The 115,343-nt window shown below is 52.5% G+C and carries 81 protein-coding genes, 1 tRNA gene, 14 pseudogenes and 1 other annotated feature (2 of these 97 running past the window's edge); of the genes and pseudogenes, 60 read left to right on the forward strand and 36 right to left on the reverse strand.

What is annotated here, in order from left to right:
• From HA45_RS23945 to HA45_RS23955, 3 genes are all read right to left on the reverse strand, one after another.
• A protein-coding gene (locus HA45_RS23945) for a mannitol dehydrogenase family protein (protein ID WP_100701022.1) crosses the window boundary here: on the reverse strand, positions 1-1,413 show its 5' portion. The gene continues 48 nt to the left of window position 1, outside the view; 1,413 of the gene's 1,461 nt are visible here — the first part of the coding sequence; it begins with the start codon at positions 1,411-1,413; its stop codon lies off the left edge, out of view.
• A gap of 51 nt (positions 1,414-1,464) precedes the next feature.
• Positions 1,465-2,748 (reverse strand): MFS transporter, encoded by a 1,284-nt coding sequence (locus tag HA45_RS23950; protein WP_100701021.1) that lies wholly within the window; start codon positions 2,746-2,748, stop codon positions 1,465-1,467.
• 105 nt (positions 2,749-2,853) lie between these two features.
• Positions 2,854-3,864: a Zn-dependent oxidoreductase gene (locus HA45_RS23955; protein ID WP_100701020.1), complete on the reverse strand. Its 1,011-nt coding sequence runs from the start codon at positions 3,862-3,864 to the stop codon at positions 2,854-2,856.
• A gap of 299 nt (positions 3,865-4,163) precedes the next feature.
• Between HA45_RS23955 and HA45_RS23960 the strand changes: the two genes are divergently transcribed.
• The 6 genes from HA45_RS23960 (at position 4,164) to HA45_RS23980 (ending at position 10,923) form a co-directional block, all read left to right on the forward strand.
• Positions 4,164-5,783: an ABC transporter substrate-binding protein gene (locus HA45_RS23960; protein ID WP_240629187.1), complete on the forward strand. Its 1,620-nt coding sequence runs from the start codon at positions 4,164-4,166 to the stop codon at positions 5,781-5,783.
• A 72-nt stretch (positions 5,784-5,855) separates the two neighbouring features.
• Positions 5,856-6,821, forward strand: coding sequence for an ABC transporter permease (locus tag HA45_RS23965; RefSeq protein ID WP_100701018.1), 966 nt, complete (start codon positions 5,856-5,858; stop codon positions 6,819-6,821).
• Complete coding sequence (gene opp4C, locus HA45_RS23970) at positions 6,818-7,741, forward strand: oligopeptide ABC transporter permease (RefSeq protein ID WP_100701017.1); 924 nt, start codon at positions 6,818-6,820, stop codon at positions 7,739-7,741. Before HA45_RS23965 ends, opp4C begins: the two co-directional genes overlap by 4 nt.
• Positions 7,738-8,016 (forward strand): hypothetical protein, encoded by a 279-nt coding sequence (locus HA45_RS27780; protein WP_211280926.1) that lies wholly within the window; start codon positions 7,738-7,740, stop codon positions 8,014-8,016. Before opp4C ends, HA45_RS27780 begins: the two co-directional genes overlap by 4 nt.
• Positions 8,013-9,278 carry a Sapep family Mn(2+)-dependent dipeptidase gene (locus tag HA45_RS23975; protein WP_211280927.1) on the forward strand — a complete coding sequence of 422 codons (1,266 nt, stop codon included), beginning with the start codon at positions 8,013-8,015 and terminating at the stop codon, positions 9,276-9,278. Before HA45_RS27780 ends, HA45_RS23975 begins: the two co-directional genes overlap by 4 nt.
• Entirely contained in the window at positions 9,268-10,923 is a 1,656-nt protein-coding gene (locus HA45_RS23980; RefSeq protein ID WP_100701015.1) for a dipeptide ABC transporter ATP-binding protein, read from the forward strand. Before HA45_RS23975 ends, HA45_RS23980 begins: the two co-directional genes overlap by 11 nt.
• 89 nt (positions 10,924-11,012) lie before the next feature.
• Here HA45_RS23980 and HA45_RS23985 read toward each other — a convergent pair.
• Positions 11,013-11,088 (reverse strand) — tRNA-Asn (locus HA45_RS23985).
• 308 nt (positions 11,089-11,396) lie between these two features.
• Here HA45_RS23985 and HA45_RS23990 point away from each other — a divergent pair.
• On the forward strand, positions 11,397-12,518 hold the full coding sequence (locus HA45_RS23990; protein ID WP_100701014.1) for a Gfo/Idh/MocA family protein: 1,122 nt from the start codon (positions 11,397-11,399) through the stop codon (positions 12,516-12,518).
• Positions 12,519-12,980: 462 nt separating this feature from the next.
• Here HA45_RS23990 and yegS read toward each other — a convergent pair whose 3' ends face one another.
• From yegS to HA45_RS24040, 10 genes and pseudogenes are all read right to left on the reverse strand, one after another.
• The gene (gene yegS, locus HA45_RS23995; RefSeq protein ID WP_100701013.1) at positions 12,981-13,880 is read right to left on the reverse strand and encodes a lipid kinase YegS; all 900 of its coding nucleotides are present in this window, start codon (positions 13,878-13,880) and stop codon (positions 12,981-12,983) included.
• A 228-nt stretch (positions 13,881-14,108) separates the two neighbouring features.
• The gene (trhP, locus tag HA45_RS24000; RefSeq protein ID WP_100701012.1) at positions 14,109-15,479 is read right to left on the reverse strand and encodes a prephenate-dependent tRNA uridine(34) hydroxylase TrhP; all 1,371 of its coding nucleotides are present in this window, start codon (positions 15,477-15,479) and stop codon (positions 14,109-14,111) included.
• A 139-nt stretch (positions 15,480-15,618) separates the two neighbouring features.
• A pseudogene (baeR, locus tag HA45_RS24005) lies at positions 15,619-16,325 on the reverse strand (envelope stress response regulator BaeR).
• Positions 16,326-16,328: 3 nt separating this feature from the next.
• Positions 16,329-17,719 (reverse strand): annotated as a pseudogene (gene baeS, locus HA45_RS24010) (envelope stress sensor histidine kinase BaeS).
• Positions 17,716-19,121 (reverse strand): annotated as a pseudogene (mdtD, locus tag HA45_RS24015) (multidrug transporter subunit MdtD). The pseudogenes baeS and mdtD overlap by 4 nt, the downstream one beginning before the upstream one ends.
• Before the next feature lie 16 nt (positions 19,122-19,137).
• Positions 19,138-19,536: a type II toxin-antitoxin system tRNA(fMet)-specific endonuclease VapC gene (vapC, locus tag HA45_RS24020; RefSeq protein ID WP_100701008.1), complete on the reverse strand. Its 399-nt coding sequence runs from the start codon at positions 19,534-19,536 to the stop codon at positions 19,138-19,140.
• Positions 19,536-19,769: a type II toxin-antitoxin system VapB family antitoxin gene (gene vapB, locus HA45_RS24025; protein ID WP_034824846.1), complete on the reverse strand. Its 234-nt coding sequence runs from the start codon at positions 19,767-19,769 to the stop codon at positions 19,536-19,538. Before vapB ends, vapC begins: the two co-directional genes overlap by 1 nt.
• Before the next feature lie 71 nt (positions 19,770-19,840).
• A complete protein-coding gene (mdtC, locus tag HA45_RS24030; protein ID WP_100701007.1) occupies positions 19,841-22,909 on the reverse strand; it encodes a multidrug efflux RND transporter permease subunit MdtC in 3,069 nt (1,022 codons plus the stop codon).
• A pseudogene (locus HA45_RS24035) lies at positions 22,906-26,027 on the reverse strand (MdtB/MuxB family multidrug efflux RND transporter permease subunit). The gene mdtC and the pseudogene HA45_RS24035 overlap by 4 nt, the downstream one beginning before the upstream one ends.
• Positions 26,027-27,253: an MdtA/MuxA family multidrug efflux RND transporter periplasmic adaptor subunit gene (locus HA45_RS24040; RefSeq protein WP_100701005.1), complete on the reverse strand. Its 1,227-nt coding sequence runs from the start codon at positions 27,251-27,253 to the stop codon at positions 26,027-26,029. Before HA45_RS24040 ends, HA45_RS24035 begins: the two are co-directional and overlap by 1 nt.
• Positions 27,254-27,489: 236 nt before the next feature.
• Between HA45_RS24040 and HA45_RS24045 the strand changes: the two genes are divergently transcribed.
• Positions 27,490-28,452, forward strand: a complete 963-nt coding sequence (locus tag HA45_RS24045; RefSeq protein ID WP_100701004.1) for an aldo/keto reductase — start codon at positions 27,490-27,492, stop codon at positions 28,450-28,452.
• Positions 28,453-28,697: 245 nt separating this feature from the next.
• Positions 28,698-30,005 carry a carbohydrate porin gene (locus HA45_RS24050; RefSeq protein WP_162288459.1) on the forward strand — a complete coding sequence of 436 codons (1,308 nt, stop codon included), beginning with the start codon at positions 28,698-28,700 and terminating at the stop codon, positions 30,003-30,005.
• A 52-nt stretch (positions 30,006-30,057) separates the two neighbouring features.
• Here the strand turns inward: HA45_RS24050 and yegD are convergent, their stop codons facing one another.
• From yegD to HA45_RS24065, 3 genes and pseudogenes are all read right to left on the reverse strand, one after another.
• Positions 30,058-31,410, reverse strand: a complete 1,353-nt coding sequence (yegD, locus tag HA45_RS24055) for a molecular chaperone (RefSeq protein ID WP_100701003.1) — start codon at positions 31,408-31,410, stop codon at positions 30,058-30,060.
• 75 nt (positions 31,411-31,485) lie between these two features.
• Positions 31,486-34,049, reverse strand: a pseudogene (locus HA45_RS24060) (diguanylate cyclase).
• Positions 34,050-34,199: 150 nt separating this feature from the next.
• The gene (locus tag HA45_RS24065; protein WP_100701001.1) at positions 34,200-34,814 is read right to left on the reverse strand and encodes a phosphatase PAP2 family protein; all 615 of its coding nucleotides are present in this window, start codon (positions 34,812-34,814) and stop codon (positions 34,200-34,202) included.
• Between the two features lie 229 nt (positions 34,815-35,043).
• On the opposite strand from HA45_RS24065, the pseudogene udk reads away from it, so the two are divergent.
• From udk to asmA, 3 genes and pseudogenes are all read left to right on the forward strand, one after another.
• Positions 35,044-35,681, forward strand: a pseudogene (gene udk, locus HA45_RS24070) (uridine kinase).
• A gap of 87 nt (positions 35,682-35,768) precedes the next feature.
• Positions 35,769-36,350, forward strand: coding sequence for a dCTP deaminase (dcd, locus tag HA45_RS24075; RefSeq protein ID WP_100700999.1), 582 nt, complete (start codon positions 35,769-35,771; stop codon positions 36,348-36,350).
• A gap of 134 nt (positions 36,351-36,484) precedes the next feature.
• A complete protein-coding gene (asmA, locus tag HA45_RS24080; RefSeq protein ID WP_100700998.1) occupies positions 36,485-38,284 on the forward strand; it encodes an outer membrane assembly protein AsmA in 1,800 nt (599 codons plus the stop codon).
• Between the two features lie 89 nt (positions 38,285-38,373).
• Here asmA and HA45_RS24085 read toward each other — a convergent pair.
• Positions 38,374-39,938, reverse strand: a pseudogene (locus tag HA45_RS24085) (TerC family protein).
• A gap of 790 nt (positions 39,939-40,728) precedes the next feature.
• Between HA45_RS24085 and wbaP the strand changes: the two are divergent.
• The 27 genes and pseudogenes from wbaP (at position 40,729) to HA45_RS24220 (ending at position 74,689) form a co-directional block, all read left to right on the forward strand.
• Complete coding sequence (gene wbaP / locus HA45_RS24090; RefSeq protein WP_100700996.1) at positions 40,729-42,162, forward strand: undecaprenyl-phosphate galactose phosphotransferase WbaP; 1,434 nt, start codon at positions 40,729-40,731, stop codon at positions 42,160-42,162.
• Between the two features lie 296 nt (positions 42,163-42,458).
• Complete coding sequence (locus HA45_RS24095; protein ID WP_100700995.1) at positions 42,459-43,589, forward strand: polysaccharide export protein; 1,131 nt, start codon at positions 42,459-42,461, stop codon at positions 43,587-43,589.
• Positions 43,590-43,598: 9 nt separating this feature from the next.
• Positions 43,599-44,033: an arsenate reductase/protein-tyrosine-phosphatase family protein gene (locus tag HA45_RS24100; protein ID WP_100700994.1), complete on the forward strand. Its 435-nt coding sequence runs from the start codon at positions 43,599-43,601 to the stop codon at positions 44,031-44,033.
• Between the two features lie 12 nt (positions 44,034-44,045).
• On the forward strand, positions 44,046-46,217 hold the full coding sequence (gene wzc / locus HA45_RS24105; protein ID WP_100700993.1) for a tyrosine-protein kinase Wzc: 2,172 nt from the start codon (positions 44,046-44,048) through the stop codon (positions 46,215-46,217).
• A gap of 62 nt (positions 46,218-46,279) precedes the next feature.
• A complete protein-coding gene (locus HA45_RS24110; protein ID WP_100700992.1) occupies positions 46,280-47,416 on the forward strand; it encodes an EpsG family protein in 1,137 nt (378 codons plus the stop codon).
• A 12-nt stretch (positions 47,417-47,428) separates the two neighbouring features.
• Entirely contained in the window at positions 47,429-48,160 is a 732-nt protein-coding gene (locus HA45_RS24115; protein ID WP_100700991.1) for an SGNH/GDSL hydrolase family protein, read from the forward strand.
• A 126-nt stretch (positions 48,161-48,286) separates the two neighbouring features.
• A complete protein-coding gene (locus HA45_RS24120; protein WP_240629186.1) occupies positions 48,287-49,375 on the forward strand; it encodes an acyltransferase family protein in 1,089 nt (362 codons plus the stop codon).
• Positions 49,376-49,444: 69 nt separating this feature from the next.
• Positions 49,445-50,362 (forward strand): glycosyltransferase family 2 protein, encoded by a 918-nt coding sequence (locus HA45_RS24125; RefSeq protein ID WP_100700989.1) that lies wholly within the window; start codon positions 49,445-49,447, stop codon positions 50,360-50,362.
• 73 nt (positions 50,363-50,435) lie between these two features.
• A pseudogene (locus HA45_RS24130) lies at positions 50,436-51,187 on the forward strand (glycosyltransferase family 2 protein).
• A 38-nt stretch (positions 51,188-51,225) separates the two neighbouring features.
• Entirely contained in the window at positions 51,226-52,260 is a 1,035-nt protein-coding gene (locus HA45_RS24135; protein ID WP_100700988.1) for a glycosyltransferase, read from the forward strand.
• Between the two features lie 178 nt (positions 52,261-52,438).
• Entirely contained in the window at positions 52,439-54,649 is a 2,211-nt protein-coding gene (locus HA45_RS24140) for a phage tailspike protein (RefSeq protein ID WP_100700987.1), read from the forward strand.
• Positions 54,650-54,857: 208 nt separating this feature from the next.
• Positions 54,858-56,120: a colanic acid biosynthesis pyruvyl transferase WcaK gene (wcaK, locus tag HA45_RS24145; protein ID WP_100700986.1), complete on the forward strand. Its 1,263-nt coding sequence runs from the start codon at positions 54,858-54,860 to the stop codon at positions 56,118-56,120.
• A 3-nt stretch (positions 56,121-56,123) separates the two neighbouring features.
• Positions 56,124-57,346 (forward strand): annotated as a pseudogene (locus HA45_RS24150) (glycosyltransferase).
• The gene (locus tag HA45_RS24155) at positions 57,343-58,683 is read left to right on the forward strand and encodes a lipopolysaccharide biosynthesis protein (protein ID WP_100700984.1); all 1,341 of its coding nucleotides are present in this window, start codon (positions 57,343-57,345) and stop codon (positions 58,681-58,683) included. Before HA45_RS24150 ends, HA45_RS24155 begins: the two are co-directional and overlap by 4 nt.
• 409 nt (positions 58,684-59,092) lie before the next feature.
• Positions 59,093-59,985, forward strand: a pseudogene (gene galF, locus HA45_RS24160) (UTP--glucose-1-phosphate uridylyltransferase GalF).
• Between the two features lie 44 nt (positions 59,986-60,029).
• Positions 60,030-61,043 (forward strand): UDP-glucose 4-epimerase GalE, encoded by a 1,014-nt coding sequence (gene galE, locus HA45_RS24165; RefSeq protein WP_100700982.1) that lies wholly within the window; start codon positions 60,030-60,032, stop codon positions 61,041-61,043.
• Positions 61,044-61,476: 433 nt separating this feature from the next.
• A complete protein-coding gene (rfbB, locus tag HA45_RS24170) occupies positions 61,477-62,556 on the forward strand; it encodes a dTDP-glucose 4,6-dehydratase (protein ID WP_100700981.1) in 1,080 nt (359 codons plus the stop codon).
• Positions 62,556-63,443: a dTDP-4-dehydrorhamnose reductase gene (gene rfbD / locus HA45_RS24175; protein ID WP_100700980.1), complete on the forward strand. Its 888-nt coding sequence runs from the start codon at positions 62,556-62,558 to the stop codon at positions 63,441-63,443. Before rfbB ends, rfbD begins: the two co-directional genes overlap by 1 nt.
• A 40-nt stretch (positions 63,444-63,483) precedes the next feature.
• A complete protein-coding gene (rfbA, locus tag HA45_RS24180; RefSeq protein ID WP_100700979.1) occupies positions 63,484-64,365 on the forward strand; it encodes a glucose-1-phosphate thymidylyltransferase RfbA in 882 nt (293 codons plus the stop codon).
• Positions 64,365-64,913, forward strand: a complete 549-nt coding sequence (gene rfbC / locus HA45_RS24185) for a dTDP-4-dehydrorhamnose 3,5-epimerase (protein ID WP_100700978.1) — start codon at positions 64,365-64,367, stop codon at positions 64,911-64,913. Before rfbA ends, rfbC begins: the two co-directional genes overlap by 1 nt.
• A gap of 49 nt (positions 64,914-64,962) precedes the next feature.
• A complete protein-coding gene (locus HA45_RS24190) occupies positions 64,963-65,904 on the forward strand; it encodes a glycosyltransferase family 2 protein (RefSeq protein WP_100700977.1) in 942 nt (313 codons plus the stop codon).
• A 17-nt stretch (positions 65,905-65,921) separates the two neighbouring features.
• Positions 65,922-67,217, forward strand: coding sequence for a rhamnan synthesis F family protein (locus HA45_RS24195; protein WP_100700976.1), 1,296 nt, complete (start codon positions 65,922-65,924; stop codon positions 67,215-67,217).
• Positions 67,217-68,017: an ABC transporter permease gene (locus tag HA45_RS24200; protein WP_100700975.1), complete on the forward strand. Its 801-nt coding sequence runs from the start codon at positions 67,217-67,219 to the stop codon at positions 68,015-68,017. Before HA45_RS24195 ends, HA45_RS24200 begins: the two co-directional genes overlap by 1 nt.
• Before the next feature lie 4 nt (positions 68,018-68,021).
• Complete coding sequence (locus HA45_RS24205) at positions 68,022-68,795, forward strand: ABC transporter ATP-binding protein (protein ID WP_100700974.1); 774 nt, start codon at positions 68,022-68,024, stop codon at positions 68,793-68,795.
• A gap of 130 nt (positions 68,796-68,925) precedes the next feature.
• Complete coding sequence (gene gnd / locus HA45_RS24210; protein WP_100700973.1) at positions 68,926-70,335, forward strand: NADP-dependent phosphogluconate dehydrogenase; 1,410 nt, start codon at positions 68,926-68,928, stop codon at positions 70,333-70,335.
• Between the two features lie 200 nt (positions 70,336-70,535).
• Positions 70,536-71,741, forward strand: coding sequence for a class I SAM-dependent methyltransferase (locus tag HA45_RS24215; protein WP_100700972.1), 1,206 nt, complete (start codon positions 70,536-70,538; stop codon positions 71,739-71,741).
• Between the two features lie 104 nt (positions 71,742-71,845).
• Positions 71,846-74,689 (forward strand): rhamnan synthesis F family protein, encoded by a 2,844-nt coding sequence (locus HA45_RS24220; RefSeq protein WP_100700971.1) that lies wholly within the window; start codon positions 71,846-71,848, stop codon positions 74,687-74,689.
• A 68-nt stretch (positions 74,690-74,757) separates the two neighbouring features.
• On the opposite strand, the gene HA45_RS24225 is transcribed toward HA45_RS24220, so the two are convergent.
• The 11 genes and pseudogenes from HA45_RS24225 to hisL form a co-directional block, all read right to left on the reverse strand.
• A complete protein-coding gene (locus HA45_RS24225; RefSeq protein ID WP_100700970.1) occupies positions 74,758-75,873 on the reverse strand; it encodes a succinylglutamate desuccinylase/aspartoacylase family protein in 1,116 nt (371 codons plus the stop codon).
• A 170-nt stretch (positions 75,874-76,043) separates the two neighbouring features.
• Positions 76,044-76,841, reverse strand: coding sequence for an ABC transporter substrate-binding protein (locus HA45_RS24230; protein WP_100701362.1), 798 nt, complete (start codon positions 76,839-76,841; stop codon positions 76,044-76,046).
• Between the two features lie 171 nt (positions 76,842-77,012).
• Entirely contained in the window at positions 77,013-77,624 is a 612-nt protein-coding gene (hisIE, locus tag HA45_RS24235) for a bifunctional phosphoribosyl-AMP cyclohydrolase/phosphoribosyl-ATP diphosphatase HisIE (RefSeq protein WP_100700969.1), read from the reverse strand.
• Positions 77,618-78,394 carry an imidazole glycerol phosphate synthase subunit HisF gene (hisF, locus tag HA45_RS24240; protein WP_034824747.1) on the reverse strand — a complete coding sequence of 259 codons (777 nt, stop codon included), beginning with the start codon at positions 78,392-78,394 and terminating at the stop codon, positions 77,618-77,620. The genes hisIE and hisF overlap by 7 nt, the downstream gene beginning before the upstream one ends.
• The gene (gene hisA, locus HA45_RS24245) at positions 78,376-79,113 is read right to left on the reverse strand and encodes a 1-(5-phosphoribosyl)-5-[(5-phosphoribosylamino)methylideneamino]imidazole-4-carboxamide isomerase (RefSeq protein WP_100700968.1); all 738 of its coding nucleotides are present in this window, start codon (positions 79,111-79,113) and stop codon (positions 78,376-78,378) included. The genes hisF and hisA overlap by 19 nt, the downstream gene beginning before the upstream one ends.
• Complete coding sequence (hisH, locus tag HA45_RS24250) at positions 79,113-79,703, reverse strand: imidazole glycerol phosphate synthase subunit HisH (RefSeq protein ID WP_100700967.1); 591 nt, start codon at positions 79,701-79,703, stop codon at positions 79,113-79,115. Before hisH ends, hisA begins: the two co-directional genes overlap by 1 nt.
• On the reverse strand, positions 79,703-80,770 hold the full coding sequence (gene hisB / locus HA45_RS24255) for a bifunctional histidinol-phosphatase/imidazoleglycerol-phosphate dehydratase HisB (RefSeq protein ID WP_100700966.1): 1,068 nt from the start codon (positions 80,768-80,770) through the stop codon (positions 79,703-79,705). Before hisB ends, hisH begins: the two co-directional genes overlap by 1 nt.
• 2 nt (positions 80,771-80,772) lie before the next feature.
• A pseudogene (gene hisC, locus HA45_RS24260) lies at positions 80,773-81,836 on the reverse strand (histidinol-phosphate transaminase).
• A complete protein-coding gene (gene hisD, locus HA45_RS24265; protein ID WP_100700964.1) occupies positions 81,833-83,140 on the reverse strand; it encodes a histidinol dehydrogenase in 1,308 nt (435 codons plus the stop codon). The pseudogene hisC and the gene hisD overlap by 4 nt, the downstream one beginning before the upstream one ends.
• 4 nt (positions 83,141-83,144) lie before the next feature.
• Entirely contained in the window at positions 83,145-84,044 is a 900-nt protein-coding gene (gene hisG / locus HA45_RS24270; protein WP_100700963.1) for an ATP phosphoribosyltransferase, read from the reverse strand.
• Between the two features lie 54 nt (positions 84,045-84,098).
• Positions 84,099-84,220, reverse strand: a sequence feature (His leader region).
• On the reverse strand, positions 84,196-84,243 hold the full coding sequence (hisL, locus tag HA45_RS24275; RefSeq protein WP_100396937.1) for a his operon leader peptide: 48 nt from the start codon (positions 84,241-84,243) through the stop codon (positions 84,196-84,198). It overlaps the preceding feature by 25 nt.
• 180 nt (positions 84,244-84,423) lie before the next feature.
• Here hisL and HA45_RS24280 point away from each other — a divergent pair, with 180 nt between their 5' ends.
• The 5 genes and pseudogenes from HA45_RS24280 to HA45_RS28770 all read left to right on the forward strand — a co-directional run bounded on the left by HA45_RS24280 (position 84,424) and on the right by HA45_RS28770 (position 89,102).
• Positions 84,424-85,251, forward strand: a complete 828-nt coding sequence (locus HA45_RS24280) for an SDR family oxidoreductase (RefSeq protein WP_100700962.1) — start codon at positions 84,424-84,426, stop codon at positions 85,249-85,251.
• A gap of 291 nt (positions 85,252-85,542) precedes the next feature.
• Positions 85,543-87,740, forward strand: a pseudogene (locus HA45_RS24290) (DUF7657 domain-containing protein).
• Positions 87,741-87,765: 25 nt separating this feature from the next.
• Entirely contained in the window at positions 87,766-88,728 is a 963-nt protein-coding gene (locus HA45_RS24295; RefSeq protein WP_100701361.1) for a glycosyltransferase family 2 protein, read from the forward strand.
• Between the two features lie 27 nt (positions 88,729-88,755).
• On the forward strand, positions 88,756-88,908 hold the full coding sequence (locus tag HA45_RS28765; protein ID WP_280174532.1) for a hypothetical protein: 153 nt from the start codon (positions 88,756-88,758) through the stop codon (positions 88,906-88,908).
• 35 nt (positions 88,909-88,943) lie between these two features.
• A complete protein-coding gene (locus tag HA45_RS28770; protein WP_280174538.1) occupies positions 88,944-89,102 on the forward strand; it encodes a GtrA domain-containing protein in 159 nt (52 codons plus the stop codon).
• Positions 89,103-89,179: 77 nt separating this feature from the next.
• Here the strand turns inward: HA45_RS28770 and HA45_RS24305 are convergent, their stop codons facing one another.
• The 3 genes and pseudogenes from HA45_RS24305 to puuD all read right to left on the reverse strand — a co-directional run bounded on the left by HA45_RS24305 (position 89,180) and on the right by puuD (position 91,799).
• The gene (locus HA45_RS24305) at positions 89,180-90,457 is read right to left on the reverse strand and encodes an NAD(P)/FAD-dependent oxidoreductase (RefSeq protein ID WP_100700959.1); all 1,278 of its coding nucleotides are present in this window, start codon (positions 90,455-90,457) and stop codon (positions 89,180-89,182) included.
• A 24-nt stretch (positions 90,458-90,481) separates the two neighbouring features.
• Complete coding sequence (gene puuR, locus HA45_RS24310; RefSeq protein WP_100700958.1) at positions 90,482-91,039, reverse strand: HTH-type transcriptional regulator PuuR; 558 nt, start codon at positions 91,037-91,039, stop codon at positions 90,482-90,484.
• Positions 91,036-91,799: pseudogene (puuD, locus tag HA45_RS24315) on the reverse strand (gamma-glutamyl-gamma-aminobutyrate hydrolase). The gene puuR and the pseudogene puuD overlap by 4 nt, the downstream one beginning before the upstream one ends.
• A 213-nt stretch (positions 91,800-92,012) precedes the next feature.
• On the opposite strand from puuD, the gene HA45_RS24320 reads away from it, so the two are divergent.
• Together HA45_RS24320 and HA45_RS24325 are read left to right on the forward strand one after the other, a co-directional pair.
• Complete coding sequence (locus tag HA45_RS24320) at positions 92,013-93,428, forward strand: glutamine synthetase family protein (RefSeq protein WP_100700956.1); 1,416 nt, start codon at positions 92,013-92,015, stop codon at positions 93,426-93,428.
• A gap of 359 nt (positions 93,429-93,787) precedes the next feature.
• Positions 93,788-95,146: an APC family permease gene (locus HA45_RS24325; protein ID WP_100700955.1), complete on the forward strand. Its 1,359-nt coding sequence runs from the start codon at positions 93,788-93,790 to the stop codon at positions 95,144-95,146.
• A gap of 93 nt (positions 95,147-95,239) precedes the next feature.
• Here HA45_RS24325 and ygbI read toward each other — a convergent pair whose 3' ends face one another.
• Positions 95,240-96,001 (reverse strand): DNA-binding transcriptional repressor YgbI, encoded by a 762-nt coding sequence (gene ygbI / locus HA45_RS24330; RefSeq protein ID WP_100700954.1) that lies wholly within the window; start codon positions 95,999-96,001, stop codon positions 95,240-95,242.
• Positions 96,002-96,258: 257 nt separating this feature from the next.
• Between ygbI and ltnD the strand changes: the two genes are divergently transcribed.
• The 5 genes from ltnD to HA45_RS24355 all read left to right on the forward strand — a co-directional run bounded on the left by ltnD (position 96,259) and on the right by HA45_RS24355 (position 101,356).
• Positions 96,259-97,167 (forward strand): L-threonate dehydrogenase, encoded by a 909-nt coding sequence (gene ltnD, locus HA45_RS24335; protein WP_100700953.1) that lies wholly within the window; start codon positions 96,259-96,261, stop codon positions 97,165-97,167.
• Positions 97,168-97,169: 2 nt separating this feature from the next.
• Entirely contained in the window at positions 97,170-98,429 is a 1,260-nt protein-coding gene (gene otnK / locus HA45_RS24340; RefSeq protein ID WP_100700952.1) for a 3-oxo-tetronate kinase, read from the forward strand.
• A complete protein-coding gene (gene otnC / locus HA45_RS24345) occupies positions 98,426-99,052 on the forward strand; it encodes a 3-oxo-tetronate 4-phosphate decarboxylase (RefSeq protein ID WP_100700951.1) in 627 nt (208 codons plus the stop codon). Before otnK ends, otnC begins: the two co-directional genes overlap by 4 nt.
• The gene (locus tag HA45_RS24350) at positions 99,052-99,831 is read left to right on the forward strand and encodes an HPr family phosphocarrier protein (RefSeq protein ID WP_100700950.1); all 780 of its coding nucleotides are present in this window, start codon (positions 99,052-99,054) and stop codon (positions 99,829-99,831) included. The genes otnC and HA45_RS24350 overlap by 1 nt, the downstream gene beginning before the upstream one ends.
• 172 nt (positions 99,832-100,003) lie before the next feature.
• Entirely contained in the window at positions 100,004-101,356 is a 1,353-nt protein-coding gene (locus HA45_RS24355) for a GntP family transporter (RefSeq protein ID WP_100700949.1), read from the forward strand.
• A gap of 66 nt (positions 101,357-101,422) precedes the next feature.
• Here HA45_RS24355 and sbcB read toward each other — a convergent pair whose 3' ends face one another.
• Positions 101,423-102,844 (reverse strand): exodeoxyribonuclease I, encoded by a 1,422-nt coding sequence (gene sbcB / locus HA45_RS24360; protein ID WP_100701360.1) that lies wholly within the window; start codon positions 102,842-102,844, stop codon positions 101,423-101,425.
• Positions 102,845-103,045: 201 nt separating this feature from the next.
• On the opposite strand from sbcB, the gene dacD reads away from it, so the two are divergent.
• From dacD to tmaR, 4 genes are all read left to right on the forward strand, one after another.
• Positions 103,046-104,212 carry a serine-type D-Ala-D-Ala carboxypeptidase DacD gene (gene dacD, locus HA45_RS24365; protein WP_205960930.1) on the forward strand — a complete coding sequence of 389 codons (1,167 nt, stop codon included), beginning with the start codon at positions 103,046-103,048 and terminating at the stop codon, positions 104,210-104,212.
• An 87-nt stretch (positions 104,213-104,299) separates the two neighbouring features.
• The gene (locus tag HA45_RS24370; RefSeq protein ID WP_100701359.1) at positions 104,300-104,764 is read left to right on the forward strand and encodes a GyrI-like domain-containing protein; all 465 of its coding nucleotides are present in this window, start codon (positions 104,300-104,302) and stop codon (positions 104,762-104,764) included.
• 158 nt (positions 104,765-104,922) lie between these two features.
• The gene (locus HA45_RS24375; protein WP_100700947.1) at positions 104,923-105,981 is read left to right on the forward strand and encodes an FUSC family protein; all 1,059 of its coding nucleotides are present in this window, start codon (positions 104,923-104,925) and stop codon (positions 105,979-105,981) included.
• Positions 105,982-106,142: 161 nt separating this feature from the next.
• Positions 106,143-106,463 carry a PTS system regulator TmaR gene (gene tmaR / locus HA45_RS24380; RefSeq protein WP_034824689.1) on the forward strand — a complete coding sequence of 107 codons (321 nt, stop codon included), beginning with the start codon at positions 106,143-106,145 and terminating at the stop codon, positions 106,461-106,463.
• Positions 106,464-106,518: 55 nt separating this feature from the next.
• On the opposite strand, the gene HA45_RS24385 is transcribed toward tmaR, so the two are convergent.
• A complete protein-coding gene (locus tag HA45_RS24385; RefSeq protein WP_100700946.1) occupies positions 106,519-107,586 on the reverse strand; it encodes a LacI family DNA-binding transcriptional regulator in 1,068 nt (355 codons plus the stop codon).
• A gap of 100 nt (positions 107,587-107,686) precedes the next feature.
• On the opposite strand from HA45_RS24385, the gene HA45_RS24390 reads away from it, so the two are divergent.
• On the forward strand, positions 107,687-108,457 hold the full coding sequence (locus tag HA45_RS24390; RefSeq protein ID WP_100700945.1) for a YdcF family protein: 771 nt from the start codon (positions 107,687-107,689) through the stop codon (positions 108,455-108,457).
• A 105-nt stretch (positions 108,458-108,562) separates the two neighbouring features.
• Here HA45_RS24390 and HA45_RS24395 read toward each other — a convergent pair whose 3' ends face one another.
• Positions 108,563-109,474, reverse strand: coding sequence for a ketopantoate reductase family protein (locus HA45_RS24395; protein WP_100700944.1), 912 nt, complete (start codon positions 109,472-109,474; stop codon positions 108,563-108,565).
• A gap of 212 nt (positions 109,475-109,686) precedes the next feature.
• On the opposite strand from HA45_RS24395, the pseudogene fusA reads away from it, so the two are divergent.
• From fusA to HA45_RS24415, 4 genes and pseudogenes are all read left to right on the forward strand, one after another.
• Positions 109,687-111,785: pseudogene (gene fusA, locus HA45_RS24400) on the forward strand (elongation factor G).
• 243 nt (positions 111,786-112,028) lie between these two features.
• On the forward strand, positions 112,029-113,642 hold the full coding sequence (locus tag HA45_RS24405; protein WP_100700942.1) for an ABC transporter substrate-binding protein: 1,614 nt from the start codon (positions 112,029-112,031) through the stop codon (positions 113,640-113,642).
• Positions 113,643-113,846: 204 nt separating this feature from the next.
• Positions 113,847-114,362: a GNAT family N-acetyltransferase gene (locus HA45_RS24410; RefSeq protein ID WP_100700941.1), complete on the forward strand. Its 516-nt coding sequence runs from the start codon at positions 113,847-113,849 to the stop codon at positions 114,360-114,362.
• Positions 114,363-114,389: 27 nt separating this feature from the next.
• Positions 114,390-115,343 carry the 5' portion of an ABC transporter substrate-binding protein gene (locus tag HA45_RS24415; protein WP_100700940.1) on the forward strand. It continues 663 nt past the right edge of the window, so only the first 954 of its 1,617 coding nucleotides appear in the window; its start codon is at positions 114,390-114,392; the stop codon falls past the right edge of the window.

Below are 115,343 nucleotides of genomic sequence, written 5' to 3' on the forward strand. Positions count from 1 at the left end.
GACCAGTTGCTGATAGAGTTCAGTCACACGCGAGACGAAAGCGCTCTGATGCAGCAGATCATCGCCAAACACCGCTTTCAGGCCAATCAGCGCTTTCACACGCTCGGCGCCATCTTCACTGTGTGACACGATGCTCGCCAGCTGATCTTTTAGCGGGTCGCGAATCTCAATTGTCTGGCCCTGTTCATCGACACCGCTGACATAGCGCATCCAACCCGCCACGCCGAGCAACAGATAATCACAAGAGGTGCCGTTGCGCAGATGCCAGCGCACGCTGTCCAGCAACCGCTGCGGCAGTTTCTGCGTGCCATCGGTGGCGATTTGATAAGTACGATGCTTGATGGCGCGGTTTTCGTAGCGCGCTATCAATGAATCGGCATAGGCTTCAAGATCCACGCCCTGAGTGCGCAGCGTCGGGGCCTGATCCTGCAACATCAGCGCGCGCGCCGCCGTGCGAAAGTGGTTATCGGCCATGCAATCGCTGATGTGCTCGTACCCGGCGAGGAAGCCAAGATAGGCGAGGAACGAATGGCTGCCATTCAGCATGCGCAGCTTCATCTCTTCGAACGGCAATACATCACTCACCAGCTCAGCACCGGCGTTTTCCCACGCTGGGCGACCGTTAACAAAGTTATCCTCGATCACCCACTGGAAGAACGGCTCTGCTTCCACCGCCACCGGATCGCTGCTGCCTAAGCGCGCTTCCAGCGCATCAAACGCCGCATCGGTCATGGCGGGAACAATGCGGTCCACCATGGTGGAAGGGAAGGTGATGTGCGTTTGGATGTACTCCGCCAGCTCATGGCTGTGACGTTCTGCCAGTTGGGTGATGACGTTACGCGTGACGTGGCCGTTCTCCGGCATGTTGTCGCAGGACATCACGCTGAAGGGCGTTAATCCACGTTCGCGACGACGTATAATCGCCGCCAGAATCAGGCCCGGCAGCGAACGCGGCTGCGTGGGGTTTTCGAGGTCATGCACGATATCGGGATGATCCGGATTGAGCTTGCCGCTGGAAGGCATGTAGCAATAGCCTTTCTCGGTCACCGTCATCGAGACAATCGCCACATCCGGCTGGCTCATCGCTTCAATCACCGCATCAATACCGTCGCCTTTACCGTGCAGCGCTTGCGTCACCACGCCAATCACCCGCGTGTGCAGGCTGCTATCGGCCATCTCGGTGAGGGTATAAAGCAGGTCTTGCTGGCGCAGGGCCTGAATCAGCGCGCCGCTGTTGAGATTCACTTCACAGTAGCCCCAGTCGCTGCCATCTGCCGCCAGTTTATCGGTCGCGAGCGCCTGATGCGCGCGGTGGAAGGCACCAAAGCCGATATGTACCATGCGGGTTTTAAGCTGGCTGCGGTCATAAGCGGGACGCTGGACGTCGGCGGGAAGGCGATCAAGCTCTAACATGCGTTTTCCTTTTTCAAATGGGGCGCTGAGCGCCCCATCCACATCAAACGATTAAACGGCGACCGGTTTATCGTTGGTTTTCGGTTCGCGGATGACAAACAGCACCAGTATCGCACCCACCGCCGCCACGGCACCGGCCAGAATAAAGGCACTGTCAAACTTGCCGGTATTCTGCACGATAAATCCGGTGACAATTGGACCTACAATCCCAGACAGGCTGCCGATCAGATGGATAAAGCCACTGATGCTACCGACACGGCTTTTGTGCACCACATCCTGAATAATCGCCCAGTAAATCGCGCCGGTGATGTACAGGAAGAAGATGGAGATCGACATCATGATCACCGCCGAGTGCACTTCTTTAATGGTGCCCGCCAGTGCCACACAAATTGCGGCTGCCAGTAATGACACCACCAGGACGATTTTGCGTGATAACAGCAATTTACCGGTGATATTGAAAATCTTATCGGAGATCCAGCCACCCAGCGCCAGGCCAACGAAGCCGACAATCCACGGAATCATGGTGGTGATACTCATGGATTTGATATCCAGTCCATGCGCCTGCACCAGATAAGCCGGGAACCAGCTCAGGAAGAAGAACAGAATATAGTTGTAGCAGAAGAAGGCGAAGGCGGTGACCAGAATGATCGGCTGGCGCAGGTAGAAGCCCATACCGTGCGGTTTGCCTGATGCATCGATCACATCAGCCGGTTCTTCAGCTTTAAGTTTCTCCACCAGCGCGCGCTCTTCTTCAGAGACTTTTTTGCTGCGTGCTGGGTTATCAGCGGCGAAGAAGAACCACAGACCCATCCACACCAGGCCAATCACGCAGATCACCACGAATGCTGGACGCCAGCCGAATGACAGCGCCAGATAGCCCACAATCGGACCCGCGACGGCGCCACCCAACGGTGAACCGGCGCTGAGTAAACCCATCGCGGTAGCCGCCTGTTTTTTCGGGAACCAGCCGTTGATGGCTTTGTTCGCCGAGGCGCAGATCGGGCCTTCCGCCATGCCGAACAGCACGCGCAGAATCATCATCGACCAGAAGCCGGTCGCCAGTGCGGTCATGCCACAGAACAGCGACCACATGCCAACGGCGGTACCCAACACGATGGTCGGACCGAATTTATCGGTCGCCAGGCCACCGATAAAGTTAAACAGCGCGTAACCAAAGAAGAAGCTGCCGAAAATCATGCCGAACTGCTCGGCGTTGATCATCAGGTCTTTTTCCACCAAAGGGACAGTCAGAGACAGGGCAATACGATCGAGGTAGTTGATCATATAAACCAGGAACAACAGCAGTACGAGGGTCCAGCGTAGATTCTTTAACATAGAAACTCCGTTTCCCCTTAATACTTCACACTGAATTATTTAGGGGATTATTATATTGGCCGGCGGGTACGCACCGAATTAAGGACACCTGGTGTAAAGGTTAACTTAACCCATGTGCAGAATCACTTTGCAGCAAGTGCGCGGATCTTTTTCGAACAGCGTCATCGCCTTTTCAATCTCAGCCAGCGGGAAATAGTGCGTGACGAGTTTTTCTGGCTGAATCTGACCTCTCTCCATCCACTCAATCACCTGCGGGAAGCGATTGCTGTTAAGACGCGAAGTGAACAGCGACAGCTCTTTGCTGGTTAACGCCTGCTGCGTGATGCTGCAAGGTTCACCGGAGAAGCCCAGCAGGCCGATACGTGCCGCCGGAGAGGCGAGGGCAGCGGCTTCGGCCAGGATGGTCGGATGGCAGGCGGCATCGATGATCAATGTTGGCTGCACGCCTTCCAGCTGCGCGGCCAATGGGATGTCGCTGTTATTGAAGACCTGGTCAGCGCCGTTTTCCTGCGCCAGCGCCAGACGTTCCGGCAGACGATCCACCACCAGCACTTTTTCCACGCCGTAGACGCCTTTCAGCACCTGAATGGCGGTTAAGCCCATCGGACCTGCACCATAGATCAGCGCTACGTCATTGGCCTGCGGTTTGAGGAAGGCGGTGATGTTCGCCGCGATGGTGAACGGTTCCACCAGGCTGGCGAGTTTGTCCGGAATGGAAGCGGGCAGAGAGAAAGCGTTTTTCGCCGGCGCCACCGCAAATTCGCTGAAGCCGCCATCGCGATGCACGCCGATCACCTGCAATTCTTTGCACACGTTCGGGCGGCCGATGGAGCAGGGATAGCAGTGTCCGCAGCTGACGACCGGGTCCACCGCCACACGCTCGCCGATACGCGCAGCGTCTACGCCTTCACCTACCGCATCGATCAGGCCGAAGAACTCATGACCAATGACGCGCGGGTATTTGGCGAACGGGTTGTGGCCGTGCCAGATGTGCACATCAGAACCGCAGATGCTGGCAAACTGCACTTTCACGCGCACTTCGCCTGCGGCAGGTTCTGGCAAGGGACGTTCCGCCAGCACCAGTTCACCCGGTTGTTCAATTACGACACTTTTCATCATTTACTCCTTGCCAGCGCACGCTCAATCGGTGGATGTGGCATCAACGGGAATGCAATGATGAAAAAATACGCTTTCAAATACTACCATACAAGTTGACGTTGCAGAGTTGTGAAGAGAGTCACAGAGTGGGTGAAAACAGGTGGATGACTGAAGATACACGTCTTACGACATAATCAGATAACCATTACTAATCATTATATTTGCTTGTAATTGTTTCAAACAGTAACGTTGCAAAAATTATCGTATCAGCGATGGACATATTCTTTAATTCAACTCTGACATCCACAGAGTGAATTATGGCAACGTTATCTGGGGTGGGAATGAAAGTATTTTCAAAATCAGTCGTTTTTGTTGCAATGAGTCTGACATTATTCAACGTAACAGCCGCAGAAAATAACAGTACTGATTCAATAATCCGTTATGCAATATGGAGTAATCCCAGCGGTAATTTCCATCCGACGCTGTATTTCACTGACTACGATCGCTCAATTATATTCACCCTATTCGGTCGCCTGTTTACATTGGATGAGCAACAAAATCCAAAGCCTTCTCTCGCCGAAAATTATGAATATTCTGATAACGGCAAGACCTTAACGCTGCATTTAAAACCCGGTGTGAAATGGCATGACGGCGCGGCTTTTACCGCCGAAGACGTCTATTTTACTTATGCCACGGAGGCTGATGCGGGATTCCCCAAAGATACCCCCGGCTTTGTAAAGCACCTGGTGGGATATGAAGATTACCATTCAGGTAAGACCGACCATCTGGCTGGCATCAAGGTGATCGACCCGCAAACCATCAGTTTCTCCTTTAAGGCACCGTATGCGGCGGCGTTTTCTCATTTTGCCGACCGCCCTGTGCTGGCTAAACACATCTGGAGTCAAGTCCCGGTGAAGGAGTGGAACAAAGCCACTGCGCTATTACGAAATCCTGTCGGTACAGGCCCCTACAAGTTTGTGGCATTTCTGCCAGACCAGTACGTTCAACTTGAACGAAATGATGATTACTTTGGTGGGGTTCCGAAAACGAAGACGCTGATATTTAAAATTTCGAGCGCGCAGACGGTCCAAAATGAGCTTATTAATGGTGATGTTGATATCGCCGAACTCTCATCATGGAATAACCGCGATTTACAGACCTACAAAAATGCCGGTATTCAAATCATTGAGCAACCGGGCGTAGGCGCACAATATTTGTCACTGGATACCCGTAATGAAAAACTGACGGATCGACGCGTCAGACAAGCACTGGTGTATGGCATTGACCGAAAGTCGATTGTTGATAAATTACTTTACGGTCACGGTCAGGTTTTCAATACCAAGGATAACCCACACAGCCCTTACTATCCCAAGGTGCTGAATGATTATGCTTATAACCCTGAAAAGTCGCAGGCATTATTAAAAGAGGCCGGGTGGACAGACAGCAACGGCGATGGCTTTGTTGATAAGAACGGCAAAAACTTTACCCTTACCCTCAATTACCCCACAGGGAATCGCACCCGTGAGTTAACTGCGCCAATTATTCAGCAAAACCTGAAAAAGATCGGTATCAATGTGGTGCTGAACGTCGCCGATTTTAACGCCACGCTCTCCATATTGCAGGATAAAACCAAAGTCTACGATGGAGTATTGATGGGCGGGACTTTCAGACCTGGCGAATATGATAATAATTTTTGGTGGGAACGATTTTCAACGCCACAGCTGGATACTTTCGCCAGTGAGTTTTCCACCACCATCGATCCTGAACGTCTTAAGACCAGTATTGACGGTTGGCTAAAAGGCATTAATCAAGAAGCGCCTCACGTTTGGCTCTACATTCCTAATATCGGTTACGCCCTGAGCAAGCGAGTGACTCACTATCATTCCTACCCTTATGAACCTTTCGCCGATGTGGCTAACTGGACCGTGAAACAGTAACCCATTGCATAGCATCGGGTTTTACAGAGTATAAACGCTGTAAGACCCGTTCACTTCAGTACGGGATTTCTCATGTTAAGGATTATTTTTCACCGAGTACTGATTTCCATTCCGGTTCTGATCGGCATCTCGCTGCTGGTCTTCTTTTTGATTCAACTCCAGCCCGGCGACCCGCTGGTAGGCATGATCTCACCGGAAACCACACCCGAACAGAAACAAGAAATGCTGCGCCAGGCCGGATACCTTGATCCCCTATGGCAACAATATTTTCGCTGGGCCTCGCGAGCAATGTGGGGTGATTTCGGTTATTCGCTCCAGAGTGGAGTGCCGGTATTTACGCTGATCGGTGAACGTATATTCAACACGGCATTATTAGCAGGCAGTTCACTTTTCATCACCCTAATTGTCGCGCTGCCGTTGGGTATTTTTCTTGGTTTACGCCGAGGATCAGCCGCCGATGTCACGGTCTCGCTATTGTCGTTTGTCATCATGTCGATTCCGGTGTTTTTTATTGCCATTTTATTCGTCAAACTTTTTGCCATGAACCTGCGCTGGCTTCCTGTCTCAGGCGTAACCACGCTCGGCAGCCACTTTACCGGCGTTGATCATATAATCGATGTCATCAGGCATCTCACGTTACCCGCTATAACCCTGGCATTAGGCAACATTGCTATTTTTAGCCGCTATCTGCGTTCAGGTATCAGTGAGCTGATTAATCAGAACTTTATCAAGGCGCTGTTTGCCCGAGGCGTGAGACGGTCGGCGGTTATCTATCCGCACTTACTGAGAAATGCGGCCAAACCGCTGATTACCGTGGTCGGCATGGAAATCCCGGCGCTGTTATCAGCAACACTGCTGACCGAGATTATTTTTAACTGGCCAGGACTCGGTCGTCTGAGCTTTGATGCTGTCCAGTCTCGCGATTATCCCTTGCTGATGGGAGTGGTGCTCTTCCTTGCGGTCATTACATTAGCGATTAATATTTTGTCGGATATCCTTTACGCGCTCGCCGATCCGCGCGTAAGGCTGGCCCGATGAGTCACAATAACGGCGATATTTCTCAGCGCTCGCAAATCTATCTCCCTCCTCTGCTGAAAGATAAATACTTTGTCAGTGGGCTTATGTTGCTGATGATGCTTGCGGCCTTGTCTCTGCTTGCACCCTGGCTGACGCCCTATAGCCCCGCCGATATGGATTTATACAACATCGAATCGCCGCCAGGCAGTGAACACTGGCTGGGTACGGACGAAATTGGTCGTGATGTCTTATCCAGGCTGCTTTACGGCGGGCGTGTTTCGATTACCGTCGCGCTGGCTGCGGTATTTTTCCAGGCAGTACTCGGCATCTTGCTGGGCAGTATCGCCGGTTATAAAAGCGGTGTGGCGGATATGATCATTATGCGCATAACCGACATCATTATGTGTTTTCCCTTCTACGCGATGGCGATTTCCCTTGCGGCCCTATTGGGGGCCAGTTTCTGGAACGTCGTGCTTATCATCGGCGTGCTTCACTGGACGGGTATCGCCCGCCTGGTGCGAGCAGAATTACTTTCCCTGCGCGAAAGTGGCTATGTTCAGGCCGCAAAATCAATGGGCGTGGGCAGTTTTACGATTGTCTGGCGGCATTTGCTGAGAAATGCTTATGCACCCATTGTGGTGAATCTCACCCTCGCCGTGGCAAATGCCATTCTTGCTGAAGCCGCGCTGAGCTTTATTGGACTGGGCGTAAAACAGCCGCAGCCATCGTGGGGCAATATGCTTTCAGCGGCACAAAGTATTCGAGTCATTGATTACGAATGGTGGCTGTGGATCCCGCCGGGTTTGACCATTGTACTGATGGTATTGGCGATTAACTTTATCGGTGAAGGCCTTGCCCGGGTGTTAAACCCGCGACCCGCTGTGCCCATCAAAGATATCCATTTCAACTCGTTGAGATTTTTTAAAAGGAAAGGCGCATGACTGAATCACGACAGGAACATGATTTTACCGGCTACCTCTCGGCAGAGGAGAACATTTTCTCGCAGAAGATTGAGCAGTGGTTTGAACAACACCGCGAAGAGTTTATTCAGGATCTGTTGCAGTGGGTGGCTTTCCCAAGCATTGCCGATGAACAGCGTGCGCAGGATGGCAAGCCCTACGGCAACGAGGTTGAGGAGATTTTCCAGCATGTTAAAGCGCAAGCGGAGAAACTGGGATTTCCACAGAAGAACATCAAGGCCATGCGCTGTCTGTGATTTCTGATAGCCGCAGCGACACGCCGGAATTAGGGCTGATCTCGCATCTTGATGTGGTGCCGCCTGGCGATAACTGGACTTTTGCGCCATTCGAACCGTTCTACCAGCAAGGGTTTGTCATTGGTCGCGGTGCATCGGATAACAAAGGCCCGGCGCTGCTGGACCTCTATCTGTTGCGGGCCTTTCGCGATCTTGGGCTGTCCTTGCACCATAAACTGCGCGTTATTTACGGGGGAGCAGAAGAAATTGGCATGGGCGATATGAAATATTTCGCCCAACACGGGCCGGTTCCACGCTTTTCCGTTATCACCGACGGCGCGTTCCCGGTCAATTACGCGCAAAAAGGGGGGCTGAATCTGATATTACATCTCCCAACAGGCCCGGTATTGAGACAATTGTCGGCAGGCGTGGCTGAAAACGCCGTTCCGGCCAGCGCGACACTGCGCTTTAACGCAACGACTGTCTCTGCTGTTGAAAGCGCATTGGCCAACTTGCCGTCCGGGCAACGAGAAACGCTGTCGATAACGCCTGAGGGGAGTGATGTCCTGCTGGTTTCCCATGGAAAATCCGGCCATGCCGCGTTTCCTGAAAACACGCAAAATGCCATTCCCCTGCTGCTTAGTGCCGCCGTGGACGCAGGATTACTGGCAGATGCTGACCTCACCGCAGCAACGCTGATTGCACAGCTACTGGCGGATCCCTGGGGCCACGGCGCAGGGATCGGCTTTGAAGATCAGCTAACTGGCAAATTGACCTTGAACGGTGGATTAGCGATTCCCTATTCGCAAGGTGTGGCGATCTATCTGGATATTCGTTATCCGATTTTGACTGATAAGGCGGCGTTATTGACCACGCTGGAGCAGGCCATTGCGCCACTCGGCGGCAAGTTAACGATATTGCGTGACGATGCGCCGATGCATGTCGACAAAGAAAGCCTGTTAGTTAAGCGCTTGCAGCAAACTTATGATGCGATAGCGGAGGCAAAAACCGAGCCTTACACCATGGGTGGTGGCACGCATGCCCGCGTGTTACCTAACTCCATCACTTTTGGGCCAGGATTTGGCCGGGATGCGTCGGTCCTGTTCAACGGTGAAAGCGTCAACGGTCGTCCTGACTTTATCCCTGCGGGGCACGGATCGCCGCATGGCCCTGACGAGTTTGTTTCAATCGAAAACCTGAAACGCGCGTTTAAAGTCTATGCCACGGCCATTCCGCGTTTGGACAGCTGGCTGCAACAAGGTTTGATCGATAATGCAGATTGACGCGCCCTTACTCTTTATTGAAGGGCTCTCTGTGCGTTACCCAGGGCAGGGCGCTGACGTAACGGCAGTGGATCAGGTCAGCCTGAGTGTGGCAGCCGGAGAGATCCTGGCTATCATTGGCGAATCGGGCGCCGGTAAATCTGCTATTGCGCAAGCAATTCCGGGTTTGTTACCGGCTAATGCCAGCGTGAGCGGCAGGATCTTGTATCAGGGCGTAGACCTACTGACATTAAATCGCGCTGAACTTTCCGCCTTGAGAGGGCGGGAAATTGCCATGATTTTTCAGGACCCGACATCATCTCTGGACCCGGTCTTCTCTGTTGGCATGCAACTGGAGGAGACGGTTGCCTTGTGTGAGCCTGCTCTTAATGCCACACAACGGCGCGCGCGCGTCATCGCTTTGATGACACAGGTCGGCATTCAACAGGCGGATAAGCGATTAAAGGATTATCCGCATCAGTTCTCAGGGGGCCAGACCCAACGTCTAATGATTGCGATGGCACTGGCGGGTCGGCCTAAGATCTTGATCGCCGACGAGCCAACTACCGCGCTGGACGTCACGACGCAGCAAGAAATACTCGATCTGCTGTTCAATCTTAACCGCCAGTTCGGTATGGCGCTGCTGCTCATCACCCACGATATGGGGGTGGTCGCCGATATTGCACAACGGGTGATTGTGATGCGGCAGGGGAAAATTGAGGAAAACAGCGCGACGAAAAGCCTGTTTCATACGCCTGCAAGTGCCTATACCCGTCAGCTGCTGGCGGCGATCCCATCCACTTCTTCTCATTATGTCGCGGTTAAGGAGGAGGGTGACGCGGGGTTGCAAGTGGACGATCTGCACATCAGCTATCCAGCCGGTTTTGGCCAGCGACGTAACATCGTGAATGGAGTTTCGTTTACCATCGGAAAGGGCGAGTTTCTCGGTCTGCTGGGCGAATCCGGTTCAGGCAAAACCACCATTGGCCGCAGTCTGCTCGGCATCATCAAACCGGATCGAGGGACGATTACGCTAACTGGCGCAGCAATTTATGACCCTAACCGCCAGCGCAGTAAAGCGATGAAATCCCGCATAGGTGCCATTTTTCAAAACCCGCTGGGTTCATTGAATCCACGCATGACGCTGGGCCAGTCAATTGCCGAGCCTTTACGCACGCACTCGACCCTCAACGAGCAAGCCATCCGCAAACGGATAACATCTTTGATGGATCACGTCGGGATTCCCGCTGTATGGCACCAAAAATATCCCTACGAGATTTCAGGAGGGCAGTGTCAGCGTATTGCGATTGCGCGCGCGCTGGCCTTAAACCCGCAGCTACTGATTGCCGATGAACCCACTTCGGCGCTCGATGTTTCGATCCAGGAGAGTATCCTCACGCTGTTGCGCAGCCTGCAAAGCGAATATCAGTTTGCCTGTCTGTTTATCAGTCACGACCTGACTGTTGTGCGCAGTCTGTGTCATTCGGCGCTGGTGCTGAAAAATGGCCTTGTGGTTGAGCAGGGCAAAGTGAGTGAACTTTTTTCACAGCCTGCGAGCGATTACACCCGTTCACTGATTGAAAGCATTCCCTTTCCCGATCCGCAGTATCAGGAAAAGAAACGCCGCCTGCGGGCACCGTGGCTTTTTGCGGAGCAGCCGGTCTGATTGGATTCACTACGGACGCAGTGATGATGTGAAGGCACACGGAAAAACAAAAAGCCCGCTCGGGTTTCCCTGAGCGGGCTTCTTAAATTTGGCTCCTCTGACTGGACTCGAACCAGTGACATACGGATTAACAGTCCGCCGTTCTACCGACTGAACTACAGAGGAATTGTTTGGAACGGGGCGCATAGTAACGAGCGGCCATCGGCTTGTCAAAGGCCTTTTCCACATTTTTCACTGACTGCTGAATAAAGCGTCAATTCCGCAGGTTGCCACGCCATTTAGCGTTGGGGCAACGTACGAGCGGTGCTTATTTGTGATGTAAGTCACTAATGTTATGCAAAATTACATTCTGATTTGTCGATTTTGTCAGATACCTCGCATGTTTGATCACAGTTATTTCATTTCACCGTTGTGTGGGCGAAAAACGAAACATATATTCCATATCAATTTCTACCCACAACTCCAGGTGCAGCATGAACAAAGTCAGAATCGGTATGATTGGCAGTGGTTACATTGGTCGTTGTCACGCAATTGCCTACGCTCAGGCACCTACTGTTTTCGCGCTGAAAGGTGAAATCGTGCGTGAAATGTTGGCAGAGGTGAATCCGGAACTGGCCGCTAAACAGGCGGCAACCTTTGGTTTTTCCCGCTCAACGGCGGACTGGCGTGAGCTGGTGCGCGATCCCAACATTGATGTGGTCGATATCTGCGCCCCGAATTTCCTGCACAAAGAGATGGCGTTGGAAGCCATTCGTAACGGCAAACACGTTTACTCTGAGAAACCGCTCTCCTTGTCTGTGGCCGATGCAGAAGAGATGGTGCAGGCTGCACAGCAGGCAGGCGTGAAAACCCTGGTCGGCTTCAACTATATGAAAAACCCGACCAGCCAGCTGGCGCGTGAAATCATTGAGCGCGGTGAAATTGGCGAAGTGATCCATTTCTACGGCACTCACAACGAAGATTATCTGGCACGTCCGGAAACCCCGCTCGACTGGCACTGCCAGAAAGCGCTGGCAGGTTTAGGTGCGTTGGGCGATTTGGCGGCGCATATCGTCAATATGGCGCACTATCTGGTGGGCGACATCGAAGAAGTCAGCGGCGATATGATGACGGTGATTAACCAGCGTCCCGATCCAAAAGATCACTCACGTCTGCTGCCGGTCGAGAACGAAGATCAGGCCAGCGCGCTGCTGCGCTTTAAAAACGGTGCGCACGGCGTGTTCGAAACCTCGCGTATCGCCTGCGGCAGCAAAATGGGCCTGACCTACGTGGTCACCGGCACCAAAGGCACGCTGCGCTACACTCAGGAACGCATGGCCGAGCTTGAGCTGTATATCCATGATGAACCGGCTGGACGTCAGGGCTTCAAAACCATTCTGACTGGCCCGGCCCATCCGGATTACGCCAACTTCTGCGTATCAGCAGGCCACGGTATTGGCTTTAACGACCAGAAAACCGTGGAAATCCGTGATTTGATCAACGGCATCGCGGCAGGCGATCGCATGTGGCCAGATTTTGCCGAAGGCTTGCAGGTGCAGAAGGTACTGGAAGCGGTCGCGGTATCAGCATTAGAGCGTCGCTGGATGAAGGTGTAACGGTCTTCTTGCAGCACGCAATCAAGCTAATGGGCAGGCTGGGGCCGCTTTTGGGGATGGCATTTCGCAGCCTTAAAGAGTGTGTATGGCAACAGCCAAAGTTAGCCAATGAGCGCAATGTCTAACAGGCAGCACCTCTGAAAGCATGCATTAAAGTTAATGAGCAGGCTGGGGCCGCTTTTGGGGATGGCATTTCGCAGCGCTGAACGGAATGAGGAAGCCAGGAGAGCCAGCATGGATGCTGGCGAAAGGCGCAGCCGGAACAGGGATGTTCCGTCTGCGCCGGTCCGCCCGGCTGACGAGTGAAGTGAAGGCACCGCGTTAGCGGCGCGAGGACCGCCAGCCCCAAAGCGGCCCCAGACTGCGTTATCGCCTGCAACTCAGGCAGCCTAATCCCCGCAACGTCATCAACAGCAACCTAGCCCCCCGGACTGCATTTCTCCCGCCTCTAACTGACAAACATCACGCCAGCAGCGGGCACTGCGGCGGCAGACGGCAGCTCAGCGCGCCTGGCATCACTTCAATTTCAAATTCGCTGCCGGTCAGCGGTTCGCCGTCGAGGTTAAATGTCATCTCATGCGGTGAGCGAATGCTCAGCGACTGCAGCTGCGCGGTGACAATATTGGGGTTCTCGTCGTTACGCGTCAGGGAATGCAGCAGCGTCGGCAACAGCTCCTGGGCCGTTACGATACTCAAATTCAGCTGCCCATCATTGATCAATGCATCCGGACACAGCTTCTGTCCGCCACCTGCCTGACGTCCATTGCCAATGCCAATCACCAGTGCATCGCCTTGCCACTCAAAGCCCGGACCGCTGATCTCACAGCTATCCGGCTTCAGCGCATCGACACGCATCAAACCATGAATAAAGTACGACACGCCGCCTAAAGCCGATTTCAGCTTCTCCGGGGTTTCCGTGGTGATACGCGTACCAAAGCCGCCGGTCGCCATGTTGATAAAGTAGCGATCGCCATTCACGCGCGCCAAATCAATCGCGCTGGCCTTGCCGAGCACCGCGAGGCGTAACGCAGGTTCCATCTCCGGCGGAATACCGACGCTGGTGGCGAAATCATTGGCGGTGCCCAACGGCAGAATACCTAATGCAGGGCGTTGCTCTGCAGGAATCGCGGCCAGCGCCGTAGCGATTTCATTGATGGTGCCATCGCCACCGCCAGCCACCACGGTCTCAGCCTGCAACTCCACCGCTTCTTTGACATAACGGTCGCCATCACCTTTTTCATAGGTGACGCGTACCGCTAAATTAAAACCTTCATCACGCAGCGTCGTGACCGCAGCGCGCAGATCTTCATTACCCGCGCCTTTCCCATTGAGGATCAGCAGCGTGAGCGGTTTGTTTTGCATAATCAGTTCCTTGATGCGAAATACGATGCAGTGGTTATAGCATAGCTGCGGCAGGATCTTTATCGGCGGGCGATGAAAAAAGAAAACCCGCACGGGGGAGCCGGGCGGGTGAATGAGGTGGTTCCTGGTACTACCTGCTGTTTATTGTTACTCGTTAGCAGCAGGCGGGATTCTAAAGCGAGGCGCAGCGGCGGTCTGTGATCCTGTTCTAACTTCGCTGCATTTGTTTCAAAATGTGCGTTTTTTTCCGTGCGGATCGTAAGTGCTGTTTCCGTCGGTAAAATTACGCATCAGCAGGGCGAAGGCCAGATCCACCGATTCCGGCACCGGGATCCACACGCGATGCCCATCACCGGGCGCCACATCTACCGCCGCGCCTTTGTCATTTTGCATTGATTCCAGCGTACAGTTCAGGTTGCCCTGCGGCGTCATGATCTCCACGGAATCGCCGAGCAGGAACTTGTTCTTCACCGCAATTTGCGCCCAGTCACCGCGACGCTCGCCGGTAAATTCACCGACAAACTGCTGGCGATCGGAGACCGAGAAGCCTTGTTCATAGTTCTGGTAACTGTCATGAGTATGACGACGCAGGAAGCCTTCGGTATAGCCGCGATGCGCCAGACCTTCCAGCGTTTCCAGCAGAGCGGGATCGAACGGCTTGCCCGCTGCGGCGTCATCAATGGCGCGACGATACACCTGCGCGGTGCGGGCACAGTAGTAGAAGGATTTGGTGCGGCCTTCGATTTTCAGCGAATGCACGCCCAGTTGGCTCAGGCGCTCAACGTGCGCCACCGCACGCAGATCTTTCGAGTTCATGATGTAAGTGCCGTGCTCATCTTCAAAGGCACTCATCACTTCGCCGGGCTTCATTTTCTCTTCCAGCAGGAATACGCGATCGGTGGTTGCGCCGATGCCGAGCGTGGGCGCCTGCACCTTAACCGGCTGGTGAAAGCCGACAATATTGCCGATCTCATCCTGCTTGCCTTCTTCCACCTGGTATTCCCAGCGGCAGGCGTTGGTGCAGGTGCCTTGATTAGGATCGCGTTTGTTGAGATAACCCGACAGCAGGCAGCGGCCGGAATAGGCCATGCACAGCGCGCCGTGCACGAAGATCTCAATCTCCATATCTGGCACCTGCTGGCGAATCTCAGCAATCTCATCCAGCGACAACTCGCGCGACAAGATCACACGCGTCAGCCCCATCTGCTGCCAGAATTTCACCGTCGCCCAGTTGACGGCATTGGCCTGCACCGACAAATGAACCGGCATATCCGGAAAGGCTTCGCGCACCAGCATAATCAGGCCGGGATCGGACATGATCAGCGCATCGGGCTGCATCTCTACCACCGGCGTCAGATCGTGGATAAAGGTTTTCAGCTTGGCGTTATGCGGTGCGATATTGACCACCACGTAGAATTTCTTGCCCAGCTGATGGGCTTCATCAATGCCTTTGGCCAGGACTTCATGGGTGAATTCGTTGTTACGCACGCGCAGGCTGTAGCGCGGCTGGCCGGCATACACCGCGTCAGCACCGTAGGCAAAGGCATAGCGCATATTCTTCAGCGATCCCGCTGGAGAGAGGAGTTCGGGTTTAAACATGGAGGGAATTCTCACTGATGTCAGGTCAGCATGCCATCGGCGATGGCAGGTGCAAAAGCCGCATCAGGCGGCCCTGCAAAAGGTGGGGAATTGTAGGCAGGGCCGTACCGCAGTAAATTGATCTACATCAAGCTAAGTGTTACATCAGGCGACAGACATCCGCTTCCCAGCGATATCCCATGCCATACACCGCACGAATAAATGGCTGTTCCGCATCAAGGTTTTCCAGCTTACGACGCAGGTTCTTGATATGACTATCAATGGTGCGGTCGGTGACCACACGATAATCGTCATAAAGATGGTTCAGCAACTGCTCGCGCGAGAACACTTTACCCGGCTCCAGCGCCAGGGTTTTCAGCAAGCGGAATTCAGCGGGCGTCAGCTCCAGTTGCTGTTCGCGCCAGCTGGCCTGAAACGCCCTTCATCGATCAGCAGGTGCGAGGCCAGCTGCGCCTCTTCCGGCGATCGCTTGACGCGGCGCAGGATAGTTTTCACGCGCGCCACCACTTCACGCGGGCTAAAGGGCTTGCAGATGTAATCATCCGCGCCAATCTCCAGCCCCAGCAGGCGGTCAATCTCTTCGATGCGTGCTGTCACCATAATGATCGGCAGCTCGGAGAAACGGCGAATCTCACGGCACAGCGTCAGGCCATCGCGGCCTGGCAGCATCAGATCCAGCAACATCAAATCCGGCGGCGAGTGCTGCACATAGCCCAGCACCTCGTTGCCGTCGGCAATATGGTGGGTGCGATAGTTGGACGCCTGCAGATAATCAATCATCAGCTGCGCCAGCTTGGGTTCATCTTCAACAATAAGGATCAGGGGATCGTGATTATCCGGGCTCATAAGTTATTTCTGGTGAGGAACATACGGCAAGTTTAGCGCGATTTGCAGTCCACCTAAATCAGAGTGATCCGCAGAAATGCTGCCGCTATGTGCTTCAACAATATTTTTACAGATCGCCAGGCCTAATCCAGAGCCGCCGCTGGCGCGATTGCGTGAGCTTTCCGTACGGAAAAAACGTTCAAAAAGTTGTGCCTGATGCCCGGCATCGACGCCAGGTGCGCTGTCGGCAAAGCGTAATTGCCAATATTCACCGTTTTGCTGCAGGCTCACCTGCACTTCGCCCCCGGCATCGGTGTAACGCAGGCTGTTCTCCAGCAGGTTGGTGAACAACTGCATTAAACGATCGGGATCGCCAAAGCTCTCTGCCTTCGTCGGCAGCGCCAGATTCAACTTCAGGTCACGGCTGCGATAGCGTTCACCGAAGCTGCCGGCCACCACTTCTAGCAGATTCACCACATCGACGGGCTGTTTGCGATAGGCGAGGGCGCCCGCGTCAGACAGCGACAGTTGATGCAGATCGTCCACCAGCTTGGTCAGCACCACCACTTCACTCTGTAATGAGGTGATGGCTTCCGGCGTCAGCTTGCGCACGCCATCCTGCATCGCCTCCAGCTCACCGCGCATGATCGCCAGCGGCGTGCGCAGTTCGTGGGAGATATCGGCCATAAAGGCGCGGCGGTTACTTTCGTTCTTTTCCAGCGAACTGGCGAGCTGATTAAAGTCGCGCGCCAGCTGACCGATTTCATCACTGCTGACCACCTCGACCCGCGTGGAGAATTTGCCGGCCGCCAGTTCATGGGTGCCATCCACCAGCCGCTTCACCGGGGCCAGTAAACCGCGCGCCAGTAACCAGGTGACCAGCGCCGCCAGCAGTGTGGTGAGCGTGACGATCATCCAGCTGGTGCGCCGCTGTTGCAGATCAAAGTTGATATCGGTACTGCGCGTCAGCCGCTCAGCAGGCGAGGCGATCACCCAACCCACCACTTTGCCGGTGCTGGTGGTGATGTTGCGCCGCGTGCCTTCCGGCGGGACCGGCGAATGCGGCCCGGACAGCACCTTATACTGCTGGTCGATAATCCAGAATTGGGTGCGCCAGCCGTGCGGAGGCAATTGAGTGCTGCTGCCGGGGTTTTGCTCCATGGATCGCAGAATAGTGAAAATCAGGCGATCGTTGTTGCGCAGAAAATCCCAGTCACCGTGCTGCTCGTACTGGTCCGCCAGCGCATCGCTTAACAGGGTTAGCCGTTGCTCATTGCCCTTTTTGATGTAATCGACAAAACCATGCTCAAAGCTGAGGCGCACGCCCCAGTGCATGGTAATGATCACCAGCATGCAGGTGGAAAAATCGCCACAAACAACTTGGCACCAATGCCGAGTTTCAACGGCTGCTTCATGCTTTTCTCCTGCCTCTGAGATCCACGTTTTTACTCACATCTTTGGGTACGCGCCAGAACACCAGTGCTGGTAACACAATCACTAACGCCATGCACAGATAGGTATAAATAAAGGTTTGATGAGCGGCCGCGCTATTGGTGACGGCACCGTGAGCGAACGACCCCAACAGCAATCCTGCCACCGTGACGCCAATACTCATCGACAGCTGCATGATCATGGAGAGCAGACTGTTGCCGCTCGAAGCCAGATCATCCGGCAACTCTTTCAGCGTTAAGGTGTTCATCGAGGAGAAGCGGATAGCATTCACCATCCCTTGCAGCAGCAGGACCACCGGCAGCATCCACACCCAGCCGAGCAGCGCCACGGCCGGGAACAGCAACACCACCAGCGCCAGTGCGATAGTCGCCCCGACCAGCGCATTGCGATAGCCAAACAGGTTAACGATGCGCACCACCACGCGTTTGGTGCCCATATTGCCGAGCACCATCGGAATCATCATTAATCCGGCGTGGAACGGGCTGTAGCCAAGACCCACCTGCAGAAAGATCGGCGTCATAAACGGCAACATGCCGCTGCCGATACGGCCGATGAAGCTGCCGAGCAGGCCAATCGAGTAGATGCGGTTGTCGAACAATTTCAAGCTAAACAGCGCGTTGTCGTTGTTGCGGCCGTGCATCAGGTAGAACAATAAGGAGAACACGCCAACCAGAATCAGCGCGCCGAGCAGCAGCGGGGAGCCACCGGTGCTGCGCTGGCCGTCGAGCGCCAGCGTCAAGGTTGCCATGCCGACCGCCAGCAGCACAAAGCCGAGGAAATCGAAGCGTTTGGTTTGCATGGTGTAATTGGGCATAAGCGTCAGCGTGGCAATCGCGCCAATAATCCCCACCGGAATATTGATCAGGAAGATCCAGTGCCAACTGGCGTACTGCACCAAAATCCCGCCCAGCGCCGGGCCGAGCAGCGGACCGATTTGCCCTGGCGTGGTAACAAAGGTCATCGCCGACATGTATTGCTCGCGCGGCACGATTTTCATCACCGTCAAACGTCCCACGGGCACCATCATCGCGCCGCCCACGCCTTGCACCACGCGCGCCATCACCAGTTGATCGAGCGAAGTGGAGAAGGCGCACAGCACCGAGCCGATGCTGAACAGCACGATGGCGCAGAAGAAGATGTTGCGCACGCCGAAACGATCTGCCAGCCAGCCGCTGATCGGCAGCGTAATGGCCACGGTAAGCACATACGACACGATCACCGAGTGCATATTCAGCGGGCTGACGTTGAGATCGCGCGCATCGAAGGGATGGCGGTGTTGACGATAGTGGTATCCAGCGCCTGCATAAAGAAGCCGAAGGCGACGATCCACAGCTGCCAGCGCACGGTGGCGTTTTGCGAGTTCATGGAGAGTACCGTTGTATTAAAGCCAGTTTTCGCTGATTAACCCGTTCACCCGTGAAAACTCGCGCAGGTTGTTGGTAATGAGTGTTAGCGCTTCACTTCGCGCGTGTGCAGCGATGTGTAAATCATTTAGACCAATGGGTGTGCCTTTCTTTTCCAGGTCAGCGCGAATCGACCCGTAATGGAATGCTGCCCTTTGGTCGTAACTGAGTACGTCCAGACGGGAAATAAAGTCTTCAACAGTGCGTAGATTCCTTTCAGGAAAAGCACTTTTCTCCGCACCATGAACGAGTTCAGCAAGCGTAATCGATGAGATGACCATGCGCCCGACGTTGGCATTAAAGCGTTCTAAAACCTCAATCGGGCGGCGTTTGATGACATAGATAACGATGTTGGTATCCAGCATATAGCGATGCATTAAAAATCTTCCCTGTCAGATTGCTCCTGTGACGCACGTTCATTCATAAAATCATCGCTTACGCTGGGACCATCGAGGAAAAAGCTATCCCAGGCGTTTTCTATTGGTGTGAGAATGCGCTCTTTGCCAATCGCACGCACCGTGACATTTTTCACGTTGTCTGGAAAGCGCACGTCAGCAGGAATACGCACGTTTTGCGTACGATTATTGGTAAACACTGTACCTTGAGACATATAAACCTCCTTCATAGTGACTGGGTAAAGTTTACTCGCTTAATGCTATATGGCAAAGGTATATAGCATGGTCATTCGGTAATCAATGCCGCTTTTTTACGCCGGCTCAGCTTATCCATCATCAGATACACCACTGGCGTGGTGTAGAGCGTCAGGAGCTGGCTCATCAGCAAACCGCCTGCGATGGTGATCCCGAGCGGTTGACGCAGCTCCGCGCCGTCACCGCTGGTTAGCACCAGCGGCAATGCACCAAACAGCGCCGCCAGCGTGGTCATTAAAATTGGGCGAAAACGCAGCTGGCACGCCTGGAAAATCGCGTCACGCGCGCTGAGATTGCCATTGCGCTGCGCCTCCAGCGCGAAATCCACCATCATGATGGCGTTCTTCTTCACGATGCCGATCAGCAGCAGGATCCCTATCAGCGCAATCAAGCTGAACGGCGTATTAAACAGCTCCAGCGCCAGCAGCGCACCGACACCCGCTGAGGGCAGGGTGGAAAGAATGGTCAGCGGATGCACATAGCTCTCATACAAAATCCCCAGCACGATATAAACCGCCGCAATTGCCGCCAGCATCAGATACAGCTGGTTGGATTGCGACTGCTCAAACACCTGCGCGGTACCGGCAAAACTGCCGCGTACGCTGGAGGGCACGCCGAGCGCCGTCATGGTGCGCTCAATTGCCGCCGAAGCTTCCGATAACGACACGCCTTCCGGCAGGTTAAACGAAATGGTTGAGGCGGCAGACAAACCTTCATGGTTCACCGACAGCGGCGCGTTGGCCGGTTGCCATTTCGCAAATCCACTGAGCGGAATCGCTTTGCCCTCGCTGTTGATCACGAACATCTGATCGAGCGCGCTGATATCCTGGGTGTAGCGCGGATCGACTTCCATCACCACTTTGTACTGATTCAGCGGCTGATAAATGGTGGAGATCTGCCGCTGACCAAAGGCGTTATTCAGCAGCGCATTGGCAGCCGACACGTCTATCCCCAGCCGCGCCATGCTTTCCCGATCGTAGGTCAGGTCCATTTCGCTGCCTTTGTCTTGCTGATCGGAGTTCACATCCACCAGTTCCGGCAGCGCGGCAAACGCCAGGCGAATTTTCGGCTCCCACTCGCGCAGGTCGGCAAGATTATCCGACAGCAGGCTGTACTGATAGCTGGCGTTGGATTCACGTCCACCGATGCGAATATCTTGCACCGCGTTGAGATACAGGTTGGCACCGGGCTCTTTCGCCAGCTTGGTGCGCAGGCGTGCAATCACTTCCTGGGCGCTTTCGCTGCGCTCGGACAGCGGTTTGAGCGACACGAACATCGAGCCGCTGTTGGTGCGCGAACCGCCGGTAAAGCCAGTGACGTTATCCACCGCCGGATCGGCCTTGATGATGTTCATAAAGTCCTGCAGCTTGCCGCGCATCGCCTGGAACGAGATGCTTTGGTCCGCCGAGATAAAACCGTTTAAGCGCCCGGTGTCCTGCTCCGGCATAAAGGTTTTCGGGATCGAGATAAACAGATATACCGTCAGCCCAACGGTGGCGAGCAGCAGCATCAGCACCCAGATGGCGTGATTCAGCACCCATCCCAATGAACGCGCGTAGCCGTGTTGTACGCTCAGCATCACTTTGGCGAAACCACGGGTGCGCGGCTGGCTGCGCTTTTCCTGTGGTTTCAGCAGGTAAGCGCACATCATTGGCGTCAGGGTGACGGAAATAAACAGCGAGATCAGGATCGCTACCGATAAAGTAATGGCAAATTCTGAGAAGAAGCGCCCAATAATGCCGCCAATCATCAGCAGCGGCAGGAACACGGCGATTAACGACAGACTCATCGACAATACGGTAAAGCCGACTTCGCGTACGCCGGTTAGCGCCGCCTGTAACGGCTTCATCCCGGCTTCGACGTGGCGAGCAATATTTTCCAGCACCACAATCGCATCATCAACGACAAATCCGGTGGCGATGGTCAGCGCCATCAACGACAGGTTGTTGAGGCTGAATCCGCACAGATACATGGCGGCAAAGGTGCCAATCAGCGAAACCGGCACGGCCGCCGCCGGAATTAAGGTGGCGCGGCCGTCGCGCAGGAACACAAACACCACCAGAATCACCAGCGCCACCGCAATCATTAATGATTGCTCGACTTCCTGCAGTGAGGCGCGAATGGTGGGGGAACGGTCCTGGGCAATTTGCAGATCGATGGCGGCCGGAATCACTTCATGCAGCAGTGGCATCTCGCTGCGGATGCGATCCACGGTTTCGATGATGTTGGCATCCGGTGACTTGCGCACCACCAGCAGCACCGCCGGTTTGCCGTTGGTCATCCCAGCGTTGCGCACGTCCTGTACCGAATCTTGCACATTGGCCACATCGCTCAGGCGCACCGATGCGCCGTTGCTGTAATGCACCACCAGCGGCTGATATTCGCTGGCGGTTTGCAGTTCATCGTTGGTGCGTACCTGCCAGCGCTGCTGCACATCATCAATCGCGCCCTGTGGACGACGCTGGTTGGCATTGCTGATGGCGGTGCGCACCGCATCCAGCGAAATGCCCTGGTTAAACAGCGCCTGCGGATTAAGGTCAACGCGCACCGCAGGCAACGAGCTGCCGCCCACGGTGACATCGCCGACGCCCTGAATCTGCGACAGCTTCTGCGCCAGCTGCGTTGAGGCGTAATCATACAGCTGACCGGGATTATAAATATCTGAGGTCAGCGTCAGGATCATGATCGGTGCATCCGACGGGTTAGCTTTGCGATAGGTCGGGCGGCTCGGCATGCCGGTCGGCAACAGGCTTTGCGCCGCATTGATCGCCGCCTGCACATCACGCGCTGCACCGTTGATATCGCGGTCAAAATCGAACACCAGAATAACGCGCGTGCTGCCGAGTGAGCTGGTGGAGGTCATCTCACTGACGCCGGCAATGCGCCCTAATGAACGCTCCAGCGGTGTCGCCACCGAAGCCGCCATGGTTTCAGGCGAGGCGCCGGGCAGCGAGGCGGTGATCACGATTACCGGGAAATCCAGCTGCGGCAATGGCGCCACCGGCAGCAGGCGGAAGCCGAGAATACCGGCCAACGCAATCGCCAGCGTCAGCAGCGTAGTGGCGACCGGGCGATGAATAAACAGCGCGAAGAACTTCACGGCTGCGCCTCAGAACGCTTGAAGCGACGGCGCGTGGCGTGCGCCAGGCGATCGAACAGCAGATAGATCACCGGCGTGGTGAACAGCGTCAGGATCTGGCTGAGTATCAAGCCGCCGACCATGGCAATGCCCAGCGGATGACGCAGTTCTGCGCCAACCCCGGTGCTTAACATCAATGGCAAGGCTCCGAGCAGTGCCGCCATGGTGGTCATCAGAATCGGACGGAAACGCAGTAAACAGGCCTGATAGATGGCTTCACGCGGTGCCATGCCTTGCTCGCGCTCGGCGGCCAGCGCGAAGTCGATCATCATGATGGCGTTTTTCTTCACGATACCAATCAGCAGGATGATGCCGATGATGGCGATAATATCCAGCTCGTTACCGCTCAGCATCAGCGCCAGCAGCGCGCCCACGCCCGCCGTCGGCAGCGTGGAGAGAATGGTGATCGGATGGATAAAGCTCTCATACAGCACGCCGAGCACGATATACATCGCCACCACTGCCGCGATAATCAGCCAGACGGTACTGGTGAGCGCCGCTTCAAACGCCAGCGTGCTGCCCTGGAACTGCGTCATCATCTCGGCTGGCATGCCGACCTGATCTTCTGCTGCGCTAATCGCTTTCACTGCTTCGCCCAGTGAATAGCCTTCGGCGACATCAAACGAGAAGGTGGCGGACGGGAACTGATCGAGGTGGTTAATACTTAACGCCGCATGACGCTCTTCCACCTGTGCGATGGCGCTGAGCGGCACACTGCCACCGTCGGTGCTGGTCAGACGGATGCCGTCGAGACTGGCGAGTCCCGGCGTGTGCTCGTTGTTCTGCTCCAGCACCACGCGATACTGATTGGCCTGGGTGTAAATGGTGGAAATCAGGCGCTGGCCGAACGCGTTATACAGCGCGTTATCGACATCCGCCATGGTGATACCAAGGCGGCTGGCGCTATCACGATCGACGCGGATAAAGGCTTCCAGCCCCTGATCCTGCCAGTCGCTGCTGACGTCACGCAGCTGCGGCAGGCTGTTAAGTTGCTCCAGCAGCTTCGGCACCCAGGTGCTGAGTGATTCCAGCGAGCCCGATTGCAGCGTGAACTGATACGGCGTGCGGCTCGCCTGGGTTTCAATGGTCAAATCCTGTACCGGCTGCAGCCACAGCGACACGCCCGGTATGCGGTCAATCTGCTGTTGCAGACGTTTCTGCACCGCAGGAATACGGTCGTCACGTTCGCTCAGCGGTTTGAGGTTGATCTGTAACGCGCGCTGTTGAGTGCCGCGTTGGTGCCATCAACGCCGACGAACGAGGTCATGCTCTGCACCGCGGGATCTTTCATGATGATCGATGCCACATCTCGCGTGCGATCCGCCATGCTGGCGTAAGACACCGACTGCGGAGCCTGCAATGTGCCCTGGATAATGCCGTTGTCCTGCTGCGGGAAGAAGCCTTTCGGGATGGCGATCCACATCAACACCGTCAGCAGCAGCGTGCCGAGCGCCACCGATAAGGTGATCCACGGGTGCTGCAACACGCGCGTCAGGCCGCGGCCATAGCTGGCAATCACCCGATCAAACATCACTTCACTGGCGCGCGAGAAACGGTTCTGTTTACGCAGCGATTCGGCACTTAGCATGCGTGCGCACATCATCGGTGTCAGCGTCAACGACACCACGGCGGAGATCAGAATCGCTACCGCCAGCGTTACGGCAAATTCGCGGAACAGGCGACCAATCACATCGCCCATAAACAGCAACGGGATCAGCACCGCAATCAGCGAGAAGGTGAGAGAGATAATGGTGAAGCCGATTTCTCCCGCTCCTTTCAGCGCCGCCGTCATCGGCTTCTCGCCTTTTTCGATATAGCGCGAGATGTTCTCAATCACCACGATAGCGTCATCGACCACAAAGCCGGTGGCGATGGTGAGCGCCATCAGCGTCAGGTTGTTGATCGAGAAGCCGAGGAAATACATCGCGGCAAACGTACCGACCAGCGAGAGCGGAACCGCCACGGCGGGAATAATCGTCGCCGGGACGTTACGCAGGAACAGATAGATAATCATCACCACCAGGCCAATCGCCAGCAGCAGTTCATGCTGGGTATCGGCCACCGATGCGCGAATGTTGGTGGTGCGGTCTGTCAGCAATTTCACGTCCACCGACTTTGGCAGCGTGGCGGTGAGGGACGGCAGCAGTGCACGGATGCTGTCTGCGGTGGCGATGATATTGGCGCCAGGCTGGCGCTGCACGTTGAGCACAATCGCCTGCTGACGGTTAGCCCACGCGCCGAGCCAGCTGTTTTCAGCACCTTGTTCAATCGTGGCAACATCACCCAAACGCACCGGCGCACCGTTGTTGTAGCTGATGATCAGCTTGCGATAATCCTCGGCGGAGGTCATCTGGTCATTGGCGGCCAGCGTGATCGAGCGTGTCGGGCCATCGAGACTGCCTTTGGCGGAGTTGACGTTGGCGTTGGTGATAGCGGTGCGCACGGTTTCACTGGTTAAGCCTAACGCCGCCAGCGCCTGCGTGTTCATTTTCACGCGTACCGCTGGGCGCTGCCCGCCGGACAGCGTCACCAGGCCGACGCCGGTCACCTGCGATATTTTCTGCGCCACGCGCGTTTCCACCATGTCCTGCACCTGGGTGAGCGGCATGCTGGTGGTGGTGACGGCGAGCGTCATGATCGGCGGATCGGCGGGATTGACCTTGCTGTACACCGGCGGATTCGGCAGATCGCTGGGCAACAGATTGGTGGCGGAGTTGATCGCCGCCTGCACTTCCTGCTCGGCGACATCCAAAGACAGCGTCAGCTGGAACTGCAAGGTCACCACCGAGGCACCGCCAGAGCTCTGCGATGCCATCTGCTTCAGCCCCGACATCTGACCGAACTGGCGCTCAAGCGGGGCAGTAATCGAGGAGGTCACCACATCCGGGCTGGCGCCGGGGTAAAGCGTGACCACCTGAATCGTCGGGTAATCCACCTCGGGCAACGCTGATACCGGCAGAAAACGATAACCGAGCACGCCCGCCAGCAGAATGGCGATCATCAGCAGCGTGGTCGCCACCGGGCGCAAAATAAAATGGCGTGAGGGCCCGCCGCTGCTGTCTGGAGGCATCACCTGCATTATTGACGCTCTCCACGCGCCGGCTGAGCAGCCCGCGTGCCGTGTGTGACGGTGCTTTGTGGCGATACCACTTCAACGGTGGCACCTTCGGTCAGACGATCCAATCCGTCGGTGACCACGCGCTCACCCGCTTCGAGACCGGCGCTGATCACCACTTTCTGACTGTCCTGTAAGCCGGCGGTGACGCTTTTTTTACTCACTTTGTTTTCGCTGTTCACCACCCAGACAAAGTGACCATCGTTGCTCATTTGCAGCGCGGCGGTTGGGATCACCACCGCATCCTGCAGCGTGTCCACTTTCAGGCGCGCATTAACGAACTGATTGGGGAACAGCGCATCATCCTGATTATCGAATCGCGCTTTAAGTTTAATGGTGCCGGTGGTGGCATCAATCTGGTTGTCGAGACTGAGCAGCGTGCCGCTGGTGAGCAAGGTCTTGTTGCTGCGATCCCAGGCTTCAACAATCAGTGGCTGGCCGCTTTTTTGTGCCTTGAGGATCTGGCTGATGTTGTTCTCTGCAACGCTGAATACCACGTCAATCGGATGGGTTTCGGTGATTACCACCAGGCCAGTGGTATCGCCGGACGTAATGTAGTTGCCGACATCGACCTGCTTCAAGCCTACGCGACCGGAGATCGGCGCGGTAATGCGGCTGTAGGTGAGATTGAGCTGCGCACTGGCAACGTTGCCTTCATCGGCTTTAATCGTGCCGAGGGTTTCACTCACCAGCGAGCGTTGAGTATCCAGTTCCTGCTGCGACACCAGCGAGGTTTTCGCCAGTTTTTCATAGCGACTGAGATCGCGTCGTGCATTGGCGAGCGTAGCCTGATCTTTTGCCAGCTGGCCCTGCGCCTGAATTAAAGCGACTTGATACGGACGGGGATCGATCTCAGCCAGCAGCGCACCCGCTTCGACCTGCTGTCCTTCCTGAAAATGTAATGCCATCAGCTGGCCGTCAACGCGGCTGCGCACGGTGACAGTATTGGCAGCGGTGACGGTGCCGAGCCCGCTGAGATAATAGGGCACGCTCTGGGTGGTTGCGGCTGCGGCCTGCACCGGTGCCAGCGGACGGCGATTGGCCCCGCCAGCGCCCCGACCATGATGCTGCTGGCCCTCGGCTTGCGGCTGCTTACTCGGTTCCGCAGGATGCTGCCACCAATAATATCCACCCGCCAGTGCGGCAATCACGACAACGGTTATCAGGCTTTTTTTCATTCGGCTGTTCATTGCTATGTTGCTCTCCAGCGGTTTCGTATTCCCCAAATGCGAAAGCAAAATGGCCGTTTCGCAAACGAAATGATTGTAGACGCCGGGCCGGCAAAATTGAAGGAATTAAGAATATCTCCGCTAGCGGGCTAAGTATTCATATTACGTAAACATTTTGGCAGGAAAACGCATAAGCGCAGCGATTTCCTTTGCTAAGCTCAAAGGCAGTCATGTCTCGTTTCAATAAGGAGAACAAAATGAGTCAACAGAAAACCCGTCAGCTTGGCGACAGTGGTATTCAGGTTCCGCTTCTCACTTTTGGCGGCAACGTTTTTGGCTGGACGGTCGACGAGAAAACCTCGTTCTCGCTGCTCGATGCGCTGGTGGAGAAGGGGCTATTCTTTATCGATACTGCCGACGTCTATTCGCGCTGGGCTCCCGGCAATGAAGGGGGCGAATCCGAAACCATCATCGGTAAATGGCTGAAAAAGAGCGGCAAGCGCGACAGTATTGTGCTGGCAACCAAAGTCGGGATGGAGCTGTCACCGGAGAAAACCGGGTTGAAGCCGGCTTATATCCGTCAGGCGGTAGAAGATTCGCTGCGCCGTTTGCAAACCGATGTGATCGATCTTTATCAGGCGCACCGCGACGATCAGGATACGCCGCTGGTGGAGACGCTGAAAGCCTTCGATTCACTGATTAAAGAAGGCAAAGTGCGTGCGATTGGTGCCTCCAATTACAAAGCGCAACGCCTGCAGGAAGCGCTGGATATCAGTAAAAAAGAGGGTCTGGCGCGCTATGAAACTCTGCAGCCGGAATACAACCTGTATGACCGCCAGGATTATGAAGGTGGGCTGGAACAAGTGGCGGTTAAAAATGGCCTGGGCGTGATTAACTACTATTCGCTGGCCAGTGGTTTCCTGAGCGGCAAATACAAAAAGCCGGAAGACGCCAGCAAAAGTAAACGCGGCCAGGGCATCGTCGAGAAGTATCTCAACGAGCGCGGCAAACGCATTGTCGAAGCGCTGGAGGATGTGGCGGCTTCGCATGATGCGTCTGCTACTCAGGTGGCGCTGGCGTGGCAGATTGCCCGTCCGAGCATCACTGCACCGATTGTGAGTGCGACCTCGCTTGAACAGATTAATGAGCTGGTGAAAGCCACTGAGTTAGAGCTGAGCAAGCAGGAAATTGAAGAGCTGGCGCGCGCCAGTAACGCATAGTGACCACGGGGCGCTACGGCGTCCCGCATTATTTTGTTTTTTTGCCATGCAAAAAATGCCATTTCTGTAAAAAAATATTCATTCATAGACCACTGTCACAATTGCATTATTTAACTATCACCCTTGCATTCACTGCGCACATATTTGCAAAAACTGACATATCCCCAGCACTATCCTCTGTTCGATCCTTTCCAGTCACTCCACAAAAGAATAATGATCATGAACAGAAAAAAGCAGTGCAGCATATGCCCCGTCTGGCAGCGGGCACCCTGATGTTTGCGATGTTAAGTACATCAGCAATGGCGGCTGATGCATTTAGCTATGACTCACCGTATATGTTCGGCGATTGGGGTGGTTCCCGAACGCAGCTGGAAAATGACGGCATAAAATTCGACGTCAATTACACCATGGAGAGCGCGTCTAACCTTGCTGGTGGCGCTGATACCAACACCTCAATGCGCTACAGCGATCAGTGGGCATTTGGCGCAAACTTCGATCTGGAAAAACTGCTGAACTGGCAGGACGCACAATTCCAGATGACCATTACCGATCGTAATGGGCAGAACATCTCCGATCAGGTGGCCGATCGCCGCACCGGGATGCTTTCTTCGACGCAGGAAGTGTATGGCCGTGGACAAACCTGGCGCCTGACGCAGTTCTGGTTAAGCAAAGGCCTGTTCGATGACGCGGTTAACCTGAAAGCCGGTCGTGTCACCGTCGGTGAAGATTTCGATAACTTCGACAGTAAGTTCCAGAACCTTGCCTTTGGTAGCGGCCAGGCGGGTAACTGGCGTGGCGATCGCTGGTTTAACTGGCCGGTATCCCAATGGGGCGGTCGTGTGAAATTCAACATCACGCCGGAAGTGTTCTTCCAGGTCGGCTTCTATAACCAGAACAGCTCGAACTACGATCGCGGCGATGGCTTCCGTCTCGACACCAGCAACTCCGAAGGCAATATGGTGCCGGTGGAACTGGGCTGGAAACCAACCTTGGGTGCCGACAAACTGCCGGGTAACTACCGTATCGGGTATTACTACTCGTCAGCCAACAGCGATAACTACGGCAGCTGGCGCGATGGGGCTTATCAGAGCCAGGATCACGCCTACGGCGGATATGTGCTGTTGCAACAGCAGTTGACGGCGCAAGGTGGCGATGCCAGCCGTGGTTTGGGCGTGACGGTTCAGGCGGTGATGAACGACCACAAAACCTCGAAAACCGACAATTACCAATCCATCAGCTTTACCTGGAAAGGACCGTTTGATGCGCGTCCACAGGATGAGATCGGGGTTGGTGCGGCGCGTATTCACGTCAACAGTGCTTATACCCGCTCGCTGCGTGAGCAGAACAATGCCAACGGCGAAACTGATTTCAACAGCCCAACTTATCTGCCGATTCAGGATGGCTCGGAATATAACTACGAGGTTTATTACAACGCGCAGCTAACCAAATGGCTGCAGCTGCGTCCGAACCTGCAGTATGTGGTGGCGCCGGGTGCAGTGAGTGAAGTGAAAGATGCGTTTGTTGGCGGTATCGCGGCGAACATTAATTTCTGATTCGCGGATGCAGACGAAAATGGCGGCCAGATGGGCCGCCATTTTTTGCAGATTAACGGAACATCACTTCCGCCCAGCGCGCCAGACCGGCGGTAACCGAGCCGAAATCATCGCCACCGGCAATGGGCGTGTCCGGTAAGGCCTGCTGTAATGCCGCACGCAGCACCGGTGATCGTGCGCTGCCGCCGGTGAGATAAATCACTTCCGGCTTGGTTTCACAGGTCGCCAGCGCCAGATGAACCTGCTCAAGAATCCGCTCCAGCGGCTGATTGATGGCTTCTTCCAGCTGCGTGGCACTGATTTCAGCCTGCAATGATTGGGCAATAAATGCCAGCGAGGCGTCTGTTTCAGCCACTTCAGACAGCGCAATTTTGCTCTCTTCCGCTGCGCGCACCAAACGATAGCTCAGCTTCTGCTGCCACACTTTCAGCAGGTGCGCCACTTTCTCACCTTCTTCGGCATCGCGAATTAAATCACGCAGCAGTTTGCCACTCGCCGCTGAATAAAAATCGCTCTGCGCCGGAACGTCGTTAATCGCGACGGCATTCCACCACGGCAGCGCGGGCAGGGCGGTGCCTTTCTGCGTGTTACCGCCAAGGCCCAGCAGTGGCATCAGGGTTTTGAACGCCAGCACGATGTCCAGATCGTTACCGCCCACGCGGCAACCACTGTGGCCTAACAGGCTTTCACGACGATCGGTTTTGTTGCGCCATTCCGGCCCCATTAGCAGCATCGAGCAGTCGGTGGTACCACCGCCGATATCCACCACCAGCACGCGCGTCTCTTTATCCAGCGTGGCTTCAAAGTCCAGCCCGGCCGCGACCGGTTCGAACTGAAACTCCACGTCTCGGAAACCGGCACGCTTTGCCGCTCGCAGCAAAATACCCTGCGCCTGCTGGTTCGCGTCTTCGCCACCAAGGCCCTGGAAGTTAATCGGGCGGCCGATCACCGCCTGCTCAATCGGGCGGTCAGTTTGCGTTTCGCCCTGCTGGCGAATGTGCAACATCATGGCGCACACCAGATCTTCAAAGAAGGCGATTTGCTGTGGTTTCAGGCCGTTAGCGCCAAGGAAAGATTTCGGTGATTTCACAAACCACACGTCTTCCGGGTCCACCATATATTGTTGCAGCGCCGTCAGGCCGAACTGCACGCTGCCTGGCGTGACCTCAATATCTTCTTCGCGGTTATAGCGTAATGCACGCTGCAACAGCGCAGTGCCTTCAACGTCCGGTGTTGGCACCTGATGATGACGATGCAGCCATTCGCTGATCGCTTCGCGCGTTGGCGCACAAATCATGGAGGGAAGCAGGCGCTGACCTTTCTCCAGTGTCAGCAGGCGCGGTGTGCCGTTCTCGCTGACTGCGATTGAACAGTTGGCCGTGCCGTAATCGAATCCAATGAACATTTTATCCCCCATGCCAGAAAAAAGGGGGCGACTTTAGCGCAGCCAGCGCGGGCTGGCAATAAGCAGTGTGGCAGTTTACATCTGCACTTCCTGATAAACGTGATACTGACCACGGCCCGCGTGTTTTGCGCTATAACAGGCGACATCCGCCTGTGACATCACCACGTTACTGATGCAGTTATGCTGATCAATCTGCGTAATCCCCGCGCTGGCCCCGACGTGATAGGGATGATCATGCCAGACAAAGGTGTATTCATTGACCGAAGTGACAATGCGCTGCACCACATCGCGCATCTGATCGACTTCGCTATTAGGCAGCAACACGCCAAATTCATCACCGCCAAGGCGCGCCAACACATCGCTGCTGCGCAGATGCCTTTGCATCAAATCCGCCAGTTCGCGTAACAGCGCATCGCCCGCTGCATGTCCGGCACTGTCATTCACCGCTTTAAACTTATCGAGATCGATAAACACCAGCACGTGCTGGGTGTTGTTGGCTGCGGCATCGTTGACCATGCGCTTGAGCTGCTGTTCAAAACTGTGGCGATTCGGCAAACGGGTCAGCATATCGTGTGAGGCGCTGTAGGTCAGGCGCTTCATCATTTTGCGCGATTCACTGACGTCCTGAATAACCATCACGGCACCAATGCTGGCGCCGGTTAAAGTTTTCAGCGGCGTAATGCTGTAGTGAATTTCCACCTGAGTGCCATCCGGCGTATGCAGCACCAGCTCCTCTTCCAGATCCGGAGAGGTTTTTCATCCGGTAAGCGGCACAGCAAGACATTTTCCACGCGCATGCCGGTTGCGCCTCGCGTGATATTCAGCAATTCAGTAATGGCGACGCCCGCAGCTTGCTGCTGTGACCAGCCGCTCAGGGTTTCGGCTACCGGGTTCATAAAGGTGACGCGCATTTCATCGTCGGTACTGATGACCGCTTCACCGATGGAATCCAGCGTGATCGCCATACGCTCTTTTTCCTGGAACAGCGCTTCGTTCAGCGCACGCAGTGGCGTAATGTCCTGGCAGATCCCGAGCATACGTTCGATTTGGCCATCCTGGCTGAGAATGCGATTCGCCTCGGTGCGGATAAAACGTGAGCCGCTGGGCAGAATAATACGGTATTCCAGATGGAACGCGCTGCGACGTTCAATCGCCTGCTGAATAGCCAGCGCCGCAGTTTCCCGCTCGGCAGGATCAAGCAAATGTAACCACACATCATAGGTGGGCACCTGATGTGGCCCCAGCGCGAACAGCTCATACATGCGCTTGTCCCACAGCATTTCACCGCTCAGCAGGTTCCACTCCCACACGCCGATACCGCCAGCTTCGTTAGCCAGCGTGATACGTTCCATCAGACGACGATTCACCTGCTCACTTTGTTTGAGTTCAGAAATATCGACAATCTGCGCAATAAAATAGAACGGCTGCTGTTGTGCATCGCGCACCATGGAAACCGTCAGGCGCGCCCAGACGATCTCACCATCCTTGCGGAAATAGCGCTTCTCCATGGTGTAGGTCATGATTTCACCTGCCACCAATCGCTCCAGCTGTTGCAGATCACTGTTGAGATCGTCGGGATGGGTGATTTGCTGGAAGGTCAGTTTTTTCAGCTCGTCCGCCGGAAAGCCCAGCGTCTGACACAGCGAATGATTCACCTGTTGCCAGCCGCCGTTGGGCGAGACCAGCGCCATGCCGATCGCCGAATACTCCATTGCGTTGCGAAAACGGGTTTCACTCTCACTGATATGATGCTTTTCACGCTGGAACGCATCCATCACCAGCGCCATCACGTGGCTGGGGAGCAGCACCAGCAGGAATGGCAGCCAGGTGCTGACCTGACCAAACAGCAATTCATTTTGCGCCAGGTTAACCCAATTGAAGGCCAGCAGAATCGAGATAAAACTGGCATTGAGGAAGAACAGTACAAAGGCTTCAAACTTGGGCAGGCGCACCGCGCACCAAAAGAGGATCACCACAATAAAGGTGAACGGCCACGGCAGAAAACGCAGTGATAAGTAGCTGGCGAGCAGGGTAACGAACAGCGTCAGCAAAGTTTCCAGCTGGCGTCCCGGCGTGATCAACTGGCGCAGGGGCTTATTCGGCCACAGCAGCAATACCGGGCCAAACGCCAGCACGCCAATCACCTCGGAAATAACCCAGGTAGAAAAGAACGGTAGTGAGGCGCGGTGGCCGACCTGAAGCATCCACACTGCGACCACGCCGCCGATCAGGGGGGCAATCAGACCGGCGCAGAGGGCGAATCGCACCCAATCGAGCAACGAATTTAGGGGGTTTTTACGATCGAGTAACGCGCGCAGCATCAAGCCACCCAAAACGGCTTGCACCATATTCAGGATGGCAAATTTAAGGTTGCTTAGTGCCGGACCAATCACCAGCAAATTAGCCAGCGAGGTGCCAATCACGCAGCCAAGCAGCAGCAAGGGCACGTGCTTTGAAGGGGCACGAAAAACCACCACCGTCATTAAGGCCGTGGAATACCAAAGCGGGGAAATGCGGCCGCTGACGACAATCAGTTCCAGACAAAATAGCGTCAGCAAAAAGGCTAAAGCGCCAAGGAACAAGGCGTTAAGCCAATGTCTTTGCGATCTATCCGGGGAGGTCAATATCTCTAGGGTCATGCACGAATCCAGCCGCGCGCATTCGCTACACGACGAAAAATGCGCCAATCATTCTCTGTTTTGCATGCTAGCACATCTCAATAAGATGTCTGTGCAGAAATCTATTTTAGCGGGTATTCAACCCATTGATGGGTCTCTGTCGCAAAATTTCTACTGCCGAAACAGGTCGGCGCGCGTGTAGGGCTTTTCCAGCCCGGCGAGATTGGCAGAAAATCGTTCGAGGAATTGCTGGGTGGTGGCGACCCGCCCGTGTCCCATTAACACCAGCGGCAACAGCAACGCGACACACACCTGCGCCAGACTAAACCCTTTGAGTGCGGTACGTCGCTGCGTCACCAGGAAGGCGCTGCTCAGGGTAAAGCCCAGCATCAGACCCGCCAGCACTTCGCTAAAGGAGTGCGCATGAATTACCAGCCGTGACAGGCCAACCATCAGCGGGATGGCATAACCAATGCCGATGGTGAGGGTGCGCCAAAAGGTGGGAAATCGTCCCGATACCAGCCACATCATTACCGGCCACAAGGTGGCAGACATGGCGCTGTGGCCGCTAAAGCCGGTGAAGTTGAATCTGGCACTACCAATTCCGAAGCCAAGGAACAAAATTTTCGAGAGGCTAACCAGCAAGCCAGCGAGGCCAAAGGCCAACAACCAATACCAGACGGTTTGGCGGTTATCGCTTTTCCATGGCAATACCAGTGCGATGATCACCGCAGTCGGGATCAGCAGCATACTGTCGCCAAAATAAGTCAGGGTTTTCCAGCTCATACTTTTCCTTGCGGCTTCATTTATCAACCTGCGCTGGACAGAGCACAGGCAGGTGAACAGTGTATCGATTAAGCGTCTGGCTGCAAAAGGGGATATTCTGAAAAGCCGCTGGCCCATTTCTCTGGCATCAAACCGGTGAAATACCTATAATTGCCGCCAACAAACCCTCTCAATCGGCCCATTGCAGTTTCGGCTTCAATTGGCTCCAGTTATCAGGTCTTAAAAAAGTATGACTGACAAGTCTCATCAGTGCGTGATCGTTGGCATCGCAGGTGCATCCGCATCCGGAAAAAGTCTCATTGCCAGCACGCTCTATCGTGAAATCCGTGACCAGGTCGGTGACGAGCATATCGGTGTGATCCCCGAAGATGCCTACTACAAAGATCAGAGCCACCTCACCATGGAAGAGAGGGTGAAAACCAACTATGACCATCCTAGCGCCATGGACCACGATCTGCTGCTGCAGCATCTGCGCGCTTTAAAGGCAGGTCAGGATATTGAGTTACCGGTTTACAGCTATGTTGAGCATACGCGCACCACGGACTGTATTCATCTCAAGCCGAAAAAGTGATTATCCTTGAAGGCATTCTGCTGCTGACCGATGCGCGTCTGCGTCAGGAGATGAACTTCTCCATCTTCGTGGATACCCCGCTGGATATTTGCCTGATGCGCCGCATGAAGCGCGATGTGAATGAGCGTGGCCGTTCAATGGATTCCGTGATGAGTCAGTATCAGAAGACCGTGCGTCCGATGTTCCTGCAATTTATCGAGCCCTCAAAGCAATACGCTGACATTATCGTGCCGCGCGGTGGGAAAAACCGTATCGCCATCGATATTCTCAAAGCCAAGATTAACCAATATCTCTGAAAATACTGCGTCCGGATGGACGTGACGCGTGAAGGTTGTCACAACAGCGGCGACCTTTCGCTACACTTAAAGCATGGAGACTCAGCGATGAGATTATGCGACCGCGACATTGAAGCCTGGCTCGACAACGGTAAACTGGTGATTGATCCCCGTCCGCCGGTCGAACGCATAAATGGCGCCACCGTGGATGTCCGCCTCGGCAATCAGTTCCGCACCTTTAGCGGCCATACCGCGCCATTCATCGACTTAAGTGGTCCTAAGCATGAAGTCAGTGCTGCGCTGGATCGTGTGATGAGCGATGAGATTGTGTTGCCGGAAGGCGAAGCGTTCTTCCTGCACCCAGGCGAACTGGCGCTGGCAGTCACGCTGGAGTCGGTCACGATTCCTGATGATTTGGTGGGTTGGCTGGATGGTCGATCTTCACTGGCGCGTCTGGGTTTGATGGTGCACGTCACGGCGCACCGTATCGATCCGGGCTGGCAGGGACGTATCGTATTGGAATTCTATAACTCGGGTAAGCTGCCGCTGGCGCTGCGTCCGGGAATGTTAATCGGTGCATTAAGCTTTGAGCCCTTGTCTGGCCCGGCAGCACGTCCTTACAACCGTCGCGAAGATGCAAAATATCGCGGCCAGCAGGGTGCAGACGCGAGCCGTATCGACAAAGACTGATGTTCGCCTACATTATTCAAGGTGCGGCAAGGCGGCAAAAAAGTGAATCTTCAGAAGCGACATACGTCAGTGACTGAGGTGAATGAGCGCAGCCAACGCCGCTGCAGCATGAAGAATGACGGTGATGAGGGATTATGAGAAGAGTGATAACTACGCTGGCCATCCTGTTAGTGGTGGTGGTGGCGGGCATGACAGCACTGGTGTTGCTGGTCAATCCCAACGACTTTCGTACCTATATGGTGCAGCAGGTACAACAGCGCAGTGGTTATCAGCTTGAGGTAAGCGGTGATTTGCGCTGGCACGTCTGGCCGCAGCTCAGCATACTCGCCGGGCGCATGAGCCTGACCGCGCCTGGTGCCAGTCAACCGATGGTCACCGCCGAAAACATGCGCCTGGATGTCAATCTTTGGCCACTGCTGTCGCATCAACTGAGCGTCAGCCAGGTGATGCTAAAGAACGCAGTGATTCGCGCCACGCCGGACAGTGCCGCGCAAAAGCCCACCGGTTCACCGGTCGGCCCGGTCGATGCCGATCCCGTTGCCGGCGGCAATACGGGCTGGTCATTTGATATTGGCAAACTGCGTGTTGCCGATAGCCTGCTGATTTGGCAGCAGCCGGGTGGCGAAGAATATAACTTCCGTAATCTCAATCTCAACCTCGATCAGGATGCCAGCAAAAATGCCAGCATCGAACTCGCCACGCGTATTTCTCGCAATCAGCGCAATGTCAGCGTCAATCTCAAAGGGCAGATGAACGTAGCGCAATATCCACATCGCCTGGTCGGGCAGTTGGATGAGATGGATTACACGCTGGACGGTGCCAATCTTCCTCCGCAGGGCATTAAAGGTTCGCTGAGCGGTCAGGGCGAGTGGAACGGTGACAAGCAGCAATTTTCGCTGCAGAAAATGCAGCTCACGGCCAATGACAGCACGCTGGATGGCAGCGCCGAAGGGCGTTTAACCCTTCCACAGCAGCTGAATCTGGCTTTGCATGCCACCACACTCAATCTTGATAATCTGATGGCCAGCGCGCCAGCCAGCGACAATAGCACCGCGCAGCACGCCAGCGTGACGCGCACGCCGGTGATTGCTGAACCGCGCATGCGTGACAATGCGGATTCACCGCTGAATCTGATGGATCTCACGCTGAGTCTCAATGCGGATAGCAGCGTGTGGCGCGGCCTGACGCTGAGCAACCTGCAAATTGATGCCAGCAATCAGGAAGGTCTGATGACGCTGACCAGGCTGCAGGGGAAAATTGGCGAGGGCCACTTCTCCGTTCCGGGCAGCATTGATATTCGTCAGCCGGTGACGCAGGTGGCCCTGCAACCGGAAATCGAAAACATCGCGATTGCGCCGTTATTAAAAGCGCTGGAGTTGCCGGATAGCCTGCAGGGCACCGTGTCACTGAAGGGTGAGGTGAGCGGGGCAGGGCTAAGCGTGGAAGAGGCGAAGCGTAACTGGCAGGGCAAGGCAGAACTGGAAGCCACTAATCTGCAGTTGGCGCAGCTGAATCTGCAACAGATGGTGCGCCGTGCGGTGGCACGCGTTAGTAATCGCGTCAGTAATGATGAGCCTGACGATCAGGGCATCCAGCAGTTAAGCGGTCGCGTTAGCCTCAGTCAGGGCAAAATTGTGATGCCGGACCTGCAGGGCGGCAGTAATCGCCTGGCGGTACAGACCAAAGGCAGCATCGATGTGGTGAATCAGCAGATGGATGTGACCATGAATATGATGCTGCGCGGCTGGAAGGGTGACGATAAGCTGGCGGGCGTGCTGAACGATCAGGCGATCCCACTGCGTATGTTTGGCGGCTGGAATAATCTGCAGTACTCACTGCCGGTGGACGATGTGGTGCGTCAGCAGTTGCAGAGTGAGGCGAAGTCTCGTCTGAATGAGTGGCTGGATCGCCAGCAGCCAGCGAAGCAGCCGTAAATTCTGCTGCACATTAATTTGTGACCCATCTGTATGCAGCGGCGCAATTTATTGCATATCGTTTTGCGAGCCATCCGCAGCGGCGCAATTTATTGCGCCATGTGTGGCCCTGGCACGATCTCTACCTTCTGCACCCGATGATTCTCCACCTGCAAGGTACGCAAAAGATAATCGCCCACCTGCAATTCTTCACCCTCCGCGGGGACGTGCTGCAAGCTATCCATTAGCAAGCCTGCAAGGGTGTGATAATTGCGCTTCTCATCCAGCGGCAAATGCACGTAGGCCGCTAAATCTTCTAACGGCATATGCCCATTCGCTATCCAGCCGCCGTGAGGTAATGACTGAATATCGTAGCGCGCATCAATCTCCCCGCCTTCATTCGGCAGATTCCCGGCAATCGTCTCCATCAGATCGCTTAACGTCACCACGCCTTCGACCGAACCAAACTCATCAACCACAAAGGCGAAATGCGTGCGGGCATGACGGAACTGCTCCAACGCCTGTAATAAGGTCAGACGCTCAGGGAAGATCAGCGGCTGTTTCACCAGCGATCGCAAATCCAGTGAACGGCTGTGCAGCGACTGATGAAGCAAATCGATGACGTGGACCACGCCCAGCGGATCCTGACCGCGTTCGGTAATCAGGATACGCGTGTGCTGATTGTTATCCAGTTTTGTCATGATGGCGGCCGGCTCTTCGCTCAGGTCGATATGCTCAATATCGTGGCGCGAGGTCATGATGCTGCTGATATGTCGCTGCCCTAAGCCCAGCACGCGTGCAATCATGCGCCGTTCCTGGCGGTTGAATAATGCACCCTCGTCACTGTCGCTGAGTAATGAGGCGGTATCGGCGTCCAGTTCCGCGTGCTGTGCTTCACCGCGCAGGATACGCAGCACGGCTTCTGAAGTGCGCTGGCGCAGCGGGCGTCCGGCAGTGAGGTAGCGACGGCGATTGAATATCGCCAGCTGGTTAAACATCTCGATCAGAATGGAGAAGCCGATGGCGGCGTAGAGGTAGCCTTTCGGAATAATAAAGCCCAGCCCTTCAGCCACCAGGCTAAAGCCAATCATCAGCAGGAAGCTTAAGCACAGGATCACAATGGTCGGATGACCATTCACAAAGCGGGTCAGCGGCTTACTGGCCAGCAGCATTAGCAATATGGCCACGGTCACCGCCGCCATCATCACGGGCAGCTCGTTAACCATCCCCACCGCAGTAATCACCGCATCCAGCGAGAAGATGGCATCCAGCACCACAATTTGCGCTACCACTGGCCAGAATTTAGCACCGTTTTTACTTTGACCTTCATCTTCGTCACTGCCCTCCAGCCGACTGTTCAGTTCGGTGGTGGCTTTATAAAGAAGAAACAGGCCGCCGGATAACAGCAGCAGATCGCGCGCGCTGAAGTTGTGCTGCCACAAAGTAAACAACGGTTGGGTGAGCGTCACCAGCCATGAAAGCGACGCCAGTAACAGCAGACGCAGCAGCAACGCCAACAGCAAACCAATCACACGGGCACGGTCGCGCGCCGCTGGTGGTAATTTTTCAACCAGAATGGCGATAAAACCAGGTTATCGATACCCAACACCAGTTCGAGAACGATTAGCGTGGCTAACCCTGCCCACAGCGACGGATCGAGGATCCACTCCATCATGCTTTCATCACCTGAATGTCTGAAAATGCGTTTTGTCTGATGATAGTTAATCGCTGCCCAAGGTTCAAATTGGCGGCATTGCCTTCACCTAACGCGTTGCCCTGGGTTTTAGGCATATTCTGATCGCGGTAATTTTGTCGATAAGATGAAAGTATGGATAAACATCTCAGCAGCGCGATTGTCACTATTAATTGTAATCAACAGGCGCAAGTGACCATTTTTAAAGCGAAGAGGTCTGAGGGAGAGTATCGAATTAATCTGAATTTTACACCGGAATGGGCTGAAAGGGATGGCATCAATACTTATGGCTGGTAGTCTTTTTCCTAAAATAGTGCAGGGAACACGGGGCCTACTTGTAAACAAGCCAGTAATAACTAGTATAGCAACGTGTTAGTAAATGTCTGCGCCGATGTTGTTATTAGCGCGCTGTTTAGCTTCCTAATGTTGTGAATTGTGATCGTGCACGGGATAAGTCTGCTTCTGGCTAAGAATAATCTCAGTGTGCGCGATAGAAATAGATGTGTTTGCAGCGGTATTGGCAGCGACAGCCAAGGGCGGTAGCGTGCCTGAAGTGCTTTTCTCTGTTCAGAATAGGTCTGGAATTGTGGCAAAGGAAGTCAGACTAATCTGTTGGTATTTATTACAATTCTTTGGCTTTACTAATTAAGGAATTGGCGTAAACACCGGAGAGTTCGCCGCAGATTGCCTCCCCAATGCAGTGGATGTATCGCTCATTTATTACACAGGCTGGGGCGTTAGGGATTAAGGAAATAAAATAAAAGAGTTAAATATGCGCGATAAAGAAATTACATATAAAAGTCTCCTCACAAAAATTTTACTGGCGTGCTCGGATTTAATTTGTTTCAACGCAGCGTTGTTTATTGCATTAGCGCTGGTTAATTCGTTCACAGATTCTCCACTGGCAGATATTTCTGAAAAGTACCTGCATTTAAAAATCGCTACACATGTCTGTCTTTCCCTTATTTGTGTAGGCTGGTTCTGGGTTCGTCTGCGTCATTACACTTATCGCAAGCCATTCTGGTTCGAACTCAAAGAGATCTTTCGTACCATTCTTATTTTCTCTGTCATCGATTTGTCAATTTCAGCGTTATCACAATGGCAGATGTCGCGCTTTGTTTGGGTCACTACCTGGATTCTGGCGTTGATATTACTTCCACTGGCGCGCGCCATTTCTAAGCGCGTACTGAATCATCTCGGTATGTGGAAGAAACAAACCATCATCATTGGCAGCAGCCGTAATGCACAGGAAGCCTGGCAGGCGCTGCAGAGTGAAGAGGTGATGGGTTTTGACGTGATTGCCTTCTTTGATGTCGATGGCAGCTGCCCGCAGGCGAGCATTGCTGGCGTTCCGGTGTTGCACAATGAACAAGAGCTGTGGCAGCTGACCAACAGCGAAACCCAGTTCATCGTGGCGGTGGAATTTGAACAGAGCCAGCATCGCGACAACTGGCTGAAAATGCTGGCGAAGCACAATTGCCGCTCTGTCTCAGTGATCCCAACCCTGCGCGGTGTTCCGCTTTACGGCACCGACATGGCTTACATCTTTAGCCATGAAGTGATGATTCTGCGCGTTAATAACAATCTGGCGAAACGCACCTCGCGCTTCGTGAAACGTGCTTTCGACATTGTCGGCGCGCTTGGCATCATCCTCGCGTTGTCACCTGCTCTGCTGGTGCTGGGCTTTTTGGTCGGACGTGACGGCGGCCCGCCAATTTATGGCCACGAACGTGTCGGCATGAATGGCCGTAAATTCAAGTGCCTGAAATTCCGCTCGATGGTGATTAACTCGAAAGAAGTGCTGGAAGAAGTGCTGCGCACCGATCCGGTGGCACGCGCCGAGTGGGATAAAGATTTCAAACTGAAAAACGACCCGCGTATTACCAAAGTGGGCCATTTCATTCGTAAAACCAGTCTGGATGAATTGCCGCAACTGTGGAACGTGGTGCGCGGCGACATGAGCCTGGTGGGCCCGCGTCCAGTGATCGAAGACGAACTGTGTCGTTATGCCGGTGATGTTGATTATTACCTGATGGCGAAACCGGGTATGACGGGATTGTGGCAGGTGAGCGGTCGTAACGACGTTGACTATGAAACGCGCGTCTATTTCGACTCGTGGTATGTGAAAAACTGGTCGCTGTGGAATGACATCGCGATTCTGTTTAAGACCGTGGGTGTCGTGCTGAAACGCGATGGCGCTTATTGATAGTGAAAGGGCAGGGGACGAAGTCATTATCCCCGTCTGAAAATGCCGGTGCAGGGAGTGCCTTAACTGACAACTGCCATTATCGAGCCTGAATAGAGTGGATGGTTAACGGTTGGTTGATGATCCACTTTAATTGATGTCGTCTCAGGGCACGGTGACAACATAAAACCAAGGGAGCGAATAATAATGACCCACAGTTTCAGTGTTTAATCCGTCACGTTTATTTTTTTAAGACGCTACACAGCGGCGTTTTCGCCTCTATCGATCATTAACTGATAGCGAAGAATCAGATGATAATGAAAATTAAATTGATACCTTTACTGGTATCCGCGACTTTTCTCTCCGGGTGCACCATTGAACCAGGTTCGCACCTTTCCACTAGCGGAAAAGATGTCATTGAGCAACAGGATAGCAACTTTGACATCGACAAGTATGTAAACGTCTTCCCGCTGACGCCGCGTCTGGTTGAACAGATGCGTCCTAGGCCACTGGTTGCGCAGGCCAACCCGGCGCTGCAAACCGAAGTACAAAGCTACGAATACCGCGTGGGCATCGGCGATGTCCTGAACGTGACCGTCTGGGATCACCCAGAGTTGACCACCCCAGCGGGACAGTATCGTAGCGCCAGTGACACCGGTAACTGGGTACAGGCCGATGGCACTATTTTCTATCCGTACATTGGTAAAGTGCGCGTTGTTGGCCGCACCGTGACGGAGCTGCGTGCTGAGATTGCTCGCCGCCTTGCTCAGTTCATTGAGAGCCCACAGGTCGACGTCAACATTGCGGCCTTCCGCTCGCAAAAAACCTACGTGACCGGTGCGGTTACCACTTCAGGTCAGCAGGCGATTACCAACATCCCGCTCACCGTGCTGGATGCCGTTAACGCCGCTGGTGGCTTAGCCGCCGATGCCGACTGGCGCAACGTGGTGCTGACGCATCAAGGCAAAGAGCAGCGTATTTCACTGCAGGCGCTGATGCAAAACGGCGACCTGAGCCAGAACCATCTGCTCTATCCGGGCGATATTCTCTACGTCCCGCGTAACGATGATTTGAAAGTCTTCGTGATGGGCGAAGTGAAGCAGCAAAGCACGCTGAAGATGGACCGCAGCGGCATGACGCTGGCTGAAGCGCTGGGCAACGCACAGGGTATGGATCAAACCACCTCCGATGCGACTGGCGTATTCGTTATTCGTCCGAATCGCGGCGCCGACCGCACCAAGATTGCCAACATCTATCAGTTGAATACCAAAGATGCGGCATCGATGGTGATGGGCACCGAATTCCAACTTGAGCCGTACGACATCGTTTACGTCACTGCGACGCCAATTACCCGTTGGAACCGTGTGATTTCCTCACTGTTGCCGACCATCGTAGGTATCGATGATGCCAGCGAGGCAACGCTACGTTTCCGTAACTGGGGTAACTAAGGTTTCCGCATGATTAAGTCCGTGTTAGTCGTCTGTGTCGGCAATATTTGCCGCTCCCCAACCGGGGAGCGTCTGTTTCAACGCGCACTGCCTAAAACTCGGGTGGCTTCAGCGGGGCTCGGAGCCCTGAAAGGTTACCCGGCAGACCAGACCGCCAGCGATGTCGCCGCCAAACACGGCGTGTCGCTGGAGGGGCATCAGGCTCAACAACTCACGGCCAGTATGTGCCGTGACTATGACCTGATTCTGGTGATGGAGAAGCGTCACGTTGAGCAGGTTAATCGCATTGACCCAGCCGCTCGCGGAAAAACCATGCTGCTTGGGCATTGGCTCAACCAACAGGAAATTGCGGATCCGTACAAAAAAAGTCGCGAGGCCTTTGAAGAGGTCTACGGGTTACTGGAAAACGCTACCCAGAAATGGGTTAACGTACTAAGCCGATAGTTGGGAATATCCATGAATATTAAAAACAAGGTTATGACCGCGCCAAAAGAAGATTCGAATGGATGGGATCTGGCGCATCTTGTGGGACAGCTGATTGATCATCGCTGGATCATCGTTGCCGTCACCGCCTTCTTCATGCTGGCAGGAACGCTCTACACACTGTTTGCTACACCGATCTATAGCGCCGATGCCATGGTGCAGGTTGAGCAGAAGAACACCGCATCCGTGCTGAATGAACTGCAGGATGTGATTCCAACGACACCTGCTTCCGACACTGAGATTCAAATCCTCGAATCGCGTATGGTGCTGGGCAAAACGGTCAATGACTTAGGTCTGGATACCGTGGTGGCGCAGAATTATTTCCCGGTGATTGGTAAAGGCCTGTCGCGCCTGATGGGCACCAAGCCATCTGAAATCGCTATTTCTCGCCTGGAAATTCCGCGCACCATCGATAAGCGTACGGTGCAGGTGGAAGTGACTGGCCCGCAGACTTATACCGTTACCAGCGATGGTGATGAGCTGTTCAAAGGCCGCGTGGGTCAGCTGGAGCAGCACGGTGAAGTTACTATGCTGGTCAGCGGCATCCAGGCCGATGAAGGTACCAGCTTCAACGTCACCAAACTCACTGACTTGCAGGCCATTAGAGGAGTGTTGGGCGCGCTGACCGTTGCCGATAAAGGCAAAACTACCGGTGTGCTGGGTCTGGAATATCAGGATGAAGATCCTGTGCGTGCCAGCCAGGTTCTGAACCAGATAGTGAACAACTATCTGCTGCAAAACGTTGAGCGTAAATCTGAGCAGGCGGAGAAGAGCCTTGAGTTTCTGCGTAACCAGCTGCCACAAGTACGTAGCGGTCTGGACGTCGCGGAAGACAAGCTGAACACCTATCGCCGCCAGAATGAATCGGTTGATATGTCGCTGGAAGCTAAATCTGCTCTCGACTCTTCTGTCAGCGTGCAGAGCCAGCTCAACGAACTGACTTTCAAAGAAGCTGAAGTTTCGCAGCTGTTTACCAAAGATCACCCAACTTACCGTGCGCTGTTAGAAAAACGCAAAACGCTGGAAGATGAGCAAGCAAAACTCAACAAGAAAATATCCGGCATGCCGCAAACTCAGCAAGATATCTTGCGTCTGACGCGTGATGTGCAGTCAGGCCAGGAAATCTACATGCAGTTGCTGAACCGCCAGCAAGAGTTGGGTATCAGTAAGGCCAGCACCGTGGGTGATGTGCGCATTATCGATGGTGCAGAAACCGCCGGTAGCCCGGTTGCACCGAAGAAAGCGCTGATCATTGCCGCCAGCCTGATTTTGGGTCTGATTCTGTCGGTTGGTCTGGTGCTGCTGAAAGCGATGTTCCATCACGGCATTGATAATCCAGAGCAGTTGGAAGAGCTGGGCATGAACGTCTACGCCAGTGTCCCTCTGTCTGAATGGCAGCGTAAGAAAGATACCGAAGCATTGGCGCGTCGTGGTCACAAAGAGAAGAGTGACCCACACCACACGCTGCTGGCACTGGGTAACCCGACTGACCTGTCTATCGAAGCGATTCGTAGTCTGCGTACCAGCCTGCACTTTGCGATGATGGAAGCGAAAAACAATATCCTGATGATCACCGGTGCGAGTCCGGGCATTGGTAAAACCTTTATCTGTGCCAACCTTGCGACATTGGTATCGAAAGCAGGTCAGCGCGTACTGTTTATCGATGGTGATATGCGTCGCGGCTATACCCACGAGCTGTTGGGTGCGGAAAACAAATCGGGTCTGTCTAACGTGCTGTCCGGTAAGAGTGAATTCTCACCGAACATGATTCAGAAGGGCGTCTACGGCTTTGATTTCCTGCCACGCGGTCAGGTACCACCGAATCCATCTGAGCTGCTGATGCATCGTCGCATGAGTGAGTTGCTGGATTGGGCGAGCAAAAACTATGACCTGGTGCTGATTGATACACCACCTATCCTGGCGGTTACCGATGCCTCAATCATCGGTAAGTTGGCCGGCACGTCCCTGATGGTGGCGCGCTTCGAAACCAACACCACCAAAGAGTTGGATGTCAGTTACAAGCGCTTCGCACAGAACGGGATTGAGATTAAAGGTGTCATCCTCAACGCCGTGGTGCGTAAAGCGGCGAACTCCTACGGTTATGGCTACGACTATTACAACTACGAATATAAACAGAAAGTGTAACGCACCCTGTTATTGACTTAGAGGCGGCATCTGCCGCCTCTTTTTGCGTAAGGAATGACACCATGGCACCCTATTGGGTTATATCCGGACTGTTGCTTCTGATTTCATTGAGTGAGCTTATTGTCAAAAAAGATGAGCGCACTTCGGGTCTGATGCTCTACCTGCTGTGTATCTCAACCGCTATCCTGATTGTGTTTGCCGGGATTCGAGGTTTAGGTACTGGCATGGATGATCAGCAGTATCGGTCATTTTATACCGGCTTCATTGAGAGTCTGCAGATCAACGGCTTTAGCGCCACAATCGCGCTCTTCCGTTATGAGCCGCTGATTTTTGCCATCGCCTGGCTAACCAGTCTGGTTTCCAGTAATGCTGACACTTTCTTATTTGTATTCAGTATCCTGGCGGTAGTCACCAATGCGGTGTTCTTCCGTAAAATGTCACCGTATCCGATCCTCGCGCTGGCACTGTATTCCGCCCACATCTACATCAACAAAGACATGAACCAGATTCGCTTTGGTCTCAGCTCTGCGCTGTTTTTGGGTGTGCTCTGGTGTCTGTATCTGAAGCGTTACTGGGGAGCGTTCGGTTTTTTCCTGCTCTCTTTCTTCAGCCACAACACCGGGATTATGGTGGTCACGGTCCTGCCATTCCTATTTATCCGTCAATGGCGTTATTGGCCGGTGCTGATTATCCTGCTGAGCATCCCGATGTCGAAGTTCGGCGGGACAGGCTTTATCAGCTTGATCAGTGCGCATATGGGATCAATGGGGGAGAGGGCGGAAGGCTACAGTGCTGAAACATCGAATACTGCGGATGGCAGCATCTTCTCGGTTTCTAACCTTAAAAACATCATGCTGGTGTGTATTTTTGTCTATTTCATGCTCACCGATGAATTGAAACGCAACAACTCTGAGCAGTGGCGTTTTAACTATCTCATGATTGTGACCTTCGCGCTGGGCGGGGCAATCAGGATCTTCTTCTATAACTATTCATCCGGGGCAAGGCTTTCCAACTACCTGTTGCAAGTTGAACCCATTCTACTGACCACGTTGATCTATCAATCGCGGCAATTATTAAAACCGGCGATGTTCGCGATGTTCAGTTTCTTTCTGGTTTATTACCTCTACTACAACACCATCTCGCAGAAACAGGCCGTTGTCGGCTACGAGGTGGCGCAGGAGTTCAAAATCTTTAGGTAATGGAGAGGTAACATGACGAGAAAATTAATGGTTTTAGCCCTCGCGCTGGCGCCCCTTGCGGCGCTGGCGGCACCGGGTTTAAGCACGCTGCAGATTGACGCATTTGGTGATTCCACCACTGCCGGTGTCATCAGCAAAGACCGTAAAAGCAGCATCACCAAAGCCAGTGAAATCGGTGAATTGACGCAAATGTTGCAACAGCAATATGGCGATCGGGTCAACATCGTGGTGAAAAACCACGGCGTTCCCGGTGCGCAGGCCGCTGAGCTGCTGTATCCGCATGGTGGCGATGATCAAAGCCATTGGGAGGATTTAATGAAAACCTCCCCGGCCAAAATCGTTCTGATCAACTATGCCATCAACGATGCCCGACACTATTTTTTCAAGGATAAGGATGTGCACCTTGAAAGCCCTGAAGAGTATGGGCGGATTATCACGCGCCTGGTTGAAGTGGCGAAGCAGAACCATAAACAGGTTATTTTGCAGGAGCCGAATCCGATTTGCGGCAAAGCGGAACGCTGGAATGTTTGGCCCTACGTCTGGCAGCTCAACCAGGTGGCTAAACAGCAACAGGTTGCCGTGGTTCAGCAGTATAGCGTGATTAAAAAAGATCGTGATTGGCAGTCGCAAATGTCCGACGACTGTATTCATCCGCTGGAGTCACTGTATAAAGCCAAAGCGGATCGTACCTTTAGTATTGTTAGCCCACTTGTTCAGCAAAGTCTTGCGCAGCAAAGCCCCTAACCTTGTTGTGTCGATTTTATAAGGGATCCTGATATGTACATCATGATTATGGTGGTTTCATTCTGTCTTGCGTTGCTAATTTTACATGCCTGCTCCTATCATCGCGGTATTTATAATGATAAAGGCGTGAAGAGTATTTCGGGCCTGCGTGCTTTTCTTGCCAGCATTGTCGCCTTTTCTCATTTTGTTCATTATATCTACGGGCTGGATCAACCGTGGATTTATGATAAAAACTATTTTGCCTGGTTCTCTGAGGGCAACTTTTTTGTGAACTCGGGTAAGTTCGGCGTGCTGCTGTTCTTTATGATTTCGGCTTTCCTTTTTTATCGCTGGCTGGATAACGACACGCTCACCCCTGCGCAGTTGACGGGGAAACTCTGGCGTTCACGCGTCCGACGTATCGTCCCGATGTTTTGGTTCTCAGGTTTCGTTATTTTTACCATTGGTGCGCTGCAAGGTGCGCTGGTGCCGCCATTGCAAGCAGCGAAAGATGCCGTTTTATGGCTGCTGTTCATTGGCAGTTACAACGTTGGCGAGCTGTCTACGGCGGTGGTGAACTCCGGCGTGGAGTGGACGCTGCGTCTGGAATGGCTGCTGTACTTGTCTATTCCCATGATTTATTTCCTCAATCGTTTAACGCGCGGGAAATACAAAACCCTGCTGATCCTCTCGTCTATCGGCGTTATTTTCATCATTGCCGTGGCGTTGCGCTTGTATGGCAAAACCTATACCGATCCGCGCCCGGTGCTCGGCTTTGCGATGGGGTATTTTGCATATAAGTACCGCGATAGATTTGTTGGTCTACGCCATTCCCGCAGTGCGGCATTCCTCAGTCTTGGATTGGCCGTCTTCTCTCTGTTCTTCACGTCGAATACCTTCTTCTATGTCATTTTCCTGATTTCCCTGACGGTGATCTTCTTTGTTGTCAGCAGCGGTAATTCGCTGATGGGACTGCTGGAAAATAAGACCTTGATGTCGATTGGTGAAGTGAGCTACAGCCTGTATTTGATTCATGGCGTGGTGCTGTACGGTATTGAGCAAATCCCGCCGACGTTATATGCGCATAATTACTGGATGTTCACGCTGTTATCAACACTGTTCTTTGTTGCGGCGTTTTATGTCGCAAAAATGACCTATCTTTGGGTGGAAAAACCGTTTATCGGTAGCAGTGGCGGTAAGTCTAAAGCAGCAACCAAAGCAGCAGCCGAAAATTAAGAATTTGACTGATTACCTTCGCTTAATATTCGTATTACTGTTAACCAGAAGTTTTTAGAGGTACTGGCAATGCAGGATATTCGTTTCTCAATTGTAATTCCCGCGTATAACGCGTCGAAGTCGATTGTCACGACGCTGGATTGCGTCAAAGCGCAAACCTATCGCAATTTCGAAGTCATCATCGTGGATGACAAATCGGCTGATGCCGCTGAACTGGCGCAGGTGGTGCGCAGTGAGCGTTATCAGGATCTGGACATCAAACTTGAGCTGTCTGAGGTAAAACTCAACGGTGCCGGTGCCCGCAACAAAGGTATCGAACTGGCTGAGGGCGATTTCATCAGCTTCCTCGATGCAGATGATGAGTGGAGCGTCGATAAGCTGCTCACCGTTTATGACACCATCACCCGCCTTGAAGCACAGGGTAAGTCGAACTATCTGATTTTCAGCCAGGTGAACATTCATCAGGATGGCCGTTTCCTCAAGGTGATGCCGATGCAGGAACCGGGCAAGAATGAAACCATCGCTGAATATCTGTTTGGCTGTTATGGCTTCATTCAAACCAGCACCATTGTGTTGAAGCGCGAAGATGCCGATAAAATCCGGTTTGATGCGCGTTATATTCGCCATCAGGATTACGATTTCTGCATCCGTGCTGACCGCATGGGCTATGAATTTGTGATGATTGATAAGCCGCTCGCGACCTACCATCTGGTGACCAAATTTGGTTCCAAGCACAAAGGCGAGTCGGTGAAGTACTCCTTCTTCTGGCTGGACACCATGAAGCCGCACCTCACGGCACGTGATGTCCATACCTATAAAGCGTTCAAGCTGCCGCTGCGCTACAAGATGGATGGCAAATCTCTGCAGGCGAGCGTCAGTTTCGCGCGCTACTTCTTCCTGACCAATCGTGATAACCGGGCTTATTTCCTGAATCGACTGTTCGATAAGGTGAAGTCGCGCTTCTCGGGCGGGCGAGCCGTCTCCTGATTCACTTTATAAAAATTTCACTTGCTCCCGCACCGGGAGCAATTTTTTGGTTCCTGACACTCCGGGTATGCAAATGACAAATCATGTTGGCACCGTCGGTATTGTGATGCCGATGTATAACGCGCGTAAAACGGTATTGCGTGCGGTTGAGTCGATCGTCAATCAGACCTATAGCGACTGGCATCTTTATTTGGTTAACGATCAGTCCACTGATGATTCGCTGGCCTATGTGCGCGAACACTGCACGGATGCGCGTATCACCATTCTGAACAATGAAGTCAACCTCGGTGCGGCGGAAACGCGTAACGTGGGTCTGCGTGCCGCGAAAGAAGAGATCATCGCGTTTCTCGACAGTGACGACGAATGGCACGCCGATAAACTCGCCGAACAGACCGCAGCGATCGCGGCGGGTGATGATTTTGTCATCACGCATTATCACTACAAAACCAAAACCGCCGACCACGATATTCTCTACAGCAAACCCTATCTGCAGCAGGAAAACTTCGTGAAGAAGCAGTATCGTGTCTGCTTCTCTTCCGTATGTTTCCGCCGTCCCCCTCAGGGCATCTTCTTCCAGCGTAAAGGGCATGAAGATTTCCTGTTCCTCTACGAACTGTTCCTCCGCTACAAGCAAGCTCGGGTGATCCAGAAAACGCTGGTCAACTATTACGAGCTGGGCGATTCATTGTCTCGCAACAAGAATAAAGCGGCGAAATGGCATCTCGAATTATTAAGAATTATCTATAAAACAATCCGTTAAAAATTTATTACTATTACACCTGGTATATGGTGAATGGCGTCCTTTTCGCCCTTAAGCATCGCTAACCAGCGGTTTTGTTCTTTATTGAGGTGGAAAGCGTTTCATGAAAAAGATTGTTTTAGTGATTAAAGATGCCTACTCCTACGCGGGCACCGAGAACATCTGCAACTTCATGTCGGAGTGCCTGGGTGAGCAGCACGCCGTCACTATTTTCTCGCTGGAAGGGCAGGGTAAAACCTTTTACCCGTTCGATCGTGTTAAAGAAATCGTCAGCTTTGAAGGCCACAGCAACCCGATTAAAAGCGCCGTGGCACGTATTCATCAGGAAGGCTTCGACAGCGTATTCCTGATCAGCATGGGCCGCCTGAGCGTGATGTTCGCCTTCTGGAATTTGATGGCGATGAAGAAAAAACGCTTTAAAGCCTACGCCTGCGAACACATTGCGATTAACTCCTTCAGCAAGCCCATTAAAGCACTGAAGTGGATGCTACTGCGCTATTACGACCAGGTCATCGTCCTTACCGATAAAGATCATCAGGTGTTCAATCGCTGGAATATCGCCAGCAAGCAGATTCCTAATCCGGTGGTGTACAAGGCGTTTCAACGTCAAACCCGCAGCCGTCAGGCGCTGGCGGTCGGTCGTCTCGATAATCAAAAAGGCTTCGATCTGCTGCTGGATATCTGGGCCGACTTCAGTAAAACCCATCCTGAATGGAAGCTGGTGATTGCCGGTGATGGCGAACTGCGCCAGCAGTTGCACGATCAGGCTACCGCGTTGGGTATCAACGGCAGCGTTAACTTTGTTGGCAAGGTCAGCAACATTAACGATTACTACCGCGACAGCGACATGGCGTTGATGACTTCACGCTATGAGGGTTTGCCGCTGGTGCTGCTGGAAGCGAAATCCTGGTCACTGCCGGTGGTGGCCTATGACTGTCCAACCGGTCCGCAGGAAATCATCAATCACGGTGAAGACGGTTTCCTGGTGCCGATGAATGACAAATCAACGTTCCTGGCGCGCATGGAACAGCTGGCCAGCGACGATAGCCTGTTCTACGCCATGAGCGAAAAAACCAAAGAAACTGCGCTGAAGTTTGACGGCAATCAGATCAAACAAAGCTGGCTAGCCTTGGTTTAGCCAAATAATTCATGCCGCAGGAAGGCGGCAAGTGCTTGAGTCCCCGTGAGCTTACTCTAGTAAGTGACAGGGGCGAAGGCAGGCAGCCAACGCCCCTGTGGCGTGAAGTATGACGGCTAAATGCCTCCGGGATCACATTTATGGCTGTTACGCAGCCCATGACCACGGGATTTAGAGCATGAAAAGAAGAGAAGTCTTGCAAACCGCAGCCTCCTCCATTGTTGCCGCGCTTTCAGTGAGTGCGTTTTCCAGCTATGCGGCAAAAAGTGGTCAACCTGCTTTGAAAGCTGTCGATCCGTCCAGCGTGCCGCAGGGCGATGTGCCGATTTTGACGCCGGAAAATGTCTACACCATGCCACCACAGTTCTGGCAGAACTTTGAGGGCAAATTGTGGATCGGCCAGGCCGGTCAGGATGCCAGCAAAGCGGGCAACCAGATTCCGGTTTTCCTGCGCGATGCCAGCGGCAAAGTGTCACAAATAAGCCAGCCTATTGCGCTGAACAAGGGCAACTTCGCGCAGTTTATCCACGATAATGCGGCGTTAATTGCCAATCCTGCTCACTCTATGGTGGTGGAAGACGATCAGGGTAATACGCTGTTTTCGATTGCAGATGTCTCGCGCCCGAACCAGAGCAACTTCAGTCAGCGTCTGGCGCAGCCGAATGGCTATCAGCTGATTGGTGAAATTCCGTCGGTTGAGGAACTACGTAAAACGCGTCCGCTGTTCGCCGGTGCCAAAATCAAGCTGAAAAGCTGGCATGAAGGCTTAGAAGTGGGCGGCGGCGAATTCGTTGGCGTGTTTGGTGACGGCAAAGATGATGGCGGCGTTATTTTCAGCGGTAAAGGCTTCTATTGGCGTCGCGTGGTTGAAGATTTTAACCGCCTGACGCTGTCCGATTTTGGTGCGATTGCCGATGCCAAAACTGATGCCGCGCCAGCGATAAAAGCCATGTATCAGTGGTCAATTGATGCCAATCAGCAGATCTGCGTGCAGTTCCCAGCAGGTAATTTCTTCGTCACCGAGTGTGATTTCGGTAATGAAGGGCGACGTTTCTTCCGTATCTCCGGCGCGATGGTCAATTTTGGCTATTTCCCGGCGACCACGCTGACGTCCGACGGTCGCTCTGAATTCCTGTTCCAGGTGAACGCGCGTTGGACTGAAATCTCCAATCTGATTTTCAACGGCCAAAACGACAAGCGCCCCAACAAGCAGGGGCTGTTCCGCAATACCTGTCCCGGCGGGCAATTTTTCCGTGGTGCCTGCCTGCGCTTCAATCAGGTTGGCGGGGTGTCGCTGAGCTTACTGGACACGCTGGATTGTAAAATCGACCAGTGGTACGCCAATGCCTGTACCGGCGATGTGATCAAAGCCAGTTGGTCAGGCCAAAAGGCCGGCGCCTGGGATCACAGCACCGCGATTGAACTCTCCAACTTCAACGCCCAGCACTGTAAAGGCGGCAAGGTGTTGAATCTGCCACGTTGCAGCCAGTCGATCATTCATAACGGCTGGATCGAGCACAGCGAGTTTCCCGGTGACATCTCTAACGGCCAATGGATTATCGATGCGCTCAGCATTGAAGACTGTAAAAATCCGCTGATCGCGCACAACTCGCGCCTGAACATGCGCCAGACCAACCTGCAAGCGGGCAGCTGGATCGACAACTCAATGGAAGGCGAGCGCTGGCTCAATATCTGGGAGATGGGTTCGACGCGCGTGGAGTCTTACGGTGTCGCCATCGATGGCAGCCTGAAATACAACTACATCACTTCGCGCTTTCGCCTGGCGAATAACACTAATCAGGAAACCTGGTTTGAACTCGGCAACTTCTACTCACCTACGGTGGGAGACAGCTGGGAGATCGAGGTGTTTGGCCAGTCGCAATTCAATAACGGCACTGCAAATCAGCCGATGATGGATGTCATTGATGGCAAAGGCACCGGCGGCCGTGCGGTTATTCATCTGCAACGCAAAACCAAAAATGCGGAAGCCAGCTGGTCAGCCGAAGGCAGCTCACCGGTGGTGGATGTGCGCTTTGAACCGCGTACAGAGACGGACACAAAAGTGTTCGTCAAGCTGGCCGGTTGGACGCCAACCACCGCCATTTTGATTAAAAGCACCGCCAAGGATCGCTTCCTCACCGGTCGCTGTGCGCGTGTGGATGCCACCATGGAGCAGGGCAGTCCTGCCAGCGGCAGCCAGCAGGCACCGCAGCGCTTCAGCCTGCACAATGGCAAAGCGGGCATTGGCGGCAATGAGCAGGGCGATCTGCTGCTCGCCTCACGCGCGTTGAAAGCGGAACAGGTGGATACGCGAGAACCCAAAGGTTTTGTGTCAGTGGTGATCAACGGCGAACAAGTAGCAATGCCGTATTTTGCAGTGAAATCTTGAGGTGATTAACCGGCAGTGGGTGCAGCAAGGCGCCCCTGCCAAAGCAGTTAATGAGTCGGCAAGGAGCGGCCTTTAGGCCGCCCGTTCAGGGACAGATTTTTTTATTTTGGGCATTGTTCCCATTGCAGTTTTTTATCACAGAGTTCACTTTGCCCGTTCAGGAAATGGCGTGGCTTGTAAAAATTAAAAAAATTTATCTGGAGTATTTATGAAGATTTTATTGGTGGGAAACCATACCTGTGGAAATCGTGGGGATGGCGCGATTTTACGTGGACTGATCGATTCATTGCAGTCGGCACGTGGCGACCTCGATATCGATGTCATTAGTCGTTATCCAACAAGCTCCGGATATTTACTGCAACAGGACATCCAGCAGGATTCCCTGTTCCTGCACAATAGCAAATCAGCCAAAGGGCTGATGGGCAGCGTCAAACGTAAAGTGGCGAACCGTTTGATGCCTGAAATCATGATGGCGCACCTCGGTAAAGGTGGGCTGTACAAATCGTTTTCCGTGCCGCCGCATCTGGCGCAGTTCACCAAAAGCCTGGCGCAATATGACGCGATCATTCAGGTTGGCGGCTCGTTTTTCGTTGATCTTTACGGCGTGACCCAGTTTGACCACGCGCTCTGTGCATTGATGGCGAAAAAGCCGCTGCACATGATCGGTCACTCTGTTGGACCGTTTGAGAACCCACGCGTCAACGCGCTGGCTAACTTCGTGTTTGATCGCGTCGACAGTTTGGTGCTGCGTGAAGATGTCAGCCACGATCGTCTGAAGCAAGACGGCGTCACCACCCGCCGCGTGAAGAAGGGCGTCGATACCGCCTTCCTGGTGAAAGCGCGTGATGTGGAGAACCCAAGCCACAACTTGCTGCACTGGAAAAATATCATCAGCGCCCGTAAAACCATCGCGATCACCGTGCGTGAGTTGGCGCCGTTCGATAAGCGTCTTGGCGTGACGCAGAAAGAGTATGAAGCCGCGTTTGGTAAAGTGATCAACGCGATGATCGCCGAGGGTTATCAGGTGGTGGCTTTCTCTACCTGTACCGGTATCGACAGTTACGCCAAAGACGACCGCATGGTAGCTCTGACGCTGCGCGACCACGTCGACCATCCCGAGCATTACCATGTCATCATGGACGAGTTCAACGACCTCGAACTCGGTATCCTGCTGAGCCATTGTCACCTGACAATCGGCACCCGCCTGCACTCCGCCATCATCTCCATGAACTTCGGTACTCCGGCTGTGGCCATCAACTACGAGCACAAGTCACTCGGCGTGATGAAGCAGCTTGGCCTGCCGCAAATGGCCACCGATGTGCAGAGCCTGATGGACGGTTCGCTGATCGACAAAGTGCAAACCGTGCTGGCCGATTATGACAACGTGAAGCGCAAAGTGGACACCGCGGTGGCGCAGGAGCGTGAGATTGGTAACCGCATTACGGCAGAAATTCTCAACGTGCTGGGGTAAGTGATGAAGCTGACCTTTTTCACCATGCGTTTTCCGGTTGCCTCTGAGACATTTGTCCTCAATCAGGTGACGCATTTTATCGACGCAGGCTATGACGTGGAGATTATCTCCGTGTTTCCAGGCGATATGATCAATCGCCATGCCGCGTTCGATGATTACAATCTGGCAGCAAAAACTCACTATTTGCTGCCGGAAGAGAAAGTTTCGAATCTCGATAAGCTGACGCAACGTATTGGCTTGATGCTGCCGAAAATCGCCAAGCCGGCATTGCTCAAATCGCTCAACGTTGGGCGCTACGGTCAGCAGGCGAAAAAGCTGCTGTTGCCGGCGATTGTTGCTAACGCGAAGCAAACCTTCACCGCCGATGTGTTCCTGGTGCACTTTGGCTATGCCGGTGCGCTGGCGAACAAACTGCGTGAGCTGGGCGTGCTGAAAGGCAAGCAGGCTACGGTGTTCCACGGCGCGGATATCTCGCGCCGTCACATCCTCGAAGAGCACAAGCTCGACTACATCAACCTGTTCAAGCAGAGCGAACTGATGCTGCCTATCAGCCATCTGTGGGAGAACAAGCTGATCGAGATGGGCTGTCCGCGCGAGAAGGTGCATGTGACACGTATGGGCATCGAACCGGAGAAGTTTAACTTCCGCCCGCGTGAAGCATTCCATCAGCCGCTGCGCATCGTCTCTGTCGCGCGTCTCACCGAGAAGAAAGGGCTGGATGTGGCGGTTAAGGCCAGTGAAATCCTGCGTAATAACGGCGGACAGTTCCAGTTCACCATTATCGGTAACGGTGAGCAGGACGGCATGATGCGTGAACACATTGCACGCGCCGGCCTGGAAGAGTTCGTCACCATGCCGGGCTTCAAGCCGCAGGAGGAGATTCGTCAGGCGTTGAATGACGCCGATATCTTCCTGCTGCCGTCAAAACCGCCGCTGATGGCGACATGGAAGGCATTCCGGTGGCGCTGATGGAAGCGATGGCGGTGGGGCTGCCAGTGGTATCGACTTATCACAGTGGCATTCCAGAGCTGATTCAGAACAACGTCAGCGGCTGGCTGGTTTCCGAGAACGACGCTGAGGAGTTAGCAGAAATGCTGCTGCGCTTATCGCGTGGTGATGTGGATGTGGCACCGGTGGTGGCTGCCGCGCGACAGAAAGTGGAAACCGAGTTCAATCAGCACATCGCCTATGGCGAGCTGGCCAAAATTCTGGAGCGCATGGTGTGAGTGGATTAAAAAAACAGGCCGTCTGGCTGTTTGGCAGTACCTGTTTCGCGGCATTGCTGCAGGTGTTACAGCTCAGCGTACTGGCGCGCAAGCTGGAAGCGCATGAGTTAGGTTTATTAGCGATCATCAACGCCATTCTGGCGGTGGCGACGGTGTTGCAGGATATGGGGATGAGCAGCTACATCGTGCATCGCCAGGACATCAATCGCCGCCAGCAGAGCACCATCTACTGGGTCAACGTCTCGCTCAGTTTGTGCACTGGCTTGATCATGCTGGCTATCGCGTATCCGGTGGCGTGGTTCTATCACCTGCCAGAGCTGACCGGGCTGATTATGCTCACCAGCCTTAACTTCCTCGTGCTGGGACACCTGTCGCAGTATCAGGCGCACTATGTGAAATCCAAACGCATGGTCTCGCTGGCGAAAATTGAGATGGCGACCAAGCTGTTCGCGTTTATCTGTACCGTGGCGATGCTCTATTACACTTCGCTCACGGTGGCGGCGGCGATCCTTGGGCTGTTCATCAACGCCTTCACCCGCATCCTGTGCATGATCTACTTCGGCGAGAAATCGTGGCGTCCAACGTGGGAGTTTGAAGGGAAAACCTTCATCAGCGCGGTGCGTTACGGTATCTACCAGCTGGGTTCGCAGACCATCAACCAGTTGCGTACTCAGGCGGATGCACTAATCGTCGGGAAAGTGATGGGCGCCGAGATGCTGGGGATCTACTCGCTGGCGAAAGAGCTGATTCTGCAGCCGCTCAAACTGGTGTCTCCAGTGATTAACCGTCTGGCACTGCCGCGTTTCGCCGAGAAGCAGCACGATCCTGAGCAGCTGAAAAAACTGTTCCTGAAGGGCACCTTCGTCATCATGTTGTTCAGCAGCGTGATGTATCTGGCGATTGGTATTCTGTCACCGGTGATTGTGCGCGTGCTGTATGGCGCATCGCATGAGCAGGTTTATCATCTGATCCCGCTGATGCTGCTGTTTGGCATGCTGCGTCCGATGGGCGGATTGACCGGGGCGATTTCACAGGCGAACGGCAAGACTAACGTCGAGTTCTACTGGAATATCGTCGCCAGTCTGGTGGTGGTGGTGGTGTTAGCGACAACCTACATCTGGCCAAACGTGCTGTATGTGGCGCTAACGCTCTCCATCTCGCAGGTGTTGATCTCTGCCTTTGCCCATCCGTTCTTCATCAAGCCAGTCATTGGCATCCGCTTTATGCCGTATGCCCGTCAGTGGGTTTCGGTATCAGTGGTGTTTGTCGGCCTGATGCTGCTGGTGAATCACTTCAACTTGTTTGTGATGCCGGAGTGGTTTGAGGGCTGGCTGTAAGTTTTGCCATCAATCCTCGCAAAAAGCCGTAGCGGTGCCATTTATGGCACGTCCTGGCCGCAGTGATGCTGCCGACATGTGCGATAAATCGCGCCGCTAAGTTTTCCCGCTGGTCTGCATCCGTAGCGGTGCCATCTACCCGCGCGCACTACGAAAAAATCCCCCTGAATTCATTCTGCAAACCACTGGTCTTAACCTCCGCCACTTTTTCACTCTCCTCCCACTGTTTTTCAGCAGTTTAGCCCCTGCATTTTGCTTCGAACAGGCGAAGCGGTAGGTGGGCGTTTTGCCGATTTTTGATGGTGTGACAGAGAGTTAGTGCCGGATTTTCAGATAAAGATTATACTTGCTGCACCGGCCGATCCTGCATAATCGACCCCACGTATTCACTTCATGAAATGGAATAAATATGACCAAGCTTAAAGCAGTAATCCCGGTTGCGGGTCTCGGTATGCATATGCTCCCCGCAACGAAAGCCATCCCGAAAGAGATGCTGCCGATCGTCGACAAACCAATGATTCAATACATCGTTGACGAGTGTGTGGCTGCGGGCATCAAGGAGATTGTGCTGGTCACCCATGCTTCCAAAAATGCAGTGGAAAACCACTTCGACACCACCTATGAGCTGGAAGCGCTGCTTGAAGCACGCGTAAAACGTCAGCTGCTGAGCGAAGTGCAGTCAATCTGTCCTCCTGGCGTCACCATTATGAACGTGCGTCAGGCGAACCCGCTGGGCCTCGGTCACTCTGTGCTGTGTGCACGTCCAATGATCGGTGATAACCCGTTCGTGGTAGTGCTGCCAGACGTGTTGCTGGATGACTCCACTGCTGACCACCTGCGCTACAATCTCGCTGCGATGGTGGCGCGTTTCGAAGAAACCGGTCACTCACAGGTGCTGGCGAAACATATGCCGGGCGAAGACCTGACCGAATACGGTGTTCTGACAACTGACCAGCCGATCGATAACCCAGGCGACATCAGCACTATCACCAACATCATCGAAAAACCTGAAGCGGGCCAGCTGGATTCAGACCTGACTGCGGTCGGTCGTTATGTGCTGTCTGCAGATATCTGGCAAGAACTGGAAAAACCGAGCCGGGCGCTTGGGGTCGAATTCAGTTGACGGATGCGATTGCTTCACTCAGCAAGAAAAAGCCGGTGGATGCGCAGCTGCTGACCGGTACCAGCTTCGACTGCGGTAAAAAATTGGGCTACATGCAGGCATTCGTGTCTTATGGTCTGCGTAATAACGCGCAGGGCCGTGACTTCCGCGAAGCTATCCAGAAAATCCTGGCGAAATAATCCATTCTCATGCCGCGCCGCTTGCGCGGTTTAAAGGAGTACACATGGCTATTTTGGTAACGGGCGGAGCAGGGTACATCGGCTCTCATACGGTGCTGGCGCTCTTAGCGCGCGGCGACGACGTTGTGGTCCTGGATAACCTTTGCAATGCTTCGCGCGAAGCCATCAATCGCGTGGAAAAGCTGTCCGGCAAAAAAGCAGTGTTCGTTGAAGGCGACATCCGCGATCGCGCCTGCCTGCGTGACCTGTTCGCTGCTAACGACATCTCGGCAGTGATTCACTTCGCAGCATTGAAAGCAGTGGGCGAATCCACGCGTATGCCGCTGGAATACTACGAGAACAACGTCGCAGGCACCGTGGTGCTGCTGGAAGAGATGCGCGCTGCGGGCGTATGGAACTTTATCTTCAGCTCCTCAGCAACCGTCTACGGCGCCGATGCACCGGTTCCTTACGTGGAAACCACGCCAATCGGTGGCACCACTAGCCCGTACGGCACATCGAAGCTGATGACCGAATTCGTGATGCGCGACTTCGCGAAAGCCGATCCAAACTTCAAAGCCATCGCACTGCGCTACTTCAACCCCGTTGGCGCGCATGAGTCTGGTGAGATTGGTGAAGACCCAACCGGCATTCCTAACAACCTGCTGCCGTATATCGCGCAGGTGGCGATTGGTCGTCTGGAGAAGCTGGGCGTGTTTGGTGATGACTACAATACGCCAGACGGCACCGCACAGCGCGATTACATCCACGTGGTGGATTTGGCCGAAGGGCACCTGAAGGCGCTGGACCACCTGCCAAAAGTCACTGGTTATAAAGCGTATAACCTTGGCGGCGGCGTAGGGTTCTCAGTGCTGGAGATGATCAAGGCGTTCGAGAAGGCTTCCGGTAAGGCGATTCCGTTTGAGTTCAAGCCACGCCGTGACGGCGATCTGCCGGCGTTCTGGGCGGATGCGACGCTCGCTAATCATGAGCTGGACTGGCGTGTGACACGTGGGATCGACGCGATGATGCGTGATACGTGGAACTGGCAGAGTAAGAACCCGGATGGGTTTAAGTAATACGATGAAGGCGGACTTTTTGTCCGCTTTTTTTGCACCTGATTTGATGTACTCCTCCTTTTAGTCACTTTCTGATTGCGTCAGTTTGGTCTCCGGTAGACGATCCCTCAATGCATCCACCGCACGATTGGTTAATTATTGAACCATCACTTAATGCCCAAGGCCATTTCGTTCGTGTTAACCCGACCACGGTGGTAAAATTCAAGTTCCGAAATAATCAATTCTTTCTAATTAATTCTAAAGAATTAAAATTATTTCAAGCAGATAGTGCTCAGTTTGCTTAAAGCGCACTATGCTTAAAGATGGTTTTTTCACATATCAGCATGTTGGGAGCTGCAACCCAAGGGCGGTAGCTTTGTCTATTGCTGATGTGGGATGTTTATTTCTCCTCTGGCCGGGATATCGGTCGCAATGTCAGGAACAGTCCAACGTCATGAAGATTTTAATTACTGGTGGTGCAGGTTTTATCGGCTCAGCTGTGGTCCGTCACGTTATCAATGACACCAGTGATGAGGTGATTAACGTCGATAAACTGACCTATGCGGGCAACCTCGAATCGCTTAAAACGGTCAGTGACGACTCACGTTACACCTTCTGCCATGTCGACATTTGCGACGGGGTTGCTCTAGCCAAAGTCTTCGCTGAACATCAGCCGGATGCTGTTATGCATCTCGCTGCAGAGAGCCATGTAGATCGTTCCATTACCGGACCTGCGGAATTTGTTCAGACTAACGTTGTTGGCACTTACGCCCTGCTTGAAGCCAGCCGTCAGTATTGGATGGCATTGCCAGAAGAGCGCAAAAGCGCATTCCGCTTCCACCACATCTCCACAGATGAAGTTTATGGTGATTTGCCGCATCCTGATGAAATGGAAGGCGAGCTGCCGATGTTCACTGAAGAAACGTCTTATGCGCCAAGCAGCCCATATTCTTCAACCAAAGCCGCAAGTGACCACCTGGTTCGCGCCTGGGGACGCACCTACGGTTTGCCGGTGGTGGTGACCAACTGTTCCAACAACTACGGCCCATACCACTTCCCAGAAAAGTTAGTCCCTCTGATCATCAGTAACGCGCTGGAAGGCAAACCTTTACCGATTTATGGCAAGGGCGACCAAATTCGCGACTGGCTGTATGTCGAAGATCATGCACGTGCGCTTTATACCGTGGTGACCAAGGCTAAAACGGGTACCACCTATAATATCGGTGGCCATAACGAGAAGCAGAATCTCGAAGTGGTTCACAAAGTTTGTGAATTGCTGGACGAACTGCGCCCGAAAGACACGCCTTACGCACAACAAATCACTTATGTTGCTGACCGCCCAGGCCACGATCGTCGTTACGCAATTGATGCATCAAAAATTGAGCAAGATTTAGGATGGAAACCGCAAGAGAGCTTCGAAACGGGTTTACGCAAAACCGTTCAATGGTATCTCGACAACCATGAGTGGGTTGAGCACGTTAAAAGCGGTGCCTATCAGAATTGGATTGAACAAAACTACGAGAAACGTAGCTAATGAAAATTTTGCTATTGGGTAAAAATGGTCAGGTGGGTTGGGAACTCCAACGCGCCTTGGCACCTTTGGGTGAGGTGATTGCACTAGACCGTCATTCGGTGGACTTCTGCGGTGACTTGACCAATCCAGAAGGTATCGCGAAATCAGTACGCGATATCCAGCCCGATGTGATCGTCAATGCTGCCGCTTATACCGCAGTGGATAAAGCTGAGAGCGATCTACAGAATGCTGAACTTATCAATGCCGTCAGTGTTGAAGCGCTGGCGATTGCGGCACGTGATGTGAACGCCTTACTGGTTCACTATTCGACCGACTACGTATTTGATGGCAGCGGTGAGCGTCCGTGGAGCGAAGATGATAAGACATCTCCGCTCAATGCTTATGGCAAAACCAAACGTCAGGGTGAAGAAGCGATTGTTGCGCATGCGCCAAACTATCTCATCTTCCGCACCAGTTGGGTTTATGCCGCCAAAGGCAATAATTTCGCCAAAACCATGATCCGGCTGGCGCAAGAGCGCGAAAGCTTGTCAGTGATTAATGACCAATTCGGCGCACCAACGGGTGCTGAATTAATCGCGGATTGTACAGCGCATGCCATCAAAACCACATTGGCTGAACCTGAAAAGAGCGGAATCTACAACCTGATTGCTTCGGGTGTCACCACCTGGCATGCCTATGCAGATTTCGTGATTACACATGTGCGTGATAAAGGCTTACCGATTAAAGTTACAGCCATTAATACCGTTGATACCACCGCCTTCCCGACGCCGGCGAAACGCCCACTAAATTCCAGACTGAACACCAGTAAATTCACGACTGCATTTAACTTAACCCTCCCAGAATGGAAGGTTGGGGTTATTCGCATGCTAGATGAAATTTATCACTGAGTGATCATAGAGTCAGATTAACAAATTGAAGGATAACGTTGTGACGAGTAAAAAAGGAATCATCCTTGCTGGCGGTTCAGGAACACGCCTCTACCCAGTAACGATGGCAGTGAGTAAGCAGTTATTGCCAATTTATGATAAGCCAATGATTTACTACCCGCTCAGCACGCTGATGTTGGCGGGGATCCGCGATATCCTGATCATCAGTACCCCGCAAGATACGCCACGTTTTGAAAGCCTGCTTGGTGATGGTTCGCAATGGGGCTTGAAGATCCAATACAAAGTCCAGGAAAGTCCTGATGGTCTGGCTCAGGCCTTTATACTGGGTGAAGAGTTCATCGGCGATGATAACTGCGCGTTGATTCTCGGCGACAATATCTTCTATGGCCACGACTTGCATAAGCAGCTGGAAGAAGCCTCTAACAAGAAAGAGGGCGCAACGGTATTTGCTTACCATGTGCATGATCCAGAGCGTTACGGCGTGGTGGAGTTTGATAGCGAAGGTAAAGCGATCTCATTAGTTGAGAAGCCAGCTGAACCTAAAAGTAGTTATGCGGTGACCGGCCTCTACTTCTACGACAACAGTGTGGTTGAATTGGCTAAGAATCTTAAGCCCTCACCACGTGGTGAGTTAGAAATTACTGACATTAACAATCTGTATCTTGAGAAAGGCGAGTTATCCGTTTCCATCATGGGACGTGGTCATGCCTGGCTTGATACCGGTACGCATCAGAGCTTGATTGAAGCAAATAACTTCATTCAGACCATCGAAACCCGTCAGGGTTTGAAAGTGGCTTGCCCGGAAGAGATTGCTTATCGTATGGGCTTTATTGATGCCGAAAAACTTAAAGAGTTGGCTCAGCCGCTGATGAAAAATGACTATGGTAAATACTTGATGGCATTGTACAACGGGAAATTATAATGAAGATTATTGATACTGAAATTCCTGACGTCAAAATCATTGAGCCATCGGTATTCGGTGACGAGCGCGGTTTCTTTATGGAAACCTGGCAGCAAAAGAAATTTGAAGAGCAGGTATCTCCTCGTACTTTCGTGCAGGACAACCATTCAAAGTCTTCAAAGGGTATTTTGCGTGGTCTGCATTATCAGACAGTTAACACCCAAGGCAAGCTCGTGCGTGTTGTTTCCGGTGAAGTTTACGATGTCGCCGTGGATATGAGAAAGTCATCGCCTACATTTGGAAAATGGGTAGGTGTGTACCTTTCAGCTGACAATAAACGTCAATTATGGGTGCCTGAAGGGTTCGCTCATGGTTTTTATGTGACGTCTGAAAGTGCAGAGTTTGTCTATAAATGTACCGATTATTATAATCCGCAGAATGAGCATTCATTACTCTGGAATGATACAGATTTAGGTATTAACTGGCCGATCTCTGAAGGTGATAGTCCTGCTCTTTCCGCGAAAGATAAAGAGGGAACACCATTATCACACGCAGTAACCTTTGATTGATTCCTAAAACTAAGGATGAGGATGTTACTCATCCTTTTTTATGTAGCTGATGATGATGAGCGATAAAGGAACAATAAGTATCTTAATGGGTACTTATAATGGTGAGAAATATATAGAGCAGCAATTGCAGTCAATTGCTGATCAGACTTATAAAAATTGGAAACTGATTGTTTCGGATGATGGTTCAACGGATCAAACTTGTGAACTAATTGAGAAGTTTGCCCAACAATATCCAGATAATAAAGTCATTTTGCTTACAGGGCCTGGGAAAGGGTTTGCTGCTAATTTCTTTAGTTTACTAAATCGTAAGGATATTGACTCTGAATTTTATGCTTTTTGTGATCAGGATGATATCTGGATTGAGGACAAACTTGAAGTTGCTGTGAACCAGTTAACCTCTGAATTAGATTCATTGAACAAGTACAGACTTTACGGCTCTCGCACTAAATTGATTGATTCTAACGAGAACAGCATTGGCTTTTCACCCTGCTTCTTAAAAGCATTTCATTTCAAGAATGCATTATTACAGAGTTATGCGGGTGGTAACACCATGGTTTTCAATCGGGAGCTAAAATCGATTTTTGAAACACTTCCAGCAGATTTGAAAATTGTTTCTCACGACTGGATTATGTATATCGTTTGTAGTGCTATGAATGGGACTGTAATTTATGATCAACAGCCCTATATACTTTACCGACAACATGATCAGAATCTTGTGGGCAGTAATACTGGAATGATGTCCAAAGTCACGCGTTTTAATCGACTGTTTGCAGGGGAGTTTAAATCCTGGAGTAAAACGAACAGCATGGCGCTTGAGTGCATTAAACACAAAATGCCAACAGAGAATAAACTAGACTATGAGAGGTTTAATGCTCTGAATAGTGGTCTGACAAATAGAGTTGCTAATTTTATTATTGGTGGATTTTATCGGCAGAACTTTATTGAGACATGCGCTTTCTTCATTATGAATGTCTTTAGGAAATTAGTCTAACCATCGATGGTGTAAAAATGAAACGTATTATTTTTATGATTGTCAGATTCTTTCTGAAAATTGTAATCTATTTGTACTATGGTGTCCTCTCCATTCGAGATGACATTAAAACAAAAAAGTATGCTGAAGTGAAAATTAAAAATGACTTTACCGGTGGTAAGGTTATGCTTCTTGCTCTCTATGAGAAATCATCTCTTCGAAATGATACGTTAGAGTTAATTAAAGAAGCAAAGCGGAATAATGTATTCGTTGTTGCTGTGAACACGTTAAGGCTTGAAGAGCAAAATTATCCATCAGAACTGGTGGATGTATATATAGAGCGCGACAACTACGGCCGCGATTTCGGTAGCTACAAAGCGGGTATGAAGTATTTCTTTGATAAAGGGTTTCATGATAAGTGTGAACGCCTGCTGATTATCAATGATAGCGTATTTTTTTCAAAGCATGGCCTGCCAGAGTTTGTTCATAATCTCTTCAATACAGATGTTGAAGTGCTGGGTGCGACCGAAAATAGTCAGCACTCTCATCATTTAGGATCATTTTGTATCTCAGTTGCGGGTAAAATTGTTCGTAACGCAAAATTTAAGAACTTCTGGTTTAATTACAAATCTTCTAATGTAAGACCTTTAGTAATAAAACGCGGAGAGTTTGGCTTAAGCAAGTTGCTTAAATCTCTGGTGAGTTCTGAACAGAATTTCAAATCTTTATTTAACGTTTCCTTTATGGAACGTAAATTAAGTAACGATTTAGAGTTTTACAAGAATTACTACTATCATCGCCGAGAGGGCGTTAGAGCATGGTCTAATCGCTCTATTACGGGTTTGCTGGCAAATGACGAAGTTTTATCATCATATTATAATCAATATTTGATTCAAACAAGTCACTCTGTTAAACCTTTATTTTCAAGTGAGTCTGAATCGTCATCTACAATTGTTGATAAAAACAAATCGTTACTTAAAGCAAGCAGCGTTGATTATCTTGAAGCTGTTAATTTCTTCAGGACATATAGTAATGAAGAGGTTTTCTTAAACAGCCAATTCAAGCAGCGTGTTGTAGCACTGTATCTTGATGAATTCACCATGGGTTCACAAATCCACGTTAATTGTCTTGCCTTACATCATTCTGGTCTACCAATCATAAAGCTGGATTTGATGTTCCGATGCGTCTGCAGCATGAATGATATTATTAAGCTACGAGATCAGCTTGAAGAGTCGCAAAAAGAAGAGTTTATGACACTTATCTTGGCGCGTCTGTGTGGTGATAAGTTCTTGGTCGGTTTGAATCGACTGGCGTACCAATTTGGAATTTTGTAATGACTAATAAACTGAAGTCTGTGGGGTGGGATGATTTCACCTCCGCATTAAGAAACTTTCATGTTGTGAAAGTGATGGGTGGACAAGACATCCGTATGCGATACAAACGGTCTAAGATGGGGCCGTTTTGGATAACCATCAGTATGGCTGTCATGATTACCACCATGGGATTGGTTTTCGGCAATCTTTTTAAGACTAACGTTAAGGAATTTTTGCCTTATCTGACCTTAGGTCTTATTACATGGACATTCATTCAAAGTTGTATATCTGAAGGGTGTGATGCGCTCATTTCATCAGAAGGCATAATTAAACAATTGCCGGTACCATTACATGTTCATGTTATGCGTGTGATTTGGAAGAACTTCCTTATCTTCCTGCACAATATTGTTATTTTTCCATTGGTTTTACTTGCTGTACAAAAAAGTATTAGTTGGACAGTAGTTCTGGCAATACCTGGATTTTTACTGCTTGTGTTAAATTTAACTTGGGTGCTAATGGTACTTTCAATGATTTGTGCACGCTTTCGCGATATGACACAAATTATACTTAGCATCATGCAAGTAATTTTTTACCTGACACCTATTATTTGGATGCCTAAGCTGCTTTCACACAGTTCAGCTGCTGTACTCCTCAATTTCAACCCGCTCTACCATCTCATTGACTTAGTGAGAAGCCCGCTGTTGGGTGAAATACCGATGACAAGCAGTTACATTATTGCTGCTGTCATGGCGGTAGTAGGGTTGTCATTCTCGATTGCAATGACCAGTAAATATAAATACCGCGTTCCTTATTGGGTTTAATATTATGGCTATTATCAAGTTTGAAAATGTCGGCATTGATTTCCCAATATTCAACGCGCAGGCAAGATCGATTAAAAAGAATTTTATCAATTTTGCCACTGGCGGCAAGGTTGGCCAGCATGATGGCAAGGTCGTCGTTTCTGCCCTCAATAATCTTAATTTTGAAATCAAAGACGGCGAGCGAGTGGGGTTGATTGGGCATAACGGTGCGGGTAAGACGACCTTACTGCGTATGTTCAGCAAGGTTTATCACCCAACAAGTGGCAGTGCAACGATTGAAGGTGACATTGGCTCCTTAATTTCAATTTCTTTAGGCATTAACCAGGAGTTTACTGGTCGAGAAAATATCTACATTCGCGGGGCTCTTTTGGGTCTTAAGAAGAAAGAAATTGATGCAAGAATAGATGAAATCATAGATTTCACGGATTTAGGTGATTTTATTGATATGCCAGTGCGTACCTATTCTTCAGGTATGCAAATGCGTTTAGGCTTTAGTGTCAGCACCATTTTTACACCCGAAATTCTGTTAATGGATGAGTGGTTATCCGTAGGTGACGAAGGGTTTAAAGAAAAAGCAGAAACCCGTCTGACTAACATCATTAATGCCACCAAGATATTAATTTTGGCAAGCCATAGTAATGAATTGTTAAGAAAGACCTGCACAAGAATTCTTTGGCTGGAACATGGCACAGTGAAAATGGATGGCACGCCCGAGGAAGTTCTTCCGCTGTATTTCAAATCGAAGATTCAAAGAGGCGATTTGTTAACCGACGCGTAATCATCCACTTTTATTGTGTGTTTTAGCATCGCACCATTCACTACCTAAAGTGATGGTAGATGAGTTAACATATTTGCCACTTTAATCACAAATCTGAGTTTGTGATGGTAACTTCAGACAGGAGTAGATAATGTCCAAGCAACAAATCGGTGTTGTCGGTATGGCAGTCATGGGCCGTAACTTGGCTCTTAACATTGAGAGCCGCGGCTACACAGTGTCTATCTTCAACCGTTCTCGCGAAAAGACTGATGAAGTCATCGCTGATAGTCAGGGTAAGAAACTGGCCCCTTTCTACACCGTTGAAGAGTTCGTTGAATCCCTCGAAAAACCACGCCGTATTCTGCTGATGGTGCAGGCTGGTGAGGCTACTGATAAGACTATCGCTTCTCTGACTCCGCATTTGGACAAGGGTGACATCCTGATTGACGGTGGTAACACCTTCTACAAGGATACTATCCGTCGTAACAAAGAATTGTCTGATCAAGGCTTCAACTTTATCGGCACCGGTGTTTCTGGTGGCGAGGAGGGTGCTTTAAAAGGTCCTTCTATCATGCCTGGTGGCCAGAAAGAAGCGTACGAACTGGTTGCGCCAATCCTTGATAAGATTGCTGCGCGTGCTGAAGATGGCGAAGCCTGTGTTGCCTACATCGGTCCAAACGGTGCCGGTCACTATGTGAAGATGGTGCACAATGGCATCGAATACGGTGACATGCAGCTGATTGCAGAGGCCTATGCTCTGTTGAAAGGCGCGTTGGGTCTGGACAATGAAGAACTGGCTAAGACCTTCAATGACTGGAACAACGGTGAGCTAAGCAGCTACCTGATCGACATCACCAAAGATATCTTCACTAAGAAAGATGAAGACGGTAAATATTTGGTTGATGTGATTCTTGACGAAGCAGCGAACAAAGGCACTGGTAAGTGGACGAGCCAGAGCTCTTTGGATCTGGGTGAACCACTGTCACTGATCACTGAATCAGTGTTTGCTCGTTATCTCTCTTCTCTGAAGTCACAGCGTGTTGCGGCTTCAAAAGTGCTGAGCGGCCCTCAGGCTAAAGCGTTCACCGGCGACAAAGCTGAGTTCGTTGAGAAAGTACGTCGTGCATTGTATCTGGGCAAAATCGTCTCTTATGCACAGGGCTTCTCACAACTGCGTGCTGCTTCTGAAGAAAACAATTGGGATCTGCACTACGGCGAAATTGCTAAAATCTTCCGTGCGGGCTGTATCATTCGCGCGCAGTTCCTGCAGAAAATTACTGATGCTTATGCCCAAGATGCAAACATCGCTAACCTACTGCTTGACCCATACTTCAAGAATATCGCTGATGAATACCAGCAAGCACTGCGTGATGTAGTTTCATACGCGATTCAGAATGGTATCCCAACGCCGACCTTCTCTGCAGCAATCGCTTACTACGATAGCTACCGTTCAGAAGTTCTGCCAGCGAACCTGATTCAGGCTCAACGCGACTACTTCGGTGCGCATACGTATAAGCGTATTGATAAAGACGGTGTGTTCCATACTGAGTGGTTGGATTGATATTTAATAAGGCTTCCTTTGGAAGCCTTTTTTTTCTCCAAATTTTGATTTTTTCTTAATATTTATATTTGGGTTTACCATGCTCTATATATTTAGTTTCGTTTCTAAAATTATCGACATAAGCGATCATTTTTAACAATTTATATTGGATTATATTGGTGTTGGTTTTCAAAGATTGATAATAAGCTCTCGAGGATAAAATGAGTTCTTCAAAAGAAACTTCCAATTTAAAAAATGAAAATGCATACAATTCTTCTGGAAATCAAGATCTTGAAATAGTTGAACCCTCTCCATTTCAGAATATTTCAATAAATTCAATTTCTTTTCTGAAACCAGTAAAGTTAACTCAATCAGCGTGGCTTGAGCATATCCCATTCGCATTTTGGTTAATTAATGCGCATAGGCCACAAGTATTAGTTGAGCTTGGTACACATTATGGTTCGTCATACTTTTCTTTTTGTCAGGCAATAGATCATTTACACTTATCAACACGCTGCTATGCAATCGACATGTGGAAAGGCGATGATCATGCAGGATTCTATGGCGAGAATGTATATAGTTCAGTACAAGATCATAATAACCACCTTTATTCGCAGTTTTCTACACTCATGCGTATGCCTTTTGATGAGGGTGTCAAATATTTCAAGGATGGAGAAGTTGATTTACTCCATATCGATGGTTTCCATACTTACGATGCTGTTAAAAATGATTTTGATAGTTGGCTCCCTAAGTTATCGAGCCGTGCAGTAGTTATTATTCATGATAGCAATGTGCGAAAAGCAGATTTCGGAGTTTACCGCTTTGTAGCAGAATTACGCCAAACATATCCTTGTTTTGAATTCTCTCATGGTCACGGATTAACTATCGTTGGAGTCGGTGCCGAACAGAGTAAAGAAATGCTTAATCTCTTTGAAGCTGATAACGATGAGAGAAGGATCAGACATATTCAAGAAGTTTTCTCAAGATTGGGGAAATCATGTTCTAATGAATACGCTGTTGAAGCATTTAAGAAAATCGTTGCCGATAATAAAAATGAACTAAAAGTGTCGGTTAATGAACTCACAGAATTAAAGAAAACTGATATAGAACACCTATCGGAATCTTCAGTTTTAAAAAGTGATTTAAAAAAATACCAGATTGAGAATGAACGTTTAAGATTTGAAAATTCCCAGATGATTAGCGACATGACTTCAGTTAATGAACTGATTTCACAAAGGCAGCACGAGATAAACCAAATCCTGAATTCAACATCGTGGCGGCTAACATTGCCTTTACGCTTTGCAAAGCGTGTCATCAGATATGTGATTAGGAGGTGGAAGAGACTTTTTTTAAAGGATGTTAATAAAAAAATAGTTACTCAGTATCTCCTGTTTCACCTTCTGATTTTGACCGAGTATGGTATTTAGAGACATATACTGATATTAAAGATTCTGGTATTGATCCCTATGAACATTACATCGAACATGGGCAAGCAGAAGGTCGGTACTCTTCAGAGAATGAATATAAGAAGGTGCTTGCGCCTGATTTAGATGAGAACTGGTATCTTGAAACTTATACCGATGTAAAACTTGCAGGGTTGACTGCTCTGCATCATTACATCCATTACGGGCGTGCCGAGGGGCGATTCTCTTCACTTGCTCGACTGTTTGCGCAGGATTTTGATGAACAATGGTATTTAAAGCAATATCCAGATGTTGCAAAGTCAGATATTGAACCTCTTGAACATTATCTCTTGCATGGATATGCAGAAGGGCGCAAGCCTTGTGAGATGCCGCGCATGCTATCAGTTCCATACTTCCGTTATGGGCAATCTGAATATGGTGCCAGAGACAAACCGCTTTTAATAGACTCTGACATTGGATTAAATGAAAATTTCACACAATCAATTGGTGTTCATCTTCACCTTTATTATCTTGATTTGTCGAATGAGTTTATAAAGTATCTTAACAATATTCCAGCGAAGTTTGATCTGTACATATCGATTCCCAAAGGTAAATATAATAAAATTGATTGTGAAAACACCTTTCGAACGTCTTTGGAATATTTAAATAAACTGGTTGTACGTGAAACAGAAAATGTTGGTAGAGATATTTATCCATTTGTTGTTGAGTTTGGTCAGGAACTTCTAACATATGATATCATCCTCCATATTCATTCAAAAAAATCTCCACAATCAAAAACTCGAGGGTGGCGAAGATTTCTCCTCCATTACACTCTTGGAAGTAAAGCTATAACGACACAAATATTAAATGCGTTCGCTGATGATCCTCGACTAGGTGCTTATTTCCCTGCCTATTTTCATGCGACTACCCGTCAGCCACTTTGGGGGAGTAACCGTTCCATTGTCGAAGAGCAATTAAACCGACTTGGCTTCAAGATGGATATGACTTATTGTCCTGATTATCCGGCAGGATCGTTTTTCTGGGCTCGTCCAGAAGCTTATAAACCTTTGTTTGATGGTAATTACCGATTAGAAGATTTCGACAGTGAGCAAGGCCAGTTCGATGGAACGCTTGCGCATGGCTTTGAACGTTTATTTGGAGTGCTTCCTTTTCTGCAAAATTATTCGACAAAAATGAGTTTTGTAGATCGAGACTATCGGTTGGTGAACTATTTTGACAAGGAGCGTTTTGCAAGTTTGCCTACAAATACGTTGCCTCATTTTGAGTTGGATCGCACTTCTGAAATTTCATCATATAAGCATGAGGTCGTTGGAAGAGAGGGGAAACAAGCTCGTGTTGCACTAGTAACAGCCATAGTTGGAGGGTTTGATACGTTAATGTTACCTAAATATCTTGAAGGTGATGTTGATTATCATTGTTTCAGTGACACCCTTCTTGACGGTTATGGTGTATTCCATATTCATAAACCGCCTTATATTGATGCGGATCCTCGTCGCACTGCACGATACATTAAAACGAATCTTCTTAAGTATATTAAAAATTATGACTATGTTGTTTGGATTGATGCAAATGTTGAGCTAAATGTAAAAGTTTCCGAGTTAGTGCTCCGTGTTTCGTCAACAACTCATAAAATGGGTGCCATCCAACATCCTGTTAGAGATACCTTGTTTGAAGAGTCAGATGAAATCATCGCGTGGGATTTAGACGATGCAGCAGTAGTCAGAAAGCAAATCAAACGCTATGAGTCTATCGAGAGTCTAACTACAGCATCACTTATTGAAAGCAATGTATTAGTTTTGGATGCACGAGAGGAAAAAATCCATAAATTTATGCGCTTGTGGTGGAATGAAATCAATAACCACAGCCGTAGGGATCAACTCAGTATAGCTTACGCATTGAATGAAGCTGAAGTTACATGGCAGCCACTTCTTGATGAACAGCAATCAACTCGCGATTCAGATGAATTTGCATTATATCGCCACGGTATCAACGATTGGGGCCCTAAACCCCACATTTATTCTTCTTGGCACTCCCCTGTTGTAGAAAAAGTTGGGGATATATGTAGGGCATCTGTTGAATATGAAAGTATTTCACATGAAAAACTTGATTTAGATATAGTCATTTGTGTTCACAATGCTTTAGAAGATGTGCGTGCCTGTTTAAATTCACTTGAAGATAATCTTCTTAATTCCAATGTTATAATTGTTGATGATGCCTCTGAATTAGAAACTAAACAATTCCTTGAAGTGTATGCTAGCGAAAGGCCTGTGAAACTAATACGGCAAGATAACCGTTTGGGTTACACTAAAACTTCGAACAATGGTATTCGTTCGGGCACAAGTAAAAATGTTCTCCTTTTGAACAGTGATACTATTGTTCCTAAAGGCTCTCTAAATAAGCTTTGTTCTGCCTTGGATAGTAATGCCAATTTAGGTGTGGTTGGTCCATTGTCGAATGCTGCAAGCACTCAATCAGTTCCGTCTATAAAAGGAACAGTTGGTCAGACAGCTATTAACGCATTGCCTAATAAGTTAACTCCAACAGTCATCGACGCTTATTTTCAAGATGAATGGGATTATGAGTTAGTAAGAGTACCTTTAGTGCACGGCTTTTGTTTTATGGTTAAGCGTTGTGTTTTTGAGGCTATTGGCTTATTTGATGAGGAAAGTTTTCCGCATGGTTACGGGGAAGAAAATGATTTTTGCTTCCGTGTTGCTGATGCGGGATTAGACTTGGCAGTACTGACTAATACATATATCTATCATGCCAAATCAAAAAGCTATGCAAGTGATGAGAGAGTACGTTTGATGGATGAGGGCATGAAAGCGTTAATTCATAAATACTCTGTTGAACGAATTCAGCGCTCAGTTGCAACCATGCAGATTCAGCCTAAATTAGAAGCCGCTCGCATCAAAGCTCAAAACCTCTACCAGCGCTATGGTGCTAACTAATTTCTATGTATTGATTGCGTAGTATTAAATAAAACGCCTGAAGCTCATGTTCAGGCGTTTTAAGTGCATTATACCACCAACAATTCCCCCTCACGTCCCGCATTCTCCCCTGCAAGCCTTACCACCAGCATCCCCGCCGTAGCAAACTTCAGCAAGTTCCGTGCATACAGCACCCCACCAAACTCAGCCACCAGCGGCGTCACCTGGTCGGTAATCGGGTCCACTATCTCCGCCACTACTTCACCGGGCTTAATCCACTCGCCCAACTCACGACGATTCAACAGCAGCCCAGAATGCGGTGCATGAATATACTCACACCCTGCCAATGGTGTTGCAGGATTGAGCAGGGCAGGAGACTCACCACCTTCACCCGCAATGTAGCCACCTTCAATCAGCGCGTTAATAATCGCATCCGCATCCTTCTCCGCCTGTTCAGGCGACACATCCGCCACACCACGCAGCTCCAGCGTCACCGGCAACAAACCCCTTGGCATTGGATACTCACTACCAAACCGCTCGGCTAGCGTTAACCACGGCTCGCAGCAGGCTTCATCAAACGGCTCGCCGCCTGAAATCTGCGCCAGCAGTTGGACTTCACTACCTAACCAACGCGCTAAAGGCTCAATGTCCTGCCATGCGTGCGGCGTGGTATACAGATGCGGCAACGCATCCCAGTCGCAGTGCAAATCAATCATCAAATCAGCCTGACTCGCCATACGCATTAACGTAAAGCGCTGCGCATCCAGTTCGGTACGAGCAATGCGATCGCGATAGTGGCGATCAATAGCATCACGAATCAACCGTTTGTTCTCATACTCGCTTTGCGTCAAGGAACCGGCCAGCTCTTCAGCCAGGGTATCGCCTAAAGCCGGAAAGCGACGATTAAAATCCTGACCTGAAAGCGTATGGAAGCGACCAAGATGGCTGCCATGCCAGTGCTGGCCCATCGCCAGCGGATTCGCCACCGGTACCAGTGTGATCTTGGATTTAAGCTGCCCGGCAGATTCCAGCGCCAGCAGTTTGTGTTTCAGATACCACGCCACCGCCATACCCGGCAGCTCATCACCGTGCAGTGCCGCCTGAATATAGACACGCTGCTGTGAATCGGTACCGAAATGGAAGCTGACGATTTCGCGCTGTGTACCAAGGGAAGCACTTAACAGAGGATGATGTTGTTGTTGCATGACGAGGTCGATGTCCTGTATCTACGGCACGTTGAACGTCGTGCCTGATTAATTTTATTGATTGGAATTATAGTGCTGCTGTGAGAATGAGCGGAAATGAAGCCGCTAAATTTGCGCTCGCTCATGTTAGCGGCGCGAATAGGGCGGCCTTGAGGCCGCCTCTGTATGGATTAATGCTGGATCGAGATGTCGGTGGCGAAGTACTTCTTCTGGATCTTATCGAAGGTGCCGTTTTTCTTGATTTCAGCAAAGGCGTTATCAAGGGCAGTTTTCAGCTCTTCGTCGCCTTTACGCAGACCAATCGCCGTTCCTGGACCGATAATCGGATCTTCCACAATCGGGCCAGCCAACTCGAAATCTTTGCCCTGTGGGTGTTTAAGGAAGCCGTTTGCTGCCTGAGCTGCATCGGTGAACACCACATCCAGACGGCCAGAAATTAAATCGCTCTCAACCTGTGCCTGATCGCCATAAGGCACCACTGTCACGCCGTGTGGCTGCCATTTAGCCAGCGCATAACGCTCCTGCACGGTTCCCTGCTCAACACCCACGGTTTTGCCTTTCAGCGATTCAGCCGTTGGCAGAAGGCCGGAACCTTTACGCGCAACCAATTGAGTTTTGGTGTCATACAGTGGCACGGTGAAATCGATCTGTTTCAAGCGCTCTTCTGTAATGCCCATATCAGAGAGGATGGCATCGAACTTGCGGGCTTTCAGAGCCGGGATCATGCCATCGAACTGGCTCTCTACCCACACGCATTTGGTTTGCATCTGCTCGCACAGTGCGTTGCCAAGGTCGATATCAAAACCAACCAGTTTGCCCTGTGGGGTCTTGGATTCAAAAGGAGGGTAGGTTGGATCAACCGCGAAGCGTACCTGATCAATCTTTGCCTGTGCGCCAAACGCGCAACCTGCTAGTACAGCCAGTGCCAGCGTCTGACGCAGGCGGGCAGTAAAACGAGAACTTGCCATAATATCGGTCTTCTTTTTCGTGATGTGGGATAACGCAGAGTACCGATCACGGTCCGCCATGGCAATTAGCAGATTATTTTCATCACGTTACCATTATAAGTGGGCAATGCTGCCTGACGTAGAAACAACAAAGCGCACCGAAGTGCGCCTAAGCATTAGCTGGGAATCATGTTACTTATGACGCGCCCGCAGATTATTAATAATCGTGCTCAAATCCAGCTCCTGATCCTGCAGCAGCACCATCAGGTGATACAGCAAATCAGAGGCTTCGTTGGTCAGTTCGTGACGATCGTTCACCGTGGCAGCCAGTGCGGTTTCCACACCTTCTTCACCGACTTTCTGCGCGATACGCTTGGTGCCGCTGGCATACAGTTTCGCGGTGTAAGAGCTTTCCGGATCGGCGCTCTTACGCGATGCCAGCAACTGCTCCAGCTGGTACAGGAACGCCCAATCGGGTGCAGCCGGTGAGAAGCAGCTTGAGGTGCCGAGGTGGCAAGTCGGTCCAATCGGGTTCGCCAGCACCAGCAGCGTATCGTTATCACAATCCGGCGTGATGCTCGCCACCTGCAGGAAATGACCGGAGGTTTCCCCTTTGGTCCACAGACGGTTTTTGGTGCGAGAGAAGAAGGTGACGTTGCCTTCCGTCAGCGTCTTTTGCAGCGCTTCCTCATTCATATAACCGTGCATCAGCACTTCGCCAGAAACATTGTGCTGGACGATAACAGGCATCATGCCTGAGGTTTTGGCCCAATCCAGTTTGGCCAGTTGTTCTGCAGTTAACACGCGCGAATCTCCACACCGTTGTCGATCAGGAAGTTTTTCAACTCGCCGATATTGATAATTTGTTTGTGAAACACTGAAGCGGCCAGTGCGCCATCGACGTTGGCCTGTTCAAAGGCTTCAAGGAAGTGTGGCATGGTGCCCGCGCCGCCAGAAGCGATCAGGGGAACCTTACACACGTCACGCACTTTCTTCAGCTGCACCAGATCGTAGCCGTTACGCACGCCATCCTGGTTCATCATATTCAGCACGATTTCGCCCGCGCCCAGCTTCTGCACTTCCTGCACCCAATCGAGGGTTTCCCAGGTCGTGACGCGAGTACGTGATTCGTCTCCGGTATATTGATTGACGTGATACTTGCCGGTGGCTTCATCGAACCAGGTATCAATCCCCACCACGATGCACTGTACACCAAAGCGATCCGCCAGACGGGTGATAAGCGTCGGGTCAGCCAGTGCGGGAGAGTTAATGGAGATCTTATCTGCACCGAACTGCAGAATGCGCGCGGCATCCTCTTCGCTTTTGATTCCGCCCGCCACGCAGAAAGGAATATCGATCACTTCCGCTACGCGCGATACCCAGCTTTTGTCCACTACGCGGCCATCAGAAGAGGCGGTGATATCATAGAACACCAGCTCGTCAGCGCCTTCCTGCGCATAGCGCTGCGCCAGTGGCACGATGTCACCGATGATTTCGTGGTTACGGAACTGCACGCCTTTGACCACCTGCCCGTCACGCACATCGAGACAAGGAATTATCCGTTTTGCCAGCATGCAATCGCCTCCGCTACGGTGAATTTATCTTCCAGCAATGCGCGACCAACGATCACGCCCTGCGCGCCGCTGCCACGTAAGGCCGCAATATCTTCCAGCGATCCGATACCGCCGGAACTCTGGAACGCGATGTCTGGGAAGGCATAGGACACTTCTTTATACAGCGCCACGTTGGAGCCGCTTAAGGTGCCATCGCGGGAGATATCGGTGCACAGTACGTGCTTCAGACCAACCGGCTGATACCAGCCAATCACTTCTTCCAAGGTTACGCCCGCCGCTTCCTGCCAGCCGCTGATCGCCACTTCTTTACGATTGTTAGCATCAATGCGCACATCCAGCGCCAGCACAATGGCATCCGCCCCGAACTCGTTGAACCAGCTTTTCACTTCTTCCGGCTGCTTCACGGCGGTGGAACCGACTACCACGCGGGTCGCGCCGGCTGCCAGTAAGGCCGCAACGTCTTCACGATTGCGGATGCCGCCACCGACCTGAACCGGCACATTGACGCCGCGCAGCAGGGTGGTGAGCAGAGAGATCTGGCGCTTGGCCGGATCTTTGGCTCCGGTGAGATCGACCAGGTGCAGCACTTCCGCGCCCTGACGTTCGTAATCCTGCAGACGCGGTAAGGGATCGCTACCGTAGTCACGCTGCTGGCCGTAGTCGCCCTGATGCAGACGCACCACTTTGCCGTCGATTAAATCTAATGCGGGGATAATCATCACATCTCCAGGAAGTTTTTCAGCAGCTGCGCGCCTGCTTTGCCAGAACGCTCCGGGTGGAACTGCACGCCGAAGAAGTTATCTTTCTGCAAGGCGGCGGTGAACGGATGGCCGTAATCGCACTGGGCAATGGTGGCGGCGTTCACCGGCATGGCGTAGCTGTGTACAAAATAGAAATAGCTGCCGTCGGGAATATTACGGAACAGGTGATTACCCGCCTGCGAGGTGATCTGGTTCCAGCCCATGTGCGGCAGCGGCAATGCCTGGGTATCCATCAAGGTGACGGGCTCATCGACAATGCCCAGCGTGGTCACACCACCGTTCTCATCGCTGCCACGGCCCAGCAACTGCATGCCGAGGCAAATCCCCAGCACCGGTTGGGTACAGGCTTTGATCAAATCGATTAGATCACGCTCTTCCAGTTGATTCATGGCGGCCTGCGCGGTCCCAACGCCTGGCAGCAACAGCTTATCGGCACGCAGCACCACATCCGGATCGCGGCTCACCTCTGGCGTATAGCCGAGGCGCTCAATTGCCCACTTTACCGATGACAGGTTGGCGCAGCCGGTATCGAGAATCACCACATTCATTACAGCACTCCTTTCGAGCTCGGCAGGGTGTTGCCTTCCACGCGAATTGCCTGGCGCAAGGTGCGGCCAAAGGCTTTGAACAGGCTTTCCACACGGTGATGGTCGTTCTTGCCTTTAGTTTTCAGGTGCAAGGTGCTCATCATCGCGTAGGAGAGGGAGCTGAAGAAATGCTCAACCATCTCGGTGCTGAGATCGCCGACACGCTGATAGCTGAACTCGGCTTTGAATTCAATGTGCGGACGGCCAGAGATATCCAGCGCACAGCGCGCTAGGCACTCGTCCATTGGCAGTACGAAGCCAAAGCGACCGATGCCGCGCTTATCGCCCAAGGCTTTCAGCAGCGCTTCGCCGAGTGCTAAACCGGTGTCTTCCACGGTGTGGTGATCGTCAATGTAGAGATCGCCTTTCACGTCGATGTTCATGCGGAAGCCGCCGTGAACTGCAATCTGATCCAGCATGTGGTCAAAGAAGCCGACACCAGTGTTGATCTTGCTGCCGCCTTCGCGGTCCAGCCACACTTCGACTTTGATCTGCGTCTCTTTGGTGTCGCGTTGCACCAGCGCGTGGCGGTCACGCTTGGTCAGGCGCGCCTGAATCGCATCCCAATCGATGCCTTCTTTGCCGTAACGCAGGCCCTGAATGCCCATGTTCTCAGCCAGTTGGATGTCGGTAAGACGATCGCCAATCACGTAGCTGTTCGCGGTATCCAGTGCGCCCTGCGCCAGCCAGGCTTCGACCATTTTGGTTTTCGGCTTGCGGCAATCGCAGTGGTCGTCCGGCATATGCGGGCAGATCAGGATGTCGCTGAAATTCACGCCTTGTGAGCTGAGGATCTGCATCATCAGGTTATGCGGACCGTCAAAATCAGCCTGTGGGAAGCTGTCAGTACCTAAACCATCCTGATTGGTGATCATCACCAACTGATAGCCCGCTTCCTGCAACGCCAGCAGTGCAGGAATGGCATTCTTTTCAAACGCCAGCTTCTCCAAACGATCCACCTGATAATCCGTTGGGGGTTCAGAAATGATGGTGCCGTCGCGGTCGATAAAAAGGGTCTTCTGGCTCATGCTTACTCCACTGATAAGGCTTGCAGCGCGGCGATCAGGCGCTCGCACTCTTTACGGGTGCCAATAGAGATGCGCAGGCATCCCGCAAGGCCGGGGTTTTTGTTTTGGTCGCGCAGAATAATGCCTTGATCCCACAGCGTTTTAAACACTTTTGGCGAATCAGTGAAGCGCGCCAGAATATAGTTGGTTTCGCTCGGGAACACCTGCTGCACCACGCTCAGCTGTGGGAGCTGTTCAAACAGCCACGCACGATTGGCGTTAAGTTCGGCGACGTGCTGACGCATCAGCGCAATGCCTTGCTCGCTCAGGGCTTGGCCTGCCACATCGGCAACCGGCGTAGCAGCGGGTAAGGGGCGATCACTTTCATCAGCAAATCGATTACCGGCTTGTTGGCCAGTGTGAAACCACAGCGCAGGCCTGCCAGCGCAAAGGCTTTCGACAGCGTGCGCAGGATCACCAGATGTGGATACGCTTTTAGCCAGCCTGCCAGCGTCGCTTCAGGGCAGAACTCGATATAGGCTTCGTCCGCGACCAGCAGCGCTTTACCGGCGGTCATCTCCAGCAGCTTGCGGATATCGTCTTGATTGATCAGGTTACCGGTTGGGTTGTTCGGGCTGCACATGTAGACCACTTTCACGCCGTCTAACTGTTCGGCAATGGCAGGCAGATTCAGCTGCCAGTTATCCAGTGCTGCCACGGTGCGATACTCAATGCCGATGGTTTCCGCGCTGACGCTGTACATACCGTAAGTCGGCGGACAGAACAGAATCGCGTCTTTACCCGGTTCGCAGAAGGCGCGCATTAACAGTTCGATACCTTCATCGGCGCCACGGCTGACAATCACTTGCTCTGGCGTCAAACCGGCATAAGCCGCGTAACGCTCAATCACAATTTTCGGCTGGCATTCTGGATAGCGGTTCAGCGTCTGTTGTGACAGCTCAAACGGCACCGGCAGCGGAAATTCATTGGCATTCAGCCATACATCACCGTTACCACCCAAACGACGCGCAGATTGATACGGCGTCAACGCGCGCACGTTGGCGCGGGCTAAATCTTCAATGCTCATGCTTGCTCCTTCAGCGCGGCAACACGCAGGGTAACGGCGTTTTTGTGGGCTTCCAGCTGCTCAGCAGCCGCTAATGTTTCAATGGTGGCGGCCAGATTGAGGAAGCCTTGTGGCGTAAGTTCTTGCACCGTCATACGCTTCTGGAAATCGGCTAACCCCAGGCTGGAACAGGTGGCGGTGTAACCGTAAGTCGGTAATACGTGGTTAGTGCCTGAAGCGTAATCGCCCGCTGATTCCGGTGACCAGTCGCCGAGGAATACCGAACCGGCACTGGTGATCGCATCTACCAGATCGCGCGGTTGACGCGTCTGAATGATCAGGTGTTCTGGGCCGTACAGGTTGGAGATTTCCACGCACTGCGCCAAATCGCGCAGTACGATTAGCCGGCTGCTTTCCAGTGCCTGACGCGCGGTGGCCGCACGGGGTAGCTGAGCCAGCTGCTCTTCCACGGCCAGCGCCACGCCTTCAGCCAGCTTCAGTGAAGGTGTCAGCAGGATGACCTGTGAATCCGGGCCGTGTTCCGCCTGCGACAGCAAATCAGAAGCGACAAACTCTGGCGTGGCACCTTCATCAGCAATCACCAGCACTTCTGATGGGCCAGCCGGCATATCAATCGCGGCACCATCTAAACGCTGGCTCACCTGACGCTTGGCTTCAGTGACGTAGGCGTTGCCTGGGCCAAAGATCTTGTCCACTTTTGGCACGGTTTCGGTGCCGAAGGCCAGCGCAGCAATCGCTTGTGCGCCGCCGACCTGAAACACTTCTTTCACGCCGCACAGTTGTGCCGCATACAGAATTTCATCGGCAATCGGCGGGGGCGAGCACAGCACCACACGACCACAACCCGCAATGTGTGCTGGCGTGGCCAGCATCAACACGGTGGAAAACAGCGGGGCAGAGCCACCGGGAATGTACAGCCCGACAGATTTCACCGGGCGGGTAATCTGCTGGCAGCGCACGCCCGGTTGCGTCTCAATATCCACCGCGGGCAGAATCTGCGCGTTATGGAAAGTTTCGATATTACCGACGGCAACTGCCATCGCCTGCTTCAGCGTGTCGCTTAAGCGATCGCTGGCGGCTTGAATCTCTTCTGGCGTGACGCGCAGGTTTTCCACCTGCGCTTTGTCGAAGCGTGCGCTGAATTCGCGCAGTGCGTCATCGCCTTCTTCCTTTACCTTCGCCAGCACGTCGCGCACCACTTCGCTGATGCTCGCCGAGGCAGAGATTGCCGGACGCATCAGCAGCGCTTGCTGCTGTTGTTCATCGCACTGTTGCCAGTCAATCGGGGTCATGATTGTGCTCATGCTACTACTCCAACATTTTTTCGATTGGCAGTACGAGGATCGAGCTGGCACCCAGCGCTTTCAGTTTTTCCATGGTTTCCCAGAACAGGGTTTCGCTGCTCACCATGTGCATCGCTACTCGGCTAACATCACCCGCCAGCGGCAGCACGGTAGGGCGCTCAGCACCTGGCAGCAGGGCGATCACTTCTTCCAGACGCTCGCTTGGCGCGTGCAGCATGATGTATTTGGATTCACGCGCTTTGATCACGCCTTGAATACGCGTCATCATTTTGTCGATCAGTTCTTGTTTGGCCGCAGGCAGTTCGCCATCGCGCTGAATCAGCACCGCTTTAGAGCGGTAGATAACTTCGACTTCGCGCAGGCCGTTAGCTTCCAGAGTGGCACCGGTGGACACCAGGTCACAAATTGCATCAGCCAGACCCGCACGCGGCGCGACTTCTACCGAACCGTTCAGCAGGCAAGATTTGAAGGCAACGCCTTGTTTATCGAGGTATTTCTTCAGCAGGTGCGGATAAGAGGTGGCGATACGTGAATTCTGCAGGCATTGCGTACCGGTGTATTCCGCATCCACTGGCATCGCCAGCGACAGACGGCAACCACCGAAATCGAGACGACGCAGGGTGAAGTAGCGCGGGTCTTCGCCTTGTGCACGGCGATCCAGCAGCTCTTCTTCCAGCACGTTCTCACCGACGATACCGAGATCCACCACGCCATCCATCACCAGGCCCGGGATATCGTCATCACGCACACGCAGGATATCGATAGGCATGTTCTCCGCAAACGCAATCAGACGCTGCTGCTGAAGGTTGATTTTGATACCGCAGCGGGCCAGCAATTCGCGTGATTCATCACTTAAACGGCCAGATTTCTGCATAGCTATGCGAATACGGGTGTTATCTAACATGGTTCCTGTCCTCTTATTCAATCCTGTCTGAACTCAGTTGGGTTGCGTTCGCCCATAAAAAAACCCCCGGAAGATGATCTTCCGGGGGCTCTCTTTGCGTTCGCACCACTGGAAGATCCTAATCGTCTCCCAGCACACATCGCCTGAAAGACTAGTCAGGGTGATGGTGATGATGGTGGTTGAACTGAACGCGTGTCATAGTAAATTCCGTTGCTGAATGAGTATTCATTTGCGTGCTGATTAACCTAGCGAAGATGACGCCGATTGGCAACCCTTTTTTAACGTCAGTTCTCAGAACCTTCCGCAACAGTTTGCGCTGGTTTGGCACAAGCTGTAGGACTAAGATGAAGTGTCTTAGCGCAGTAAAGCAGGAGTCGATATGAAAAAAGTCGCGATTGTAGGTCTGGGATGGCTGGGTATGCCGCTGGCAATGGCGCTGACGGCACGCGGCTGGCAGGTGAGTGGCAGCAAAACGTCCCCTGATGGCGTCGATGCGGCACGTCGCTGTGGTATTGAAGCATTCCAACTGGTGCTGACCCCAGAAATAGCGTGTGAAGCGGATGAATTAGCCACGCTGATGCAGGTGGATGCGCTGGTGGTGACCTTGCCTGCCAGCCGCACCGTGCAGGGTGGCGAAGACTATATGCAAGCGGTGCAAAACGTGGTGGATACCGCACTGGCGCACAAAGTCCCGCGCATCATCTTCACCAGCTCGTCATCGGTGTATGGCACCGGTTCGGGCGTGATGAAAGAGAGCAGCGCGCTGCAGCCAGAGAGCGTGGCCGGTAAAACGCTGGTGGAGTTGGAGAACTGGCTGCACGATCTGCCGGGCACCAGCGTGGATATTGTGCGTTTGGCGGGACTGGTGGGTCCGAATCGCCATCCGGGACGCTTTCTTGCCGGGAAAACCGGGCTGGAAAATGGCGGTCATGCGGTGAATCTGGTGCATCTCGATGATGTGGTGGATGCGATAGTGCTGCTGCTGCAAACGCCAAAAGGTGGACGCGTGTATAACCTGTGCGCGTCGAAACACCCCGCGCGTGATGATTTTTATCCGTTTGTCTCGAAACAGCTGGGATTGGTGGCACCAACGTTTGTTGACGAGCCGCAGCGAGAGGCAGGCAAGGTGGTGGATGGCTCGAAGATCTGCAATGAGCTGGGATTTGAGTACAGCTACGATGACCCGATGAAAATGCCGCTGGGATAATATAAAACTCATTAAAATTAATACATTGGCTCCAGTGAATAATAACTTTAAAATTATAATAAAGAAGATTGCTGTTTGTATTAAACGTTATTGGCTGTGTGGCGAATCGATTTGCAGCTTATTTCATTACGCCAGACTCTAAACAGTAAGGAATTAATTCAACGGTTCTTCGTGGTGTTTAACTATTACAATCGATTGCAGTTAATGTCAAATATTGGCTTGCGGTTGCTTTACAAAAATTTGCATTTTTGTTAATATTGAAATAATTTAATACTTAGGTTTGTGTGATAAATGCTAACTACTCCCAAAAAATCAGTTGAGAAGATTCTTTATATAGGTCTTTTTTTGCTAGGCGTTTTATATGTTTTTAATTCATGGAGCCCTTCGTCATATGGGTTCTTTTTAAAAAAAATCGACACTCAAAATACAGGTGTTATTTGGGGCGAACCGCGAGGAATTCGTTCTGATGAATGGGCAGTAGTTACACCGTTAACTCAAGCTACTATAAATAACGGTTTCGAACGTTATAATAAAACCTCATTTTATGGTGAGGATTTAAGAATAAACTATGGGTTGCCTATATTTGACTGGGGTATGGTATTTAAACCTACCATGTGGGGTTATTTGTTCCTTTCCCCTGCTAAAGCATATTCATTGCAGTGGTATCTCACGTTTTGTGTTTTTATTATTGGTTACTTCAAGATATTCAAAGAGATTGGCATTGAGAAAAGGTTATCAATCTTTTTAAGCTTTTCTCTTTTTTGACGGGTGGCACTCAGTTTTGGTGGGATGAAAAAGGACCCGTTTATGCAATTTTCCCATGGGTTGTATATTTTTTAATATCTAAAGGGAATATCTATCTTAGATTGGCGTTATTTTATTGGGTAGGTACTTCGTGGCTAATTACTAATTTCTATCCGCCATTGGTTATATCTCTTGCATTCATTGGTGCTTTGCTTTTCCTTTTTGATCTGAAGAGTTGGAAATCAATAAAATCTATTCTTGCCTTAGCGATTTCTTCAATGGCAGTTATTTTTACAGCTCTGTTGTACCTTAAAGATTATTTAATAAAAACTTCAAATACTGTTTATCCAGGGCATCGTTCTTTCAGTGGTGGAGGCGTTGGTTGGGGGGAGTGGTTATCCCAGTTCTTTCCTTTCGCAACCTTCAATACACACTTTGAAACGATATATAATAGCAATATATGTGAAGTTGGGGTGACAGGTTTCGCTTTCGTAATATTGATGTTTATACATCTTGATTATAATTCAATTAAAAAGAGTTCTTTTAATAGTAAAGATTATTATAAGGTTAAAATTTTAACGATAGGAACTGTTCTCTGTAATCTTTGGCTCATTGCACCGGTACCGAGTTGGGCTGGCAGTCTTTTCCTTTGGAATAACGTAAGCCCCAATCGGATGGTATATGCTGCAGGCATATTATTAGCGATGACATCTTTACTTTTCTTTCAAAACCTTAAGTTTAAAACCAGTCCATTGAGATTTATATCTTATTCGGCATTGGTTATTGCTGTATGGTATTTGATGAAGTACCGGCCCTTAGCTGAAGATTTAAGAGGTTTTGGTGGTTTCTCTCATAATTATACTGATTTTTACTTAATTTTAGCTCTCGTTATATCATATGTTTTAATTAGGTGTTTTTCATGCAAGCCTATTGAAGCATTTTTGATGCCATCACTTTTGGCATCTTTAATTGTGTTCTTTAACTTTAACCCACTACAATCAGCCGATGCTATTTTCGCACCACATGTAAAAGCTAAGAGACTATTAGATTCTTCAGTTGATAGGCAAACCGGAGTGTTAGCAATTGAAGGATATCATGGTGCCACATTAAATGGTTTAGGCTATAAATCCGTAAGTCATGTTACAGCAGTACCTGACCTTGGGATGTGGAGAAGCAAATTCCCGAAAATGTCAGAGGGCGAATTTGACAGGATTTTTAATCGTTATTCACATATTAGATTAGCAGGGGTTAGTGAGCCTTATTCTCCGCAGCCTGATGTAGTAGTAATACCTATGTCATTATTTAAAAAAGTTGATTTTTATCCGAGTGATACAGACACTAATTTAAAGGTTGTAAATGTTAGTAATGATGAAAGGTTAAGTGGAAAGATCATTTCTCGAGTTCAAGGTGAAATGATTTCATTTTCCGTTTTAATTGGAACTTATAATGGTCTCTCTGACGGTTTTTTAGATCTAAATCTTTGCATTAAAGGAATTTGTGAAAAGGGAAATATATCTCTTAAAGATAGCTTAGATAATCAGTATGCTGAAATACAATTAACTTCGCCTACTTCAGTAAATAAAGGAGATGTAATTGAGTATAGTTATTCCTTGCGTAATGCAACACATCCTGTCGCAATTTATGCAACACTAAACTCTGATGATTTAAGTAAGTTTCCAGTGAATGATCGCAAATTAATTAACTTGGGTGCAAAAATCAAAATCAATTACGCTGGTGATAAATAAAATGATTTGTAATGAAATTAGTAGCTTGACTTATCGTGGAAATAAAATTGCTATCATTCTTCCATGCTACAACGAAGCGCTTGCTGTTGAACAGGTTGTAAAACATTTTAAAGAAGCCCTTCCAGAAGCGGAACTACATGTTTTTGACAATAATTCTACTGACAATACAATCGAGTTAGCTCAGCAAGCGGGTGCGATGGTTCATTCTGTAAAAAATAAAGGCAAAGGGAACGTGGTTAGACGCATGTTTGCCGACGTGGAGGCAGACATATACGTGATGGCTGATGGCGACGATACTTATCATGCGCCTTCAATTAAGAAATTAATTGATAAGTTGCTGGACGACAAATTAGACATGGTGGTTGGAAAGCGAGAAGAAGTTGGAGAGAGAACTGCTGCCACCTATCGTCAGGGACATAGATGGGGCAACCGTATGTTAACTGGGGCAGTAATGAGCATCTTTGGTGGGAAATTCACAGATATGTTATCTGGCTATAGAGTATTCTCCCGCCGTTATGTCAAATCCTTCCCTGCGCTGGCAAAAGGTTTTGAAACAGAAACTGAATTAACTGTTCATGCTCTTGAACTTCGTATGCCATACGATGAAGTCGCTACACCCTATGGCTCCCGACCAGAAGGTTCAACCAGTAAACTGTCGACTTACAAAGACGGGATTAAGATTCTTCGTACAATTATAAATTTATATGTTAGCGAAAGACCTTTTATATTTTTCAGCTTGGTTTCGTTATTTTTAGTGGCGCTCTCGTTAATTCTATTTAGTGGCGTTTTTATCGAGTTTATTGATACAGGGTTAGTGCCCCGCTTACCAACTGCAATTCTTTCTGTTGGATTGATGCTATCGGCGATAATATCTTTCTTTAGTGGTCTAGTGCTGAGCACAGTCACATTGGGACGAAATGAAACGAAGCGGCTTATATATCTTTCAATTCCTCAGACTAAACCAAAAGAACGCCATGAAAGCAATTAAGGAGTTGTTTTTTTTGGTGTCGCGGGAGTGCTTGGGTTTTTAATAGATGCAGGTGCTCTTTATCTGGCCAAGCCATTTGTTGGCATTTATTTTGGTCGATTAATATCATTCTTTTTGGCTGTAATGGTAACGTGGTTATTCAATAGGAATGTAACGTTCAAAAAAATAGCGCTCATATGAGTTTGGTGGCTGAATTTTTACATTATTTATCGCTAATGATCGTAGGAGGGTGTATCAATCTAGGTACCTACTACTTGATGATTAGCTCCATTGAATGGATGAGAGAATGGCCTGTTCTAGCCGTCGCAGTAGGTAGTATCGCTGGTATGTTGGCGAATTTTATCTCAAGTAAATATTTCCTATATAAAAGATGATAAAACTTGTCTTAAAAAGGTACTCATAGATATTTAAATAGCCGTAACAAGTATAGTTACGGCTATTTATTTATAATTCAAACCCCCAACCGATCCCGCAACGCATACCAAACCGCGCCCATCGCCGTCAGCGGCACTTTAAAGCGTCTCCCACCCGGAAATGGCAGGTGCGGTAGTTTCGCAAACGCATCAAACCGCTCCGCCTGCCCGCGCAGCACTTCGGCAATCAATCGCCCCGACAGATGGGTACAAGTCACGCCATGTCCGCTATCTCCCTGCATAAAGAACGCATTCTTCTCGATCTGCCCAAACTGCGGCATACGTGACAGCGTTAGCAGGAAATTCCCGCTCCAGCGATGGCTGAATTTCACATCCTTCAGCTGGGGAAAGGTGCGTAACAGCTTGGGTCGGATCAGCGCTTCGATATCATCCGGTTCGCGTGCGCCATACACCACGCCGCCGCCGTAAAGCAGGCGGTTATCGGCGGTGAGGCGGAAGTAATCCAGCAGATAATTACAATCTTCGACGCAGTGATTATTCGGCAACAGCCCTAACGCCTGATCGCGGCTTAATGGTTCAGTGGTAATGATTTGCGAGCCGCACGGCATGCTTTTACGACTGAGGCGCGGCTCCAGTTGTGAAGGGAGGTAAGCATTACCGGCAAAAATCACAAAGGTGGCGGTGACTTCGCCTTTAGCCGTTTTAACCCGATGCGGTTCGCCGTATTTCACTTCCAGCGCCGCGGATTGTTCATAGATACGTCCGCCGTGACGACGAATCGCTTCTGCTTCACCCAGCGCCAGGTTTAACGGATGCAGATGCCCACCGCGCTTATCCAGCAAGCCGCCGACGTAGCGATCGGTCGCCACTTCACGACGAATCGCGCGCTCATCCAGCAGCTCTAAATCATGGTTACCATAGCGTTCCCAACTGGCTTTCTGGCTGCGCAAGTGGCCCATCTGGCGTTGATTCAGTGCCGCAAAAATCCCGCCGGGACGGTAGTCGCAAGCAATGGCATAACGATCGATACGATCGCGAATAATCTCCGCGCCCTCGAACATCATATTGCCGAGCATTTTCGCCACGTCTTTGCCGTAGCGCTGTTCAATCACATCCACATCACGGCTGTAAGAGTTCACCACCTGGCCACCGTTACGACCGCTGGCACCGAAGCCAATCTTTGCTGCTTCGAGTAGCACCACGTCATAACCGGCTTCGGTCAGAAACAACGCGGAGGAGAGGCCGGTAAAACCACCGCCAATAATACAGACGTCACACTGCACCGATTCCTGCAGTTCAGGCCATGGCTCATGCGCGTTGGCGGTTGCTGCGTAATAACTTCCCACATGTTGCATCACATCCTCCTTAAGCGCGTGAACTCAGAAATTCGCTGGCGTGTGCGCACTGACAATGCGACACGGCAGCTCAGACGTATTGGTAAAGCTGTGCGACAAGCCGGTATCGATCACATAGCTCTCGCCGCAATAAAGGTGATAGCTCTGGCCGTTCACCACCAGCGTGATTTCCCCTTCCAGCACCGTGCCGGTCTCTTCACCGGGATGACGCAGTTTCTCGCCGGTGCTGGCACCTGGCTCATAGCGCTCCAGCAGCATCGCCAGCGCTTTTTTCTCCGCACCATTCTCGACCAGACGCAGCGACACGCCGAGGCTGCCAATCTCCACGCACTCTTCCGGACGCACAATTACGCGCGGCGTGCTGTTCACTTTCGGTTCTGAGAAAAACTCCGACAGCGACAGCCCATACACCTTCAGCAGTTTCTGCAAGGTACTCAGCGCCGGGCTGACCTTATCCTGTTCAATGGTGCTAATGGCACTGTGCGTTAATCCTGATAACTCAGCGACGCGACGCTGAGACAATCCCATCTCCTGCCGGATCTGCGATAAACGTCGTCCGGGCGCCAGAGTGGCATCATTCATGGCTGTTTTTCCTTGTGATAGCAGACCGCTGCGTGGATAAAGGCCGCAAACAGGCGTTGCGAAATCGGGTCTTGATCGGAGTGCCATTCCGGATGCCACTGCACTGCGAGAGCAAACGGATGCTGGCGCAAACTCACTGCTTCAATCAGCCCATCAGGCGCGCGCGCTTCAATGCGCAACTGCGGGCCCGGCTCACGAATGCCTTGCCCATGCAGAGAGTTGACGGCAAAGGCCTGCGCGCTTCCCAGCACCTGACTCAATAAACCTTCCGCTTCGGGCTGAACCTCATGCACCGGCGCATATTGCTGATCGAGCGGCAGCGCATCATCTTCTCGATGTTCCTGAAACAGATGCGTCGCATGCAGCTGGCGATACAAGGCACCGCCGTTGGCCACCACCAATTCCTGCAAGCCCCGGCAGATGCCAAATATCGGCATCTTTTTACCTATCGCGTGGGTGATGAGGCCAAACGCGAGGCGATCGCGCGCCGGATCGGCATGTTCCTCTTTGCCTGCTTCGCCGTAATGCCAGGGTTCGATATTGCTTGGGCTGCCGGTGAGGAGAAGACCGTCGAGCAGCGTCATACTGTTTTCTAATAGATGAGGGGCATGCATCAGTTGATGCGGCAAAGGCAAGGGCAAACCACCGGCAAGCACGATGGCATCGAGATACTTATTGTGAACCGTTTGTCCGAGATGCTGCCGATGTGGTTCTGACACATCACTACGCCAATCAAGGGTTTGTCAAAAATAATGCCCATAACGTCTCCGCGTTGCTGTTCAATATTTTCACCGTTTTTGCGCGTACGGTCTGAAAAGTGTGCAATATATTGTCAATCTAGCAACCGTCTGTTCGTTCTTCCAACAGATTTGTTACATTTGCACACTTTTTGCGTTAGGGCTATGTTAGAAGAGTGGATGTTATTTTGAGCATTGCGCGAACCAATACTAAACGGTAAAGGGCGGGTGGGAACATGACGAACCTCGTAGAAGTAGAAGACTTCACGCGGCACAGTGAAGAGAAACGAACAAGCGCGTTCCAGCTGGAGGTGAAATCCTGGCTGGAACGCCATCCTGAAACGCAGTATGTCGATATTCTTCTTAATGATTTAAATGGGGTGTTTCGCGGTAAGCGCATTCCCATCTCTGCATTGGCAAAACTGGAAAAAGGGTGTTATTTCCCGGCCTCGGTTTTCGCCATGGATATTCTCGGAAATACCGTCGAAGAAGCCGGACTCGGACAGTCCCTGGGCGAACCCGACAACCTCTGTATTCCGGTTCCCGGAACCCTGATTCCTTCTGCCGCCGATCCTGAACGCATTGCGCAACTCCTGCTCACCATGTGTAACCAAGATGGCACTCCCTTTGACGTTGAGCCCCGCAATGTCCTCAATCGGCTGTGGCAGCAACTGCGCAATCGAGGACTGTTCCCGGTGGTAGCGGTAGAGCTGGAGTTCTATCTGGTGGATAAAAAGCGCGATGCGGAAGGTTATATTCAGCCGCCGTGTGCGCCGGGCAGTGATGAAAGAAATATGCAGAGCCAGGTTTATTCGGTGGATAATCTCGACCATTTCGCTGACGTTCTGCGTGATATCGACGATCTTTCCCGACAGCAGGGCATTCCTGCCGATGGCGCGCTGGCGGAAGCTTCGCCGGGCCAGTTTGAAATCAACCTGCATCATACGCGTGACGTGTTAAAAGCCTGCGACCACGCCATTCTGCTCAAACGTCTGGTGCGCCAGGTGGCCGAAAACCACGGCATGACCGCGACCTTTATGGCGAAACCCTATGAAGAATACGCGGGCAGCGGTATGCATGTGCACATCAGCATGCTGGACGCGGCCGATCACAATGCCTTCTCACTCGATGACGGCAGTGATTCACCACTGCTAAAACGCGCGCTGGCGGGAATGATCGATTTGATGCCGGCTTCGATGGCGCTGCTGGCACCGAACGTCAATGCCTATCGTCGCTTTTTACCGGAAGCTTACGTGCCGTTGCAGGCCTCATGGGGACATAACAATCGCACAGTTGCGCTGCGTATTCCCTGTGGTGATATAGACAACCATCGCGTGGAGTATCGCGTGGCCGGTGCAGATGCAAATCCTTACCTGGTAGTGTCAACAATTCTTGCCGGTATTTTGCACGGTCTGGATAATCAGCTACCTTTACCGCATGCGGTGCAGGGCAACGGACACGAGGCGGAAGGGCTGGCATTACCGGTGCGACAGAGCGATGCGCTGTACGAATTTGAGAATAGCTATCCTCTGCAGAAACTGTTGGGCGAACACTTCAGCGGCGTGTGGCATAGCTGCAAACAGAATGAGTTAATGCAGTTTGAGCGGCTTATCACCGCCACTGAAATCGACTGGATGCTGAAGAACGCCTGACTCGCAGAAGAATTTCGCTAACGTCTTGTGCCGATGGCATAAGTTGGGGCAGAATACGTCCCCTGCAAAATTCGAAACATAACCGACGCTTATACCGTCGGTTATTTTTTTGCAGATTGCAGTACACACACAAATTACCGAGGCCGGACTCGCATCCGGATAGATAAATACTGACAACACGCGTTGTGCGTGAGATTTGAGGAAAACAAAGATGGGGCTGTTTACAATTGCACCAGCGCAAGCTGGTTCTCGCTTTCGTGATGACTACGGCGCGGCGACAATCGCAAACACTGATTTCACTTCTCACTGCAGCACGTTGTGCAGTATCCCGCAGACTACCTCTGTCGGGGGCCTGAACCATGTCGCTTAACACCTCTGCCGCACCTCAGCGTGCACACCTGAAAAAATCCCTGACCCTGATCCCGGTTGTCATGATGGGCTTGGCGTATATGCAGCCAATGACCCTGTTTGATACTTTCGGTATCGTGTCTGGATTGACCGACGGCCACGTTGCCACCGCTTATGCTTTCGCGCTGATCGCGATACTGTTTACTGCCGTGAGCTACGGCAAGCTGGTACGCCGCTTCCCATCTGCGGGCTCCGCTTACACCTATGCTCAGAAGGCAATCAGTCCGCACGTCGGCTTTATGGTGGGCTGGTCATCACTGCTGGACTACTTGTTCATGCCGATGATCAACATCCTGCTGGCGAAAAGCTACTTTGAGACGCTGGTGCCGGGCATTCCGTCGTGGATTTTCGTGGTGTTGCTGGTGGCCTTTATGACCATCTCAAACCTGCGTGGAATCAAAACCGTTGCCAACTTTAACAGCGTGATTGTGGTGCTGCAGGTTGTGGTGATGGTCGCGATTACCGGCATGGTTATTTATGGTGTGGCAAACGGTGTTGGCGCCGGTACGCTGACCAGTACTAAGCCATTCTGGTCTGAGAACGCGCATGTGGTGCCGATGATTACCGGTGCGACCATTCTGTGCTTCTCGTTCCTCGGCTTTGACGGCATCAGTTCGCTGTCGGAAGAAACCAAAGACGCTGAACGTACCATCCCGCGCGCGATTTTCCTGACCGCGCTGATCGGTGGTGTGATCTTTATGGGTGTCTCTTACTTCCTGCAGCTGTACTTCCCGGACATCTCGCGCTTCCAGAATCCGGACTCTTCACAGCCTGAAATCATGCTGTTCGTGGCAGGTAAAGCACTGCAGATCGGCATCCTGATTTTCTCTGTGGTGACGGTACTGGCTTCCGGTATGGCCGCGCATGCAGGCGTATCGCGTCTGATGTACGTGATGGGCCGCGATGGCGTGTTCCCGCAGCGATTCTTTGGCTTCGTGCATCCGAAATACCGCACGCCGTCGCTGAACGTGCTGTTGGTGGGCGGCGTGGCGCTGCTGGCGATTAACTTCGACCTGGTCACTGCCACTGCGCTGATCAACTTCGGTGCGCTGGTGGCGTTCACCTTTGTGAACCTGTCAGTGATTGCGCAGTTCTGGATCCGCGAGAAGCGCAACAAGACGCTGAAAGACCACCTCAACTATCTGGTGCTGCCAGTGTTGGGTGCGTTAACGGTTGGCGCGTTGTGGATCAACCTGGAAGAGACCTCAATGGTGCTCGGCCTGGTGTGGGCAGCCATCGGTATTATTTACCTGGCGTTTGTTACCCGCACGTTCCGCAATCCGGTTCCGCAGTTCAGCGAAGAAGTGTAATTTTCGCTGCGCATTATGCGCATCGAATAAAGACTTCGTGTCGTACGCAAAAGGTCGCCAATATGGCGACCTTTTGCATTGATACCAGCAAACTCAACCCGCCAGCACCAACTCCCAATTCCCTGCACTTAACGTTTCGCGTCCTGCTTTACTCAGTTCCGTATCGGTAATCAAGGTATCAAAGCGCTCCAGCGGCAACGCCAGATGTGTAGCGATCTTGTTGTACTTCGAGCTGTCGCTTAGCAGCACGCGCTTGCTGCTGACATCGCTGGCGGCCAGCTTAACGGGCACCTTGTCCTCATCCGGCGTAAACAGGCCGCGCGGTCCCCAGCAAGAGGCCGAAATAAACGCGATATCAATCGCCAGCATACGCAAACTGCGCGCCGCCGCTTCGCCCACGCTCGAACGGTTTTCACGGCACACCGTACCGCCGGTGTGGATCAGCTTGCAGTCGCTGCTCTCCATCATTAAGCGAGCAATCACGAAATCGTTGGTCACCACCAGCAAATCTTCGCGCTCGACCAACTCGCGGGCCAGCGCCAGCGTGGTGGTGCCCGCATCGAGATAAATACAGCTGTTGCGCGGAATATGGCGTGCCGCAAACTGACCAATTGCCATCTTCTCGCTGCTGTACATGCTGGTTTTCGCCAGATGCGAAGGCTCAGCGGCCAGCCGATCGGCCGATCGCACGCCGCCAGAAACCGAGAGCACGGCACCTTGCTCCTCCAGCTTTTGCACATCGCGACGAATCGTCATGTGTGAAACGCCCAGACGCTCGGTCAGCTCGGCAATGCTCACCACGCCGCGTTCGGCAACCAGCGCTAAAATTTGTTGATGACGTTCTACCGGAATCACATGGCTCTCCCTGATTTATCATTTTTTCACATTGTAAGGCATCGATTCACAACCTGCAGCACAATTTATTCTGACAAATTGTGAGCTAAACCCCCGTTCCACGGGCTTTGGCGAGGGCGTTAAGGGTGTGAATCGATGTTATACGCTGTGCAGGTAAGTTAATTTTTGTGATTTACCGCACGTTTATCCGCCAGTAACTGCGGCAGAATTAACACCATTGAACAAAATATCACTTAAATTAACAACGGAGGTGTGCTGTGTCAGCAACCGTGAATAACATTGGCGTCATTGGTTTGGGTTCCATGGGCATGGGCGCAGCGCAGTCCTGTATTCGCGCTGGATTGAACACCTGGGGCGTTGATTTAAATCCGCAGGCGCTGGAAACACTGCGTCAGGCCGGTGCGCGTGACGCACAGTCTTCCGCTGCCAGCTTTGCCTCAGAGTTAGATGCCGTACTGCTGCTGGTGGTGAACGCCGCGCAGGTCAAAGCGATTCTGTTTGGTGAAACCGGTCTGGCGGCACAACTCAAGCCGGGCACGGTGGTGATGGTCTCTTCCACCATCTCTTCACAAGACGCGCAGGCGATTGAACAGCAGCTGGCACAACACCAACTGCTGATGCTGGATGCGCCAGTCTCAGGCGGTGCAGCGAAAGCCGCGGTCGGTGAGATGACAGTCATGGCATCAGGAAGCGATGAAGCCTTTGCGCTGCTGAAGCCGGTGCTGGATGCGGTGGCCGCCAAAGTGTATCGCGTGGGCAGTGAAATCGGCCTCGGCTCAACCGTTAAAATCATCCACCAACTGCTGGCGGGCGTGCACATTGCGGTGGGTGCTGAAGCGATGGCGCTGGCCGCTCGCGCAGGCATCCCACTCGACACCATGTATGACGTGGTGACCAACGCCGCCGGTAACTCGTGGATGTTTGAGAACCGCATGCGTCATGTGGTGGACGGCGACTACTCACCGAAATCTGCCGTCGATATCTTTGTGAAAGATCTCAACCTGGTGACAGACACCGCCAAATCATTGCATTTCCCACTGCCGCTGGCGTCGACCGCACTCAACATGTTTACCGAAGCCAGCAATGCCGGCCACGGTCGTGAAGATGACAGCGCAGTGATCAAGATTTTCAGCGGCATTACGCTGCCAGAGTCAAAGGAGAAGTAACCATGCGTTTAGGCGTGATTGCAGACGACTTTACTGGTGCAACGGACATTGCCAGTTTCCTGGTGCAGAACGGTCTGCCTACCATTCAGTTCAACGGCGTGCCGGAAAGTCATGACGATGTGAGCGCGCAGGCGATTGTCATCAGCCTGAAGTCACGCTCTTGCCCGGCGCAACAGGCGATTGATCAGTCTCTGGCAGCACTGACCTGGCTGCAACAGCAGGGCTGTGATCGTTTCTACTTTAAGTATTGCTCGACCTTCGACAGCACCGAGCACGGCAACATTGGCCCCGTCACCGATGCGTTGCTGGCCGCACTTGGCGAGACGCAAACGGTGATCTCGCCGTCGCTGCCGGTGAACGGTCGCACCGTGTATCAGGGCTATCTGTTTGTTGCTGACCAGCTGCTGTCTGAATCGGGCATGCGTCATCATCCGGTGACGCCAATGACCGACAGCAACCTGGTGCGCCTGATGACGCGCCAGGCAAAAGGGCAGGCGGCAGTGATTAACGCGGCGCAGCTGGATAAAGGCGCAGAAGCGGTGCGTGAACAGCTGGGCGTGCTGAAAGCGCAGGGCATCAACTATGTGGTGCTGGATGCGCTCAACGAACAGCATCTGCTGACGCAGGGCGAAGCGTTGAAAGAAACCGTGCTGGTGACCGGCGGGTCTGGTCTGGCGATCGGTATCGCACGCGCCTGGGCAACCCAGCAGCAAAACAGTGATGCCGAGCAAGCCGGACGCCCACAAGGCGAGCGTGCGGTGGTGATTTCTGGCTCTTGCTCGCAGATGACCAACCGTCAGGTACAGGCTTATCGCCAGCAGGCGCCTTCGCACGAAGTGTTGGTGGAGCGCTGCCTCGATGATGCGGAAAGTTACGCGCAAGAATTGTGCGAGTGGGTTGCCGCGAATCACCAGCAGCCTTTGGCACCACTGCTGTTCGCCACCGCCGATGCGCAACAACTGCAGGCGATTCAGCAGCAGTACGGTGCAGCGCGCAGCAGCGAAGCGGTTGAGCACTTGTTTGCCGCCGTGACCCGTGAGCTGAAATCGCGCGGATGGCAGCGCTTTATTGTCGCCGGTGGTGAGACTTCTGGCGTAGTCGCGCAGAGCCTGGGTGTCACGGCCTTCCACATCGGCCCGATGATCTCCCCTGGCGTGCCGTGGGTGCGCGACATTCATCAGCCGCTGTCGCTGGCACTGAAATCAGGCAACTTTGGCGACGAACAATTCTTTGCCCGCGCACAAACGGAGTTTTCAGCATGACCGAACAACAAGCACGCGAAGAGATGGTGCAGCTGGGCGCGTCCTTTTTCCAGCGCGGTTACGCCACCGGTTCAGCAGGCAATCTTTCACTGTTGCTGGAAGATGGCAACCTGCTGGCGACGCCTACCGGCTCCTGTCTCGGCGAACTGCAGGCCGATCGCCTGTCAAAAGTAACGATGCAGGGTGAGTGGATTTCGGGTGACAAGCCTTCGAAAGAAGTGGCATTTCACCGTGCGCTGTATCTGAACAATCTCGCCTGTAAAGCGGTGGTACACCTGCACAGCCACTATCTGACGGCGCTTTCGTGCCTCAACGATCTCGACAGCGAAAACTGCATCCGCCCGTTCACGCCTTACGTGGTGATGCGCGTGGGTGATGTGCCGGTGGTGCCGTACTACAAGCCGGGTGACGATCGCCTGGCTGAAGATCTTGCTCAGCTCGCGCCACGCTACAACGCGTTCCTGCTGGCCAATCACGGCCCGGTAGTGGTAGGAAAATCGCTGCGTGAAGCGGCGAATAACACTGAAGAACTGGAAGAGACCGCGCGTCTGATGTTCACGCTCGGCGACCGCTCGATTCGTTATCTGTCGGATAGCGAAGTGGCGGAATTGAGGAATTACTGATGCCTAAGTTTGCAGCCAATTTATCCACGCAGTTCGGCGAATTGCCGTTTATTGAACGCTTTGCCGCCGCGGCCAACGCCGGTTTCCGTGCCGTTGAGTTCCTGTTTCCGTATGACTATCCGGCCGAAGTGATTAAAGCTGAGCTGGAAAATCATCAGCTGGAGCTGGTGCTGTTCAACACCGCAGCCGGAAACGTGCAGGCGGGAGAGTGGGGCGTTTCTGCCATTCCTGGGCGTGAAGCCGAAGCGCGTGCCGATATCGATCGTGCACTGGACTATGCGCTGGCGCTCAACTGCCAACAGGTGCATGTAATGGCGGCAACGGTACCGAACGGGGCCGATCGTGCCGCTTACGAAGAGACCTTTGTGCGCAATATGCATTACGCCGCGGAGCGGTTTGCGCCGCACGGTATTCGCCTGTTGCTGGAAGCACTCAATCCGGTGACTAAACCGAACTATCTCTACTCCAGTCAGTATCAGACGCTGGCGATGATGGAACGTATCGATCGTCCGAATGTGTTCACGCAGCTGGACCTGTTCCATGCGCAACTGGTGGATGGCAACCTCAGCCACTTGATTCGCGAATACGCCGGACGTTATCGCCATATCCAGATCGCCTCTGCGCCGCATCGTCATGAACCGGACGAAGGCGAGCTTAACTATCCGTACCTGTTCAACCTGTTGGATGAAGTGGGTTATGACGGTTGGGTGGGTTGCGAATACTTCCCACGCGGCCGCACCGAAGCGGGCCTCGGCTGGTTCGCGCCTTACGCGAAATAACCTTTGTTGTACCGCCCAGCACAGCGCGTTGCGCCCTGTGCGGGCGAAGTCTTACCTGAATTCATAAAACATTAAAAATATACCCAAGCACCCCCTAAATAATTCGAGCTGCACGGACCCCACGCACCTGCAGCTTGAAGTATGACGGGGGAAATTGAATTAGAGGTTTATCATGTCTACCGCGTTGCTGTTAGCCATCGCTACTGCCAGCATTGTGATACTGCTGCTGTTGGTGATTAAAGCCAAAGTCCATCCGTTTGTTGCTTTACTGATTGTCAGTTTGATCGTCGCCATCAGCACCGGTATCCCGGCTGATAAGATCATGGAAACCATCTTTAGCGGCATGGGCAACCTGCTGGGTCATATCACCATTATCATCGTGTTGGGGGCGATGCTCGGTGCGGTGATTGAAGCCTCGGGCGGTGCCGAATCGCTGGCGCAGCGCTTCAGTAAGTCGCTCGGGATCAAACGTACCGTGGCCGCGCTGACCATGGCCGCATTTATCCTCGGTATCCCGGTGTTCTTTGAGGTCGGCTTCATCATTGTGATCCCGCTGATCTACGGCTTCACCAAAGTCGCGCGCGTCTCGCCGCTGAAGTTTGGTTTGCCGATGGCAGGCGTGATGTTAACCGTGCATGTGGCGCTGCCAACCCATCCCGGCGCAGCCGCGGCGGCCGGTATTCTGCATACCGATATGGGTTGGCTGATGATGCTCGGCATCCTGATCTCCATTCCGGTAGGCATTGTCGGCTATTACGTCGCGAAAGCGATGAACCTGCGCCAGTACCATCTTTCAGTGAAGGTTCTGGAGCAGTTACAGCTGGCAAAACCAGAAGGCACACCCAAAAACGACGTTCCACCGCCGGGCGCGATGACCATCGCCGGTTTGATTGTGGTACCGATTGTGTTGATCGTGCTGGGAACGCTGGCGCATACCATGCTGGCGGAAGGCAGTATTCTGCGTGATGTGATGACAGTGATTGGTAACCCGCCGATTGCGCTGTTAATCGCCCTGGCACTGGCGGCATGGTTCCTCGGTGTGCGTCGTGGCTGGAGTAAAGAGAAGCTGGAAGATCTGACCGGTCGCGCGATTCCTAGTTCCGCGAGTGTGATTCTGGTGGCGGGTGCGGGCGGTGCGTTCGGTAAAGTGCTGGTGGAATCTGGCGTGGGTAAAGCGCTGGCGGTTACGCTGGAAACCTTGCATCTGCCCCTGGTGCCTGCAGCCTTTATTCTGTCTCTGGCACTGCGCGCGTCACAGGGTTCGGCCACGGTAGCGATTCTCACCACCAGCGGCTTGTTGAGCCAGGCGGTAGGCGATGTGACCGATATGCAGCGCGTACTGGTAACTCTGGCGGCATGCTTTGGTGGCCTGGGCTTGTCCCACGTTAACGATGCTGGTTTCTGGGTGGTGACGCGCTATCTGGGGCTGTCGGTTGCGGATGGTCTGAAGACCTGGACCGTACTGACCACGCTGATGGGCTTGAGCGGTTTTGCACTCACCTGGATGGTGTGGGGATTGATTTAAACTGAATGACATCGCGCGGCGGCAAGGGTGAAAATCTATTGTAGCCGCGCGATTGATTGATGGCAGTTACGACACCAACTCCTGCGCATACAAATACAGCGCCTTCAGCTGTGTCATCTTATCTGCATTGCCTTCATGCAAACTCGCCAGCGACTCCAGTTCCAGCAAGAAAGACTGCACACGATCGGCATTCAGCACTTCGCGGCGATGCTGCAGCCAGCGCTGCTGCTCTTGATCATCCAGCGTGCCGGGGAAGTTACGCGCACGATAGCGGAACAGCAGCTTCGCGATACGCTTATCGTCAAAGGTTAAATCCAGCGCCGGTAAATTCTGCGGTGGCGTCTGACGCACAATGTTCATCGCCGCGCGATCCGCATCGCTGAAGAAACCGTCATACAGCTGTGCATCGACATCGTCCGATGGCTTAAACGGCTCGGCTTCCGCAAACAGCGTCACCGCTTTTTCACGCACTTCGGCATGCTGACGCAGCAGCGCCAGGTTCGCCAGGCAGCGCTCACGATCAATATTCAGCCGCGCAGCATCTTCCGGACGCAAGGTATTGGCCGGTGCCAGCACCGGACACTTATTAATATGCACCAGCTTGATCGGCACCGCCGTGCGATCGCCCAGTTCACTCTGTTTGGTATACAGCCGCTCGCGCAGCTCATCCGCATCCAGATCCAGCAGTGGCTGCATATCGCCCGCCAGATCCACCACGATCAACGCATTGCGGTTATCCGGATGCCACGCCACAGGCACCACCCAACTGGTATTGCCACGCGCCGCGCCGAACATGCCGGAGACGTGTACCAGCGGTTTCATCTGCGGAATATCAATCAGGTTCATCAACTTTTGCTTGTTGCGATGGCTAAACAGAAACTCGAACAGCTTCGGCTGCTTCTCTTTCACCAGTTTCGCCATCGCCAGGGTCGCATACACATCGGACATTGCATCGTGCGCCTGCTCGTGTGCCACGTCGTTAGCCTTAGTGAGATGCTCCAGCTTAAAGCTTGGGAAGCCGTCATCATTCTCCGGCCAGACAATGCCTTCCGGGCGCAGGGCATAGCAGGCGCGCATCACATCCAGCAGATCCCAGCGCGAGTTGCCGTTTTGCCAGCTCCAGCCGTAAGGATCGAAGAAGTTGCGATAGAAGATATTGCGCGTCACTTCATCATCGAAGCGCACGTTGTTGTAACCAATCACACAGGTTTGCGGCTCGGTAAACAGCCCATGAATACGTTCAGCAAACGCTGTTTCCGTCACGCCACGCGCTTTAGCCACCTGTGGCGTAATGCCGGTGATCATCACCGCTTCCGGCTGCGGCAAATAGTCATCAGCGGGCTGGCAGTAGAACACCTGCGGTTCACCCACCGCATTGAAATCTTTGTCGGTACGCAGGCCAGCAAACTGCGCCGGGCGGTCCAGCGAAGGACTTTTGCCGAAGGTTTCGTAATCGTGAAACAAGAAGGTGAACTCAGAGGCGGGCACGGCGGTATCCTGGCTGTTGAAAATCAACGCACAGAATAGTCGCGTGCCGGGTGGAGCACAACCTTGTTTGCCATTGCTGCAGGCAGGCGCGCAGCATTTGTCCGCAGTTCATACTTTTTTTCAATTTATTCAACTATCCCGACGCTAATTGCCGTAAAACGTGCGGCGGTAAATTCATTTTTTTGATTTGAGGAAGAAGTGTTGAAAAGGCGTCTGCTGGTAACTGTATCTGGATTGATTGTTTGGGCATCGCTGGCGCAGGCTGACGACAGCATGCCATTCCCCATGACGCCTCCGCCGATTGATGCAGCCTCATGGGTGCTGATGGACGCCACCACTGGCCAGATCCTCACCGCGGGCAATCCCGATGAAGAGCGTAACCCGGCGAGCCTCACCAAGCTGATGACCGGCTATGTGGTGGATCGCGCGGTCGATCAGAAAAAAATCACCCGTGATGATTACGTCACCGTGGGCAAAGATGCCTGGGCGGCGGGCAATCCGGTGTTCAAAGGCTCCTCACTGATGTTCCTCAAGCCGGGTGATAAAGTCACCGTGCGCGATCTGATGCGCGGAGTGATCATCGATTCCGGTAACGATGCCTGCGTGGCGCTGGCCGATTATGTGGCGGGCAGCCAGGACAGCTTCGTCAATATGATGAACAGCTACGTGCAGAAGCTGGGTCTGACGCACACCCATTTTGAAACCGTGCACGGTCTGGATGCACCGGGTCAACACACCACCGCGCGCGATCTGGCGGTGCTGTCACGCGCCATTATCAGCGGCGAGCAAGATTTCTATGCTATGTACGCCGAGAAAACCCTGAGCTGGAACGGCATCACGCAGAACAACCGTAACGGTTTGCTGTGGGATCAAAACCTTCATGTTGATGGCATGAAAACAGGCCATACTGAATCAGCAGGCTTCAATATCATCGCGTCAAATGTGGTCGGCCGTCATCGCTTGATTGCCGTGATCATGGGCGGTAAAAGTTCGAAAGGGCGTGAAGAGCAGGCGCGTAAGCTGTTGGTGTGGGGCCAGAATAACTTCGACACTGTGCAGCTGTTCCATGCCGGAAAGAAGATTGGCACCGAGAACGTCTGGTACGGCAATCCGCATAAGGTGGATGTCGGCACCACGCAGGATATCTTCCTGTCGCTGCCGCGCACTGAAGTCTCAAACGTGATGGCGAAGTATGTGATCGATCGCAAAGATCTGGAAGCGCCGTTGAAAGCGGGCGAGCAGATTGGTGAGATTCAGGTGCTGGATAAAGACAAGCAGCTGGCGAGTTATCCGCTGTATGCCTTACAAGGCGTGGATAAAGCCGGCATTATCACGCGCATCAGCGACTACGTGAAACAGAAACTGTAAACCGCAGCGGATGGCATCGCCGCTCCCGTCCTTAACGGCATGGGAGTGGCATTGAAAGGCTTTCTGCTGCTGAACGGAGGCAAAAGCATGAAAGCATCAATCGTTGAGCGTCATCCTCAAAGCTGGCTGGGCTATCATCTGCAGGGGCCGTGGCAGGAAACGGTGCCGCGTGGTTTCAATCAGCTGAAAAGTTGGGTCCAGCAACACGGCGTCATCGGCGAATGGCTGGCGATTTACTACGGGAATCCGGAAGTTATACCGCCAGAAGAACTGCGTGTTGAAACGGTGATCACCGCACCCACCGATGCCGTGCCTTCTTATGGCGACGATATCGAACAAGGATTGCTGCCCGGCGGCCAGTATTTCCACGCGCGTATGGAAGTAGCGAATAACGACTTCATTACCGCCTGGCGTAGCCTGTTTGATCATCTCAAGACGCAATCCGACTGGCAGGTGGATAATCGTCCGTGCTTTGAACATTATCTTTCTGATGGCACGGACAGCGGCGACTGGCTGGTGGATATGTACATCCCGGTACGCGCAGCCGACTAATATCACCAGTGCGTTACTTCGATGTTTCACAAGCGAAAACCAGATGTAGCGCACTTGTTGAATTGCAAAAAAAGAAGGGAAAAGTGGTGAGCAGCACTCAATGTTCACGCTGCGCCAGGGTAACATAGCGCGCAAATTTTTATCGTTTCCGGACCACCATGTTACGCGCCGACAAACCTATCTCCACCATTGAGTTCTGGTTCTACCGCCATTATCGCGCCGTCCACGGCGTGCGCATCGCTATCGCCTTTGTGCTGTGTTTCGTGTTTGTGCGGTTGACCGACATTCCGGAAGGGACCTGGCCGCTGATTACGCTGGTGGTGGTGATGGGACCGATCTCAACCTGGGGCAATGTGTTCCCCCGCGTGATTCAGCGTATTAGCGGCACCTTTGCCGGGCTGGCATCCGGGTTGATTGCCCTCAAGCTGGAGCTGATTTCGCTGCCCATGATGCTGGCATGGTGTTTTGTGGTGATGATCATCTGCGGCTATCTGACGCTGGGAAAACACCCGTATATGGCATTGCTGATTGGCATCACGCTCGGCGTGGTGGTCGGTGCGCCAGCAGGGGATTTTACCGTGGCGCTGTGGCGCGGCGGCGATGTGATCCTCGGTTCGATCATGGCGCTGTTGTTCAGTGCCATTCTGGCGCAGCGCGCTTATACCCACTGGCGCATTCAGCTGTCGGATTCGTTTATCGCCATGGCGAAACTGCACCACACCGGTTTTTCCGCCAACCTGCTGGAAAAACCGCGACTCAACAAACCGTTCCAGAAACAGCTCAACAGCGTGATCAAGATGCGCTCGCTGTTGGAACCGGCCAGCAAAGAGACGCGTATTCCGAAATCGGTGTTTGAAGCGATTCAGACCATCAACCGTAATATGGTTAACACCATGCAGATGCAAATTGATGCATGGTGGTCATCGCGTGAGAGCCATCTGCTGCTGTTAAACGCCCCGACGCTGCGCCGTAGCCAGAAGATGACCGAAGACACCCTGAACGCGCTGGCCACGCTGATGGTGAAAGGGGAGACGGAACAGGTGATCGCTAACAGTCATGAGCTGGAAGAGATAACTCAGGAACTGGAGCAGCTGATTGCCAATCGCAGCGGCCGCTTAGAGACCACGGCGATCTACGGCTACGTGTGGCTGAGCCTGGAACAGGCGCGTCAACTGGAGCGTATAACGGACCTGGTTCGCCTGGCATTGCGCAAATAGTTTTCTCAGGCAATGACTTAATGTGAATCACCCATTCTTTGCGCTAAGATAAGTGCCAGTCCGAATTTAGCTGTGAAAATTGCTTTCACATTAAGTCAGCCGCTAAGCTGTAGCTCATGACTATTCCGCCTGCCGCGGCAGGCTCAAAGAAAGGTGCCAACATGGAAAATGCCAAGCAATCGTTTCAGGACGTTCTGGAGTTTGTGCGTATGTTTCGTCGTAAAAACAAACTGCAGCGCGAAATCGTGGATAACGAGAAGAAAGTCCGTGATAACCAGAAACGTGTGTTGCTGCTGGACAACCTGAGCGAGTACATCAAACCAGGCATGAGCGTTGAAGCGATTCAGGAAATTATTGCGTCAATGCGTGTGGATTATGAAGACCGCGTCGATGAGTACATCATCAAAAACGCTGATCTGTCGAAAGAGCGTCGCGAGCTGTCGAAGAAGTTGAAAGCGATGGGCGAGCCAAAGCCACAGTGATTTTCCAGGTGCGCAGCCAGGCGCACCTCAGGCTTTCTACCCGAAGAGTCGCCATTTATGGCGACTTTTTTAATGCGCGCGCGAGTGCCTGCAACTGCTGTGCAATCTCCGCCACATCCACACCGTCTTGCAACGGCGTCGCGGTGGTTTCACGCAGCACCAGTTCCGTCTCCAGCGCGGTTTCCTCGGCATCAGCCCCTTCCAGCACAGCCAGTAAGCGATCCACGCTGACGGCACCCAACTGCTGCAAATCCTGTCGCACGGTGGTGAGCGGCGGCTGATACCATGCGCTTTCAGCAGTATCGTCGTAGCCGATGATCGAGATCTCAGCCGGGATTCTCACGCCGTGTTGATGCAGCGCACGCATCGCCCCCAGCGCCATTTGATCGTTGGCGACTAACAGCGCCTGCGGTAGCCGATCGGGCAATAACGTTAACAATGCCTGATAGCCTGATTGCGCACTCCAGTCGCCGTAAAGCACACACTCGGGCACCAACTGATGTGATGCCAGCGCCTGCTGCCATGCGCTGAACCGGGCTCGCGCGGATGCCGAACTTTCCGGCCCGTTTAGCACGCCAATCTGACGATGACCGAGCGCGATAAGATGTTCCACCGCCTGCCACGCACCTGACTCGCTTTGATACTGACACTGTGCCACCTCGGCCTGGCGCTCGACATCCAGAAACAGCGTGGGTTTGTTGCCGCACTGCTGCTGCACCTGCGCCGCCTGTTCGGCATCCAACGGCAGATTAATCAGCAGCGCATCGACGCGCTGCGCCAGCAGTTCATTCACCGTATCCTGCGCGTGACCCGCAGCATGCGCCATGGCGATCACCAGGTGATAGCCCTGCGCGGCAGCGCGCTGCTGGATCGCCGAGGCAATCTGCGCGGGCGCCATCAGTGCCAGATCGCTGGTCGCCAGCCCCAAAGTCCGCGTGGCCTTGCCTGCCAGCTGCTGCGCCACACGGTTTGGCACGTAATTGAGCTGCTGCATGGCGGCTTCCACTTTGGCGCGCGTGCGCGGAGAAACCTGCACGGAATGGTTAAGCACGCGGGAAACGGTTTGATAAGAAACCCCGGCCAGTTGGGCAACATCGTCGAGGGTGACGGAACGCGCAGTCATGAAACTCTCCTGAATATGATAGCGGCGAGTGTAGCAAATTTTTCTCTGTTGGCCCCGAGTTAAGCCGCTACACTGCCAGTGTCAATGCGAGGAGAACGCGATGCAGCTCAACGACCAACAGATTCAGGATATTAATATCATTGCCGCCTGGCTGGCGCTCGACCACATGCCGGTGGATGGCACAGTAGAAGTGGATTTGGCGATTCTTGCCGGTCACGCGGTACTGCCGAATGTCGAAGGGGTGATTGCGCTGGCGAAAAAGTATCAGCTGCCGCTGCTGATCAGCGGTGGCATCGGTCACTCCACCGGCTTACTGGCGGAGATGATCGCTAATCATCCGCTGTATCGTCAGATTTCTACGCATGCGAAAAGCGAAGCGGAATTGCTGGCCGATATGGCGCGGGTGTTTGCTGCGCTGCCGGACGAGCAGCTGCTGCTGGAAACCGCCTCACGCAACGGCGGCGAGAATGCGATCTTCAGCCAGAAATTGCTCGATGAGCAGGATTGGCATCCGCAGCACGTGTTGTTGGTGCAGGACCCGCTGATGCAACGCCGTAGCTGGGAAACCTTCCGCTATCAGTGGCGCGACCGTGCCGATGCGCCGGAGTTTATCAGCTGGCCGGTATTCACCCCGCAGGTGATGATGGATGCCGGTATGCTGCGCATCATCGGTGCGCCACCGCAGGGATTGTGGTCAATGGAGCGTTTTCTGTCGCTGCTGATGGGGGAAATCCAGCGCCTGCGTGATGATGAAAACGGCTACGGCCCGCGCGGTAAGGGATTCATCGGACACGTCGATATACCCGATGACGTCGAAGCAGGCTGGCAGCGATTGATGCAGCTGCCCGGCGTGCAAACGCGTCTGGGATAACACGCATATAACCCCGTAGCGGCGCAATTCATTGCGCATTAATCAGCGAATTAGCCTTCTCAGATTCGCGCGATAAATCGCGCCGCAACGGTATTAACCCGCGATTTAACGGTTCTGCAAATACACCTGCAAATTCACATACACCGCATTCAGCAACGGTGTGTTCACGCCATTGCGCGCGCCGCGCACCAGCAAATCACCGATAACCTGGTCCGCTTCAATCTCATAACCCTGGGTTAAATCGCGATACATCGACGACGTCATCGCCACCTGCGGATTATTCAGCGTTTCATAAATCTTGGCGGTCACCGCTGGGCGTTCTTTGTAACCATCGGCACCGATCACCGACAGCACTTCAGCGAAAATACCCTGCAACAACGCTTCACCGCCCTGAGAGCGCAACACCTGCTGCGTGTTTCCGCGTGCAATGCAGCACACCGCACCCAACGTGCTCAGCAGCAGCCATTTTTCCCACAGCTCGCTGATGATGTTGTCAGCAAAAACGCTGTCGAACTGCGCCACCTTCAGCATTTCATCGACACGTTGCAGACGCGCATCGTTTTCGCCCTCCAGCGCGCCGTAATAGAGAATATGCAGCGGCGTCATCTGCACCACTTCACCTTGTTCACCCAGCGTGGCGTTGATTTTGCACAGGCCGCCAATCACTTTGTCGCCAAAGCGCGCGCGCAGCGTATCGATGTGGCGCATGCCGTTGAGGATCGGCATGATCAAAGTGTCAGGCCCGACGGCTGGCGCGATATCTTCAATCGCCTGATCCAGACCAAAGCTTTTCACCGTCAGGATAATCAGATCAAACTGACCTTTAAGCTGGCCGGTTTGCGCCAGCTGCGGCTGAATCACTTCCGTACCGCCCGGCGTTTTCAGCACCAGACCGCTTTGTTGCAGCTGTTGAAAACGGCGCTCGCGCACCAGAAAAGTCACATCACGTCCTGCTTGCGCCAGACGTGCACCGAAATACCCGCCGGTGGCACCGGCGCCGACAACCAGAATGCGCATGGTTAGATTTCCCGTTGAGAGTGAGACCCTTACCATAAATCGCCAGGGATAAGCTTGCCAGCCCGGAAATGCTGAAACCGTCACAAGATTTTTCCGATGGCTATAAAAGGCTCAAACTGTTCGTATTTACTCGTACAATAGGTCTAAGCTGTTGCGCAGCGGCGGGCAACGGTGCTCGCCCACTTTTCAGTCGAACAGACTAAGGACGCATCATGCCCCGACCCCTACCTATCGAACGTTATCGCAACATCGGCATCTCCGCGCACATCGATGCCGGTAAAACCACCACTACCGAGCGCATTCTGTTTTACACCGGGATGAGTCACAAGTTGGGTGAAGTGCACGATGGCGCGGCAACCACCGACTGGATGGCGCAGGAGCAGGAGCGTGGCATCACCATTACCTCGGCGGCAGTGAGCTGCTATTGGCCGGGCATGGATGGCAGCTTCACGCCGCATCGTATCAACATCATCGATACTCCCGGACACGTCGATTTCACCATCGAAGTGGAGCGCTCCATGCGCGTGCTGGATGGCGCGGTGATGGTGTACGACGCCGTCGGTGGCGTGCAGCCGCAGTCGGAAACCGTGTGGCGTCAGGCCAACAAATATCACGTACCGCGCATTGCGTTCGTCAACAAGATGGATCGCCAGGGTGCGGACTTCTTCCGCGTGGTGCAGATGATGAAAGACCGTCTGCATGCCAACCCGGTGCCGATTGTGATTCCGATTGGTGCGGAAGAGCACTTTGCGGGCGTAGTGGATCTCAACAAGATGCGCGCCATCTACTGGGATGAGGCCAGCCAGGGCATGACGTTTAGCTACGCGCCGATCCCGGATGAACTGCAGGCGCTGGCCGCCGAATGGCGTGAAAACATGGTGGCGGCAGCCGCAGAAGCCAACGACACGCTAATGGACCGTTATCTGGAGCAGGGCGACCTCAGTGAAGACGAGGTGATCGCCGGATTACGTCAACGCACCTTAATTGGCGAGATCCAGCCGATGCTGTGCGGCAGTGCGTTCAAAAACAAGGGCGTGCAGCGCATGCTCGATGCGGTGATCGAACTGATGCCGTCACCGCTGGATGTCCCTGCCGTGTCAGGCGTGAATGAAAAGGGCGAGCACGACGAACGTCATGCTGATGATGAAGAACCGTTCTCGGCGCTGGCCTTCAAGCTGATGAGCGATCCCTACGTGGGTCAGTTGACCTTTGTGCGCGTTTATTCCGGTGTGCTGCGTAAAGGCGACAGCGTGTGGAATGCGGTGAAAGGGCGTAAAGAGCGCATCGGTCGCATTGTGCAGATGCAGGCCAACGACCGCATCGAAATTGATGAGATCCGTGCCGGTGATATTGCCGCATGTGTCGGCTTAAAAGAGGTCACTACCGGCGAAACGTTGTGCGATCCGCATGCCATTATCACCCTGGAACGCATGGAGTTCCCGGACCCGGTGATCTCGCTGTCGATTGAGCCGAAAACCAAGGCGGATCAGGAGAAAATGGGCCTGGCGCTGCAGCGACTGGCGGCGGAAGATCCCTCGTTCCGCCTGCACACCGATGAAGAGTCGGGCCAGACCATTATCTCGGGTATGGGCGAATTGCATCTGGAGATTATCGTTGATCGCATGAAGCGTGAATTTGGCGTGGAAGCCAATATCGGTCGCCCACAGGTCACCTATCGCGAGACCATTCGTAAGACGGTACGCGAAGTGGAAGGCAAGTTTGTGCGGCAGTCGGGCGGTAAAGGGCAGTACGGCCACGTGGTGCTGACGCTGGAACCGCAGGCGGCCGGTACTGGTTTTGCCTTTGAAGATGCCACCAAAGGCGGCGTGGTGCCGCGCGAGTTTATTCCTTCCATCGAGAAGGGGATTCGTGAAGCGCTGAACAGCGGCGTGCTGGCCGGCTATCCGGTGGTGGATCTGAAAGCCACGCTGACCTTCGGTTCGTATCACGACGTCGATTCCTCGGAAATGGCATTCCGCATGGCAGCGATTTTGGCTTCAAAGCGGCCGCGAAACAGGCCGAACCGGTGATTCTGGAACCGCTGATGCAGGTGGAGGTGGAAACGCCGGAAGAGTATGCCGGTGGCGTGATGGGCGATCTCTCCTCGCGTCGCGGTACGCTGCAGGGCATGGACGAACGCTTTGGTGCGCGCATTATTCGCGCTGAGGTGCCGCTGTCGGAAATGTTTGGCTACGCCACCACGCTGCGATCCATGTCGCAAGGCCGCGCCACTTACAGTATGGAATTCGCGCATTACGCTGAGGCGCCACGCAATGTGGCCGAGAGTATTATCGCGAAACGTGCGGAGTAACAGGCTGGCGGCAGGGATGCCGTATTAAAATAATGCGCGATGAATCGTGCCGCTACCCATTGATACTTGATTCGTAGCAGCGCAATTTATTGCGCTTTTTTTCGTCCTTAAATCATTTCATCACATCGATTGCCAATATTGTCGTTTTACATTTATTTGTCCAAATTTTAATAATTTAGCGGGAATTAAAATCAGGCCTGAATATGGCCATTTAAAATAACACCTGCAATCACCAAGGATTATATGAAATTTAATGCGATAACTCTGGCGCTGAGCATCAGCCTGCTCGGCAGCGCCATCAATGCTCACGCCGCTGAGAAACCCGTGAGCGGCGGTAGCCTGACGGTGGGCGTCGAAACCGAACCTACCACCTTTAACCCGCAACTTAATGGTCAGGACAAAGCCGAGATCACGCTGCGTAATTTCTGGGAATCGTTGCTGGCACGCCGCCCGGATGGCAGTTTTGTTCCCTGGCTGGCACAGAGTTACGAGGTGAGCGCCGATGGCAAAACTATCCGGTTCAACCTGCGCCAGGATGTCACGTTCTCTAACGGCGAAAAACTGGATGCCAACGCGGTGGCGGACAACTTCCGCCAAACGCAGGTGGCACAGTACTGCGCCGGAACCAGTCTGTGCTTGATGGGATCGCACATCGACAAAATTGAAATACCGGACAATCGCACCGTGGTGATCACGCTCAAGGACGTCTATTCACCGTTCCTGTCGTTTGCCGCGGGATTGCAGATTCTGGCCCCGGCGAGTTGGAAATCACCGCAGCTGAAGTCGGGCGGAAAAGATATCGCCGGGACCGGGCCTTTTATTCTCGACAGCTACGAGAAAGGCCAGCAGGTGACCTTCGTCAAGAACCCGAAATATCACTGGGCACCGGCTACCGCGAAGCATCAAGGACCGGCGTATCTTGATCGTGTCACCTATCGCTTCCTGCCTGAATCCTCGGTGCGCACCGGTGCACTGCTGTCCGGCCAGGTCGACGTTATCGAAGGCATTTCCGGTAATGATGCCGGTGAATTCAAAGACAACGCGGATTTCACCTATCAGCATGCACTCAACACCGGCACGCCTTACTCGTTGTTCCTCAACGTAGAATACGGCCCAACCCAGGATGTAAAAGTGCGTCAGGCGCTGCTGCAGGGGCTGGAGATCGATCCGCTGCTGAAGTCGGTGTATCGCGGTGAACGTACCCGTGCATGGGGCATCACCTCGCCGCTGGATCCGCTGTACAACAAGGAGCTGGAAGGGAAATACGGCAACAACCCGGATGCGGCCAACAAGCTGCTGGATGAGGCAGGCTGGCAAACGCGTGACAGCGAAGGCTACCGCACCAAAAACGGTGAGCGTTTGCGTATTGAGTTGATTCAGGCGCAGGCCACGGTGCGTGACCAGCGCGACGTACTGCTGCAGGCGATTCAGGCACAGGCGCGTCAGCGTTTGGGCATCGATCTCAAACTGAATTATGTTGATTCAGGCACCTATGTCGATGTGCGTAAAAGCGGTAAGTTTGGCACCATCGCCAACTCCAACACGCCGACGGATGGCGTAGATATTGAAAACCACTACCGTCCGATAGCGCAAGGCGGCGCGATTAACTACAGCCGCGTCAACGATGCCAATATCAATGCGTTGCTGGATAAAGCCGCCGCGACCTTGGATCTCAATCAACGTCGCCAGTTCTACAGCGAACTGCAACAGCGTGCGTTACCGCAGCTGGCCTTGGCGGTGCCGCTGTATGAGCCGGAAGATCAACTTGCCGCTGCCAGTTACGTGCATGATTACGGTTTCCGCAGTTATAAGCAGATGCCGGAAAGTGTTTATGATGTGTGGGTAAGCCAGCATTAATAAAAATCGCGATGCATAATAAATGTGCACGCGACGAACATCGTGATCATTAATTCCAGGGTCGTCATTTATGACGACCTTTATTTATTGCGGTATCTGCCTGCCCGAATCCCACAATCAACAAATCGATTGCCACTATTCTCGTTTTACTTTATTTCGCTGTATTTCAATAATTCCCTGAAGATAAATTCAGGAACACCCAACATGAGCCAGTCCATTCAGGTCGCTAAGCCCGACGACGCGGAAGAAATCTTTGCGCTATTACAACGCGCCTATGCCTCGCTGGTCGCGCTGGATGTGCATTTCACCATTTCACAGGGCAACGTCGAGCAGGTCCGCCGGGTCATCGAAAATGAAACCGTGCTGGTGCTGCGCAAATGGAAACGCGCGGTCGCGACCGTCACGGTACGGTTTCCGTGGCAGCAGGATCAGGACGCACCGTCGTCACTGCCGTTTATCCACTGGTTCGCCGTGGACCCGGACTACAAAGGGCAGGGCTATGGTCGGGACATCATCAGTTATGCCGAACAAACGTTGCTGAAAGAAACCCTGAAAGCGCCGGGTGTTTATCTGGCCACCGCGATTAAACATCCGTGGTTGAGTGAGCTGTATCTGCGTCGCGGTTATCAGCCTTTTCATCACCGTACTAATGCCCTGGGCGAAGCGCTGGTGTTCCTGAAAAAGGAATTTCACCCGTCGCCCATCGCCAAAATTGCCTGACTCACACCTTAAAATAACAGGGACATTATGAAAGCGAATTCCATCACGCTGGCACTGGGGCTGGCGTGCCTGCTGGGCAGTACCAGTGCCCTCGCCGCCGAGCAACCGCGCAGCGGCGGCTCACTCACCTATGGTGTGGAAACCGAGCCGGTGCCGTTTAACCCACAGCTCAACGGTCAGTCGAAAGCGGAAGTCACGCTGCGTAATGTATGGGAGTCACTGCTGGCCCGTCGCACCGACGGCAGCTTCGTGCCGTGGCTGGCCACCGCCTATGACGTCAGCGCGGATGGCAAAACCTATCGCTTCACGCTGCGCCGCGATGTCACCTTCTCGAATGGCGAAAAATTAGATGCCAACAACGCCGTGGCGGAGAACTTCCGTCATGTGCAGGACCCGAAATACTGCGCTGGCACCAGCATTTGTGCCCTGAGCGCCCGCATTGCCAGCGTTGATACGCCGGACAGCAACACCGTGGTGATCACGCTAAAACAAGGCTATGCGCCATTCCTCTCGTTCGCCGCGAAATTGCAGATTCTGGCCCCGGCAAGCTGGCAGTCACCGCAGCTGAAGGCGGGGGGGAAAGAGATCGCCGGTACCGGGCCGTTTATCATCGAAAGCTACGAAAAAGGGCAGCAGGTGACCTTTGTGCGCAATCCGCACTATCACTGGGCGCCAGCCACTGCGCATCATCAAGGTCCGGCCTACCTCGAGCGCGTCACCTATCGCTTCCTGCCAGAGTCCTCAGTACGCACCGGCGCGCTGTTATCGGGTCAGTTGGATGTGATTGAAGGCATCTCAGGTAACGATGCCAGCGAGTTCAAAGACAACAGCGATTTTACCTACCAGCACGCCCTCAATACCGGCACGCCGTATTCGCTGTTCCTCAACGTGGAATATGGCCCAACGCAGGACGTGAAAGTGCGTCAGGCGCTGCTGCAGGGGCTGGATATCGATCCGCTGCTGAAGTCGGTGTACCGCGGC

Source organism: Pantoea rodasii, from assembly GCF_002095465.1.
Classification (GTDB): Bacteria; Pseudomonadota; Gammaproteobacteria; order Enterobacterales; family Enterobacteriaceae; genus Pantoea; species Pantoea rodasii.

What these genes read in the sequence shown, in the direction of transcription:
- HA45_RS23990 (WP_100701014.1), top strand. Translation starts at nt 11,397, where the DNA reads ATGAACAAAGTCAGAATCGGTATGATTGGCAGTGGTTACATTGGTCGT.
- HA45_RS24050 (WP_162288459.1), top strand. Translation starts at nt 28,698, where the DNA reads ATGCCCCGTCTGGCAGCGGGCACCCTGATGTTTGCGATGTTAAGTACA.
- otnC (WP_100700951.1), top strand. Translation starts at nt 98,426, where the DNA reads ATGACCGAACAACAAGCACGCGAAGAGATGGTGCAGCTGGGCGCGTCC.
- HA45_RS23950 (WP_100701021.1), bottom strand. Translation starts at nt 2,748, where the DNA reads ATGTTAAAGAATCTACGCTGGACCCTCGTACTGCTGTTGTTCCTGGTT.
- hisG (WP_100700963.1), bottom strand. Translation starts at nt 84,044, where the DNA reads ATGTTAGATAACACCCGTATTCGCATAGCTATGCAGAAATCTGGCCGT.
- HA45_RS24040 (WP_100701005.1), bottom strand. Translation starts at nt 27,253, where the DNA reads ATGAACAGCCGAATGAAAAAAAGCCTGATAACCGTTGTCGTGATTGCC.
- HA45_RS24135 (WP_100700988.1), top strand. Translation starts at nt 51,226, where the DNA reads ATGAAAAAGATTGTTTTAGTGATTAAAGATGCCTACTCCTACGCGGGC.
- HA45_RS24095 (WP_100700995.1), top strand. Translation starts at nt 42,459, where the DNA reads ATGAAAATTAAATTGATACCTTTACTGGTATCCGCGACTTTTCTCTCC.
- HA45_RS24225 (WP_100700970.1), bottom strand. Translation starts at nt 75,873, where the DNA reads ATGCAACAACAACATCATCCTCTGTTAAGTGCTTCCCTTGGTACACAG.
- HA45_RS23955 (WP_100701020.1), bottom strand. Translation starts at nt 3,864, where the DNA reads ATGAAAAGTGTCGTAATTGAACAACCGGGTGAACTGGTGCTGGCGGAA.
- HA45_RS24045 (WP_100701004.1), top strand. Translation starts at nt 27,490, where the DNA reads ATGAGTCAACAGAAAACCCGTCAGCTTGGCGACAGTGGTATTCAGGTT.
- wbaP (WP_100700996.1), top strand. Translation starts at nt 40,729, where the DNA reads ATGCGCGATAAAGAAATTACATATAAAAGTCTCCTCACAAAAATTTTA.
- HA45_RS24065 (WP_100701001.1), bottom strand. Translation starts at nt 34,814, where the DNA reads ATGAGCTGGAAAACCCTGACTTATTTTGGCGACAGTATGCTGCTGATC.
- vapB (WP_034824846.1), bottom strand. Translation starts at nt 19,769, where the DNA reads ATGTCTCAAGGTACAGTGTTTACCAATAATCGTACGCAAAACGTGCGT.
- HA45_RS23960 (WP_240629187.1), top strand. Translation starts at nt 4,164, where the DNA reads ATGGCAACGTTATCTGGGGTGGGAATGAAAGTATTTTCAAAATCAGTC.
- wcaK (WP_100700986.1), top strand. Translation starts at nt 54,858, where the DNA reads ATGAAGATTTTATTGGTGGGAAACCATACCTGTGGAAATCGTGGGGAT.
- vapC (WP_100701008.1), bottom strand. Translation starts at nt 19,536, where the DNA reads ATGCATCGCTATATGCTGGATACCAACATCGTTATCTATGTCATCAAA.
- HA45_RS24370 (WP_100701359.1), top strand. Translation starts at nt 104,300, where the DNA reads ATGAAAGCATCAATCGTTGAGCGTCATCCTCAAAGCTGGCTGGGCTAT.
- HA45_RS24125 (WP_100700989.1), top strand. Translation starts at nt 49,445, where the DNA reads ATGCAGGATATTCGTTTCTCAATTGTAATTCCCGCGTATAACGCGTCG.
- hisF (WP_034824747.1), bottom strand. Translation starts at nt 78,394, where the DNA reads ATGCTGGCAAAACGGATAATTCCTTGTCTCGATGTGCGTGACGGGCAG.
- HA45_RS24190 (WP_100700977.1), top strand. Translation starts at nt 64,963, where the DNA reads ATGATGATGAGCGATAAAGGAACAATAAGTATCTTAATGGGTACTTAT.
- HA45_RS24115 (WP_100700991.1), top strand. Translation starts at nt 47,429, where the DNA reads ATGACGAGAAAATTAATGGTTTTAGCCCTCGCGCTGGCGCCCCTTGCG.
- HA45_RS24405 (WP_100700942.1), top strand. Translation starts at nt 112,029, where the DNA reads ATGAAATTTAATGCGATAACTCTGGCGCTGAGCATCAGCCTGCTCGGC.
- HA45_RS24385 (WP_100700946.1), bottom strand. Translation starts at nt 107,586, where the DNA reads ATGACTGCGCGTTCCGTCACCCTCGACGATGTTGCCCAACTGGCCGGG.
- tmaR (WP_034824689.1), top strand. Translation starts at nt 106,143, where the DNA reads ATGGAAAATGCCAAGCAATCGTTTCAGGACGTTCTGGAGTTTGTGCGT.
- dcd (WP_100700999.1), top strand. Translation starts at nt 35,769, where the DNA reads ATGAGATTATGCGACCGCGACATTGAAGCCTGGCTCGACAACGGTAAA.
- puuR (WP_100700958.1), bottom strand. Translation starts at nt 91,039, where the DNA reads ATGAATGATGCCACTCTGGCGCCCGGACGACGTTTATCGCAGATCCGG.
- hisA (WP_100700968.1), bottom strand. Translation starts at nt 79,113, where the DNA reads ATGATTATCCCCGCATTAGATTTAATCGACGGCAAAGTGGTGCGTCTG.
- HA45_RS24215 (WP_100700972.1), top strand. Translation starts at nt 70,536, where the DNA reads ATGAGTTCTTCAAAAGAAACTTCCAATTTAAAAAATGAAAATGCATAC.
- HA45_RS28770 (WP_280174538.1), top strand. Translation starts at nt 88,944, where the DNA reads ATGATCGTAGGAGGGTGTATCAATCTAGGTACCTACTACTTGATGATT.
- HA45_RS24355 (WP_100700949.1), top strand. Translation starts at nt 100,004, where the DNA reads ATGTCTACCGCGTTGCTGTTAGCCATCGCTACTGCCAGCATTGTGATA.
- HA45_RS24140 (WP_100700987.1), top strand. Translation starts at nt 52,439, where the DNA reads ATGAAAAGAAGAGAAGTCTTGCAAACCGCAGCCTCCTCCATTGTTGCC.
- asmA (WP_100700998.1), top strand. Translation starts at nt 36,485, where the DNA reads ATGAGAAGAGTGATAACTACGCTGGCCATCCTGTTAGTGGTGGTGGTG.
- rfbD (WP_100700980.1), top strand. Translation starts at nt 62,556, where the DNA reads ATGAAAATTTTGCTATTGGGTAAAAATGGTCAGGTGGGTTGGGAACTC.
- HA45_RS24395 (WP_100700944.1), bottom strand. Translation starts at nt 109,474, where the DNA reads ATGCGCATTCTGGTTGTCGGCGCCGGTGCCACCGGCGGGTATTTCGGT.
- hisH (WP_100700967.1), bottom strand. Translation starts at nt 79,703, where the DNA reads ATGAATGTGGTGATTCTCGATACCGGCTGCGCCAACCTGTCATCGGTA.
- yegD (WP_100701003.1), bottom strand. Translation starts at nt 31,410, where the DNA reads ATGTTCATTGGATTCGATTACGGCACGGCCAACTGTTCAATCGCAGTC.
- rfbC (WP_100700978.1), top strand. Translation starts at nt 64,365, where the DNA reads ATGAAGATTATTGATACTGAAATTCCTGACGTCAAAATCATTGAGCCA.
- HA45_RS24280 (WP_100700962.1), top strand. Translation starts at nt 84,424, where the DNA reads ATGAAAAAAGTCGCGATTGTAGGTCTGGGATGGCTGGGTATGCCGCTG.
- HA45_RS23980 (WP_100701015.1), top strand. Translation starts at nt 9,268, where the DNA reads ATGCAGATTGACGCGCCCTTACTCTTTATTGAAGGGCTCTCTGTGCGT.
- HA45_RS24325 (WP_100700955.1), top strand. Translation starts at nt 93,788, where the DNA reads ATGTCGCTTAACACCTCTGCCGCACCTCAGCGTGCACACCTGAAAAAA.
- HA45_RS24390 (WP_100700945.1), top strand. Translation starts at nt 107,687, where the DNA reads ATGCAGCTCAACGACCAACAGATTCAGGATATTAATATCATTGCCGCC.
- HA45_RS24195 (WP_100700976.1), top strand. Translation starts at nt 65,922, where the DNA reads ATGAAACGTATTATTTTTATGATTGTCAGATTCTTTCTGAAAATTGTA.
- otnK (WP_100700952.1), top strand. Translation starts at nt 97,170, where the DNA reads ATGCGTTTAGGCGTGATTGCAGACGACTTTACTGGTGCAACGGACATT.
- HA45_RS24305 (WP_100700959.1), bottom strand. Translation starts at nt 90,457, where the DNA reads ATGCAACATGTGGGAAGTTATTACGCAGCAACCGCCAACGCGCATGAG.
- HA45_RS27780 (WP_211280926.1), top strand. Translation starts at nt 7,738, where the DNA reads ATGACTGAATCACGACAGGAACATGATTTTACCGGCTACCTCTCGGCA.
- HA45_RS24375 (WP_100700947.1), top strand. Translation starts at nt 104,923, where the DNA reads ATGTTACGCGCCGACAAACCTATCTCCACCATTGAGTTCTGGTTCTAC.
- HA45_RS24205 (WP_100700974.1), top strand. Translation starts at nt 68,022, where the DNA reads ATGGCTATTATCAAGTTTGAAAATGTCGGCATTGATTTCCCAATATTC.
- opp4C (WP_100701017.1), top strand. Translation starts at nt 6,818, where the DNA reads ATGAGTCACAATAACGGCGATATTTCTCAGCGCTCGCAAATCTATCTC.
- HA45_RS24110 (WP_100700992.1), top strand. Translation starts at nt 46,280, where the DNA reads ATGGCACCCTATTGGGTTATATCCGGACTGTTGCTTCTGATTTCATTG.
- gnd (WP_100700973.1), top strand. Translation starts at nt 68,926, where the DNA reads ATGTCCAAGCAACAAATCGGTGTTGTCGGTATGGCAGTCATGGGCCGT.
- HA45_RS24350 (WP_100700950.1), top strand. Translation starts at nt 99,052, where the DNA reads ATGCCTAAGTTTGCAGCCAATTTATCCACGCAGTTCGGCGAATTGCCG.
- HA45_RS24200 (WP_100700975.1), top strand. Translation starts at nt 67,217, where the DNA reads ATGACTAATAAACTGAAGTCTGTGGGGTGGGATGATTTCACCTCCGCA.
- yegS (WP_100701013.1), bottom strand. Translation starts at nt 13,880, where the DNA reads ATGCAAAACAAACCGCTCACGCTGCTGATCCTCAATGGGAAAGGCGCG.
- trhP (WP_100701012.1), bottom strand. Translation starts at nt 15,479, where the DNA reads ATGTTTAAACCCGAACTCCTCTCTCCAGCGGGATCGCTGAAGAATATG.
- rfbB (WP_100700981.1), top strand. Translation starts at nt 61,477, where the DNA reads ATGAAGATTTTAATTACTGGTGGTGCAGGTTTTATCGGCTCAGCTGTG.
- wzc (WP_100700993.1), top strand. Translation starts at nt 44,046, where the DNA reads ATGAATATTAAAAACAAGGTTATGACCGCGCCAAAAGAAGATTCGAAT.
- HA45_RS24320 (WP_100700956.1), top strand. Translation starts at nt 92,013, where the DNA reads ATGACGAACCTCGTAGAAGTAGAAGACTTCACGCGGCACAGTGAAGAG.
- HA45_RS24100 (WP_100700994.1), top strand. Translation starts at nt 43,599, where the DNA reads ATGATTAAGTCCGTGTTAGTCGTCTGTGTCGGCAATATTTGCCGCTCC.
- hisD (WP_100700964.1), bottom strand. Translation starts at nt 83,140, where the DNA reads ATGAGCACAATCATGACCCCGATTGACTGGCAACAGTGCGATGAACAA.
- HA45_RS24230 (WP_100701362.1), bottom strand. Translation starts at nt 76,841, where the DNA reads ATGGCAAGTTCTCGTTTTACTGCCCGCCTGCGTCAGACGCTGGCACTG.
- HA45_RS23965 (WP_100701018.1), top strand. Translation starts at nt 5,856, where the DNA reads ATGTTAAGGATTATTTTTCACCGAGTACTGATTTCCATTCCGGTTCTG.
- hisB (WP_100700966.1), bottom strand. Translation starts at nt 80,770, where the DNA reads ATGAGCCAGAAGACCCTTTTTATCGACCGCGACGGCACCATCATTTCT.
- HA45_RS24410 (WP_100700941.1), top strand. Translation starts at nt 113,847, where the DNA reads ATGAGCCAGTCCATTCAGGTCGCTAAGCCCGACGACGCGGAAGAAATC.
- galE (WP_100700982.1), top strand. Translation starts at nt 60,030, where the DNA reads ATGGCTATTTTGGTAACGGGCGGAGCAGGGTACATCGGCTCTCATACG.